Here is an 80,848-nt window from a genome sequence, read left to right on the forward strand (position 1 = left end):
ATGCCCAAATCGCTGCAGGCCTCCACGCCACCGCTGACTCTCGCGTCGCTGCGTTCTTTGACCTGGATAAAACCATTATTGCCAAGAGCTCGGCATATGCGTTCAACAAGCAATTCCTCGAGCGCGGCATCATTTCGCCGACAGACATGCTGCAAATGGCGCTCAGCCATGCCCTATACATGTCGCAGGGGCACGATGAGGCGCAAATGGAGGCCACCCGCGAGCAGTTTTCCGCCCTTATCGCTGGTCACAGCGCCAGGGAGCTGCGCCAGGTCGCCATCGAAACCCTAGAGCAGAACATCACGCCGTACATCTACGCCGAGGCATTGGAGCTCATTCGTGAACACCGCGCACAGGGGCATCAGGTGTTCATTATCTCGGCATCGGCTCGGCAGATTGTTGAGCCCATTGCGCAGGCGCTCGGTGTCTACAACGTGGTGGCCACCGAGCTGGAGGTCCGCGATGGGCTCTTCACGGGTGAAACGGAGTTCTTCTGCCGGGGCGAAAACAAGGCTGTGCAGATGCGTCGGATAGCGGAAAAGCGCCAGTTCGACCTGGCCGAATGCTTTGCGTACTCGGATTCCATCACTGATGAGCCCATGCTGTCTGCAGTCGGCCATCCCGTTGTGGTCAATCCCGATCGCGCTCTGCGCAAGATTGCGACGGAACGTGAGTGGCCTGTGCGCCAATTTCGGAATCCCGTCCCGCTGTTTCGCGCGCCGTCGAAACGCAATGCTGCAATTCTTGCCGGCGTCACACTGGCGCTTGGCGCGGGTGCGACGCTATTGGCACTGCGCAAAAACGACGACGAGCCAAAGGCCGACTAACCCATCATCCGGCAGCCGGCCCGCCTACACCGCTTCGGCGATACCGCGCGCTTCCACGGCACCGGCCTTCAGCCCCTCCAGGTGCAGGAGAATCCACGCACGCAGGCCATCGGCGCTTCCCGACGCGAACCCCTCTGCGGCCTCGAAATACTCCTGGCGGTGGCGAGTCCAGTAGACCTCAGGCACGGCCAAGCCACGCGGATCCAGGCCGGTTGCGACAGTTGTCAGTCGCGAGGCGGCGCGGGCGATGATGCCGTTGTGGTACTCGAAGGGGCGCAGAGTCAGCAGCTCACCGTGCACAATCGCCGAGAGCACACCAGCGTGAATCTGGCTGCGGCCAGTGATGAAGTCACCGAGCACGTGCAGACGCTGCTCCTTCATCGCAGACGAGAGCTTGTCGTCACCGACCGGACGGCCGGCCTTCATCCGCGCCTCGGAACCGTCTTCAGTCTCACCTGCGGGCGATGCGTTCAACGCAAACTTGGCCAGCACTTGCTGCGGAGCGCGCTGCCACACGCGGGTGGTCTCACCAATTGACTCCGGGGAAATGGTGTCGGCAACCCGCAGGGCTGCTGCGAGTACGGGATCGGTGATGTTGCCGTCGTCGGGAAGCGATGGCTCGCCGCCTTCTAGCCACGCCGATGCCCGCGCGCCACGCAGGACCGACTCGGAGCCGGTGACGTTGTGCTTGCGCAGGTTGGCCTTGTGCCTATGGACGGCCTGGATAGCCTTGGCCGCGACATCAGCCGCGTGTGCAACGCCGTCGAGCTGCCACAGGGGCGCGAGGGGGTCCTTGGGGTCAAGCTGCGGGATAGCAGCGGCGGGAGCACTGTCAGCGCGACCGGCACCCGATTCAGATGCCTTCGCCTGCGCTGCCTCACGCTCTGCGCGCTTCTTCGCCGACACGGAGGACACACCCAGGCTCATGCCAGCTAGGCCACCCTTTCCGACACCGGCGCCATTGCCGTCACCATTGCCAGCACCGGCACCAACTCCATCGGCTCCACGCACGTTCTCAGGCTGATTGTTCATATCCCACACCCTAATTCTTCACCGCTAAGTAAGTGACAAACTTATATAGAAATGGTCAAAGATGAGAAAAACTTCAACGAGTTCTTGGCTTTTTCGCCCTTATGGCGCGCCCTACCCACAATCAGAGGTAGTATGGCAGTTTGTAACTGCAGTTTTAAAGTTTCAAACCATCTTTTCCAACCATCTGCGTAGGAGGAAGTACACGTGAGCAACGACGATACGAAGGGTCTCTTTACCGACGGCACCGAACCGCGTGTTACCGCTATCCCGCTGAGTGATGTGGATAGCAACGCATCGGGTGATGCTAGCGTCGGCCAGCTCGTGTCTAATGCTTCTTCGCAGATTTCCGCTCTGGTTCGCTCTGAGATTGAGCTGGCCAAGGCCGAAATTGCTGGCGAGGCTAAGAAGGGCGCAGTTGGCGGTGGCTTCTTCGCGGTTGCCGGCGTCGTCGCGCTGTACTCCTCGTTCTTCTTTTTCTTCTTCCTCGGCTGGCTGCTGGATGTTTGGCTGCCAACCTGGGCTGCATTCCTCATCGTTTTCGTTCTGATGCTGGTCATCGCCGGTGTGGCAGCACTGCTGGGCCTGAAGAAGGTCAAGTCGATCCGCAAGCCGGAGAAGACCATCGAGTCGATGCAGGAGCTGAAGGGGGTCGTGCCGTCGGGGTCGGCGAAGAAGTCTTCGCAGTCGAACGGTATGTACACCTAAAGGCTTGAAAGAAATTGGGCGGGACTTGTTGGTCTCGCCCTTTTGTCTTATTCAGTCCCGGTTTAAGCCCTTCGGATAAGGTATTTTCCCCTCATGACCTCCCTCAGCGATTCTCTCACTGGCCCCTGGCGTCATCGTCTCATTCACGTCCGCGGCCAGCGCCTACACATCGCCGAGTGCGGCCGCCCCTCCGATCCGCTCGTGTTGTTTATTCACGGCTCGACTGGCGGTTGGTTTGAATGGCGCGAGGTTTTGCCACTGCTTAACGACGACTCGGGAGACCCCCTCCCCGTGCACGCCGTGGCTATCTCTATGCGTGGCTACGGTCAGTCCGACCGAACACCGCAAGGCTACGATCCGTTTGAGGCGGCCCAGGACATCGCCTCATCGATTCGCTCGTTGGGGCACTCGACCGCGCTGCTGGTCTGTCAGGGGTTCGGCACCTGGGTGGCGTGGACGTTGGCTTCGCGGCAGCCCAATCTTGTCTCCGGAATTATTGGTTGTGGTGCTGCACATCCGAAAGTGTGGCTGAACCAGTTGAAGAGCCCGTGGTCGGAGGACTTCCGCAGTAGCCTGGCTCCCCTGCTGCGCCGTTCGTGGTGGGACTCGCGGCCACGGGTACCGCAGTTGCGTCGCAATAAGTTCAGCACGCAGGCGGCTGAGGCTCGCCAGCAGCGGCTTATTGACCGCATCGTGCGCGAGTCCATGTCCACCACCGGGCAGGGGTTTGCCGAGACCCCCGAGGGAAAACAGACCGCGGAACTCATGGCTGACAGCCTGGCCAGTGGTGCACTCCGCCCTGCACTGGCTCACATGAATTGGTGGACGCGGCCGGCTCCGGCCGCTTTCCGCAAGTGGTTGAGTGCGATGGAGGGCCCGTCGAAAAACGATGAGCACACGGTGCTGCTCGTCGGCGAGCAGGACACTCGTACCCCACGTGCGCTAGTGGAGCTCAGCTCCACCCACGTGCGCGTTGTGCCGGATTGTGGGCACTTCCTGCCGGCAGAGAAACCTCAGGCTGTGGTGCAGGCAATCAGGGATCACCTGCACTGGTTGCCGGAGGGGTCTTAGACTCAGGCTCGGCTGGGGTTAGCCGGAACTCTCCTGCGGTTGCGGCTGGGGCTGACCTGCCCATAGACACACAACTTTCCGCTTACCCTGCCACGCACTGCTGCGTGCCGATCGCCCCGTAGTTATCCATCGCCTCATCAATGTGTGGCTGGACCTCGGCGTGCGTCAGCGCGTAACCAGTCTGGTCATTATTCACACCGGCACCGAAGACCAAGCCCAGAATCTGACCCTGCGGCGTAATCAGTGGGCCGCCCGAGTTGCCGTGGCGCACATCTGCCTTCAGAACATAGGACTGACGCTCGTGCCGAGTCGACGAATAAATATCCGGGCCTCGAATAATGATGTTCTCCGTCACGCGCGCAGGTGTGGCCTTAAAGGGCCCGGACTCGGGAAAGCCCAGCACTACCGCGTCATCGCCCGGACGAGCTTCCTGATCCGCCCACTGCATGGGCTCCAGGGGTAGGTCGGTGGTTCGGAGCAGGGCGACGTCGTCAAGCGGATCGTAGTGCACGACGTTCGCGTCAGCCATGCCGACCACGGTTTCCAGTCGAACAGTGGTGGCACCGGCGACCACGTGCGCGTTTGTCAGAATCAGATCCGGCGCGATGACAAAGCCAGTACCCTGCAGCAAGCGTTCACACTGCGGGGCCTCGCCCAAGACGCGGACGATGGACGGTCGAATACTGTCGACGACACCTTGTGAAATCACATTGGGGTCGGCGGGTTCATCGGGGACGTTCTGCTTGTAGCCGAATGGCGGAGCGATGGCGGGCATTCCATCATCGCGAAGCTGACGGAGGATGCCACTGAAGCCGTCGCTCCATTCGTCGGGCGCGACCTGGTCAATGAGGTTCATGCCCTTGGACTCACGTACCCAGTCGGCGAACTGCCCGGGCACGGCGGTGGCCAGGGGTACGGCGATCATCCATGTCACTACCAGCGCAGTCACGGACTGCACGATGGCACCGAGGCTCGAATCCAGGCCGACGGCCAACGGCGAGCGAATGGTATTCCGCAGCGACTGCCCTGCCACTGTTCCCACCGCATGACCAATCAACGCCAACAGAATCACCGCGCCGAGGCCCAAGAGAACCTTTCCCGACTGGTTCTCGACCTGCGCCATAGCTAGCGGCGCCAAGGGCACACCAATGACCAAGCCCAGGACAACGCCCAAAATGGCCATAATCGACGAGACGGCGCCCTGCTGCCAGCCGACGATAAGCGTGAAAATGAAAATCGCCAGCAGCGCAACGTCAAACACAGCGATTGCAGGCATCATCGTCGGCCTCCCTTCAGTACGGACAGTTTTTCACCATTAGCGGAACGCGCGAGCACCGGCAAAAGTTTCTGCACGTTGGTGTCGTCCCACGGTTCTGACCAGCCGGCCACGTCTAGCAAGTAGGACAGCACGCCGCCGGTAAAGCCCCAAACGACGAAGTCACCAACCTTAAATGCCGGTCCTGTCCAGCCGTGATAGCCCAGCATCATGCGGTTGTCCGGATTCGTCAGATGGCTAATTGGCACATTGAGCACCGATTCCGTCTCTGCAGGGTCGACCACACGCAGCGGATGCGGTGCATGCCAATACGCCAACACCGGATTCACCGCGAAGCCAGTCCGCGAAATGTCAATCGAGTCCAGCACCCGCACCGGTGTCACCGTCTCTCGGTTCAGGCCGGTTTCTTCCTCGGCTTCACGCAGCGCGGTATCGATTTCATCCACGTCCTCGGGATCGACACGACCGCCCGGAAAAGCCATCTGGCCTGCATGCTTACGCAGGGTTGTCGCCCTGTGCGTAAGTACCACGCTGGCATCCTCCGGCCGTTGGTGCGCCTCCGCATCACCGCTGATCAGCACCAACACCGCCGACCGCGCCGGATTCCGCAACGGTTTCTCCTGCGTCGAGGAGTCTCGCCGCAACTTCGCAAACGCACGCTTCACGCTTGACGACGAAGCGGAGCGACCGGCCACCTGCTGCTCCGAGTGGCCTGTTGTGGCGTGGCTGGCGCTGCTGGCGTGACCTGCCGCGTCGTGATCAGCACTGACCAGGTGCGGCGGCAAACTATTGGTCAACCACTTCGGCAGATACAGCCCCGAGCTTGCGTCACGATTCCACGACTGTCCCTGAGTCACTTCAATGCACCTCGCACGAGATCAGTAATCTGCTGCGCATCGGTGAATTCACCAGGATGAATGGCCGCCACCGTGCCATCTGCCTTAAACACCACGGTGATGGGCACAACTCGCGGTAGATTCAACGCTGGTCCGACCACGTCGACCGTGTCCGAGTAGGTCGGTAGCTTCACTCCGATTTCCTGCAGGAAGGCTTGGCCACGCCCCGCCTCGCGAGCCGCATGCACCGTCGCCACCTGCACATCTGGGTTGTCCTTGGCCCATTGCTCGATAAGCGGTAGCTCTTGGCGACACGGCGCACAGTTCCACGCCCAGACATTAAGCACCGTCGGCTTGCCCGCGACGACCTGCCCCATGTCCACCAGTTCCACTTGCCCAGCCTCGTTGTCCTGGCCTGCTGAGTCTCCCGACTCCGCCAACAGCGGCAAGCGCACACCGGTCAGTGAGCCACTACCCGCTACCGCCGCGATCTCATCCTTTGACATCGCTGGCGCTGCCGGTGCACCATCCACTTCACCATCACTGCCAGCGCCATCCGCACCGACACTCACACCAGATCCGGTCCCACCACCGTCGGCCTCGTCATTGCCACCAGTGGTATTCACAATCGCGAAAATCACCAGACCCACAATGCTAATTCCCGCGATGAGCAGCGTAATCAGCGATGCCGAACGGTTAACGTCCGCCTGCCGATCCTCATAGTGGCCACCATTGTGACTATGACCGCCCTGCTCATTCACGAAAAGTGCTCCTCGACTAGTCCTGTGTCGCTGTGGTGATGCGCGCGCTATCCCCGTCGTCAAGCGCGGAAAGTTCCTCCCCACTGTAGCCGTCATTAAGACCGGCCAGGTAGAGAAGCCATTCCCTGTCGTCTGACTTAATCAACTTCTCCGCAGTCTCCGGCTCCGCCGGCCCCGCGACGCCATACGACGGGCAATCTGCCGCCAAGAAGCACGCCCCGCACGCCGCCCGACGCGAATGACACACCCGGCGACCGTGGAAAATCAGCCGGTGCGAAAACCACGTCCACTCCGCGCGCGGTAGCACCTCCATCATCTCGTGCTCCACGCGCACCGGATCTTCCTGCTCTGTGAGACCCATGCGCCGCACCAGACGCCCAAAATGCGTATCGACCGTCAAACCCGGCACCCCAAAAGCATTCCCCAGCACCACATTTGCCGTCTTTCGCCCCACGCCCGGCAGCTTCACCAGCTCCTCCAACGTGCCCGGCACCTCGCCGCCGTGCTGCTCCATCACCCCCTGCGCAAAACCGATGATGTTCGCAGCCTTATTCCTGTAGAAACCCGTCGGCCGAACGAGCTCCTCGACCTCCTCCTGATTCGCAACCGCCAAATCGGCAGGGCTGGGGTACCTAGCGAACAGCGCCGGCGTGGTCATATTCACCCGCACGTCCGTACACTGCGCCGACAGAATCGTCGCCACCGCGAGCTCATACGGATTACGAAAGTCCAGCTCACAGTGAGCATTCGGGTATGCCACCGCCAGCGTGCGGTTAATCCGCCGCGCGCGCCGCACCATACCCAGGCGCGTCTCCTTCCCCCGCGCCGCCGGATGCGCCCCCACCGCCCGACGCCTCTTCGACGTCAGGGATCCCTGCGGGTGCGTGGGCTGGGGTTTGTTTATCTGGTGCGTGCTTAACGACGATGCCTTGCCAGTCGTATCCATGGTCGTAGTGTATCGGCTACCCCGGATTGCAATTCGCGTGCGCACCTTTCGCGGGCCGAATCCTTAGTTTCATCCGGGATGCGGATAAGACCGGTAGCAGCTCGGGCATATTCGGTCAAAAACCAAAAAGCCATGCCCCACCACATCTTGGAACACCGTTAGCGAATTATTAGTTATAAATACACAGTTCAGCGGCTTTTCACCAGAATTCCCCACAGGCGCAGTGGCTCTTTTGCTACAGTGGTGCTTATCACATCTTGGTGACGGCGTAGTTTTGGGATGCATCTGTAGAGGCGATTTGTCGTGAAATTCGCCCAGGGATGAACCTGCCTTGAAAGCTGGCAGCGGCGTTACCGGGAAAGACCGAAAGTAGTGGGACTAGTGGGACGGGGTAGTTTCTCTTCCTGTTTGGCCACTGCAATCTGTAGTCGAGTGCTAATTTGGCGGCTGCTGGCCTGTATTTACGGTGGTTAGTGGCCAAAGACAGGAGAATTTTACCGTGGATGACGTCAAGGAGATTCTCTCCCGGGCCGGTGTATTTCAGGGAGTCGACCAGGAGGCTGTGCAGGCCTTGCTCGGCGAGCTCGAGACGGTTCGCTTCCCGCGTGGAACCACCATCTTCAATGAGGGTGAGCCGGGCGATCGGCTCTACATCATTATTGATGGCAAGGTGAAGCTGGCTCGTCGCTCAGCCGACGGTCGTGAAAACCTGTTGACCATCATGGGCCCGTCCGACATGTTCGGCGAGCTCTCCATCTTCGACCCGGGCCCGCGCACCTCTTCGGCGGTCTGCGTCACCGAGGTTTCCGCCGCATCCATGAGTGCCGATCAGCTGCAGGAATGGGTTGGTTCACACCCGGATGTTCCAGCTCAGCTGCTGCGCATGCTGGCCCGCCGTCTGCGCCGCACCAACAATTCACTGGCTGACCTCATTTTCACCGACGTCCCAGGTCGCGTTGCTAAGTCCCTGCTTCAGCTGGCCAATCGCTTCGGTGTTCAGGAAGGTTCTGCTCTCCGCGTGAACCACGACCTGACTCAGGAGGAAATCGCACAGCTCGTCGGCGCCTCCCGGGAAACCGTGAACAAGGCTCTGGCAGAGTTCGCCCACCGCGGCTGGATTCGCCTTGAGGGCAAGTCCGTGCTCATCTCCGATACGGAGCGTTTGGCTCGACGCGCACGTTAGCTTGTTGCGCACGTTAGCTTGTGGCGCACGTGGCGCTGCCCAAACGACTCACATCCCGCAGCCTCTGCTTTTGGATCCTCGGTTCCCGTAGGAGCACATGAAACGCATGAGGCTCGCGGGATTTTTGTTGTCTTCCCCCGCTGGCCTGGCATGCTGACCTGGTATGCCGGCCTGCCATGCCGGCCAAGTTTGGCGCACTTATCGACGCTTTTCTGCCACTTATCGATGCTTTCCCGGCACCTATCGATGCACCATTCACCGATTTCTCCTTGCATCAATCACTTATCGATGCGCTGTTCACTTATGCGCGCGCTATAGCTCATCGACAAGTGGATACCTCATCGATAAGTGATTGAGCTGGCCCCGACGAGGCCAACCCACCCAACCGGCACTAGCCCACCCCAACCAGCACTACCCCAAACAAAAAGCGCGCAACCCGCAAAATTGCAGGTCACACGCTCTTTTCATGCGGCGACTCAAACTCAGCTCCAGCCAAGCCTCAATTAAGCCCAGCCCAGACCAGCCCAGCAACCGGCCAAAGCCAAAGCCAAAACCCAAGCCGAAGCCCAGCAACTACTCCCCGTGATCGCGCAGGTAGCGCAGGGTCACACGCGTCGACTGCTCAGCAGCATGACGCAGCACCGGATCGACATCGGTGTAAATCTCATCCACAATCTGGTCCACCGTAGCTTCGTCACCCAGCTTGGCAACGGCATCCTTCACCTGCTGCAGGCGCAGCTTACGACGCTCAATGTACTTCTGCGTCATTACAGTAATGTCCGGCAGGTCAGCACCATGACCAGGCAGCAGACGAACACCCTTGCCGCGCGAATCCAGCATTTTCAGGGTTTCCATGTACTTACCCAGGTCGCCGTCGGTCTCCGAAATCATAGTGGTGTGGCGACCAGCGATTGTGTCACCGGTAACGATGCCTTCAACATCATCCTCGCCATCACCAGTGTGGATGAAGTAGCAGACAGAATCAGCGGTGTGACCAGGGGTTGCCACGACCTCAATCTGCGGAGTCACTCCGTCGAGGACGATACGTTCGCCGTCGACAAGCGGATCCTGACCTCCCGCGCAGTACTGAGACTCCAGCTCACGAATCGGCGCGCCGGTGAGCTGACGGAAACGTGCGGCGCCATCAGCATGGTCGCCATGACGGTGCGTCAGCAGAATCAACGCAACGTCGCCGGCATAGCGCTGGAGGACGTTCAGGTGTCCCTCGTCCTCCGGACCCGGATCGATGACAATGCTGCGGCTATCCCCCTCAGCCTTAATAACGTAGGAGTTCGTACCCTCCAGCGAAGAGTAGCTGGGGTTCGGGCACAGAACGACGCCCACAGACTGAGAAATCTGACGCAGTTGGCTATACGCAGGATGCTCCATGTCCTCTATCCTACGTGGTTGCGCAATCCGGGGAGCGCGCTACGCCCTCCAATTCGGCTCATTTGGGTGTAAGCACGCTTTACGACGCCCCGGAGAACGCAACATCCCCACTGGTCACGGCAACAAATACAGCAGCTACTGGGTTACTTCAACGATGATTTCAACTTCCACGGGAGCGTCCAGCGGAAGCTGATTCACACCCACTGCCGAGCGAGCGTGCTGGCCGCGTTCGCCGAAGACGTCGCCGAAGAGTTCCGAGGCTCCATTGATAACGCCCGGCTGACCAGTGAATCCGGCGGCGGAATTGACGAAGCCGACGACCTTCACGATGCGGGTGACATTGTCTAGGCCAACCTCAGCATCGACTGCGGCCAAAGCGTTAAGAGCGCAGGTGCGGGCGGCCTCCTTGGCCTCCTCAGCAGTGACTTCTGCGCCGACGTGGCCGACGTGGGTGAGCTCGCCGTTAACGAATGGGAGCTGACCGGAGGTGAAAACAAGGTTGCCCGTGCGCGTTGCGGGTACGTAGGCCGCAACTGGCGCGGCAACTGCAGGCAGGGTAAGCCCCAGGCCCTCGAGGGCCTGGGAAGGAGTGCGAGATTCAGAGTTGCTCATTTAAGTTAAGCCTTTCCACGGCGACTGGGGGCCGGGCGAATAAAGCCGGCCAAAGAAAGATGGCAGCCAACCGTGAGTCAGCTGCCAATCGAAAGCACAACCGCCGTTGTTAGTTAGGTGCTAGACACCGAGGTAATTAGTCAGCCTTCGGGCGCTTGAAGTAACCGACGTGGTTTTCGCCGGTCGGGCCGGGGAGAACAGTGACGAGTTCCCAGCCGTCCTCACCAAAGTTGTCCAGGATGGCCTTGGTGTTGTGAATGAGCAGCGGTGCGGTGAAGTATTCCCATTTAGTAGTCATGGAAGCTACTTTATCTGTCCCCCAGCCTCGCGCGCTGGGGGTTCAGTTTTACTTCGGTCTAAGTTCGGTTTTTACTTAGCCAGCTTTGCCTTGCGCTGAGCTGCGTACTGCTCAGCGTAGAAGTCGGCCCACGAAGTAATTTCCGGGTGCTCACGCAGCATTGCGCGGCGCTGACGCTCGGTCAGGCCACCCCAGACGCCGAACTCGACGCGGTTATCCAGAGCGTCGGCACGGCACTGCAGAACCACTGGGCAGTGGCGGCAGATAACTGCGGCTTCGCGCTGTGCGGCGCCGCGAACGAACAACTTATCCGGGTCAATATCGCGACACTTAGCGCGCGGGACCCACTCCTGGCGATCGCGGAAGCTCTCTACACCGAGCTCGTATTCTGGCGTAGTAGCAGTGCGGTTGCGATCTGGAATCGTGGCGGTCATTGTAGCCTCCTCGTGCCTGCGATTTTCGTTATTTCGAAATAGTTTCAACTAAATAGTGCTGAAATTTTGTTGTAAGTCTATTCACACCACCCAAATAATGTCGATTGGGTCACACTAGAAGGGTGGACGTGGCGCAGCTCTAAATATAACGATGCAGGTGGGGCAACTTTTTCCAACAAAAGCACGGGGGTGATTTGCGTCACTATGAAAATCTTTTTCCGGAAACCACTACACGACGAGTTGCGCGGTGTTGTAAGGGCATTCGTAGCGCCCCCTCCCCCGCTCGCCAGGCGTTTTACTGGACTCCCCGGGCATGTCACTAGGTGGATTTTCGAAAACCCACTTCGGCTCAATCCGCCCTACCTTGTAGTGTGATTGCTGTGAATAAAGGTTCGACGCTGTTCAAGCTCTCCGTTGCCACTGTGTTGGCAGCGTTGATTATGGCCAGCGCCCTCTTTCCTCTTGTGGGCGGCTCGGCCTACCTCGTTGCGCGCACGGCTGATGAATTCGCGTCGGCGTCGCGGTCGGTGATTTCTAAGGACGCACCAGGGGTCACCACTATTACGGATCGTAATGATCAGCCAATTGCGTGGCTCTATGATCAGCGGCGGTTTAATGTGCCGTCGGAACGCATCTCGCCAGCTATGAAGGATGCGCTGGTCAGCGTGGAGGATAGGCGCTTTTATGAGCACTCTGGTGTGGACTGGAAGGGTACTGCTCGTGCGGCGGTAAAGAACTTCATGTCTCAGTCGGTGCAGGAAGGCGCCTCCACGATTGAGCAGCAGTTGATTAAGAACCACACGCTGCTCGTGGACGCGCAGTCGGAGTCGGAGCGCCGCGCTGCCACTGCCACGGATTATGGTCGCAAGATCCGCGAGATTCGCATCGCGTTGGATCTGGAAGATGAGCTGACGAAAGACGAGATTCTGACCAAGTATTTAAACTTGGTCCCCTTCGGCAATGGCGCTTTCGGCGTCGAAGCTGCAGCTCAGACCTACTTCGGCATTCCCGCGTCCGATCTGAATGTCCCGCAGGCCGCTCTGCTCGCGGGCATGGTTCAGCAATCTTCCGGGCTCGATCCGTATACAAATCCGGAAGGTGCGCATGCACGGCGTAACGACGTGCTTGCGGCTATGGAATCCACGGGGGCAATTGGCCCGCAGGAGGCTCAGGACGCCAAGGCAGCTGATCTCGGTATTCTTCCGGAGCCTCAGCGCCTGCCGCAGGGTTGCATCGCGGCGGGCGATCGCGGTTTCTTCTGTGACTATGTGGTCTCCTACTTGGAGAACCACGGTATTGAGACCGAGAAGCTCAAGCGCGGTGGCTTCCATGTGAAGACCACACTGGACCCGCGTGTGCAGGACAGCGTGCAGGAGTCTCTGCGTCAGCAGGCCTCACCGACTGCGGATGGCGCAGCCGAGGTTATGAGTTTGCTTGAGCCTGGGGATGACTCCAGGAAGTTGCTCGCGATGGCGTCGTCACGCGTATACGGCCTCGATGCGGAACAAATGCAGACCGTGCAGCCGCAGCCATTTACGCCGGTGGGCAATGGCGCGGGCTCGATTTTTAAGATTTTCGCGGCGACGTCGGCGGTGGAAAAGGGGCTGGGTATTGACACCAACTTCCCGGTGCCGCGTCGTTATGAGGCCTCCGGGCTGGGCACCGGTGGCGCAGAGGGCTGCCCGCCGGGCCTGTACTGCGTGGAGAACGTAGGTAGTTTCCCGCCGTCGATGTCGCTACGTGAGACGCTCGCACGGTCGCCGAATACTCCTTTTATTCAGATTTCGGAGCTGGTCGGCGTCGATGGCGTGATGGACATGGCGGTACGCCTGGGCATGCGCTCATACACGGAGCCGGGCAGTTTTGATGGTGAGTCCTCGGTGGCGGACTATGTCTCGGAGCATAAGCTCGGCTCGTTCGTGCTGGGTCCGACGCCGGTGAATAACCTTGAGCTGTCCAATGTCGCTGCCACCCTGGCCAGCAATGGCCGCTGGTGCGAGCCCTCTCCGATTGAGTCGATCACGGATTCCAAGGGCAATGCGGTCAAGCTGAATGTGCCACCGTGCGAGCAGGCAGTGGAGCCGGGTGTCGCGCACGCGATTGCTAATGCGCTCAGCAATGACGCCACCGATGGCACCGCGAAGGATGCCGCGAAAGAGCTGAATTGGGAAGGTCCAGTCGCGGCTAAGACCGGTACCACCGAGTCGAACCAGTCCGCGGCATTCCTGGGCTTCACCGGCGGCCTGGCCGGATCGGTGTACGCCTACAACGACACCCCGACTGTCACGGAGCTGTGCACGTCGCCGCTGCGCCAGTGCCCGAACGGCAACCTCTTTGGTGGTCGCGAGCCCGCGCGGACATGGTTCGGCGCAGTCGGCCCGGTCATCGAGGACTATGGCGGAAAGAACCTCCCACCACTGGATTCGGACTACGGACTGGGTACCTCTATCACCCAAATGCCGAATGTGGTGGGCATGCAGAAGGCCGAGGCCCGGGAGACCCTTAAGAAGGCCGGCTACAAGGTAGAGGAACGCACAGTCTCCCTCACCGGCGAGTCGCGCGGAATCGTGGTCGGGTTGGATCAGCCGCCGCTACTACTCAAGGGTGGCACCGTCACGATTCGCGTGGCCGATGGCACCCGCCGTCCGACCCCGCCACCAGCGCCATCACCGCGGCCGGATTCGACGACGACCCGGCCGGATCCGCTACCGCAGTTCCCTCGTCCCAACACTCCGCCAGCGCCGAGCTTGCGGGATCTGATTCCACTGCTGCCGTTCTAGTTCACCCTAGAAGGCAGCTCCAACGCTTATCGCCGAAAAGGGAAAACGGCGAAAGGCCGCATTAGCCCTGCAGGGCAGCCTTAACGGCCTCGGAAAGCCGCTTGCCATCGACCTGGCCAGCGGCCTTTTCCTTAGCCACCTTCATAACCTGGCCCATGATCTTCATGCTCGGCGTGCCATCGCCAGCAACCTCGGCCACGGATTCCGCGACGAGGTTCTTCACGGCGTCGTCGTCAAGCTGTTCCGGCTGGTAGCGGGCGAAAACCTCTGCTTCGGCGAGCTCGGCGTCGGCAAGTTCCTGGCGGCCGTTCTCGGCATACATCTCAGCGGACTCGCGACGCTTCTTGACCTCCCGTTCAATCACACGCAGCACCTCGTCATCGGTGAGCTCGTGCTTGGAGCCGGAAACCTCCTCGGTCTGGATGGCGGCCTTCAGCATGCGCAGCGCCGCAACGGTTTCCTTGTCGCGGGCCTTCATTGCGGCGGTCATATCGGAGACAATTGTGTTCTTCAGTTCACTCATACGCCCTAGATTACCGCTGTAGTTGATAGTGTCTCTGTCATGACATCGCGCGCTTTTTCCAACCGAATTCTGCGGTCTGCCGCAGCTCTCGCCACGCTTGGCTTGACGACGTTCCTCTACGCGAACCAAATCGAATTGCGCGCATTTAAACTCCACCGTGTGCAAGTTCCCGTGCTGGCACCCGGCACGCTCGCCCGGGTGGGAAAGCGCGAGGGTGAGCCTTTCCGGATTCTGCATGTCTCCGACTTCCACATGCTCCCCGACCAGAAGTTGAAGCAGAAGTGGGTTGCCAGCCTCGATGCTCTGAACCCTGACCTGGTGATTAATACCGGCGACAACCTGGGCAGTGATAAGGCCGTTCCCAGTGTCCTCGCAGCGCTCGGTCCCCTGCTGAACCGTCCGGGCGCATTCGTGTTTGGCACGAATGACTACTTCGCGCCGCGGCCTGTCAATCCGCTGAAGTACCTGACAGGCAAGAAGCGCAAGCCCTCACGCGTCGAACTGCCGTGGCGCGGCATGCGCGCTGCGTTTATCGAACACGGTTGGCAGGATGCCACCCATGCCCGGCTGGAGTTTGTGGCGGGTGACGTGAAGGTGGCGCTGTCCGGTGTGGATGACCCTCATCACGAGTTGGAGGACTATTCGCAGATTGCCGGCGCCCCGAATGCGGATGCCGACATCGCTATCGGCCTGTCGCACTCGCCAGAGCCCCACGTGTTGGATGCTTTTGCGGAAGACGGCTACGAACTGGTGCTTTCTGGTCACACACACGGTGGCCAGGTCTGTCTGCCCGGAGGGAAGGCCATTGTGACCAACTGCGGTATCGACCGCTCGCGGGCCTCGGGGCTGTCGCGCTGGACCGAGAAGACGTGGCTGCATGTCTCCAATGGCCTTGGCACTTCCCCTTACGCTCCGGTGCGCTTGTTCTGCCGCCCATCCGCGACCTTGATTGAGGTTGTGGAGCGGGATTCGTAGTTCGTAGTCCGTCGGGGTGCAGTTCGTAGTTTGTAAGGGCGCGGCGGAGACCGCGGCTTGTCCCCACAGCCCGTTAAGCAGGCGTTTTGCATTCTGACTCAGCGTCGGGCTAAAGTAAGTCCTCGCAAGCACAGCACTGAGACGTATGTTCCCAGTTTGTGTCTGTGGCCTCGGGGTATGGCGCAGCTTGGTAGCGCGCTTCGTTCGGGACGAAGAGGCCGTGGGTTCAAATCCCGCTACCCCGACCAAGTAGAAACCCTCTCTCACCTGGAGTTATCCAAGTGAGGGAGGGTTTTGTCATTGGCTTCTGGGCCTACTTTTCGCCGCCGTTCAGGGTTGATAGCCAAAGAGCGTGTCTGACTCTCAAGATAGCGACTAGTCAGACCCCAACCGCGGCAGCACCACAGCCCGGGGTTACGGGGTTACGTGGCAAAACTGTCAACCCGAAAACTCAGGGGCTGCAAATGTGAAACTGTCTGAGTTTATGACACTTTCAAGCCATTTTTCGGGCCATTTTTGTCATAAACGCAGTCAGTAACTCGCATCAATCCAACACCACCTGTCATAAACGCAGTCAGTAACTCGGTTCGACACCCCGTCCATCACTCGTACCTATGTATTTTCACTACTGGATCCGCAGAGCCTTTCCCCGCTCCCCCAAATGCCCCTTTCACCCCGCGTGGAGCAATTTCGTGGCTGTTAGTCTGTAGAAGTACGAACCTTTTTAACAGCAATGTGAAAGTAGCCCCCAAGTGACGCACCTGGCAACAGCTCTGGCATCAGCCAGCTCCTTTACAGCCAGTCCGCCGTCGGCGACCGCACCACCAGACCAGACATTGGCCTCTGAGTTTGCGTCCGGCGGCGTATCGGCAACATTGAATTCTTTAGATTCCGTTCTTTCTGCCCCGGCAACGATTACCGCCCAAGCAAGCAGCTCCGCCGAGCACGCAACAACGCTCGCAGCTCAAGCAGTCCAAGCCACCCAAGCAGCTCAAGCAGCCCAAGCTGCCCAAACCTCCACCAACAGCCTGACCCTCCTTTCGGTCCCGCTGTTGGTCGCGGTTGCCCTGGCGCTGACCCCGCTGTTTGTGAAGCTCCTTGGTCGTCACGCAGGCTGGCCCATCGTCGCGTTTTTTCTCGCGTCGGTGGTCCAGCTTTCGCGTGTAACGGGCGATATTCTCGACGGCACCACCTTCACCTGGTCCCGCGTCTGGTCCCCGGAACTGAACGCGGCGTTTGCGCTGAAGCTCGATCCCCTCTCCATGGTGTTCAGCTTCTTGGCGCTGTTGGTGGGCTCGATAGTCTTCATCTACTCCACCGCGTATTTGCCGCCGAAGAAATCCGCGATGAGCTTCTACGTCCTGATGACGGCGTTCATGCTGGCGGTTTTGCTCCTCGTGCTTGCCGACGACATCATGCTCCTCTTCATCGGGTGGGAACTGGTCTCGATGGCGTCGTTCCTGCTCATTGCGAGGTCGGGCTCGTCGGGCGAGCTGGGCTCGTTGCGCACACTCCTGCTGACCTTCACCGGTGGCCTGCTGCTTCTGGCCGCCCTCGGCGGTGCGGTGTGGCTAACCGGTTCCACGAATCTCACCGAGGTTTTGGCTTCGCCTGAGTGGGAGGCCAACCCGGCAGCGCGCAGCCTCATTGCCGCGCTGGTGGCCCTGGGCGCTTTCACGAAGGCAGCTCAGTTCCCCTTCCACGCCTGGCTTCCAGAGGCCATGGCGGCGGCAACTCCCGTCTCGGCTTTCTTGCACGCTGCGGCCGTCGTCAAGGCAGGCGTTTACCTGCTGATGCGTTTTTCCACGGTCTTCGCGGACGTGCGCGTGTGGCAGTTGCTGCTGATCGTCATGGGTATGTGGACGGCTGTTGCCACGGCCTACTTTGCGCTGCAGCAGACTGACCTGAAGAAGCTGATTGCGTACTCGACGGTCTCGCAGTTGGGTTGGATTGTCGCCACGATTGGTGTGGGCACGAAGTTCGCGATTATGGCTGCGGTTGTGCACACCATTGCGCACGCGATGTTTAAGTCTTCGCTGTTCATGATGGCTGGTGTGGTTGATCACCAGGCAGGCACGCGCGATATTCGTCGCCTCGGTCCGCTGTGGAAGCAGATGCCGTGGAGCTTTGGCTCGATGATTTTCGGTGCGGCATCGATGGCGGCAATTCCGCCGTTCTTCGGCTTCATGTCGAAGGAAGGCATGCTGACCGCATTCGAAGGTGCGCCGCTCAGCAACACCGGTGTCGTCATTCTGCTGACGGTGGCGGCGATTGGTGCGATTGGTACTTTCGCGTACTCGGCACGTTTGGTGTTCGGTGCATTTGTGGATGGTCCGCGCAACGTGGACCACATCACTGAGGCTCCAATTTCGCTGTGGCTCCCGGCTGCCATCCCTGGCGTGCTTAGCCTTCCAGCCGCCTTCGCTGCCGGCGCTATTTTGAACCGCCCGCTGGACCGCGTGGCCGATACGGTCGGTCAGCTTCCGGCTGGCACGACTCAGGAATCGCACTTGAGCCTGTGGCACGGCGTGAATGTGCCGCTGATCATCTCTGTGGTTGTGCTGGCTGTCGGCGTGGGCTTCATCTTCACTCGTGCCCGCGTAGGCGCCGTCATGGCAGACCGCAAGCTCTTCCCGTTCACTGGTGTGGAGGCAATCAACGCGTCGCTGAGCGTCTCGCAGCGTGTGGGGCGCGCGATGGGCAAGGTGGCGCGTTCGCATCAGCCATCGCGTCACCTGTTGCCGCTGCTTGGTTTGCTCGCGGTGTACGCCCTGGTTATTGCAATCGCTCCGGGTGTCGGGGGCGCTCCGGTGCTGCCGAAGATCGACGGCATCGATCACCTGACCGATCTGATTCCGCTGGTTGTTGTCGTGATTGGCGTGTGGGCCACGCTTCGGGCGAAGAACCGTTTGCAGGCGGCTGTGCTGCTCGGCGTCACCGGTGTTGGTGTCACGCTGCAGATTCTCCTGCTGGGCGCACCGGATGTGGCATTGACGCAGTTCATGGTGGAAATCCTGACTGTCGTGCTGATGATGCTGGTGCTGCGCTTCCAGCCGCGTGCGTTCTCTGAGACCTCGAAGAACCGCCGTGCCTCGGCGGCGGTTGTGGCAGTTGCCGTGGGCTTGGCTACGTTCGGCGCGGTGTGGTTCCTCACTGGCCGTCGTCAGATGCCTGAGGTCGCGCAGTGGTACATCGATAACACTGAGAAGGTCACGGGCGAGACCAACATTGTCAACGTGATCCTGGTTGAGTTCCGTGCTTTCGATACGATGGGTGAGCTGGCGGTTCTCGGTATGGCGGGTGTCGCGATGGCGGCGGTTGTCACGTCGATGCCTCGCTTCCCGCACCTGCTCGATCAGCCTTCCCCGCTTGCGGAGCCCGCTCTGAACTCCATCATGATGCGCTGGCTGGTCCGCTGGTTGGCTCCGCTTCTGTTCGCCCTGTCCGCTGTGGTTCTCTACCGCGGCGGTACCGCTCCGGGCGGCGGCTTCAACGCGGCGCTGATTGGTGCCGCTGCCGTCATGCTGATTTACCTGTCCAAGGACCGCGACGAGCTGGTCTTCGGCAAGAAGATCCCGGTGGCGCTCAGTGCTGCGGGTGTCATCACGGCTATCGGCACGGGCTTCGTCGGATTCGCCAAGGGGTCGTTCTTGGCACCGCTTTACGGCGAGTTCCTGGGGCAGCACCTCACCACGGCATTGCTTTTCGACGTCGGCGTGTACCTGGCCGTCATCGGCATTGTGGCAACCGCGCTGAATCTCCTGGGCGGCCCGAACCGTCCTGGTGTGACCGGGTCGGACGATGTGATGCAGGATCTCTACTCAGACCGCTCGAGCTTGCGGGTGCCGCCGGAGATGGGCGTGTTCGCCTCAGAAGCGGAGAGCGCCTCCGCCCCCGCCCCAGCTCATGCCACCGTTGAGGAGGCTAAGAAGTGATTATCGCCATCATGGCTGCCGTCCTCGCAGGCGGTGGCACGTACCTGGTGCTACAGCGCGGCATGCTGCGCACCATCATCGGCATGACTCTGATTTCCCATGCCGCCAACCTGATTATTTTGTCCACGGGTGTCGGCGCCTGGCGCGGCGAACCGCTGCTGGGCAACGAGACCACTGCGGGCGCTGGCGCTGCCGAGCAGATGGCTGACCCGCTGCCGCAGGCATTCGTGCTGACGGCCATCGTGATTACCATGGCCGTCACCGCGTTCATGCTGGCTCTGTCTGGTTTGGGCCGCGATGACGACACTCGTATCCATGAGGACCGCGAGGCTATGCGACAGCTGTCGACGGCTGGTCGTCGTGCAGGTAAGCACATTCCGGCTGACTCGGACTCCACGGTCACCGGCACCCCGGGAGTCACTCCGGCTCCGGATAAGTTCCCGCGCGAGACCCCATACGGCGGTGACGAGAAATGGTAGAAGCCTCTGCAATGTCCCCTTCAACTCTGTCTTCGCTACTGCCGCTGTTTGCGGCACTGCCGCTGATTCTGTCGGCGGTCGCAGCCATTCTGCCGAAGCTGTGGATGCGCGCGACGATGGGCATCGCCGTTCCGGCACTGTCGTCGCTGGCTGCGTTTTGGGTGATGTTCTACGTCGCTGACAACGGCCCGGTCGGCCACGGTGTGGGCGCGTTCCCCGGTGGTATCTCGATTCCTTTCTTGGCGGACACGTTCTCCATGCTGATGCTGGGTGTGGCCGCGGCTGTGGTTGCCATCGGTAACTGGTTCGCCCACGTCGCGGGCGAAAACACTTCGCGGTTCTTCCCCTCCCTGACACTGATGATGTTGTCCGGTATGTCGGGTGCTTTCCTGACTGCCGATTTGTTCAACTTCTTCGTGTTCATGGAGGTCATGCTGCTCCCCTCCTACGGCCTAATTGCGGTCACCGGTACCTGGCACCGCCTGGCTGCTGGCCGTAACTTCGTGCTGGTCAACCTCTTGACCTCCACGGTGTTGCTGATTGGTGTCGCGCTGATCTACGGCTCGGCGGGCAATGTGAACATCGCAATGCTGGCCGACATGGCCAGCAAGGGCGGCCCTGGCGGCACGGGTGTGGTCGCGCTCGGCATTGTCATCATCGCACTGTGTGTGAAGGCTGGTTTGGTTCCGGCGCACACGTGGTTGCCGAGGACGTACCCGTCGACAAGCCCTGCGGTGATGGCGCTGTTCTCTGCGGTGCATACGAAGGTTGCTGTGTACATGCTGTTCCGCATCTACGTCGTGATTGTGGGCATGAACCCCTCCTGGCACTGGCCGATCATTATCATCATGGCAATCTCGATGCTGGTCGGCGCGTTTGCTGGCCTCGCTGAGAACACCATGCGTGAGGTGCTCGCCTACCAGATGGTCACGGGTATGCCGTTCATTCTGATTGTGCTGGCGTTCACGGATGCTAACGACGGCGGCGGCGCCAAGGCGGCACTGGCTGCGGGTATTTTCTACGCGATCCACCACATGGTGACTGTCGGTGCCCTCATTCTGGGCTCCGGTGCGGTGGAAGAGACCTACGGTACGGGTACGCTCTCCAGGCTTTCTGGGCTTGCCCGCCGCGACCAAGCAGTCGCTTGGGTGATGGCAGCGATGAGCTTCTCCATTGTTGGCTTCCCGCCATTTTCCGGTGTGTGGGGCAAGGTGGGCATTGTCTTCGCCTCTGCTGCTACTGGCGATGCCCGTTCGATTATTGCAATCACCGCAATCATCGTGGCCTCGCTGGGCTCGCTGCTGGCCATGATTCGGCTGTGGCGCGCGGTCTTCTGGGGCCGCCCCATGCAGGGCGTGGATGATTCCGTTCGCGTTCCGGGCGCGCTGGTTGCGCCGTCCGCCATGCTGGCAATTATTTCTGTGGCAATGTTTGTCGCAGTCGGCGCCGTCACTTGGGCGACCACCGGTGCGGCTGATGCGCTGCTGAATATTGATGGCTACCGCGAGGCCACTCTCGGCGGGGTCGAAAACGCCATCGGAGGTATTTACTGATGAAGTTCCTGCATGTTATCCGCTATTCCCTCTGGCTGGTCTGGCAGGTTATTGTGGCTGCGACGGACGTGGTGCGCGATACGCTGCGCCCGCACCAGAAGCAGCAGCCGGTGCTCATTGGGCTGCCGCTGCGTGTGACGTCTGACCTTGAGGTCACTCTCTTTGCCGAGTCCATCACCATGACTCCTGGCACGCTGGTCTGCGGTGTCCGTGAGACCGATGTGGGGCGGTTGTTCATCATCCACGCAATCTTCGGTGCCGACCTGGACGCGCTGTACGACTCCCTCTACGACATGGAGGAGCACCTCGTTCCCAGCCTCCGCGATGTCCCCCGCCCGAAGGCGTTCGTCTTCGAGGAGTACAACGCGGACAAGTTCATTGACCCGGATGCCGTCGTCGGCGTTGCCGCTGAGGTCGACCATGGTCTGCCGCTGCCGGATGGCATTGCCTCCAAAGGCGAAGACAAAGGAGCACGCTCATGAATGACACATTGATCGATCCCACCGCAGTACAGGTAATTAGCGGCATTGGCATTGCTCTATGTTCAGTGGCGCTGCTTGTGGGCGTGGTGCTGATCTTCCGAGTCAAGGGCAATGTCTCACGCGCAGTGCTTTCCGACGCTGCCTTCTACCCCATGGTGGGAGTGTTCCTCACAACTGCCATGCTGCGGACTACGGCCATCACTTTCGATATTGCAATGCTGGCGGGTCTGCTTGGCATTTTGTCGACCGTGGGCCTGGCCCGAGTTATTTCCCGTGGCCGCCGCTAAGACCGATTAAGGACGAATCGCAATATGAGTATCGCTTCAATTCTTGTAACTATATTGTTTGCCGTGCTGGTCATTGGCGGATCTTTGTACCTGCTCCTGGCGGGCGTGGCCATGTGGCGCTCTAAAGATGCCCTGAGCCGGTTGAACCAGCTTTCCGCCGGAATCATGGTGGGCATCCCCGCACTGGTGATTGCCAACTTGGTCCTAGAGGCCGACCAGGGCGATCTGACGTGGGGCAAAACCCTCACCGCCATTCTGGCCATTGTAGCCGTCCTGGTCGTCGCCACCGTCGCCTCCGAGGTACTTGGACGCGCGGTGCTGGGTGCCCGTGATGGCTCCGCTGAGGACTACGTGCCGGAGCGGTAGCTAGCGGCACGGGAAGCGTCCCGCATACGCCGCTTCCGGCCGGTTTCAGAGCAGCCTCTCAGTGCTCTCCAAGACCCCCTTTGGGCCACCCACCCTACCCAAAAGGGGGTATGTTTCCCCACACTTTTGGCCTCCCGCAATGTGATGTACCTCTCATGGGATATGGGTCGCTCGTTAATCCCGTTTATGCCCCTAAATTGAATGGCAGTTTTTGCCGTTAACTAAACTTTGGTTTCCCTTAGTTAGGGAACCCTTGGTTATCATTTTTGTTGAATTCGCCGTTTGCCTGCACCTTTGTGACACCAAGAACAAAACAATCAATGCAATCCCGGTAAATATTAGGAAAACAACACTTTTGTCATCCGATATTCAGGCAGAGGCCGGGGTCGTCCCGATCGACTCAAAACCGCCCTCTTTCCAATATTTTTAGACGAATTTGAGCGAGCTTCAGGGGACACAACCGACCGGAAGCGGACCGAGGCACTTATTTTTTCATTGCAGCCCCTTGCCCCATCGGTTAACTTAATTTCTGTGAGTTCGCCAAGAGCGACTCAAAATCTTTACCCCCGAGAACCTAAGGATTTTCTCATGTCCTGCTCTGCAGAAGATATCGCAACCATCCTCGAAGCCCTTCCGGCCGTCACCGTCGAGAGCCCGCTGCCGGCTTTCGAGCAGCTGGCTGGCAACGACATCAACTTCGCAAACGTTGGTGGCGACCTGAACCTGCCGTTCGGTAACGACTTCCTGGACATCACCTCCAACGACGACTACTCCACCCACGACTCCCACGACAAGGAGGTTTCCGACTTCCTGAACCCGCACACTGAGGTCGACCAGTCCAAGGACTTCGACTTCCTGAACCCGACCATTTCTGGCATCGGCAAGTAAGCTCCCGGGCTGCACGGCAGGACAATAGCTCCGCCAATCCTTGACACAATAAACCGCCAGTCTCTAATAAAGACTGCGGTTTATTGTTCAGTTAAAACCGATATTCTTCATTTCGTTACTGTCTAAAAGGAACACCAAAAATGGACGTCACTCCTATCGTTGAGGTTCTGGAAGCAATGCCTTCCGGCCCGACCGTCAACGTCACCTTCGAGATTAACCCGACCATCGATGGTGATCTGACCCTCCTGGAAACCGGTGACTGGAACGCTCCGTTCGGCCGCGACTTCATGGACATCAACATCACGAACGACCAGTCCACCACGAATGACAACTCCACTCACGTCAGCGGTGTCGAGGCTGACAGCGCCGACGAGTCACTCGCAAAGGGCGAAGAAGCTGCCGAGTCCGCCGAAGAGGCTGACGAGGCTGCAGCTGCTCCGAAGTCGCTTTTCAACGGCTCCCCGAGCCTGCCGGGCATCGGGGTCTAAAACAGCTCACACTTAGGGTTGTTCCTTAGCCGCCCCAAACCGGGTCGGCGTGCAGGCAACCACCAAGCCCGTGGCTGTCATGCACAGACAGAAGTTTTAAATAAGCGTTAGCCCTGCAGATGGTCAAACCACCTGCAGGGCTAACGCTTTTTGTACTTACTTCGTTGCCTTGAAGCGCTTTTCCACCTCAGCACCGAGCCAGGAATCAACGTTGGTCCAGTACTGGTAGACACGCTGCTCCACCTCTGGGGAAACGCCCTGCATGGCACCGACGATGTTGTCTGCCAAGCGATCGCGCTCGGCATCGTCCATCACGTTGCGAACAAGGTCGCCTGCCTGCGAGAAGTCATCATCCTCAGGGTGCTGCACGTAGGCGCCGGCGTAGAACTCTTCGCCCACGCTTTCCCACTGGCCAAAGGTGCCAGCGTCAACCTGCCCCGCGTGACCGGAGTGCACTGGGCAGCCAGCGGCCTTGGCCTCAGCCGCGGTATCGGCCTCCGGGCCGCGTCCGGCGGCGTTGGAGCCATGAACCGGCAGGTTCGGGTCCGCGTAGTGGTAGGTGCCATAGCCATCCTGCGAGAAGGAATTCACTGGGCAGCGCGGCTGGTTCACCGGCAGCTGGTCATGGTTGACACCAAGACGGTAGCGGTGCGCATCAGCGTAGGAGAACACACGAGCCAGCAGCATCTTATCCGGGGAGAAGCCAACACCCGGCACGGTATTCGACGGCGCGAATGCGGCCTGCTCAATCTCGGCGAAGAAATTGCCCGGATTGCGGTTCAGGGTGAAGTGACCGACCGGAATCAGCGGGTAGTCCTTCTGCGACCAGGTCTTGGTCAGGTCGAACGGGTTCACCTTGTAGCTGGCGGCCTCGTCGTAAGGCATAATCTGCACCTTGACATCCCAGGTTGGGTAGTCGCCGCGCTCAATCGCCTCGAAGAGATCCTGGCGAGCGTGCTCGGTGTTTTCGCCTACCAGCTCAGCGGCCTCATCATCCGTCAGGAAGTCCCAGCCCTGGCGAGTCTTAAAGTGGTACTTAACCCAGAAACGCTCACCTTCAGCATTAATCCACTGGTAGGTGTGGGAACCGAAGCCGTCCATATGACGGAAGTCCTTCGGAATACCACGGTCACCCATCAAGTACGTGACCTGGTGAGCGGACTCCGGAGAGGCAGTCCAGAAATCCCACTGCATATTGGCATCGCGCAGGCCCGTATCCGGCAGGCGCTTCTGAGAGTGGATGAAATCCGGGAACTTAATGCCATCGCGGATGAAGAACACTGGAGTGTTGTTGCCCACGATGTCGAGGTTGCCCTCTTCGGTATAGAACTTCAGCGAAAAGCCACGCACGTCACGCCAACCATCCGGGGAGCCCTGCTCACCAGCGACAGTGGAGAATCGCGCCAGCATCGGAGTGACAGTGTTCGGCTGGAAGACGGCAGCCTTGGTGTACTTGGAGACATCCTCGGTGACGGTCAGCTCACCGAAAGCACCTGCGCCCTTAGCGTGAACAACGCGCTCCGGAATGCGCTCACGGTTGAAGTGCGCGAGTTTTTCCAGCAGGTGGACGTCGTGGAGGTTAATACCTCCCTGTAGGCCATTGGTTTGCGAGTGCTGCTCTGTAGGAACCGGCGCACCGTTGAGACGAGTGGTCGGACCATTGGAGCCTTCATAGAGATTCGACATGGGGGCGTTTCCTCCTAAAGACAAGGGCTAGATAACAGTCACAACATGCCCTGACGTTTTCCACCCTACACGAAGTTTCATATTGTTCCTATTAGTTGTCCGTGATTGATATGAGGCCTTAATTATTAGTCCGATTAGGTTCGCTGTATCAGCGACAAACAATCGGTCTCAAAAAGGGCAGAATTTTCCTCCACGAAAACCACACACAATGACCGTCGAAAAGCACTTACTGCGCTTTCAAGCAATACCTATCAGCAGTGAATAAAAGGTATAGCCAGCACTACCACTGCCCGCGTGGGTTGAGGGTAGGATTTTTCGCGTACCACGCTGTCAATTTGGATTTTGATCGGATACTTCTGCAGACATGAAAAAACAAGGGAGGGGCGCAAAAGCGCTCACAATCTTCAAGTACACGCTGGCGTTGCTGGCGACCATTGCGCTTCTCAAGATCGCATTCTTCCCCGCTAACGACGAGGACTTTGCGCAAGCAACCGGTGATTTCTCCCAACCCACCACGGAGCTATCCCCTCAGCGAATCAATAACACGCAGAAGCTGTCTGCCACCATCGTCCCGGACGAGCCCACCGTGATTCGCGCCAACGCGTCTGGTGAAATCACTGACGCCTTTGTCAACAGCGGTGGCAACGCCGTAGAGGGGCAAAACCTGCTCCAGGTGAAGAAGACCTCGGTGTCCGAGACTGCCAGCACCTCCGGCGGCGCGGATTCCGATGATGAAAGCGCCGCAGCCACTGCGCCCGAAACCACCGTAACCTGGGGAAACATCACCGCTAAGGCTTCTGGCACTGTGCAGTGGGATATCGTCATTGGCCAGACGGTCGAGATTGGCCAGGAAATTGGCACCATTTCGCCGAATAGCTTCCACGCCGTAGCACCTATCAAGCCGAGCCAGCTGTACACGCTGGGAGACTCGATTAACAATGGCCGCCTCGCTATCACCGATGGCCCGGCACCGTTTTTGTGTGATTCGGTGAAGACGGTCACGGGAAGTGGCGCGGGCTCGCAAGGCGCTGGCGCTGGCGCTGGTGCCGGAGACGGCGCTGGCATGGGTGCCGCCGCTGCCGGTAATTCCTCGGGCGGCCCACAGCTGCGCTGCGATATTCCCGCAGATCAGACCGTCTACGAAGGTGTTCCCGCAACGCTGATTCTTGGCAGCGGCACGACCTCGGAGGTTCCAGCACTGCCAGTGACCGCCGTGGAGGGACGCTTCCGCGAAGGTGTTGTCTACGCGCCGGCTAAGGATGGCGGCAAGCCCACCAAGATCAAGGTCGAGCTGGGCGCCAATGATGGCACTTTCATTGAGATTAAACGCGGCCTTAAGGAAGGCCAGCAGGTTTTGGAGTACGTGCCTTCCTACAAGAACGAGTTCGCTGGCGACGGCAGCGGCGACGGCACTGGCACCGGTGCTGGTGATGGCAGTGACACTGGCTTCGATGAGTCCGGCGATGACGCTGGCTCTGAAAAGTAGGCCCGCGCCATGCTTAGTTTGACCGCAGTCACTCGAACAGTGACGCTGCCCAACGGCGAGGAGCTGCCTATTTTGAAAGGCATCGACCTCGAAGTGCCACGCGGTGAGCACCTCAGCATTGTCGGCCAGTCCGGTTCGGGTAAGTCAACGCTGCTGAACATCATTGGCATGCTCGATTTGCCGGATTCTGGCACGTACACGTTCGACGGCACTGATATTTCCACCTTGTCGGATAGGAAACGCGCTGCGCTCCGGGGCGATAATTTAGGATTTGTCTTCCAGCAGTTCAACCTCTTCCCTTCCCGCACCACGCTGGAAAACGTTGAGGTTCCGCTGATGTACGACCGGGGCGAGAAGTTCTGGAATCGCACCGAGCTCGCCGCCGCGATGCTGGAGCGCGTCGGTCTGGGCGATCGTCTAGAGGCCACGCCCTCGCAGCTTTCCGGTGGTGAACAGCAGCGTGTGGCGATTGCCCGTGCGCTCGTGCGCCAACCGCAGCTCATTCTTGCCGATGAGCCCACTGGTGCGCTCGACGTCGACACCGGCAAGATCGTCATGGATCTGCTCGAAGAAGTCGCCACGGAAAACAATGCTGCGCTGATTGTGATTACGCACGATTTAGAGGTCGCCGAGCGCGGCGATCGGGCACTTGAGCTTCGCGACGGTCAGTTGCACGCCGACTCCGTCCTGCTATCTGCCGCCAACGCTATGCACGGCTTCGAGGAGGTTGCTGATGACGACGAATAAAGAAACAGAATCGAAGTCACGGCCTTCCTTCCTCTATGCAGCAACGCCTTATCTCGGCGCTCTGCTGGAAGCGTGGCATGAGCTGCGCATTAACCGTGGCCGCATCATGCTGTCGCTGGTCAGTGTGGCCGCCGCAGTGTGGGCGATGACCACAGTCATTGCGCTTGGCAATATTCTCACCAGCTCTCAGGATGCGGTAACCGCGCAGAGCACGGGTATCGCCGGCACGGTCACGTTGACTGCCGGAGCGGGTAGTTCCGGTTCTGAGGATAGTGGAGACTTCGGCGATGGCGGCTTCGGCGGTGACAGCAGCGCCGGCACAATGGCCGATAGCTTCGGCAGCTTCGGCGGCGCGGGCGTCGGCGGAAACGGACCGGACGATTTGAGCGTCATCAATCCGGACGGGTCCATCAACGACGCTTTTTCCGCTGCCACGCATCGCCTGGTAGAGACCACCCATGCCAACTTGTGGTCGCGAGTTCGCATGCAGCCAGCCACACCTGAGCACAATATGGATGACTGCGCACCGGATGATTACGAGTGTTTTTCGCCAGGCACCCCCGAGCTGATCGCCGCTGACCCGGGCTGGTTCGATATCTACGCCCGCACCATCGTGCAGGGACGTCGCCTTGAAGATGCCGATGGCCAGCGCTTGATGAACCCCGTGGTGGTCAACGACCAATTCTACGAAAGCCTGGGAAACCCAGCACTAGCCGACCATCCAACCTTCACCTTGAAGGAAACCGGCAACACCACTTTCACCGTGGTGGGAGTGTATAAGTCCCTCGGATCGTGGGACGCCCCGAGCATTGTCACGCACTACGATTCTTTCCTCAATGCCAGCTACGAGGGGCCGGTGGGTGAGCCGCAACTTCTCGTCGCAACGCCTGAGGAGTCCGCGAAGGAAAACCAGAAGGCGCTGCACAATATTTTCCAGGCGGAGCTCGGCCCCAGCTGGAAGGTGAATACCTCCCTGTCGGAGAAGGACACGGAGATTTCCCAGGAGATGAATAACACCATCACTACGGCGCTGGGCATTATCGGCGGCATCGTGATCGCGCTTGGCGCGTTGGGGCTGCTCACAGTCTCGATTGTCACCATCGGCCACCGTGTCCGTGAGATTGGTATTCGTCGCGCAATGGGCGCGTCGGCAGGCCGGATTTTTATCTCTGTGTTCCTGGAGTCGATTGTCGCCACGACGGTGGCGGGCGTGGTTGGCGTGATTGCCTCGATCATCACGGTCAAGCAGCTGCCGCTGGATAAGATGCTGGCGTTGCCGCTGGAGACCGGTGCCGTGGCCTACCCCGTCACGGCCGCGGTAATCGGCGTGTTGGTCGCGACATTCGTGGGCGCGCTGGCGGGTATTATCCCGGCCACCATCGCAGTCCGCGTCAAGCCCATCGACGCCATCCGCTTCTAACACTTCAGCCCCTAGTTCGCCTGGCTGCGTCGCCGCCTGCTTTTTGCAGGTGAGGCCACGTGCAGCCAGGCGAATTATCTTTAGGTTTTAAGTTGCTAAGCTATGTCCATGACTCCCGCACGCCTCGTCTCTAATGACGAATACATCACGCAGCTGGCGCTGAAAGCCGGTCGCGGTGATCAGGCTGCGCTGACGGAGTTCGTACGGCTGACCCAGAAGGACGTGTGGCGTCTGGTCGCACACCTGGGTGGCGTCGATGCCGCGGATGATTTAACGCAGGAGACGTATCTGCGTGTGATGGGGGCGCTCCCCCGTTTTGCGGCGCGTTCTTCTGCCCGCACGTGGCTATTGTCGCTGGCCCGGCGTGTGTGGGTGGATTCGGTTCGCCATGATTCGGCGCGGCCGAAGAAGTCTGCGGTGGAAGTGGAAAACGCTGCCGAGCAGTTTACGACTGACGAGTCGTGGTCGGAGCTCGCTGATGCCCGCGTGCTGCTGGAGCAGCTGCCGGAGGAACGCCGCGAGGCACTCATTCTGACGCAGGTGCTGGGGTACTCCTACGCAGAGGCCGCGGAAATCGCAGGGTGTCGTGTGGGAACCATTCGCTCCCGTGTCGCTCGTGCGCGCCGGGATTTGGTTGCCGCGCTTGACGACGGCGATAGTGCCACCGGCGACTCTGCTGCTGTTTAGCTCCCTCCGGCCAGCGCACCCAGCTGGCCGATCTAGGTTGTCTCCCCGCGAAGCTGACTAGCTGACTAACGGTCCAGCTCGATTTTGTAAGTCGAGGCGATATCAGCATGCCCGATGGCATCCCGCATATCACGCTCCGCGTTTTTCAGGGCAGCTACAACAGCGGGGAGGCTCGCGTGCGGCGACATTGCCACAGTCACTTCCAAGGTAGGAATTCCATTATCGCGGTAGACCCGCGAATCCGCCTGATTAATGTGTGCGTTGCGCTCTAGATCGGTGCACACCGCATCGGCAACGTCGGCGACCGGCAGCGAGATCTCTCCCAGTTTTTCTTGTGATTCCGCTGCGGCGACGGTGCTGAACCGGTGCGAGCGCAGATTAGCGACCACCAAGATACAGCCGACGACCGCTAGAACCGCTGTGACCACACCGAGGACGGGAACATACCAGCTTTGCTCAGGTATTTTTCCCCAGGAGTCCATCCGTCCGGAGTCATGAAGCCACTGTGCGGGGGCGACGTCGAAGTAGCTCGCAATTGCCCATGTTGCTACCAGCAGTAGCAGTGCTGAGAAAAGAAACAGCACAATTCGGTCGAATACGCTTACTGATGTTTTCACTTGTCATCACCTTCGTATTCGCCGCGAACTCCGGAAGCAAGTGCCGTGCCATTGTGGAGTTCTTGGTAGTCAGACTTGTGCATCCACACTGGCAGGTTGCCATCGTCATCGACGCGTACATACCGACGCGGGGCAGGAAGAAACACTGCGATGAGCTGTCCCAGCCCATAGATTGCAGCTAGGATTCCGACGAGAAGCAGCACCCACGACGCGGCTGAGTCCAGTGGGTTGCTGAACCAGTCGAATACCGGCTGTAACCATGAGGTGCCACCCGAGCCATTGGCACTGATAATTGCTTCTCTACCTGCAACTACGGCCACTGCGATTATCAACAGACCAGCGAAAACTCCTAGCCCGCGGACCTTTGGCGATTGACGCGGGTCACGTCCCTGGCGAGTTTCGACCGACTCGTCCGAGACCATCGCGGCCGAAGCCGTCTCAGTCGGCGTCATAGGGTGTCACCTCAATCTTTTTCAGTGGACGTGGCTCTGGAATGCTTACCGCCACGGTGCGTGGTTGCGGCACGGATACCGGGCGCAGCTGCTCCTTTCGCGGTGCGCGAACTTGTTTCAGCCGAGTTGGACGCGGCACGTTAACCGGACGCAGTAGCGCTGGTCTTGGCGCCTTGACATTAATTGTGCGTGGCGACGGCACGCGTACTGGACGCAGATTTGGCTGCCGGGGCACGCTCACCTGTACCAAGGACGACGGCTTTGGCGCTGTGACCTTTCGCAGCTGTATGGGCCGTGGAATTGGTGTGCGACGCACCTGTTTCGGCTTCGGTGCCGAGGTGCGAACCACTGGCAGCGGCGGCGGCGTAACAATGCGACGGGCCGGTTGCGGCTTTGGTGCCTTAATAGCCACAGCTGGTTGTGGCTTCGGCGGCGTGATGAAGCGCACCGATTGTGGAGCAGGTGCTGGGACACTGCGTACTCGTTCCGGACGCGGCGGAGTAATGCTGCGTACCGGCTGCGGTGTCACCGATGGAATGCTACGCACTGACTGTGGCTGCGGTACTGAAATACTGCGCACTGGCTGCGGCGTCGGCACGGCGATGGACTGCACTTCTGGGACCCGCCGCACCTGCGGAGCGGTCACTACCTGCTGGTTCACCCGGACAGGTGTCAACTGCGGGTGATCTGAAAAGTACGCTAAGTCCTGTCGGGTGACACGCACGTGCCCGGGTTCGACGCTGTCGATGTCAACATCGACGGTGACATTTTCAAGACCGGCCATATCAGCGAGCCAGGTGGCAACGCTGGAACGAATGCGCACCGCAATTTCCGCTGTCGGCGCCGGCCATGATGCAACGGCGCGAACTGCGACTCGAACTGCACTAACGACGTTTGTAGTGGCAGAACTAGGGGCAATCTCACTGTCGATTGAGACAATTGGATAGTCGCGCCCTAGCACACGGGATTGGTCGAGGGTGCCGGGAACCGCGCGCACGGCCATCTCTACGATGCGGCGGATTGCCTTTTCGCTTACGACGGTGGTGCCACGCGTTGCTGGAACGTGGATAGTCACCGTCGGCGGCCTCCTCGGTTGAACTTACGGTTGAGCTCGGGCGCGTCGATTTTGCCATCGAGTACCGCACCGGCTGCACCGGCCAGACCTCCGAAGGCAATAACCGCAAGAAAGCCCGTAAAACCACCAATCATTGCGGCGAAGCACAGGACAACGGCAATCGTCGCGAAGGTCTTTGTGTAATTATCGAACATGAAATTCCCCTTTTTACGGGCTTACCTGCCCATCCTGCCCGGCTTCGACGCGCAATAGTTGTTAACTACTGAACGCGTGGCTGCTCCTTGGACTCGTTAGCAGCCGCGATGGCCTTGCGCTGCTCTTCGCGCTGCTTAGCGGCCTCTTCTTCGCGCTCCTGCGGGGTCTGGTAGTCGGTGTGAACATCGGAAACATCGACATTGACTTCAGTGACCTCGAGTCCGGTCATACGCTCAACGGAGCTAATGATGTTCTGGCGGATAGCCTCAGCCAGCTCATGGATGGCAACGCCGTACTCAGCAATGATGGTGACGTCGACAGCAGCCTGGCGCTCGCCGACCTCAACAGCAATTCCCTGGGATACGTTGGCGCTACCGCCGGAGACAAACTCACGGACGGAGCCAGCGAAGCGATCCATGCCGCCACCAAGGTCGTAAACACCGGAGACCTCGCGGGTAGCGATGCCTGCAATCTTGGAGACGACGCTGTCGTCGATAGAAGTGTGGCCGTGGCCGGTTCCCTTATTCGCGGAGTCCGGGCCAGCCTGAGTTGCCGGGGTGTTCTTAGCAGTGTTCTTTGCGTTGTCAGCCATGATATGCCGTTCCTGTTCTCAGTGATGTAGACGAAATGTCTGGACAACGCCGATGCTATAACTGCCGCAGGCAACCTGCAGTGCGAGCTGGGCACATGGCTGTGCGAGAGTCCGTCTAGTACGGCTTTCGTTATAAAAAATTCTTAGAAAACCGGATCGCAGATTTGATTTGTTTTTGTCCACAGCCTTCCGGGTATTTTTGTATTTTTGGATTACTCCTGCGTGACGGCAGTTTTTACCTGCCATTCACGGTTCTGATGTTACGAGCGGCCCCCACTTGCCTGCAGAATGCTAACAAATCCAACAACTTTGTATAACAAGGTGCAATTTGCGGCACTATTCCATATTTCGACGGTGGATCAGTACCGCCCCTGATTGGAACTCGTGCGCGCCACGATTTGGTTGCCGCGCTTGACGACGGCGACAGTGCCAGCGGCACCTCTGCTGCTGGTTAGTGCAGCTGTTTAGACCCGCTCCCCCCCCGATAGGCGTTGCCCTTTTTGCCACCCCATTTTTGGAGCACTATCGCACATGATTGCTCAGTTGAGCGTAGGTTCTGCCTTAACTGATAGTTTTATACATTTCCTTATATTCGCGATACGAAACGGGTATATAAACTGCCCGGCACGCATAAGTTCCATCTTTTTCGACGAGATTAGCTTTGTTTTTCGGCATCTTTAGGATGATTGGACGCTTACCATGCGCGTTCGTATTCGCCCTCTAGGAAATCAACCAGAGGAAATGCTTTTCAATGTGCGGCCTGGAAACGCCAGAACCAGTTTTTGGGCCGCCACCGACCAACTCACTGAGGAGCAGATTTCCCCATGAATAGACCTTCATGGATTTTCACTGTCACTGCCGTTATCACGGCTACAACCGGACTACCGGCCTACGCTGCCACCATCAACCAAGGTGATCCAGTTGTTATCGTTCACGCTAATGGGCCACAAGCCAGTGTCTGCACAGCTGGCTACGTCGACAAAACCAACTCTCAGATCTACACAGCAGGTCATTGTGGACAAGAAGGAGACACAGTGACGGATGGGACCTTCCAGAAAATTGGAGTATTCCAACCGTCTCCCACCTATGACCATTCACTAGATACGGGAAACGATATCGGAGTTGTTTCGCTTGATGACCCCGCTACTGCCGGTGAGAATTCGTATTCGGGTGACTCCATAATATCCCCGACAGATGTTCAAACTGGTGAGACAGTCTGCATTTACGGAAACACTACGGGGAAAGTGACCTGCGGTTTAGCCGCTGACCGAGAGGCATACCAAACCGAGGACAGTGCTCTACAGGTTCAAAATGTGCACGCTCAACGCGGCGATTCCGGTGGCCCAGTATGGGTACCGGAAAAAGGCGCCGTCGGGGTTGTATCGACTACCTGGAACATCATCGATGGGAACGGACAACAGCTTGGCTCTTACATCACCGCGAACTCACCCTGGTAAGAGGGCTTTGGTGATGTAGGGCTTCCTAGTAGGTGGGAAGCGAGCCTAATTCTTTTTGCCGCCATATGGGGTCTGTGCAGGCAACTGCACAGACCCCATTTTTGTTATTAGGACTGCTGGCGACGAGTCCAGAACCAACCACAGGCTGCGATTACCGCACCGAACAGTGTCCAGAGCAGGACTCCGTTTCCACCGGTCTTTGGCAGCTTGCCGGTCTTGGTGTCGGTCACCTGCATGATCATGAGTTCGCCGGAGCCTTCGGCCTTAATCAGCGGGCTACTGCCACCCACCACCGAGATGGTGTATTCCTTAGTCTCCTGGTCAATTGAGATTTCAAACGCCACTGGCTCAGGCAGCAGGTTAAGCCCTGCCGGCGACTTAGTCTCTACCAGGTAGAAAGTACCAGTTTCGTTAATCTCAATTGACTTCTGATCTGGGGTGATGGTGTAGACCGGTCCTCCACTGAAATCCGGCTGACCACCTGCCGAGGGGTAGATATCGAAGGTCGCACCACCAAGCCCCGGTAGAACCTTGACTCCCTCGCCATCGACATATTCCGCCTTTTCCAAGGTCAGCTTGCCTGGCTTGGTGTCCGGCGCTTCGTAGTTATCGACCACGCAGGAAATGGAAGATAGGACCTTATTGGATTCCGACATCTTCACCCGGAAGCCGAACTCGCCGACGTTTTCGACCTTCAGTGGTGAGGTCTTCCCGCCTCGGGTTTGAGTACACACCGCGTTGAAATCACCGGTGGAATCTAACGTGTCACCGCGACGGAACAGGGTGTAGCCCTGCTTCTGCGTTTCGGTGAGAACCAGCGATTGCTCACGTTCGCTTTCAATGTTCCACGATGCAGTACCCTTGTCGGATTCGGATCCGGAGGTCACCTTCATCGACTGATGGACCAGCGGACCGGACCCGGTGCCGATGACATTGTCATTTGCGGCAAGGGTAAATTCCCAGCCAGGGGCACCGTCTTCGAGAACCTTGCCGTTTTCATCGACAATGCGCTTCTTGACCTTCACAACTCCGTTACAGCGAGAAGCAAGTTGTTCACCAATCTGCTTCATCTGCGCGGCGAGCTTGGAGTACTGCTCGACTCGGATGGTGTCACCGGTGCCAGAAATATCCTCACCCATGGTCTTGACCCCACGCGGACCATAGGTCCACTTGGATTGATCACGCGTAATCTCGATATTCCTGCCTTGTGGGGTTCGCTCCCAAACCTTGAAACCACCATTCTTATACGCAATCTCGAAGTTAGCAGTAGTATCATCGCCCACATAACTTGCTGCATCTACGTACTTATTCGTGAACTGCCAATAAAGTCCGGGCTCTGAAATGCTTGTGCCACTCTTCCACCAACGTACATTCTTTAGTACGAGATCCTGAGTAACAGTTGTGCGCTGAGCATACTTTCCACCTACAGTCAGGTCGACCATAATCGGGACGATGCGAGTTCCGGCCGCTTTCAGCTCATTAGCTGCATCAATTGCCTGGTTAAGGGCGGATTCTTGAACAAATTCGCCACCAAGTTTTAATCCGGGCGCTTTCGAGGAATATGTCGGCATACCGTCGGTGATGAAGTACACCACGTCATAGTTTCCTGCCGCGACCTGCTTGAGGCCTGCCTCCCAGTTGGTCGAGCCGTCGCCTTGCCAATTAGCGACAATGCTCTTTGCCCGGTTTACACCTTGTTCTGATTGCAACGAGATGTAAGGAGGGTTCTGCCCATAGGTTGAGCCGTTTGCAGCACGTGGCGCTCCACCCGCGAAGTTGTAGATACCCAGTTCTGCAGGGGTTCCAGCCAGCGAATCAATCAAAGCATTTGCCGCCCGCTTCGACTCGGTAAAGCCATTTGAATCAGCGTAATTCAGTGAGGTGGACAGGTCGGCCACCACAGCAATGCGCAGGCCACAGCGCTGCGGCATCGGCGGATTAGCGACACGTCCGTGAACCCACTGAGCTCCATCCGGCGGAGAGATAATCTCCGGTGGTTTTGGTGTGCTCTTTTTCTCTCCGTACACATCGAGCGTCACCTTCAGGTTCTTGTTCTGTGAAAGATTATTGGTGAAGGTAAACACTGCATCTTTAGGCACGAGAGCAGAGTCAACCGGCTTGCCGTCCTTTACCGGTACGACATCCATAGTGATGAACCCATTGCCGATGTTGACGTTGCGCTTCAGCAAAGTCACACCTGGTTCAATTTGGTCCAGCGTGAGGTTGTACTTCTGCGGATCCAAGAAAGTCGCGTCAGTTTCGATACGCACCGTTGCGTACTTCATGTGAGATTCCTCAGTCACCTTAGCCGTAAAAGCATTGGGCTGCTTCGGATCTACTGGGTCAGCTTGCACTGCAAACTCGTGACCGATGGCATCAAAGTGCCGCCCATCGACAGCCGGTGGCTTGGGGTCTTCAGAATTTGAGCAGTCTTTAACTTCACCGCTTAGATTGAAAGTCCACTCGGTACGCGCATTCGGAGCAAGCTTAAAACCTGGCTGCGCTACAGCAGTGACCTTTACGGTTCCTGGCTTGTTCTGCTCATAGACATGAGGTCCGGCAGGTGCCTTGTTTGCGTTGAGGTAGTAATCAACTCCCTTGGTGTCCGGGATATTGATATAAGCCTTCTCCACACACTCCGGTGCAGTTGCAGGGTCGACAAGAGTTGGGTCCGCAGGAGTTACCGCTCCTGGTTCCGGTTCCGGTTCCGGGGTCTCTGGCTCGGTGGGCTCAGTCGGCTCTGTTGGATCTGTCGGCTGGGTAGGCTCCGTCGGGTCCGTTGACGGATCTGTTGGCTCACTTGGATCGGTGGGCTCAGTGGAGCCGTCAGGAGTACCACGAAGGGTTATGGCCACGTCGCCAGTTCCTTTCGGGGTAGTGTAGTGAAGGCTGAGCGTGACTTTGTCGCCCAACTTTACCGTTTGATTCAACCCCTTATGTACGAATTCGAGTGGCGCCTGTCGAGCACTATCGTTACGAGTGATCTGCGGGTCGATTGCCCTGCCATTGATTTTCAAACTATAGCCCTGAATCCATCCTTTCCCACCAACGTTGAATTGCAGGCTGTCAATAGTCGCATCCCTATCGATTGTGAACTCGTATTCAGGAGTGGGGCGAGCATCAATATTCTTAAACTCATACTTCGGCGGAGACGTCGGAATGACCTCCGTCTGCGCCTGCGCCTGCGGCGCGTTGGGCGCAAACGCCTGACCGCTGACAACGAGAGCTACCGCTAGCAAAGCAGCCAAGAACATGCGAAGCACAGTTCGCAGTGAATCCGGCAAGCGGAATGTTGTCGAAAACATTAGTTCTTCCTACTTTCTGAGTTCTTCCTGCTAGCGGCGATAATGACGAATCCTCCACCAATCAGGGCTGCGGCGAGAGCTACCAGCCCTGCCACCTGTACACCGGTAAGCGCCAGCGAGCCGGAACTTCCGCTGCTTCCGGAGCTCGACGAGGATCCAGAAGAGTCCGAAGGTGTCGAGGTCCCCGGCTCATCAGGTGGCGTGGAGGTAGTCGACGGGGTCGTCGAGGTTCCCGGTTCACCCGGTGTTGTCGGCGTCGTTGGCGGGGTCTTCGGCGGAGTCGATGTGCCCGGCGTCGTCGGTGGAGTCTTCGGCGGTGTTGCCGGCGGCGTCGTTGGTGGGGTCTTCGGCGGAGTTGTCGGAGGTGTCGACGGTGGTGGCGTCTCCCCCGGCTTATGCGACTTCGCCACAATGACTCCCTCTACAGGAGTGGAGTCATAATCCAGCCCATAGAACGGCACCGATACTAGGAAGGGATTAATCTCCCGGTAGCTGTCGTTCGGAGCTGTCGAGGTAACGAGGTAAATACCCTGCGGCAAATCGCTGAACTTCACGGAGCCGTTTTCATCAGTGACCTGGCTAAAGTGGAGATCTTTCGGCCACGTAGCAAGCTCAGCGGCAGTGGCTTTTTCAACCTTCTCGCGGTCCTGCGGGCTAGACGGCGAGATTCCCTTGAGACGCTCCAGATGGACGGTCACACCAGAAATAGAACCCGAAGCCGGCGAATTATCATCGTCCGGGTTTCCTGGGCTCAAGGTAATGCGCACAATGTCCGTGCCGCTCGTTGCTGAAACGCCCGGGGCATCCTGATGCCCAACAATTCTGGCCGCGTTGGCGTCATTCGCGCCAACTGCACCCATTACTGACACCAGAGCGCAGGCAGCTAAGAACGCAGCTATCCGGTTCCAGGTGGATGTCAAATATTTATTCATTGTCGTTTTCCCACCACGAAGTGTTGTTATTATCCTCGGATGCCGATTCGCTGCCGCCAGCGAGTCCATCGCTGTCTGCGTCGCCATCAGCAGTCTCGACGTCTGCATTCTCAGCGTCGTCGTCAAGCTCTTCGGCGATGTCGTCGATGTCGTCAGAGTCGTCGGCGTCGAGGCGCTGGCGCCAGAGCCACCACGCAAAGCCCGTGCCAAGCACAAGTACCGCTACAAGCAGGGCGTACATCCACCACTGCCATCCAGCTCCGTGCGTTTGGTCGAAGATTTTGCTTTCCGACGGATCCATCGGCACTTGGTGCCCACGCACTAGCAAACGATGCGTGTTAATTCCGTAAGGAGTGCAAGTGATGAGGGTGATGTAGTCCTGGCCTTCAACGGGACGAAGATCGTCGGTCTCATGTGGAAGTACAACCTTGATTTGATCAATCTCGTACTTCAGCTTGTGACCAGCGACCTGGATATAGAAGGCGTCTCCCTCTTTTGCTTTCCGCAGGTTATCGAAGAGCGTTACGTTAGTAAGTCCGGTGTGACCGGTAATGATGGAGTGGGTTCCAACACCGCCGACTGGAAGATCGGATCCGTATAGGTGTCCGAGCCCCTTGGCGAGCACCTCATCGCTGGTGCCGTGGTAAATCGGCAGGTCGGCCTGAATCTCTGGGAAGATCAGACGCGCCATCACGTCGGTAGCGTTTAGCTGATCGAGATAAGCGGCGTACTCGGGGTTGTGGTCATTAACTTCGTTAAGCCACGGGTCCAGAATCGGGCCGGTGGTTTGGCGCTCATTGTAAGAATGAGCGCGTTCCCACTGTTCATCTTTAACTTCTTGGGGTACGGACTTTTCCAACTTGGCGAACTCTTTGGCCGCCTTAGAGGTGCCGTAATTGTTCAATGCCGTGGAGACAACCGGGTACAGCATCACAAGTAAACCCACAATCACCAGAATTGCGGGGAGAACCATGCTGTTCTTTTTCGCCTGCTCAGGCTGATCAGGCTGCTCAGCTGATGCGTCCCGCGTCAGAGTCGACGCAGAGTGTTTACCCACGGAGGAACTCCCAAGAAGTCAATCAAAAAGGGATGTGGCCTTTCTCTTTCTCACCGGCGTAGAGATGCCTGCTGTTGAAAAAGAGCACATCGAAAGGCCGCAACAGTAATTTCAGTGATGCGCAAACTACAGGAATGGCGTGCGCTGTTGAACGCACGCTATTCCCTCAACACTGGAGCTAAAGCGCTCCAGTGGCCGAGCCTTTACTCGGATTTAGTTCTTGGAACCGCGGCGGGCGAACCATGCACCAGCTGCGACGATAGCTGCACCGATAGCAGCCAGGATGCCAACACCGGCACCACCGGTCATCGGCAGGTTCGGGGTGGTGTCGTCGGAGTTAACAACCTCACCCGGGTTAGCGCCGACCTGGACGGATGCCAGCTCGTAAACACGCTCCGGGGCAGTCTGCTTAGCAACCAGCTTGAACTCGAGTGCCTCCGGCAGCAGCTCCTTACCCTTCGGAGCCTTGGTCTCAATCAGGCAGTAGTGGGACTGTTCGCCTTCGACAACCTCAGCGTTGTCTTCGAAGTCGTTGACGTGAAGACCGGTAATCTTGACGATACCGTCCTGGCCAGAGACGAAGGTGGTCTTCACCTCGTCACCCTGCTGGCCGTTAACCGGAGTCCAGGAGTCCTTCTTGGTGGTGTCAATGTCGGAGCACTTCTGGCCAGCAGCCTGGCGGACAATCTGGAACTCGGCACCTTCCAGAGCGTTGCGGTCGCCATCAACCTTCTTGAACTGCACGCCACCCCAGTAGGTCTTGACCTTCGGAGTCTCCTTCGGAGTGCTGTTCTCGGAACCGTCCGGGTTGTTCTGGAAGACCAAACCGGTGTTCGGCGCGATGTCGGTAGCTTCCTTGAACTGCGGCTTCAGCGTGGTGGTGATGGTAACGACGACCTTGTCACCAGCACCAAGAGTCTTTGCAACGTCTGGCTTCAGGTTGACATCGACATTGTTGCCCTCGAAGAACTTACCGTCGCGGTCGTCGGTTTCGGACAGAGCCCGCTCCGTACCATCTGCCTTGACAACCTTGACATCAACCTTGGTGACTTCCAGCTTCGGGTCAATCTGGTCAGTGATCTGGAACTGGGTACGCTCCGTGTTCGGCTTCAGCTGGCGAGCGGTACCCGTGACGGTGTAGACCAGCGCTTTGTCGCCGGCGTTCTGGTCCTTGTCCTTAACGGTCTTGGTCGGCTCTTCATCCTTGTAGTTCTTCGGGAATGCGTGAACGTCGTAGTTCCAGGTGGTGCCCTGAGTCTCGTCGCCTACCTTGCCATTGCTGGTCATCGGAACGAAAGCGATGAACGGAACAGCCGGGTCATAGCCTTCCTTCGGACCGGTCTCAACAACCAGGTAAGCGCCAAGAGCCAGATCCTGGCCAACGTTCCACTTGCCGTCCTGGTCGGTCGTGCCGGTTGCGACCTGCGTCAGGGTACCGTTGTCAATCAGAGCCTGAGTCGCCTGGGTACCAGTAGCGAACTCGCCAGCCTTCAGCTTCGAAGCAGCCAGCAGACCCTCGTTGGTGGTGACATCGATGGGGGTAGCGCCATCTGCAGTCTTGTTGATCTTGTAAACGGTGAAGCCGACGCCTTCAAGCTTCTGGCCACCGTTTTTCTGAACATCCTCGACGTCAGCTGCGGTACCAGACGGCTGGCCTTCGCTGGTCGGGTTACCGAACTTGTGAATGGTGAGTGAGCCCTTGGCGTCCTTATTTACCAACGGGGAGTCGCCGGCAGCCTGGTTGATGGCAGTGTCCTGAGCAATTGCAGCCGGGGCGGAGACGCCCATCGACAGACCGACGATGGCAGCGAAGGTTACCGAGCGGGCGGTACGAGAGAACTTATTCACGAAAACAGGTCCTTTACAGAAGTCCAAAATGAAGCGACACGCTTCAATACGTCGCGCGATTCACTCCAGACGGCGACACCAACGTTCCCCGACTTGCCAAAACTGAGATTTTCCTTAAGGGAAAGACCAGTCTGTCTAACCTTTTAAGCCTAAGCGTTATGAACTTTAATGTTTATATGTTCAAACATTGCAGCTCTAGCCCATTGCTCGCCCGGTTAACAGCGCTCAGTGAACCGCTTATAAATAACTTAACCTGTTCAGCACTTCGTTGACACCCGACACAGAAACGCCACCAAGCCGAGCACCCGAAAAACCTATGCAAACGTAAGAATCGCAAGAGATTAATATCTTTTTATCGAGGTCACAGCGGTTTTTTCCAATCGAGGCCAAAACCCTCTCAATTTCCACACAATCAAACCCACCCCAAAAATGGGGGTAAACAATTGCCCTATAGCGATGGCCCCTATGTGCAACCACTATCACCGCAGCGCACGCCGGGAAAATGAGGACTTATCAACCTTCTCGTGCTTGCTGTCACATCATCGTCGGCAAGCGAAAGCAAAAACCTTTGGGACAAGGACGCCCCGCGGCGCACCACCCTGTGCTAGGACCCGTAAAAGCACAGAGGCAGTAAGCGACACGGGGCGCCCTGCCGCGTCAGTAGGGACGTTTAGAGAACCGCCCAGTAGTGAACATCGTTGTAGCCGTTGAGCTTGAGGACGTCACCAATCTGATCGACCTTCTTCTTGCCCTCAGGGGTCATGCCATCCGGCATGATCTGCACGTCAGCGCTGTGATCGCCGGTGAAGGTGATGTTGACGTAGTCCTTGCCATCGCGGTGCTCAAGCTCGAAGACGTAGCGGTTGACGGCCAGCTTGCCCGAGTGGAGGAACCCACCCTTGCCCGGAGCGACAACTGCAGTGTCAGCAGAGTTTGCAGGTGCAGCTACTGCCTGTGCGGCGGTAGCAACCGGAGCTGCAAGCACGAGTGCGCCCACACCCCAGACACCGAGTTTCTTCAACATGCTCATAGGTACTTCCTTATCTTCTGTGTTTCTGCAGGGTTTCTGCAGATTTGTTCTGTGTTTTTCTGCGACTGCCGGCGCCGCCGTTGTTCGACGGCGTTCAACAGCCGTAGCCAATGAAATTGGTCAATGAATCGAGGCTGTGCCCTAGCGCCCTAGTGCGCTAGGGCACTGGATTAGCGCACTGGAGTGGCCTCGACGATGATGTTGTCGGCGTAACCTAAAGTGCCGCCGACGAACTCGCCTCCGCAGGTAATGAGGACCAAGCGGTTCTCACCAACTGCATCGTTGACGACCTCAGGCATCTGAGCGCCCTTGACCACCTGGATCGGATCCTTGCTGACGGTGAAGTCTCGGCTTTCGCCATCCACCTTCACCGTGACAGTGTCACCAGCCTTCAAGTCAGCGAAACGTGCAGCATAACCATCACCCTGATCCACCTCATTGACGTGACCAGTAATGACGGACGATCCAGCAGCACCTTTCTCACCGGGAATCGCTGAGGCGGAATACCAGCCCAGGCGAGAAACATCGGTCGGAGGAATCAGAGATCCCTGATCAGTCAGCTGAACGAAATCAATCGGAGCCGACTTACCATCAATGAGCATCTCCATCTCGTGCACAGCTCCCCGAGAACCCTGTGCTGGAGTAGGAAGATTCTCCTGCGCGCCATCGAGCGTCGAATCATTGCGATTGATCTGGGCAATCACCAGCAGAGCGATAACGCCGATTAATGCGATAGCGGCGATATACACCCGTGGCTGCTTCCACCAAGGCACGTCCTGCAGGTCTTCTACTTGGCCGTCGACCTGGTCTTTGTCCTGGTCAAACGGATCAACGTGGTCGAGTGCGCCGGTTTCGGTTTCCGGTTCGAATCCTGGTGTGTTGCCAGGTTCCTTGCCGGTCTCGTCCGAGCCAAACTGATCAGTCATGGGATCTCCTTAGTTCGTGGCTACCGTCGGCAGAGCGTGAGTAGCCAAACCGGTCGGGCCAGACGGAACCGAACTAATTGCACGTCGTTCCGAGTTCGGAGCCAACGGCTTTCCGTGATTCTTCTGCTTGTCCTGGCCAGTGCCACCGATGATGGTGACGTTGGTGTTGTTCTGCTCCGAGTGCTGATTAATCACAGTGGTCGGGGTGGCAGAGTCGCTGGTAGGTGCAGAGGAATCGTCGTTAGGCGTGTTCTGCTCGCCCTCATCCTTCGGCTGCTCAGATGGCGTGTTCTCCGGGGTCTTGCCGTTCGTGACAGTCTGCTCCGCAGAGTTGATGTCCTTGTGAACAGCAACTTCCTTGCCATTGGCATCGGTCAGAGTCTCGAAGGCAACCTGAGAAGCGCAGTCGCCGTCGGTGATGATGATCGGAACATCAACCGTGCCGGCGGATGCCGTCGGCACAAAGTGCAGGCGGCTCCTAGCGCCAGTGGACTTGCCCGTCTCCTTGCACATCAGCTCACCGGTCAACGTGTACTTCGTGCCCGGCTTCAGGCCAGTGAAGTGCACGGTGTCGATGACGACAGCACCCTTCTCGACCAGACCCTTGCCGGCAATACCGGCAGTAGTCGTGATAGCTGGGTTGTCCTCAGATTGAGCTGGGGTGCTCGGGTGGTTCGGCTTGCTCGGCTTGCTCGGCTTGCTCGGCTGAGCGGGCTTAGTCGGCTTGCTCGGCTGAGCGGGCTTAGTCGGCTTGCTCGGCTGAGCGGGCTTAGTCGGCTTGCTCGGCTTGCTCGGCTTTTCGGACTCGGACGTAGACGGAGTTGTCGTCTCAGACGGCTCTTCCGGCTGTGTCGTCTCCGGCTGCTCGGACGGCTCATCGTCGCTCGGCGTTGCCGGAACCGTGGACGTGGTCGGCTCAGTCGAGCTGGTCTCCGGTGCGGTCGTCTCCTCGGACGGAGTTTCGCTTTCCTCAGTCGGGGTGTCTTCCGGCTTCTCCGGAACGTCGCCGGTCACGGTCTGGCTAGCGTCGTTGATATCTGCGTGGTCAGCGATCTCATTGACCTGACCAGCGCTTTCCTTACCAGTCGAGTCGACCTCATCAGAGGTCAGGTGCTCGAATACGACAGCCTCGGCAACAGGAGTCTGAACAGAGTCAGACACCTCAAGAGTGACAGTCACAGTACCGCTTGCCGACGTCGGCTTGAACGTCGCCTCGCCATGACCAATCACAGAGCCATCAGCCTTATTAACAAGTTCACCGGAGAGGGTGTAGTTCTTACCAGGCACCAGGCCCTCGAAATGTACGGTGTCGACAACCTTGGCATTAGCCTCAATGCGGTTGCCCTGAAGCTCAGCTACCGTGCGTAGCTCCGGCTCCAGCGGCGTATCAGCGGGCTCGCTCGGCTTGGACGGTTCGGTAGTCTCAGTCGGCTCGCTCGGCTCCGTGGTCTGCGACTCAGTGCTGTCAGTCGGCTCGGTCGGTTCCGTCGGAGCGGCCGGCTTCGTGGACTCGGAGGTGTTAGGAGTAGTCGTCGAAGAGCTCGGCTGCTCTTCGCTTTCCGACGTCGTCGGAGTCTCAGACTCACTGGTCTCAGAAGTAGCGGTCTCGCTGGACGACGGCTCCGTTGTTTCTTCGGTCGTCTCCTCGGTCGTCTCTTCGCTCGTCGGGGTCTCTTCGGAGGTCGACGGCTGCTCCGGCTTTTCGCCGTGAACGGTCTGAGCTGCGTCGTTGATGTCCTCGTGGGTAGCGATTTCTACCCGCTGACCATAGGTGTTGTCCTGGCCATCGGCGGTGACCTCTGTCGAGGTCAGCTTTTCAAATGCAACAGCAGCGGTAACCGGCTCATCTACATCATCGGAGACGGTAATCATGACAGCCTGCTCACCCGAAGAGGTCTCCGGAGTGAATTCGACGCTGCCGGTCCCCAAGATGCGATCAGCATTGGTCTTGTCCACCAGGGTGGCGTCCAGGCGGTAGTTCTTACCCGGAACAAGGTCGGTGAACTTCACGATGTCCTTAACCACAGCGCCCGCAACAATCTTGTTGCCGTTCAGGCGAGCCTGCGTGGAGATCGACGGCTTACGCGTCTTCGGCTTTTCTGGCTCAGACGGCTTGGTCGACTCGGACGGAGTCGTGGTCTCCGCAGGCGTGGTCGGAGTAGTCGGCTTTTCCGGTTCGGTTGGCTGCTCCGGTTCAGACGGCTTCGTCGGCTCTGCCGGAACTTCACCGGAAGACGGAGTGACATTGTCAATCACAATGATGTCTTGTTTCTTACCATTGTTGAAAATGTAGCCAGTGCGGTTCGTGCCATCGACAGTGCCCTGACCGACGTTAGCCGGACCAGTGAGGTAGTCGTAGACAGCCTTCGTCGATGGGTTGTGAATGCCCTGGGAGAAGTCAATGCCATCGGAGAAGTGCCACAGAGCGAATTGAGTTGCGTTATTGGCGTCCAGCACTTTCAGACGTCCTTTAACTCCAGCCGCCTTCCCCAGTTCATCCAAACCAACAGCTGGAGAACCGTGGTGCGCAATCCAGTTGAGCTTCCGGTATCGGTCAAAGTCGTTCCGCAGCTTGTTATTGGTATCTGTACTGCGCGAGAACTGACTGAAGTTCTGTACACGACCGGTGTCATAAAGATCACCGGCGACGCTGGCCTCAATGCAGTAACCCATTTTGTGGCTACCAAATGGAGTTGCCGCCTCGTCAAATGCCGCAATGAGTGGCCCAAAATCACGGACATTTCCATTGGCTTCAACACCCTTAACTGTTCCAGGAACACTCAAAATCTTCTGGATCGTCAGGGTTTCGCCAGTGTCTTCTGCCTCCTGCGCATGCGCAATTATTGGAGATTTAGCGAAGAAAAGAGCGAGCACAGCCACGAAGCTAAAAAGCGCCAACCAGCGCTTCTCGTTTGTAAAACGACCGAACATGAGCCCTCCCCCTTCCTTCGATTTCAGTGCGTTATACACCTTTCGCTACCTTTCCAGCCTTCAATTAACAATCAATGACCACGCATAAGCGTCTCCAGCCCCCATCACAGGTAGCCCAGTTGACATCGCCTTCTAATTCTCATTTATAGCGTTGGCCGTCCCCGAATATAACAAATACATTTTATGTTTGTTGAGCCATTTAATTGCCACCCCTATTGTCTTTTATTTCAATGTCAATAATTGTTGTTTGCATATTTTTTCTGGGGTGGACATTTGGACACCACACACATGCCGAAGTTCCACCTTTCGCCACGACACCTAGCCATTCAACCCATAAAATCACGATTAACCTGCGCATATGAAGTTTTTTCAATGAATCCCCGCCCATTAATTTGGGTTAGAATGTCTCCCATGTCACGATTTTCATAATTGTGAGTTACGGCACAAATGACACCCCACCCCCACCTAATGAAAATGCAAGCCAATAAATCTCTAAGAGCAAAAATGATGTCTCAAGACTATTTACAAAAGAATCCCCGGACATCATTTAATAAGCCACATAATTGTGTGCTAATTGCGGCTGCATAAATAATCGCCTCTCCGCCCCAACCTCTCCATCCGCGGTTAATAGACAAAAATGGGTCTGATTCACGGCATTCCAACAGATCACGTTATGTAAAACGCGACTGAATAGGGGACTGCAAATGTGAAACTGTGCGAGTTTATGACGCTTTCAGGACATTTTTCGGGCCATTTTTGACATAAACGCAGTCAGTAACTCGGATCGACCCAACGTCGCCAGCTATAAACACAAAAAAGCGCCTCCCCACTCCGCAAGGAGTGAGAAGGCGCTCGTGCGCTGTTACGTATTAATAGCCGCGAGAGCTAATAGCTGCGCAGTGTCATTGTAGTGCAGTGCCTAAGTCAGCTTAAACGGCCTTAGATAGCCTTTGCACCGGTGAGGTCCAGGTCGACTGGCAGGTTGTCACCCGCACCGTCCTCGGCCAGCAGGCCACCCTGGTTGTTGCCGCCGGTCTGGGCACCCTGCTCCTGGCCGCCAGTCTGGAGGCCACCCTGGTTCTTACCACCGGTCTGCAGGCCCTGCTCCTGGCCGCCAGTCTGAAGGCCGTTCTGGTTCTTACCGCCAGTCTGGAGACCCTGCTCCTGGCCACCGTTCTGCAGACCCTGGTCGCCACCGACGTTTTGCAGGCTCTGGTCCTGGCCACCGGTCTGGAAACCGGACTGACGCTCACCAATCTGGCCCTTGTCGTTAACCTGGTCGCCGCCGACCTTGTCGCCCTTGTCCAGCTTGTCGCCGCCAATCTGGTCTCCGCCGTTCAGCTGATCGCCGCCAGCGTTCTGGAGACCCTGGTTGCCGCCAACGTTCTGCAGAGCGTTGTCCTGATCGCCACCGACGTTCTGCAGACCCAGGTTGCCGCCCTCAGTCAGAGAGTGGAAGTTCGGGAACAGTGAGTCGACCTGAACCAGTGGGCCCTCCGGGAAGTTCACGTTGAACTCAGGTACCGGCAGCGGAGCCGGTGCTGGCAAGGAGGAAATCAGTTCGCAGATATTGCACAGGTTATCCATGATGATCCTTTAGAAAAATGAAGTGTAGATAAATGGTGTGGCGCGATGCCCAGAGCTGAAGGTAAAGGGCTTCTCGCCTTCTCCTTTGCGGCCACTGCCGTGCTCACACGAAAACCGTACCGGTGATGAAAAACGGTCACAATATAGAAATTCGACCCACTTCAGCCAGGAAATTGGAAACAGAATAACGGCAAAATTTAACCTGCACTTATGCCCAAACGTCGCATGTCACGGGTCACATTGCTAGCCGTTTGGTCACCCCAAACCAGGCTCGCCTTTTCCAGCAGAAAAGCCTCGGCACCTAATGAACTGCTCCCCATTAGTTGGACTGAGAAATCAGTTACCGACTAGTGGGGAGTAGTTGTCATTGAGAGCACGAAGTTCGCTAAGTGAATATCAGCGCGAGCAGTTGGTTGAACTATTTGAGCAAGGCATGGGTTATACAGCCGCTGCCAATGCCCTTGGTGTCTCCAAGTATGCCGCCCGTATGCTCTGTCGTCGGTTTAAGCTGCATGCAGGCTATGTCTTGTGGAGAAACCGACTAAGCAGCAGTACTCGTTCGAGATCAAGAAGGAAGTTGTCCAACGCCACCTTGCTGGCGAGACAGCGATGGATCTTGCACGTGAATTTGGCCTGTCATCACAGCAGCTGGTCCGCGGGTGGTCGTGGAAATGGCGCAAAGACGGCGATGACGCGTTGAAACCAAAGCCGAAGGGCAGACCCAAAGGATCGGTCACGCCGAAGCCGCTGTCGGAGGAAGACAAGCTGCGTCGCGAAAACGAACGGTTGCGGGCCGAAAATGCCTATCTAAAAAAAATGCGGGACTTGAGGAATCAGGGACGCGCCTGAAAGTCCAGGCGATTGTCATCCTCAAGTCTCACCACCGCTTGGAGTACCTCCTAGAGGCAGCAGGTATGCCACGGTCGACGTTCTTCTACCACCAGAAACGACTCAGTAAGCCAGATAAGCACGCCGAGCTCAAGCAAGCGATTCGGGAAAGCTTCGAGCGTAACAAGCATCGCTACGGCTACCGACGAGTGCTACTTGACCTGCGTAACCAGGGGTGGGTGGTCAACCACAAACTCGTCTACAAACTCATGCGCCAGATGGGGCTTCGAGCCAAGATCCGCCAACGTAGACCTTATGTTTCCTACACCGGGACGATCAGCCACATTGCCGACAACAAGCTTGACCACAAATTCACCCCGGATCAGCCAAATACCGTCTTTGTCAGCGACGTCACCGAGTTCAGGGTTGCAGGCCGCAAGGTCTACCTGTCACCGGTGATGGACTTGTTCGACCGCTCAATCGTTGCCCACACCGTGGCTACATCGCCGTCGACAGCGTTGACCACCGATTCTTTGCCCAAGGTGATCGCGGCGTGGGCACCTGAACCCGGGTGGATGATGCACACCGATCAAGGTTTCCAGTACCAGCATGCCTCCTGGCGTGACCTGATCGGCGACAACGGCGGTGTTCAGTCGATGTCGCGTAAAGCCAACTGTTACGACAACGCGGTCATGGAGAACTTCTTCGGCCACGTGAAAACCGAGATGTACCACGGAGAAGTCTTCGACACGGTCGCAGAGTTCAACCAGGCGATCGATGAGTACATCCAGTGGTACAACACCGAACGCGTCCAACAACGACTCAAGGGCCTGACCCCGATGCAATATCGAAATCAGACCCTTGAAGCCCTAACCGCCTAGAGTTAAACCAGTCCAACTTTCGGGGACCAGTTCACCTCGGATCCCCGCGGGGCTTTTTCTGCCCCTCACCCTTTCACTTTTGCTTTAGGTAAGGGTAAGTTAACTCCCACTATGACCTCGAACCCAGTTACCCTGAACACTCCGACGAACACTTCCGCCTACCGCGCGGCCTTTTCTGACCACCTACTCTTGGCCGCCCCTTCTGAACCGCACCATCGAATCATCCGCGCCACTGTTTATGACGTCAGCGCCCCGGCAGAAAACCTGCAGAGGATTGTCATCCGCTCCCCCGAGCTAGTCGGCTTTCAGCTTTCCGGCCCGGACGAATTCTTTGGCCTCTTTATGCCGGCTAAGCCCGGCGAGAATCTCCATTTACCCCTCCACGGAGGTGGCGCCAATATCCGCGCAAGCGTTACAGCCATGCCGGAGACCCAACGCCCAAATTTACGTTGGTACACCGTACGCTCACTCGATCCCGAGTGCGGACAGATAACTTTCGACGTGGCGACACATGGCGTCAAAAATCCAAAGGATGAGCACGTCGGACCAGGGCTCGCCTGGGCTCTTGCAACTCGTGTTGGCGACCAGGTAGGCATCTGGACATGCCAGGGCCTCTGGCACCGCGCGCAAAGTTCACAAACACTTATCGCAGACCCATCTGCCGTACCTTCCGTTCGCGCCATTTTGGATTACGCGGATGCGTTTGCCCCGGAACAGTTGCGCGACATACACCTCGTAGTGGTCGCCGAGAACCATGGTGACCTCGAGCCATCCCTCGTCGCCGACTGGGAGAGCAAGCTGGGCAGCCTAGAAGTGCTGTTTAGCGCTACAACGGACTTCAGCACGGCAGTGATGTCCCACCTACAGCAACTGGACCGTGCCGAACACCCCGCAACACAGTCGAAGTACGTCTGGGTCGCGGGTGAAGGACAGCTCTGCAAGGAAGTACGGCGCCACGCAATTCACACCTGGGGCCTCAATAGCGAATCCGTGCAGTGGTGCCCCTATTGGTTCCTAGGCAGGGCACGGCCTTAATTAGCCACAATCCCTCGCGGCACAATAATCGGAGCCATACCGCGGGGATCTTCCCACACCTCGGCATTCAGGCCATATGCCTCGCGCAACACATCCACCGTCAGAGCCTCCTTTGGAGAACCCTCGGCGATCTTTTCCCCTTCCTTCATGACGATCATCTCGTCGCTAAAAGCTCCCGCCAGGCCAAGATCATGAAGTACGGTAATCACCGTCTTGCCCTCTTGAGCGAGCTCCCGCACGATACTTAGAATCTCTATCGCATGTGCCGGATCTAGGTAGGTAGTCGGTTCGTCCAACAGCACAATTGGCGTATCCTGCGCCAACACCATCGCCATCCAGACCCGCTGCCGCTGGCCGCCAGAAAGCTCCGCCACGTCGCGGGCAACAAGATGGTCAACCTTCGTCTTCTTCAGCGCCTCGCGCACTTTTTCTTTATCTTCTGACGCCGTCGCTCCCCCACCCCAGAGCGATCGACGATAAGGGTGCCGTCCGCGCTCCACAAGTTCTCCAACGGTCAATCCCGCCGGACACAGCGGGTGTTGTGGCAAAAGCGCAATTAGTTGGGCGGCTTCGCGCGACCGCAAACTATGCACGTCCTTTTTCTCTACAAGAACCCGTCCTTCGGCGGGAGCAAGCAGCCGAGAAAGCGTCTTGAGCAACGTCGACTTGCCACAACCATTGGGGCCTAAGAGCGTGGTGACCTTCCCGGGCTCTGCAGTGAAAGACACGTCCTTAACAATGCTTGGGCCGTCGTTGTAGCCCACGGTGACGTGATCAACTTGAACGTTCATTGAACCATTCCTTTCAGAGTTCCGCGACGGGCCGCCAACCACACAAGCAACACCAACGCGGGGCCACCGATGATGGCGGTAACCAAACCCACAGGGGATGTAAATGGCAGTGCGCCCGCCACGACGGCGCACGCAGCTAATAGAGCAGCGCCTGCAAAAGTAGAGCACAACGGATGGGGCGTGGGCGTTCCGGCCACCAGCTTGGCCAGCTGAGGAGCCAATAGTGCCACGAATCCAATTGGGCCGACAAAGGAAACCACCACCGCGACAATGCCCGTTGCGGCAATGAGCAAAATAGCGCGCACCCTCGTGACATTTACCCCAAGTGTGGACGCGGTGGCGTCATCATGAGAAAGAAGAGGGACATCGCGCGTAACACAAAGGCCTAAAACTACGAAGGGCAACAGGCCCAACACCATAGGAAACAAAGCTTCCATACGCACAAAGCCGGTAGACCCAGCGAGCCAAGTTTGGGCATCCGTGGCACGAGTTAAGTCAGCCCGGAGCAGGAGATACTGCACTAAAGACTGCGTGAGGAAAGACAGTGCCAGGCCGATGACCACTACGCGCTGCGACGTCCCGAAGCCACCGAGTAGAACGAGCAAACCAACGATCACTAGTGCGCCAAGCAAAGCGAGTGCAGCACGCCACCAGAACGTCGGCACCCCCTCACTCCATGCAGGGCGGGTAACTACGGTGCCCGCCACAACCAAAACCGCCGCGCCGCCGGATACACCGAGAATGTCCGGGCTGGCCAGCGGATTGCGGGCCATGGTCTGAGTCCACGCACCTGCCAGCCCTAGAGCCGCGCCGACCAGAACGGTAGCGATTGCTACAGGCAGGCGGAGATCCCACACCACGTTGATTGCTTGCTGTGTGCCCCCACCGGTGAGAACCTCGATGACTTCCATCGGGCTGAGCTTCACCGCTCCTTGCCCCAGGATTAAGCAGTAACAAAGAGCCGCTATGAGGGCGAACCCTGCCGAAGCCGCCAGGACGCGTCTGCTTCGTGAACGCTTAATACTACGGATAGACGTCATATCGCTCATATCGTCAGCTCCGAGTCATTCGAGGTCGGTGAACTCTTCTTACGTCGCACCGCCAGAATCATCACTGGGGCACCGACAATAGCTAAGACAATGGACATTTCCAGCTCGTTAGGCTGCAGGACGAAGCGGCCCACAATATCGGCTAGCAACACAGCCGCGCCACCAACAATGCCGGTCGGCAGCAAGAGGCGAGTCAGGGACGGGCCGGTAAACGGGCGTAGTAGGTGTGGCACGGCGAAGCCCACGAATGTCACAAGCCCCACAGTGGCTGTCGCCGAGCCGGCGAGGATGATCACCGCTGCGGCAGCCAACAAGCGGGTTCTCGTGGGCGAGCTGCCAAGGGAACGGGCGGAGTCCTCTCCCATCGCAAGTAGATCCAGCGGGCGTGCTGCAAGCGCACCACATAGAGCACCTAGTGCTAGACCTAAAGCAGCTAAGGCCACGTCTTCCATACCCCGCCCAGCTGTAGAGCCAACGGTCCAGCGGCGGAGCCCTTCCAGGGTGTCGGAAGAATAGAGGCTCAGCATATTCGTGGCCGCTTGCAGGGCGAAGGTAACTCCCACGCCCACGAGTACCAGAGTTAGCGGGTTACGCGATACGCGGGAAATCAACAGCACGATTAAGGCAGCGACGGCCGCCCCGACGAGCCCTACAAGTGTCCGCTCCCCGACCGTCGTTGCCCAGCCCAAGGTCAGTGCCGCAGCGACTGCGAAACTTGCTCCAGCGTTCACGCCGATAATGCCGGGATCTGCCAGGGGGTTGCGGGTCCAGCTCTGAGCAATGGCACCCGCCATAGCCAGGGCTGCGCCTGTGATCACAGCCAAGAGGGTGCGCGGAACGCGCAAGTCCCAAATGATGCCGGATTGCGTAGATGGGTGCGGACCATGCATGAGGATGCTGGTCACTTCGCCAATGGAAAGATCTTTGGAACCCAAGTACAGGGAGGCAAGCAGCAGCAAAGCCAAGCCAACGAGTGCGGCCGAAGTAAGCAAACGCCGGGAAAACACCAAAGAATGTCGAGTTCTTGAAACGGACACTTTCAATTAAATTGCGTCAGAGAACTTGTCGACTGCCCAGGGGATGGTCAATGGGTTCGGCATACTCATTGCATTGCCCACGTTTTCGTCCATCCAGCGGACCTTGCCTTCGCGAACAACGTCCAGCTTGCTGAATGTTGGATCCTTCTTCAAGGTATCGGCGGCACCCTGGTAATCAAGGATGAAGAGGTAATCGACGTTGTTGAGGTCGCTGTAGTTCTCAGGTGCGATGTCGCGGTAGAACTCGCCCCCGTTACCTTCGAGCTCCTTCGGGATCTCGAAGCCCAGACTCTTGATAAACTGCCCGCGACCGTCACCGGAGGTGTACAGGCCGATCTTTCCCTGATAAGGCATGACGATAGCCGCACGCTTGCCTTTGAGCTCAGGGTGCTGCTGTTGGAAATCATCGAAGGCCTTCTGCGTTTCTTCGACGAGTTTGTCGCCTTCTTCTTGCTTGTCTACAGCGCCGGCGATCTGGTTGACCTGATCCCGCCAGGGGATCTGCCAGTCCGTGGCACCGTCTGGCTTAACGGTGGTTGGGGCGATGTCATTAAGCGCCTTCTTCGCCTGCGCGTCTACGGCAGAGTTCACCGCAATGATCTTGTCCGGATCAGCGGCGGAGATCTTCTCCAGGATTTCAGCAGTGAATCCGTTGGCAGTACCGTAAACCACTTCAGGCTTGTTGTCGCCGAGCTTTTCGGTAGCCCATGGGCCGACGCCAGATGCATCAACATCTCCCTCAGCACCCCAGGGCGCTACGAGGACTGGTTGGATGCCTAGAGCGAGCAAGGTATCGCTGTCTCCCAGGCCAACTGCGGCGATGCGCTCGTCCCCGGTGCCCTCATTTTTTGACGCCGCCGCGTCGTCGCCTCGGGAGCAACCAGACAGAACAAGAGTGGATGCTGCCAAGACAGCGGCGGTCTTCAGCGCCGCTCGACGGGTCAGCGAATTGTTTCGAAACATGTGAAAACCTAACGCGTAAGGAACTCTTTGAAACGCTGTAAAGTACCCGTAGCCCCAAGAGACTGATGGCCTCTTTCGGCTACGGCCAACACAGCAATCGAGCCTATATTACACAGGTAAGGCTAACCACACAACAGGCTACCCTAAATTAGTCCGCTTCCTGCTCGGCCGCTACCGACTCCATCGCCGCCCTGGCCACCGTCGCCACGCTGGCCACCGTCGCCACGCTGGCCACCCTAGCCACCCTGGCCACTGTCACCGCCCTGGCCACCCTAGCCACCCTGGCTCTCAATGCCGAGATGCTCGCGCTATTGCAACTCGTGGCACCAACTGTCGGAAAAGTTGCACTTCGAAGGTCGAAATGTCGCTAGAACGGGAATCTGTCAGCACAGGCGCGCCTCCGAATTTTGCGACAATTCCCTGACCTGCAGTTTTGCGGAGCTGCAAATCAGTGTCTTTAACGCATTCCCGTTCTAGCGACATTCACCCCTGCTAGCGCCCCAAATACGGCGCCGTCGGCCACGCATCCCCGGTCTAGCGACATCTGCACATCCTCACGCCGCCAAATAGGGCGCCGGCGCCTCCCGTGACGCAATCCCCCCCCCAGCACTGCGCTCGCACAATCTCACATTCCGCTGGCGCTGCAGCCAAGCGGAAAGCGTGGGCGTCAATAAGAAAAAACAGGCCCCCTACCGCAACAATGTGAACTACTCCCCATTAGTTGGACTGAGAAATCAGTTACCGACTAGTGGGGAGTAGTTGTCATTGAGAGCACGAAGTTCACTAAGTGCCAAGGCTTAACTTTTTGCGCTCTCAAGTACTGCGCTCAACTACTGGTCAGCGACCAACAACTCCGCAATCTGGATGGTATTCAGAGCAGCGCCCTTACGCAGATTGTCGCCAGAGACAACCAGCACCAGGCCACGCCCCTCCGGAACCGACTGATCGACACGGATACGACCCACCAGGGACTCATCCACGCCAGCGGCGGCAAGCGGATTCGGAACGTCGACGACCTTCACGCCCGGCGCGGACTCCAGCAGTTCGGTTGCCTTCTCTACAGACAGAGCATTCTCAAACTCAGCGTGAATCACCAGCGTGTGGCCAGTGAACACCGGAACGCGCACACAAGTACCAGCAACAGCCAGCTCAGGGATAGACAGAATCTTGCGGGACTCATTGCGGAGCTTCTGCTCCTCATCGGTCTCCAGCGAACCATCATCAACAAAGTTGCCGGCCACCGGCAGCGCGTTGAAAGCAATCGGTGCGACGTACGGACCAAAGTCCTCCGCAACCAGAGCCGAACCATCAGTGGTCAGCTGCTCCAGGTTGTCGATGTTCTCGCGCACCTGGCCAGCCAGAGTATTCACGCCAGCAAGGCCCGAACCCGAGACGGCCTGGTAGGAGGACACACGCAGACGCTGCAACCCGGCCTCGTCGTGAAGCGGCTTGAGCACCGGCATCGCGGCCATCGTGGTGCAGTTCGGATTAGCGACAATTCCCTTCGGGATGTCCTGCAAAGCATCCGGGTTGACCTCGGAGACCACCAACGGGACCTCCGGATCCTTACGCCACGCCGACGAGTTATCAACAACAACAGCGCCAGCAGCCGCAAAACGCGGAGCCTGCTCCTTCGACAGCGTGCCGCCAGCGGAGAACACCGCGACATCAATGCCCTTCAGATCCTCGTCAGAAGTAGCCGCGACATCCTCGACAACAATCTTCTCGCCGCGGAACTCCAACTCCTTGCCCGCACTACGAGCAGAAGCGAAGAAACGAACCTTATCGGCCGGGAAATTACGCTCCGCCAACAGGGTGCGCATCACACGACCAACCTGGCCAGTGGCACCAACAACAGCAATCGTGGTCATGAAAACTCCTTAACGTCCCGTACCAGCGTAAACAACAGCCTCAGTGTCTCCACCGAGATTGAAAGCGTCGTGCAGGGCCTTCACAGACTTGTCGACATCCTGGCCATTAACCAGCACCGAGATACGAATCTCAGAAGTGGAAATCAGATCGATATTCACACCCTCATCAGCGAGCGCCTCACAGAACGTCGCAGTCACACCCGGGTGGGACTTCATGCCAGCACCGACCAAGGAGACCTTGCCCACGTGATCGTCGTAAAGCACGTCCTTCCAGTCGTTGTCAGCCTGCAGCTTCTTCAGCAACGCCATCGCCTTCGGAGCATCCTCGCGCGGGCACGTGAAAGTAATGTCAGTGCGGTTATCCGCGACGGTGGAGACGTTCTGCAGCACCATATCGATGTTGATCTCCGCATCCGCAACAGCACGGAACATCTTCGCCGCCTGGCCCGGATCATCCGGAATGCCCAGCACGGTCACCTTCGCCTCCGAGCGGTCATGCGCCACACCGGTCAACACTGCTTCTTCCATAGGGATATCCTCCATCGATCCATCAACAAGGGTGCCAAGTTCATTGCTATACGACGAACGCACACGCAACGGAACATTAAACGCGCGGGCGTATTCGACACTTCGCAGCTGCAAAATCTTCGCGCCAACCGCGGCCATCTCCAGCATCTCCTCGAAGGAAATGTTGTCCAAACGCTGTGCGTCCGGCACAATGCGCGGATCCGCGGTGTACACGCCGTCCACGTCGGAGTAAATCTCGCAGACGTCCGCCTCTAGGGCTGCCGCGAGGGCAACCGCAGTGGTATCCGAGCCACCACGGCCCAGCGTAGTGACGTCCTTGGTCTCGCGGTTTACACCCTGGAAACCGGCCACTAGGCAGATATGGCCCTCATCGAGAGCCTCACGGACACGGCCCGGAGTGACCTCGACGATGCGGGCGTTACCGTGGCGCTCCGTGGTGATCACGCCGGCCTGCGAACCGGTGAAAGACTGGGCCGAGGCACCGAGGCTTGCAATCGCCATAGCGACCAGTGCATTGGAAATACGCTCACCGGCGGTCAGGAGCATATCCATCTCGCGTCCCGGCGGGACCGGGTTGACCTGCTCAGCGAGGTCCAGAAGCTCATCGGTGGTGTCGCCCATTGCCGAGCAGACAACCACGACGTCATTGCCCTGCTTTTTGGTTTCCACAATTCGTTCTGCAACACGACGAATGCGTTCGGCGCTCTCCAGGGATGAACCACCGTACTTCTGCACAACCAGTGCCATGGTCGGCAACCTCCAAAAACTAGGCAACTATATGCACGTAACTATTATTGACTCAATTTACTTGAGTCGCATTCGTAATTACATAGTGGGTTACCAAAACGTAGCTTGCGGGGGTTGCGTGGAGGGTTTGGATCGGGTTGCGTAGGGGTTGCGGGGTTATTGGGCATGGGTTGGGTGCGGATCGGACGCTGCTGCGGGCTGCAAATGTGAAACTGACTAAGTTTATGACAAAAATATGCCCTGAAACTTGTCAAAACTGACATAAACCTAGTCAGTAACTCTCGGTACTGTGCCAAGAACTCCGGGCTCAGCCAGCTCCACTCCGGGCTCCCCGGCCCGAGCTCAGTCAGCATATCGGCCGAACCAGCTAATTCCCGAGGCGCTGCGGGCACCAACCACTGCCCCGCCCAACCCCTGCGAAGTGGACATGACAAGTGTTGCATGCCTAGCATTCCCTACGTGAACAATGACCTTCTCGCTGCGATACTGGCACTGCTGTCCGCACTCAGCATCGCGTGGGGAACCGTCATCCGCCACAACCTCTCCGGAACACTGGAAGAGGGCACCAGCACACTTCGCGGAGTGGCGAAGACCCTGAAGCTGCCGCGCTGGTGGCTGGGCTCGGGCCTGGCGATTGCCGGGTATGTATTTCAGGTCGCGGCGTTGGCATTCGGCACGTTGCTCCTGGTGCAGCCGTTGCTGGTCATGAAGCTGATGCTCACGCTCCCGCTGGCGGCGAAGGTCAATGGTCGGCGGATTTCGCGGTCAGAGATGATTTGGTCCGTGGCGCTTACTTTTGCGGTGGCGACGCTGGTGTTGCTCGGCAAGCCGACTGCCGGCTCCACCGATATCCCCACCTACCTGTGGGGATGGGCTCTTGCCGCCGGTGGCGTGGTCACCTGCGGACTGTACGCCGCTGCAGTTCAGTGGCCCAATACCGGCACGGGTAGCGGCTCCAACGCAGGTAGCGGCTCCAACACGAGTGACAGCCCAGCCATCGCAGACCGCTCCAGCGCCGACAACAGCACAGGTAGTACCTCAGCCACGAAACAGCGCGGAGTGCTACGCCAGAACCCGAAGGCCCTGCTGCTCGGCACGGCAACCGGCTGGCTGTACGGCTTCGTCGCGCTGCTGTCTAAGTCGGTGGTCGATACCTATGTCAACGACGGACTCGTCCAGCTCCTGCTCTCCTGGGAACTCTGGCTGCTGGTGGCACTGGCGGTTATTGGCGTCGGCCTGCAGCAGGCGGCTTTTAACGCGGGACCGTTGCAGGCTTCGCTACCAGCTATGACCGTCGTGGAGCCGATTGTTGCCTTCAGCTTGGGATACATCGTTCTTGGTGAACGCTTCCAGGCAGTTGGTGTGCAGTGGGTGGCGCTGTTTATCGCACTGGCGACCATGATTTCTGCCACTATTGCCCTGGCGGCTCGGCCGGCAGAAGCCACCGCCACAGCCTCCACAAGCGCCCCAAGCACCGAAAACACCGCAGACACCGCGACCACCGACACCACAAGCACCGCAACCACCGACGCCCCAAGCACCGAAATCACCACCACAGACTCCACCGATGCCACCGCTCGGTAAGTAGAGTTCAGCTCTCCCGGGTTGCATGACCTAAATTGGTATGTGCACTTATTAAGTCGTTAGCGATTTGTCGGCCTGGCTATCCCCTGCCCGGGAACTATCCCTGGTGAGAAAGACCCGTGGCCGCTATGCACAAGGTCACCAAAGGTAGGACTCGATGGGGCGTCATTCCCATTCCAAGCGGGCAACTTCCAAGCGGGCAACCAACACCAAAGCAAAGCCCCAAAAAGGCAAGAAGCTCAACTCGAACACCATCATCGCCCTGCTGTTGATCATTGGTGGTTTGGGAGTGCTGCTGTACCCGGTTGTCGCAACGCAGTGGAACAATTTCCTGCAGGCCCGCGCCGCAGATGAGTACTCCAAGCTGGAGAAATCCGCTCCTCCTGAGGTCTTGGACACCGCCTGGAACGAGGCCCACGAGTACAACGCCAGTCTCGGCGAGGTCAATCCGGGCGATGCCTGGACCACCTCCGATGACGAGTCTTCCCCGGAGTACCAGCGCTATCGCCACTACCTCGACGTGCTTGGCGAGACCGACGCGCTCGGCCGCATCGTCATCCCGTCCATCAACTCTGACCTGCCCATTTTCCACGGCACGTCGGAAAAATCGCTTTCGCGCGGGGTCGGTCACCTCTACGGCACCGACTTCCCGGTCGGCGGCGTGGGCGAGGGTGAAGGTCGTCACGCGTCGCTGTCGGCGCATACGGGTCTGCAGAATGCGACGCTGTGGGACAACCTCGACAAGGTCAAGAAGGGCGACGCGTTCTACATCGCAGTCGCGGGTCACAAGTTGAAGTATGAGGTCCACGACGTAGCCGTCGTAAAGCCGGATGAAACCGATGCTTTACGACGCGTCCCCGGAGAAGACCTGATCACCCTGATTACGTGCACGCCTTACGGCATTAACACGCACCGCCTGCTGGTGACGGGGCACCAGGTGCCGATGGATCCTGACGAGGAATCCGTGTTCGACGGCAGCGGTTCGCAGTGGCAGTGGTGGATGTGGGCCATCCTGGCAGCAGCGGCGGTGATTATTGCGCTGCTGATTTGGTGGCTGCGGAAGCTCTCGCGCGACGGCAAGAGCGAACCGGAGGCCGAGCGCGAGAGCGACGAGGCGGAGGAAGACGAGGCGGAGGATTAGGCCCCCTTACGAGGTGGCCATCACCTTCGTCTCCCCGATTGCGTCCTTGATGTCGTTGATTCCCTTTTCAAAGATGCGCTGGAGGCCCAGTGCCAGGATCAGCGACGGGATGATGAACAGCGCCAACATGAACATCAGCTTCCAGTAGTCGGCCTCGTAGATACCGGCGATGGAGCTGCGGAACATGTCAATCGCGTAGGTACCCGGCAGCCACGGGCTAATGTTCTGGACCCACTGCGGCACCAGAGGCAGCGGATACGCGCCACCTGCGGCCGAGACCTGCATCACCAGCAACAGCACGCAGATGGCCTTGCCGGCGTTGTCGAAGGTGAAGACGAACGAGAAGATAATCATCATAAACACCAGCGAGATTACCCAGCCGGCCAGCAGCATCAGGAATCGGTGCGCGGGCTCGATGCCCACGTACACCTGGAGTCCCAACACCATCAGCGTGGACTGAACCAGACCAACGCTTGCGAAGGTGGCGAACCGGCCGAAGTACTTCTCGACGCGGGTGTAGTCATCGGCCTGTACAGCGTTGATTTGCGCGTCGCTGGCCTCGTCGGCCTCAGCGTCAGCATCATCGCCGACCTCAGCGGCTGCATCGCCCTGCGCATCATCGACTGCATCGCTGACCACATTCTCGGCCTCATCATCGCCGACCTTCTGACCGCCGCGGCTACGGACCGTGGTGCGGATCAGCACCGACGACAGCAGCGCACCGATCCACAGCGCGAGGGTCGCATAGAACGGCGCCATACCCGCACCGAAGCTCTGGACTGGGAAGACGGGGTCTTCCTCGACCTGCACCGGCGCGGCCAACTGCGCTGCCAGGGCACTTGGGTCATCACCGACGGCCTCAGCAATTCGCGAGAGGTCCCCGGTGTCCTTCGCCTCTTCCAGCGCGTTGTGAATCTCGTCGAAGCGAGCGGCCAGATCATCAAAACGGTTGCTCAGACCCATCGTGGCGGCGCTGGTCTTACGCAGCGTGTCCACCGGCGAGCCGGAAATCGTACCGCGGATGCCGCGAATGTCCTCGCCAATGACCTCGATGTCGTTGCTCAGACGCGACACCGGCTCCGACAGCGCGTCGATCTGCGGGCGCAGGTTCTGCTCGTAGGAGTTTTTGGCATTTTCCACAGCGGCAATCGCAGCCGTGAAAGCGTCCTTCGCCTGGCTTATCGACGATCCCGTATCCCGGCCACCACGCAAATCCGCCGCCACGGCGGAGAAACTCTCCTGCAGCCCACGGGTGCGAGCAATCGAGGTGTTCAGATCGGAAATCGCGCGGTCATAGCCCGGCTTAGCGACACCCGGAACCACTGCCCCAACGGTGTCCTCCAGGCGGTCACGCATCGCAGTCAGACCGTCGGCCTGCTGGCCAAATTTGGCCGCCATCGCATCAAAGGTATCTGCGGTCGCGCCGCTGGTGGCCTGGGTGCCGTCGACAAGCTCGTTGACGCGATTGCGCACGCCTTCGTAGCTCGACTGCGTTGCGTCAAGCGCCGTGCTAACCGAGTCGCGAACATTGCCGACCGCGGCATCCAGATCGCCGGCGACATTGCCGTCCCCCGAACCATTGCGCAGAATGTCCATCCGCGCACCAGCGTTTTCCAAAATGGAATCCGCGGTCTCCACCAGCGGCACGGTGGTCTCCACCAGCGTAGACAGCGAACGAGCAGTCTGCGCACCGGAGCGCAGCCGCGCGGCGGTGTCATCAACGCGGTTTTGCACGCGCGTCAGTGCCTGCTTGGAGTCCGAGGTGTTCAGGTACTCATCCAGCGAGGTGATCGCGCCCAGCCCAACACTGGCGACGACCTGCGTGAAGTTCTTGTCAATCTCCTGAATAACGCCACTCGCGCCCTTACTCGTAATGATTGACGAAAGCGCGTTCTTCTTCTCATTCGTATAGAGCGTCAGCTTAGGCGCCTTGGTGCCCCGGACGTAGAAGGTCATCAGTTCGGTACTGAAGTTCTCCGGAAGCACGATTGCCGCGTAGTAGTCACCGGACTTAGTGCCGTCGATGGCGTCCTCAGAATCCGTAATCTGCCAGTCGATGTCGTGATTACGGCTCAGCTTCGACAGCACCTCATTGCCCAAGTTGACGTCAATCGCACCGATATCCGTGCGATGACCACGGTCATTACTGGCGACCGCAATCTTCAGCTTTTCGGTGTTCTCAAACGGCTCCCAGCTGGCCAGCACGTTAAAGCAGGTGAACAGCAGCGGAATCAGCACCAGGCCGAAAACCATGATGCCGGTCATCGTGTTCTGGCGGATCACCCGAAAGTCATTCCGCACAATTTCAAGAACGTTTCTCATTAGGCTTCACCTTCTGGGGAAGTCTTCACGCTTGCCGACGACACCTTCGCCTGTGGCTCAAACGAATCACCAGCATTTTCCAGCGAGTACGCATGCGGATGGGAAGTTTGGTGCTCCATGTAGGCGCGCAGCTCCTCCTCCGACATCTCGCTGAGCTCCTGGGCGTGAATCACAGACTGCTTGACGTACTCGCGCACCGCGATGTAGGCGAGGCAGAGCAGCACAAACAGGCAAGCCAGACCGAAGAACAGGGCCTTCTGATCCGGGTAGTTACGGGCCAAAATACCCAGCACCACCAGGGCGGCCACGGCGATGCCAATGGCCATGCGCATGAACAGCGTGTAGCTGCCACGCAGATTCTCCATCCGCTCGTCGACTCGCGATTGGTACTCCTCGCGGTTACGCAGCGCAAAGACGAGGTCACTGAGCTTGTATCCGCTACCGACCAGGTGGACTTCTTCGTTGTTGACCAGTCCGCCCTCTTCAAGCTGGTGGTTAACCAAGACATTGACCGAGGACAGGCTGCGGCGCAGCCAGTAACCGACCACGTAGGCGACCACTGCCATGGCCATCAAGGTGAGCATGTTCTTCAGGTAGTAATTCGAGTAGAAACCACCAATGGTCTCGCGGAGAGCATCAATGCCGTAGGTCAACGGCAAGAACGGATTCAGCGCCTGGAAGAAGTCCGGGGTCATCTCAATTGGATAGAGACCGGCGGCGCCAGGAATCTGAATAAACGCGAGCACTACTGCAATACCACGTCCCACGTGGCCAAACGCCGACACCAAACTGTAAATAATGGCGAGATAACACAACTCCACCACGACACAGGTGAGGACGAACGCAACCGCGCTGACATGCTGCACACCAATGACGATGTCACCGATAGAGACAATCAGCGCCTGGAAAGTAGCGATGATGCCCAACAGCAATGTGCGCCCCATGTACGCCTGGCCCACCGTGATTTCCTTGAAACCTTCCGCGTCGACTTCCACGCGGAAAATCACAATCAGAATGAACGCACCAATCCACAGCGACAGGTTGGTAAACAGCGCCGCCATACCCGAGCCGTAGTGATCCACCGGGAACACGGCCTCGGTCTTAACCTCAGCCGGATCGCTCAGGAACTGCGAGATACCCTCAGGATCGAGGTCGTTGACCATGTTCATGGCTTCGCGCTCTTCGGTGGTGCCCAGGGTAAGGACATCGAGACGCGCGGTTTCCAGACCATCGCGCACACCATCAAGGTCGGCCTTGAAGCTCTCGAGGACCTGATCCGCAGCAGAAAGCTGCCCACTCGTAGCGTCGAGAAGCGCGGACGTTTCCTTGACGGTGTCCTTTTGCGCGCCCAGCGCCGCCGCGTACGAACCCACGCGCGCGTTGAGCTGATTAAGCGCCTTGCTCAACTGCGGAAGTGCGTCCTGGGACGCCTGACGAATCTGATCCGAGGCGGCCTTGCCGTCCTTAGTGGCCTGCGCCAATGCCTCGCTGGTGGCGTTGAGGGAGTCGAGAGTTCCCTGCGCCGAGCCGGAGACGTTCTTCAGTCCCTCCACCAGCTCTTTATTGGTGGCGTTGCTCTCGTCGAGCGCATCGATGGTGCGCTGGATTGCCTGCTTATCCGGGCCGTTGAGCGGGTTGGCCTCCAGCAGGGAATTCAGCCCACCAATGACCTGATCCGCCTGGTTGACGATGTCCTCCGCCGCAGCCGTCGCAGAATCCGAACGGGAAATTGCGCCCTGCAGATTGCCAGTCATCGCGCCAATCGCGGCGTTGGCGTTGCCGGTGCCCTCCACCAGAGCGGTGCTGCCCTGCAAGTAGGCGTCGTTGAGATCCGCGGAGAAATTCAGGACCTCATTATTGAGCTCACCAGTAATCGCCTGCACCTGCGTCAACGCATCCTGGGCGTCATCGAGGGCCGTGTCCACGCTGCCGAGAGTCTTCTTGATCTGCGCAATCGTCGGCTGCAGATCGCCAATCTGCTCCTGGATAGCACCGACTTCATCGCGGCTATTGGCAACCGCATCGGCGACATCCTGGAAAGCGTCAGCGGAATTGAGACGAGCCGCATCGAACCGCCCCTGCAGCAGGCCGCCAGCTTCCTTAACCTCCTCGGTGACCGCCTTCGCAATCTCCTTATTAAAGGAAGCGGAAATCTGACCATCAATACCGGACGCGCCCTGCGCCGTGATGTGCGGCGAGATCGCGTTGATCTTCTGGTTAGCGCGGTATTTCAGCTTTGCTGGATGCCCCTGCCCTTGAATCAGGTCAACCATTTCCTGCGAGAAATTCGGCGGAATGGTGATTTCGGCATAGACCCTGCCGCGCTTTAGGTCCCGGTCTGCCTTCTCGGCATCGGGGAACTGCCAGCCCAGTTCATGATTTTGTTTTAGTTGTTTGACCACCTGGTTACCGATATTGAGGCTTCCGGTAACCGAGGAACTCGCGCCCTTGTCCTCATTCACAATTGCCACACCGATGTTCTCGGTGTGCTCGTACGGATCCCAGAAGCCCGGGATGTTGAACCAGGAGTACAAGGCAGGGGTGATCATCACGCCGATGATGATTACCCACACTCTTGGGCTATTGCGGAGACGGCGCAAGTCTCGCTTAAGAATAGACCAGCTAGTTTGCACCTTAAGGACGCTATCATCTTTAATCCACTAAATACATTGGTACTAGTTTTAGAACTATCGATGGGTGGGGTGGGTGGCGTGGATGGCTGAGCATATTTCCCCCACTAAAACCCCCGAATGATGAAATTCATATAACCATCGGGGTAAGGTACATCACATGCAACGCGGACTACTGCTTCTATGCCGCGGCGGGGCTTGGGTTTAAGGCCGGCTCCCCGTCGCGGGGTAAGTTGTGCCGGCCTACAAGAAAAGTCCGAATTAGAAAGGCCCACAACATGTCTCCTTCCGACGCTTTTATTTCCGCTCCTTCTGTAATCTCCACTCCTGCTGGCGAGATTCCGGAAGGACAGCCTGCTTGGAATAAGCAGCGCAACTCACAGATGGCAACCAACCGCTACCTGCCTTACGACCAGGAAGTTCAGGACTTCCAGCTGAAGGACCGCACCTGGCCGGACAAGCGCATTACTAAGGCACCGGTTTGGTGTGCCGTCGACCTGCGCGATGGCAACCAGGCGCTGATTGACCCAATGAGCCCGGAGCGCAAGCGCCGCATGTTCGAGCTGCTGGTCCAGATGGGCTATAAGGAAATTGAGGTCGGATTCCCGTCCGCTTCCCAAACCGATTACAACTTCGTGCGCGAGATCATTGAGAAGAACATGATTCCGGACGACGTCACCATCCAGGTTCTGGTTCAGGCTCGCGAGCACCTGATTCGCCGCACCTTCGAGGCATGTGCCGGCGCTAAGAACGTCATCGTTCACTTCTACAACTCCACCTCGATCCTGCAGCGCGATGTTGTGTTCCGTAAGGACAAGGACGCAATCAAGAAGATTGCCACCGACGCCGCAGCGCTGATTAAGACCATCGCGAAGGACTACCCGGACACCAACTGGCGTTGGGAGTACTCGCCGGAGTCCTACACCGGCACCGAGGTTGAGTACGCCAAGGAAGTTGTCGACGCCGTGGTTGATGTCATCGACCCGACGCCGGAGAACCCAATCATCATCAACCTGCCGTCGACCGTGGAGATGATCACTCCGAACGTCTACGCAGACTCCATCGAGTGGATGCACCGCAACCTCAACCGCCGCGACTCCATCATCCTGTCGCTGCACCCGCACAACGACCGCGGTACCGGCATCGCCACCGCCGAGCTGGGCTACATGGCCGGCGCCGACCGCATCGAGGGCTGCCTCTTCGGCAACGGCGAGCGCACCGGTAACGTCTGCCTGGTCACCCTGGGCCTGAACATGCTGACCCAGGGAGTCGACCCGCAAATCGACTTTTCCGACATCGATATGATCCGCCGCACCGTCGAGTACTGCAACCAGCTGCGCGTTCCGGAGCGCCACCCGTACGGCGGCGACCTGGTCTTCACCGCTTTCTCCGGTTCCCACCAGGACGCCGTGAACAAGGGCCTCGACGCAATGGCAGACAAGGTCCGCCCGGGCGCTGCCGTCAAGGAGCTTTCCGACGAGGACCTGCGCGCGGTGACCTGGGAAGTTCCTTACCTGCCTATCGACCCGAAGGACGTCGGTCGTTCTTACGAGGCCGTTATTCGCGTGAACTCCCAGTCCGGCAAGGGCGGCGTGGCCTACATCATGAAGACGGACCACGGCATGAACCTGCCGCGCTCCATGCAGGTCGAGTTCTCGTCCGTTGTGCAGGCAGTCACCGATGCCGAGGGCGGCGAGGTCAACTCCAAGGCGATTTGGGACATCTTCGCAGGTGAGTACCTGGACCGCGAGGTTCCGCTCGAGCAGATTGCCCTGACTGTCGATGCCCCTCAGAACGAGTCGGACGCCACCAAGATCAAGGCTCACATCGTCTACGAGGGCAAGGAGCAGACCGTCGAGGGTGTCGGCAACGGCCCGCTGGCCGCTTACGCCAACGCCCTGGAGAAGCTCGGCATCAACGTCGAGGTTCAGGAATACGTCCAGCACGCTCGCACCGCAGGTGACGACGCCGAGGCTGCGGCCTACGTCCTCGCAGATGTCAACGGCACCAAGGTCTGGGGCTCCGGCATCGCTGGTTCCATCACCTACGCATCGCTGAAGGCAGTCACCAGCGCGGTCAACCGCGCACTGGCTTAAATTCCACATAGTTACTGACTAGGTTTATGACACTTTCGTGGCAAAATTTGTGCTCAAAGTGTCATAAACCTAGTCAGTTTCTTTTTGGGGCAAACTATCCAGCGGTCCCTCGGCCCCGCTACCCAATCAACGGGCCGGCATTGCGCACATCCGCACGGAAAGTCACCCCACCTGCGGCTACCACGCGTTCGCGCTCGATGAGGATTGAACGGAGCGTCGATAAGCGAACTGCGTGCAATTCCACCTCTTTCCACACCACCCGCGCGACATCCAGCCCCGTTGCGCGCAGCGAACGCTCGCGGTAAGTCTCCCGCGTGAGCAGCTCAGACTGAGCCGCGGGCGTCGGCGCGACCTCGCTAGCCGAATACTTGATGTGGCCATCGAACTCCACGACAAGCAGCAGGTCAGGGATATAAAAATCCACGCGGGCGAGAAAGTGCGGCGGATTGTGGCTGGTGCCACGCGACCAGATTTCGGCTTGCTCGTGGAATTTCAGGCCGAGTTCGAGAAGCGCGGCTTTAGTCAGCGCCTCACCGGGCGTTTCGCAACGACCATGACAGACCGCGAGCGCACGGTGAAACAGCTCTTGGCCCCGCACGCTGGGATAATGCGCCGGGAGCTCCTCAAGCTGATCGCGCGTGGCGCCATGCCGCAGCGCACCTTCGACAGCCAACACCGCCGCCCGCCACGACACGGACTCCGGCCCCTTCTGCCTGAACCGGACGCGACACTCATCGAAGGCCGCACGCGCGAGCACCGCGACCCGCCGGTCCGCGAGCCCCTGCGTGTGATCCAGATGGATCTCCGAGCGCAGGCGCATGCAATAGTCGATGCCGTGGAACTCCTGACTCCCGCCCACGACCACAATCTTCGCATCGCGCACCAGCACCCACGAACCGTGCAAGGCCAGCGCTGCAGCTCCCGAAATGACGCCTGACGACGTCTCGGAGACCACCGCCAAAGCAGTAATAGCCAGGCGTTTCTCGCGGTGGAGCCCCTCCCAGGCATGCGCGACTACATAGTGACCTCGGCAAAGCCGCTCCAGATAACCGGCCCGCGCTTGCCTTGCGACCTCGCGGTATCCATTCCCCGGCTGGTCATCCGGCCTAATGATTCCAAACTGGTCCGCCACCAGTTGCTTGCGTTTCTTGTTGACCATTTCTCCCCCGCCCCGTGGTTGTTGTCCTGTGGCTGTTGCCCCGTGGTAGTTATTTCGTCCTTATTTTTGTGGCGCTGTTTTGTGGCTCTATTTCGTGGCCTTGGCTTGTGGCACTGTTTTGTGGCCCCTATTTAATAAGGCGCGGAAATTGCCCTCGCGGTTCCATTCCTTTTCGGCTGAGCACCCAGTCGGGGGAAAACTTTTGGGCCTTGCGTGGTTTTTGTAGTTTGCGTGGTTTACGGGACCCGTGTGACCGTGCCCCACGGTCCTTCTGAGCTTGAGGCCGAGCTAGTGCCCAAGTTACTGACTAGGTTTATGACACTTTCGTGGCAAATTTTGTGCTCAAAGTGTCATAAACCTAGTCACTTTCTCCGCGGGTGAGCGCACCCGCTAGTCTTAAGGCATGACTGAATCGGCGCGCGAGGAGCGCAAAGCGACTGGGACCTCTTCTCAGACGAAGAGGCGGCGGCGGAATCGTCGCCGTTCTCAACGCGCGTCGGCAGCGGGCGCGAAAACACCACCAACTGCACCGGCTTCCACCACAACGGACGCAGCCACGACCAACGCAGCTACACCGGCCTCAACCACCACCGGCGCAGCCACGACCAACGCAGCTACACCGGCCTCAACCACCACCGGCGCGAGTACCGCTGGCACACCCACAACGGCCACAACCACACCCGCCACGGCCGAGACCGCCGCAACAAAGGCCGCTGACGAGCACAAACAGTTCTCGTCGGCGGAGGACGCTCCTTACGCAATCGTGTCCATCCAGGCCACGGGCATCCATCCCAAGACGTCTCGGCTGGTCAGCCTGGGAGTGTCCACCGCCGACAGTAGCGGCAACATCGTGGACACCTGGCATGTCGTCATCAATCCCACCGAGGATCCCGGCCCGACACACCTCCACGGCCTCGAGCCCGCGGACTTCGAGGGGGCACCGAAATTCGGGGTGATCCAGGCCAAGCTCGCGCACGCGCTCGATGGGCGCACGTTGGTTGCTCATAATGCGCCGCTGGTCTGGGGTTTTATAGTTGCCGAGGCCAAGAGGGCCCGTCGTCAAGCGAATCGTGAGCGGTCCGCGCGGAATAAGCGGGGGCGTCGTCGTACGCGCACTCGCGTCGCGCGGATTCCGGCGCCCGCACGGATTGCCGATACGTTGGAAACGGCGCGTCGCCAGGGCAAACGGCTTGACGACGCTCGCCTGCGCGCCGTCGCGCGCGCCTACGGCCTCGATGTGCCTTCGCCCGAGGCATCGATTGCTGGCATCTCGGTGCCCGAGCGGGTGCGGACGTTGGATGACGTCACCACCACGCTTGCGCTCTTCCGCGCACAGGGCGGGCTCGACGAGGGTACAACCCTGAACATGTACACGCCCGACCAGCTGCGCGAGGACATTGTGGGCCTGCAGCGCTCGACAGTGCGTGTCGACGCGATGGAAGCGCCGCGCCCCGTGGAGAACCCCGGCCGTTATACGCCGGGGCGGAAGCTCGCGACGGGCATGGAGTTCGTCGTGGCACCAGAGGTGTCGCTGGACCCGGATGAGCTGATCGCGGCGGGTGTGCGGGCTGGGTTGGCGTACTCGGAGAAGGTCACTCGGGAGTCGTCGGTGCTGGTGTGCAACCGGCCGGCGGATGTGACGCCGGATCAGCTGACGGGCAAGGCCATGCATGCCCACCGGAAGGACATTCCGATCGTTTCCGATGAGGCGTTTTTGCGACTGGTCGGCGAGATGGAGAAATAGGGCTCGGGCTTTTTGCCAGCGCATTCGTTCTATGAATTATTCACAGTAAAATACACAGTTATGAAAGAAGGCACTTCACATAACGACGTAAGTGACCACAGTCGCAACCGCGCAAGCTCCCCGAGCCTGCGCGCACGGTTCGCTACATCCGCCGCTCACGCCGCCACCTGGGCTTCTCGGAAGTCCGGTCGCGGCGCGGGTGGCATGATCGGTGGCCTGATTGCGCAAAAGATTGACCCGCGCATTCTGGCCTCCCTCGGCAAGGGACGCCCGGCCGCGATCATCACTGGCACCAACGGCAAGTCCACCACCACCCGCATGTTCGCGGCCGCCATGCGCGCCGCTGGCCACAACGTGGCCACCAACGAAGGCGGCGACAACATGGACGCGGGCATCATCTCCGCGCTGCTCGCCACTCCCGATGCGGACAGCCTGGTCCTGGAAGTCGATGAGCTGCACGTCCCGCACATCGCAGCGGATCTGAAACCGCAGGTCCTGGTGCTGCTGAACCTTTCCCGCGACCAGCTCGACCGCGTCGGCGAGATCAACAAGATTGAGGCCACACTCCGTGCTGCGGTGGATGCGAACCCGCACGCGACGGTCATCGCCAACTGCGACGACCCACTCATCGCGTCGGCTGCCTGGGACGCCAAGAAGGTTATTTGGGTCTCCGCGGGCGGTGGCTGGACCAACGATGCCACCTCTTCCCCGCGTACCGGCGGCCCCATCATTCAGGACGGCCACAACTGGTACGCCGTGAAGCCACTCCCGGACGGCTCGGAGTTCAAGCGGCCAGAGCCGGACTACCGCATCACTGCGGAGGGAGTCATCACGCCTGCCGGCGACACCCTGCCGATGAACCTCACGCTGCCGGGCAATGCCAACCGCGGCAACGCCACCCTGGCTATCGCGGGCGCTGTCGATATGGGCGCGGACCTGGAGAAGTCCCTCCGGGCCACCGAGACCGTCGACAACGTTGCGGGCCGCTACTCCACCATGGTTGTGCGGGATGACAAGGGCGCCGAGAAGCACGTGCGCATGCTGCTGGCCAAGAACCCGGCCGGCTGGCAGGAGGCGCTGTCCATGGTCGACCGCACTGCGGATGCAGTGGTCATCGCAGTCAACGGTCACGTTGCTGACGGCGAGGACCTGTCCTGGCTGTGGGATGTCCGCTTCGAGGACTTCGACGGCATGGATGTGCTGTCCGCGGGCGAACGCGGAACTGACCTCGCGGTGCGGTTGCTGTATGCGGGCATCGATGCGAGGTTGGTCGCAAATCCGCTGCAGGCGATCCGGTCGTGTGAGGCGCGGGGGTCGTCGTCAAGCGTCACCCGAGTTGAGGTGCTGGCGAACTACACCGCCTTCCGCGATCTGAAGCGCGACATCGAACGAGCACAGGAGGAAAAGTAAATGAGCGAGCTGTCTATCGGCCTGATCCTCCCGGACGTGCTGGGCACCTACGGCGATGATGGAAATGCGCTGGTGCTGCGGCAACGCGCGTGGATGCGTGGGATTGACGCCGAGATTGTCCCGATTAAGTTGGGCGATGCCGTCCCCACCGACCTGGATATTTACACCGTCGGCGGCGGCGAGGATGTCGCACAGACCATCGCGGTGGAGCATCTGATCAACGACGGCGGCATCAAAAAGGCAGCCGAGGCCGGGAAGCAGATCCTCGCGATTTGCGCGGGCTTCCAGATCTTCGGCAATTCCTTCCGCGCGGGCGGACGCGACGTCGCAGGTCTCGGCCTTGTCGACTGCACCACCGATTCACTCGAGTCGCGCGCGATCGGCGAAATCTGCACGCTCGTCGATCCCACGAACGGTTTGCTTGACGACGTCGACGCCAGCCCACTGACTGGCTTCGAAAACCACATGGGTCGCACGACCCTGGGTGCCGATGCGAAGCCGCTTGGTCGGGTTGTCCGTGGCGTGGGCAATACCGGCCCGGAAGTGGAGCAGGCGGACTCCGGGATTGCTCCGGGAGTGGATGTTTCTGCACTCACACCGACCGGTGGCGCCGAAGGCGCGGTGCAGGGCTCGATTATCTGTACCTACCTGCACGGACCTGTGTTGGCTCGCAATCCGCAGCTGGCTGATCTGCTGCTGGCCCGCGCGACCAACCAGGACCTGTCGAGCCTGGCTCCGCTAGACCTCGAGGTAGTGGATAAGCTGCGCGAAGAACGCATCCTGTCCAAGCCGCGTCCGAAGAGCGAGCGCTAGTCTTGTAGTTTCGCGCGCGGCCGGTTGGAGGCCTTAAACCTTCAGCCGGCCCGTCAGCGCGCGGGACAGGGTCAGTTCATCGACGAACTCCAGGTCCCCGCCCAGTGGCATGCCGGAGGCCAACCGAGTTACCTCGAGATCCGGGAAGTCCCGCAGCAGCCGGGCCAAATAGGTCGCGGTGGCTTCGCCCTCGGTGTTGGGGTCAGTCGCGATGATGACCTCGTGGATTTCTGGGGGTTGGGTCTCGTCGACGTCGTCAAGCACGCCTGCGATACGTTGCAACAGCGTGCGGATATTGAGCTCGTTCGGACCGATGCCGCCGAGCGGATCGAGCGCCCCGCCGAGCACGTGGTAGCGACCGTTGTACTCCCCCGTGCGCTCGATGGCCTGGATATCGCGCGCCTCTTCAACGACGCACACCAAACCTCGGTCGCGCCGTGTATCCGAGCAGTACTGGCACACGTCGCTTTCCGAGATGTTGCCGCAGACCCGGCAGAATTGTACACCCTCGCGCACCCGCCCCAGCGCGGATTGGAGTCGCCCGATGTCCTCCGGCTCCGCCTTCATCAAGTAGAAAGCGATACGCTGAGCTGACTTCGGGCCGATGCCCGGCAGGCGCGAGAACTCATCAATGAGATCTTGGAGTGGTCCCTCGAACAATGATAATTACCTACAATTACTGGTCTGAAAAGCTAATTTAGAAACCGAGGCCACCGAGACCGTCGAAGCCCTGGGACAGCGGGCCCATCTTCTGCTCTGCCAGCGACTGCACCTTAGCGGTAGCGTCCTGGAAAGCAGCGAGGACCAGGTCCTGCAGTCCGTCGACATCCTCCGGGTCTACGACCTTCGGATCAATGGCGATGTCCGTGACCTCGCCCGAGCCCTGCATAGTCACCTTGACCAGACCGCCACCGGCCTCACCGACGATGGTGGAGGCGACGATCTCCTGCTGTGCTGCCTGCAGCTGCGCCTGCATCTGCTGTGCCTGCTGCAGAATTGCGTTCATATCTGGCTGAGTCATAACTAACTTTCCTAACTATTGTGCTTTTTACGTGCAGATTTATAGTTACGCGCACGCTTAAAGGCTCATCGCCCTTGCTTTACGACGCGCATCGCCGCCCCATTCTAACGGCTCTAGCGGTCTTCTAGCGGTTTGGCTCCCAGCTCCTTTTCCAGCATCTCCATGACCACGTCCTTTAGCGAACGGTGATCGAGCGACCCGACCTCGTTCGCGGCCTCGAAATACTCGGAGGTGTCCTCTTCGTAGTTGTTGTCCTGCGGGGTTTGGGGAACCGGGTTGTAGTTGGTGTTGGCGTTGGAGTTGTAGTTGGACGGGTTGCGCGAACTGTAGCTCTCTGTGCCCTCTGCGCCCTCTGGTGGAGCGAACTCCTCCATCGGCTCTGGTGGCAGCGGGACGCCGCCGAAGCCCGAATCTTGATTGGCCTGGGCTTGGGCATTCGCCTGGGCGTTTGCTTGTGCCGCGCGCAGGAATGACTGCGGCTGATTTGGCTGCTGCGGTTGTTGCTGGGCCGGGTTCGGGTTCGGTTGAGCTGGCTGGCTTGGTTGGCTTGGCTGATGTGGCTGTGCCGGCTGGTCGTGGCCTGCCTGCTGTCCCATCGCAGCACGCTTGGCGGCTTCGATTTTGGCACGGCGCTCAACAACGGATGCGTATGCCGACGACCGCTGCGGGCCTGGCTGCGGCTGCTGTTCCTGCTGTTCCTGCTGTACCTGCTGCTCAGATGTCTCTGGTTGTGCTGGTGCTGCGGGTGTCGGTGCAGGGGCGGTGTCGTTCGGCGAGGACGAACCTCTTGACGACGAATCATCCTCCCCGGAACCACCATTAGTAGCTGTTGAACGCGGTGCGCGCGGGCGCGTACCGACGACACAGTGCACCTGGCCGTTGAAGCCCGTCACCTGCTTCACGGCAGTGGATAGTGCCTGAGCGTAATCAGGCGTATTGAGCCTGGTAGCGAGCGCTCCTGTGCTGTGTCCAATGACGAGCGTGTCGTTTTCGACATCGAGCGGTACCGCCTGCTCGGCCAGCACACGAATGGGGAACGCATGCTGTCCGTCGACAGCCGCAAGGATGTCCTGCCAGTGCTCGCGGATTTTCTCGATACCGGCGGGTGCAGGTTCGGGCTCCGGCTGTGGTGTTGGTTCCGGTTGCGGTTGCGGTGCTGGCTCTGGTGCTTGCTGAACCTGCGGTGCCGGCTGCGATTCCGGTTCCTGAGTAGTCTGCGTTGGCTGCTCAGGCTGGACTGGTTGCTCGGGCTGTGGGGCCTGAGTTGGCTGCTCAGAGTGGGTTGGCGAGGCAGAGACAACTGGCTCTTCCTCGACAATCGACATCGAGCCGCCTTCCCCCTCACGCTCGCGGGTCTGCTGCTCACGCTCCTGCGCAAGCTGCGCCCGAGTCTGCTGCTCGCTGATGCGGGCATGCTCCGCCATCTTCCGACGGAACTCACGAATCTTCTCCGCCTGTGCTTCTTCCTCAGACATCGGCTGCTCAGCCGGTTCAGGCTGCTGCGGTTGTTCGGCCTGCTGAGGCTGTTCAACTGATTCGGCCTGCGTAGGCTGTTCAGGTTGTTCAGGCTGTTCAGCGGTCGAGGTAGGTGCTTCTGGTGCAGGCTGCTGCTGAACAGGTTCAGGCTGGGACTGAGGCTGCGACGGTGTCTGCGCTGGCGCTGCCTGCCCAGCACGACTGCCCTGGGTCTGCGCACCCTTCTTACGCTGGGCATGCCGCTGGCGCCATGCCTCACGAGCCGACTGGCCAGACTGCATCGGCGAAGCATCGGTCTCAGCCGCACCCGACCCCGGCGCCGCGGCGGAAGACACCGGTGCCACTGCGGGGGTTGCGGCCCCCGAGCCGTCGGCAAGCGCGGGCCTGCCGTGTTCCAACGCCTCTACGCGCTGCAGCAGCGACTCCACCGAATCTTCGGTGGCGGGCAGGAGCATGCGCGCGCACAGGACCTCGAGCAGCAGACGCGGCGAAGTCACGCCGCGGAAGTGACGCAGGCCGTCAGAGAGCACCTGCGTGAAGCGCGTCAGGGTAGCCGGGGGAATTGTCCCGGCCTGCTCCAGGACACCGTCGATTTGGCTCTCCGGAATCTCTACAAGCCCCTGCTCCAGCGCGTTCGGCACTGCGGACAGCACCAGCAAATCACGCACCCGGCCAAGCAGATCCGAGGCAAACCGAGCCGGATCCTGGCCCGACATAATCACACGCCCGACCACGCTAAACATGGCCGCGCGATCGCCTGCCGCCAGCGCCTCAATCGCATCCGTGATGATTACGCTGTCAGTGACACCGAGAATGGCCGCAGAAGTCTCATAATCCACACCATCGGTGCCGGAACCAGCAATGAGCTGATCCATAACCGACAGCGAGTCACGCGGCGAACCGCCACCGGCCTGGATGACCAGCGGATACACGTCCGGCTCTACCCGCACACCCTCGGCCGTGACCACACGCTCAAGCAGCCCGCGCATATCCGGCGGGGTCAAAAGCCGGAACGGATAGTGGTGTGTACGCGAGCGAATCGTCGGCAGCACACGCTCCGGCTCCGTGGTCGCAAAAATGAAGATGAGATGCTCCGGCGGCTCCTCCACAATCTTCAACAGCGCATTGAAACCCGAGGCGGTAATCATATGCGCCTCGTCAATAATGAAGATGCGGTAGCGCGACTCCGCCGGCTGGAAGATAGCCTTTTCCCGCAGCTCACGCATATCTTCCACACCGTTGTGGGAAGCCGCGTCCAGCTCAATAACGTCCAAATTGCCCGGACCACCCGGCGCCAACGCACGACACGACGCACACTGGCCACACGGCGTCGCCGTCGGCCCCTCCGCACAGTTCAAACTGCGCGCCATAATGCGCGCCGACGAAGTCTTGCCACAGCCACGCGGCCCGGAGAACAAATACGCATGGTTAATGCGGTTGGGACGCCCCTGCGCATCACGAGATTCCAACGCCGCCGACAGCGGGTCAGTTACGTGCCGCTGCCCCACCACTTCGGCGAACGATGCCGGACGATACTTCCTATACAGAGCCACGTGCTCAGCCTACCTTCCACCCCGGACCGGCTAGTTCGAACCCTCCTGGGCAACAACCGAATCACGGCACCAATCCCGCAGGTCAGCGTCCACTTCGGCCAACTTCTGCATCAGCGCCTGCGGACCCTGCTGCTCATAAAACACCAGCTCCGCATCCGTAATTGGCACCAGCTGCGTCATCGTGGTCATGCGCCCCTGCGGCGACTCCACATCGCCCTCATGCAGGCTGATCTTGCCCGGCATCTCGGACACATTCGGCACCCCGTCTCTCCACACATACGGCACCGTGCACAGCACGTGCGCCACGGTAAAGGCAGTGCTTGACGACGACTCCCCTACCTCGGCCACCTGATCGGCAGCCAGCCGCACCGCATTCGGAATCACACGGCCCGGAATTGGCGACAGGAACTCCGGTTCTTCCTCCACCAGCGCTCCCGCGGCCGCGACCATGGTGGCCACGGGAAAATCAGCGTATGCGACGGAGAAGAGCTCCACGCGGATATCCGTCTTTGCTGCGCCGGTCAGGCCACAGTAGTTGCGGCCCAACTCCACGGTGGCGGCTGCCGTTTCCGGACGACGCTCGTTCGCTTGGCCGTCCGGCTCGTCGTAAAGCGAGAACTCAGCGACCCGAAGCGGAGCCGAATCGTGTTCCTGCCCGTGCCGACCACTGGCCGGCAGCTCCGTCACATACTCGCCGACCTGGGGTTCTCCGGGGAAAAGCCCGGAGATCCAAAACTTCGTCTCTTCGAAGTTCATATAGTCCTATCCCGACCTACCTGGCCTGCTTAACCTACGCAGTCGCCTTCTCAGCGGCGGCGAGCAGCACACAGGTAGCGACGCCGTCCATAGCAACCTCGAGCTCCTCCATCGGAGGCAACGACGGTGCCAGGCGGATGTTGCGGTCATTCGGATCCTGCTTCAGCGGGAAGGAAGAACCAGAACCGGTCAGCGCAATGCCGGCCTCCTTAGCCAGCTCCACCACGCGACGAGCGGTGCCATCAACTACGTCGAGGTTGATGAAGTAACCGCCGGTCGGCTTCGACCACTCTGCCACGCCGTACTCCGTCAAGCGCTCATCCAGAATCTGCAGAACCTTCTCAAACTTCGGAGCCAGCGAACCTGCGTGACGGCGCATCTGCTCGCGCACCCCCTCCGCGTCGCCGAAGAACTTGGCGTGAGCCAGCTGGTTGACCTTGTTCGGGCCAATGCCGCGGATACCGGCGTGCTTGAGGTAATCCTCCAAGTTGGCGTCCGAGGAAGCGAAGAAAGCAACGCCAGCACCAGCAAAGGTGATCTTCGAAGTCGAGCCGAAAGCCCACACGCGGTTCGGGTTACCGGCCTCTTCCGCCCACTTAATGACGTTGTGAATCTCCGGGAACTCATCCGTCAGCGTGTGAACCATGTAGGCGTTATCCCACATCAGACGGAAATCCGGAGCAGCGGTCTCCATTTCAACCAGACGGCGGCAGACCTCAGCGCTGTAGGTCACGCCCGTCGGGTTGGAGAACATCGGGACATTCCACATGCCCTTAATCTGCGGATCGGAGGCAACCAGCTTCTCCACGACATCCATATCCGGACCGTCTTCGTTCAGCGGCACCTGGATCATCTCAATACCAAAGTGCTGCGTAATGGAAAAGTGCCGGTCATACCCCGGAACCGGGCACAGCCACTTCAGCACCGGCTCCTCGTTCCACGGGCGCTCCGAGTCGACGTTGCCGAACTGCATGGCCCACGAAATCAGGTCAAACTGGATGTTCAGGCTGGAAGCATCCTGTGCCAGGACGTTTTCCACCGGCAGATCCAGCAGTTCCGCCCAGATAGCGCGGATATCAGTAATGCCTTTGGCGTTGCCGTAATTGCGGACATCCTCCCCAGAAGCCGAAATGTAATCCGGCGCCGGGAGACCCAGCAGGGCGTTTGCGAAATCGAGCTGCTCCGACGACGGCTTACCACGAGTCAAATTCAGTGCGAGGTTACGGGATTTCAGTTCCTCATATGCCTTCGCAAACTCATCCTTGTGTGCCGCCAACTGCTGAACATCGAAGGAATCCACGGCCATGGTGTACGCACCCTCCCAGGTATCGGACATAAGTTAAAACCTGACAAAACTGGCACGGAAAACTTTTTCCCCGCGCCGCATCCGGCTTTGCAACCAAGTGTAAGGCATACCCCGGATTGGGATTTCTACAACTTCCCCGACAGCGCATCCAGACGCTGCTTACTCGGCCCCTCCAAGCCGATAATTTCTACCTCTTTGCCCCGGTCAGCAAACTTGACCCGCACCGAATCCAATGCCGCCACCGTGGAGGCATCCCAAATCTCAGCCTCCGACATATCGATGACAATCCGCTGCGCAGGATCGGTGTAGTCGAACTGGTACACCAGGTCGTTACTGGAGGCGAAGAACAGCTGCCCCCGCACCTTGTACGTCCGGGAGTGGGCGCTGGGATCGTCGTCAAGCACGTCAATCCTGACCAGGTGAGCGACACGGCGCGCGAACATCAGCGACGCCACGACCACGCCCGAAATCACGCCGATGGCGAGGTTATCCGTCGCCAGCGTAGCGATGACCGTCACCAGCATCACCGCCGTCTCCGAACGCGGCATCAGGCGCAACGTCCGCGGGGAGATCGAGCGCCAATCGACCGTGTCCACCGACACCACGACCATCACCGCAACCAGCGCCGCCATCGGAATCACACCAACTGCAGAACTGAGCAGAAGGACCAGAATGAGCAGGAAGACACCGGAAAAGAGCGTCGTCAAGCGAGTGCGTCCCGACGATTCCTTCACACCCACCATCGTCTGACCGATCATCGCGCAGCCAGCGATGCCGCCGAAGAAACCGCCCGCGATGTTCGCCACGCCCAGCCCCCACGTCTCGCGGGTCTTGTCCGAATGCGTGTCGGTGATGTCGTCCACGAGCTTCGCCGTCATCAGCGATTCCATGATGCCGACAATCGCCACGCCCACCGAATACGGCGCAATCAGCTGCAGAGTCTCCCAGGTCAGGGGCACATTCGGGATCAGCAGCTGCGGGAGAGATTCCGGGAGCTCGCCCATATCGCTCACGTTCGGCACGCGCCAATCCGCCACCACCGCAACAAGCGTGACTACGAGCACAGTCACCAGCGGAGCCGGAATCGCGGTGAACACGCGGGGCAGGAACACCATAATCGCAATACCCAAAGCGACCAGCGGATACACCAACCACGGGACATCGATGAGATGCTCCAGCTGCGCAGTGAAAATGAGGATACCCAGCGCGTTGACAAAGCCAATCATGACCGCGCGCGGAATGAAACGCTGCAGCTTAGCGATACCCAGCGCCGCAAAAGCAATCTGCAACACACCCGCGAGCAGCACCGTTGGAATGAGGTAATCCATCCCGTACATCCGCGACAGCGGCGCGACGACGAGCGCAACCGAACCAGCGGCAGCAGTAATCATGGCCGGGCGACCACCTGTGAAGGCAATCACGATGGCCATAATCACCGAGCTAAACAGGCCCACCGCCGGGTCCACGCCCGCCAAGATGGAAAACGAAATGACCTCGGGGATTAGCGCGAACGACACCGCCGCGCCGGCCAGCAGCTCGGTGCGCAGGCGCTTCGGTGAAGAAACTGCGAACCGGAAGGAGTCCCACACGCCCATTGGGGCTGGGGTTTCTCGGGTTTCTGGTGGTTCTGGAGTTTCTAGCGGTTCACGTGTTGACTGTGGTGGCACTCGCGTGTCGTCTGCATCGCTCATGCACAGTATTCTTCCAGACCAGCGAACGCGACCACTTGTGGCCAAGGTATTCACCTATCGATGCGCTGCAGCGTGGCCATAAGTGAATAGCTCATCGATAGGTGAAATGGCCTGGCCAATATCGCGGGGGTAAGTGCCGAAAAAACATCGATAGATCATAAGAAACCGCCGACAAGTGCCCGAAACCTAGCCATAAGGGGTTAAGTAAAGAAAAGTGTGTCCGCATGCCACCATAACCCCAGACCACACACCACAAATCA

Annotated in this window: 65 protein-coding genes, 1 tRNA gene and 1 pseudogene (1 of these 67 running past the window's edge); 28 read left to right on the plus strand and 39 right to left on the minus strand. The window is 59.0% G+C overall.

The features are described 5' to 3' along the window. Positions 1-827, plus strand: the 3' portion of a protein-coding gene (locus CRD13_RS05370; RefSeq protein WP_083308459.1) for an HAD family phosphatase. Its footprint begins 73 nt before the window's first position; only the last 827 of its 900 coding nucleotides appear in the window; its start codon lies off the left edge, out of view; its stop codon occupies positions 825-827. Positions 828-851: 24 nt separating this feature from the next. Here CRD13_RS05370 and CRD13_RS05375 read toward each other — a convergent pair whose 3' ends face one another. Beyond that, positions 852-1,859, minus strand: a complete 1,008-nt coding sequence (locus tag CRD13_RS05375; protein WP_187401370.1) for a hypothetical protein — start codon at positions 1,857-1,859, stop codon at positions 852-854. A 204-nt stretch (positions 1,860-2,063) separates the two neighbouring features. Between CRD13_RS05375 and CRD13_RS05380 the strand changes: the two genes are divergently transcribed. Together CRD13_RS05380 and CRD13_RS05385 are read left to right on the plus strand one after the other, a co-directional pair. Continuing rightward, the gene (locus CRD13_RS05380; protein WP_016421928.1) at positions 2,064-2,564 is read left to right on the plus strand and encodes a phage holin family protein; all 501 of its coding nucleotides are present in this window, start codon (positions 2,064-2,066) and stop codon (positions 2,562-2,564) included. A 93-nt stretch (positions 2,565-2,657) separates the two neighbouring features. Next, positions 2,658-3,635 (plus strand): alpha/beta fold hydrolase, encoded by a 978-nt coding sequence (locus CRD13_RS05385; protein ID WP_187401371.1) that lies wholly within the window; start codon positions 2,658-2,660, stop codon positions 3,633-3,635. 82 nt (positions 3,636-3,717) lie between these two features. Here the strand turns inward: CRD13_RS05385 and CRD13_RS05390 are convergent, their stop codons facing one another. From CRD13_RS05390 to nth, 4 genes are read right to left on the minus strand one after another with little or no spacing between them, the layout of a single operon-like run. Then, a complete protein-coding gene (locus CRD13_RS05390) occupies positions 3,718-4,914 on the minus strand; it encodes a MarP family serine protease (protein ID WP_187401372.1) in 1,197 nt (398 codons plus the stop codon). Beyond that, positions 4,911-5,768, minus strand: a complete 858-nt coding sequence (locus CRD13_RS05395) for a CoA pyrophosphatase (RefSeq protein ID WP_016421925.1) — start codon at positions 5,766-5,768, stop codon at positions 4,911-4,913. Before CRD13_RS05395 ends, CRD13_RS05390 begins: the two co-directional genes overlap by 4 nt. Further along, positions 5,765-6,508 (minus strand): TlpA disulfide reductase family protein, encoded by a 744-nt coding sequence (locus CRD13_RS05400; protein WP_150963829.1) that lies wholly within the window; start codon positions 6,506-6,508, stop codon positions 5,765-5,767. The genes CRD13_RS05395 and CRD13_RS05400 overlap by 4 nt, the downstream gene beginning before the upstream one ends. Before the next feature lie 16 nt (positions 6,509-6,524). Next, the gene (nth, locus tag CRD13_RS05405; RefSeq protein WP_370549625.1) at positions 6,525-7,454 is read right to left on the minus strand and encodes an endonuclease III; all 930 of its coding nucleotides are present in this window, start codon (positions 7,452-7,454) and stop codon (positions 6,525-6,527) included. A 499-nt stretch (positions 7,455-7,953) separates the two neighbouring features. Here nth and glxR point away from each other — a divergent pair, with 499 nt between their 5' ends. After that, on the plus strand, positions 7,954-8,637 hold the full coding sequence (glxR, locus tag CRD13_RS05410; RefSeq protein WP_005511668.1) for a CRP-like cAMP-activated global transcriptional regulator GlxR: 684 nt from the start codon (positions 7,954-7,956) through the stop codon (positions 8,635-8,637). A 573-nt stretch (positions 8,638-9,210) separates the two neighbouring features. On the opposite strand, the gene CRD13_RS05415 is transcribed toward glxR, so the two are convergent. The 4 genes from CRD13_RS05415 to CRD13_RS05430 all read right to left on the minus strand — a co-directional run bounded on the left by CRD13_RS05415 (position 9,211) and on the right by CRD13_RS05430 (position 11,370). Next, positions 9,211-10,026 (minus strand): MBL fold metallo-hydrolase, encoded by an 816-nt coding sequence (locus CRD13_RS05415; RefSeq protein ID WP_070432015.1) that lies wholly within the window; start codon positions 10,024-10,026, stop codon positions 9,211-9,213. 135 nt (positions 10,027-10,161) lie between these two features. After that, on the minus strand, positions 10,162-10,638 hold the full coding sequence (locus CRD13_RS05420) for a RidA family protein (protein ID WP_187401373.1): 477 nt from the start codon (positions 10,636-10,638) through the stop codon (positions 10,162-10,164). A gap of 136 nt (positions 10,639-10,774) precedes the next feature. Continuing rightward, positions 10,775-10,936 carry a hypothetical protein gene (locus CRD13_RS05425; RefSeq protein ID WP_005511670.1) on the minus strand — a complete coding sequence of 54 codons (162 nt, stop codon included), beginning with the start codon at positions 10,934-10,936 and terminating at the stop codon, positions 10,775-10,777. Positions 10,937-11,007: 71 nt separating this feature from the next. Next, positions 11,008-11,370 carry a WhiB family transcriptional regulator gene (locus CRD13_RS05430; protein ID WP_038627417.1) on the minus strand — a complete coding sequence of 121 codons (363 nt, stop codon included), beginning with the start codon at positions 11,368-11,370 and terminating at the stop codon, positions 11,008-11,010. Between the two features lie 371 nt (positions 11,371-11,741). On the opposite strand from CRD13_RS05430, the gene CRD13_RS05435 reads away from it, so the two are divergent. Further along, on the plus strand, positions 11,742-14,150 hold the full coding sequence (locus CRD13_RS05435) for a transglycosylase domain-containing protein (protein WP_187401374.1): 2,409 nt from the start codon (positions 11,742-11,744) through the stop codon (positions 14,148-14,150). 61 nt (positions 14,151-14,211) lie between these two features. On the opposite strand, the gene CRD13_RS05440 is transcribed toward CRD13_RS05435, so the two are convergent. Continuing rightward, complete coding sequence (locus CRD13_RS05440) at positions 14,212-14,673, minus strand: GatB/YqeY domain-containing protein (protein ID WP_048731412.1); 462 nt, start codon at positions 14,671-14,673, stop codon at positions 14,212-14,214. Positions 14,674-14,712: 39 nt separating this feature from the next. Here CRD13_RS05440 and CRD13_RS05445 point away from each other — a divergent pair, with 39 nt between their 5' ends. From CRD13_RS05445 to CRD13_RS05490, 10 genes are all read left to right on the plus strand, one after another. After that, a complete protein-coding gene (locus CRD13_RS05445) occupies positions 14,713-15,648 on the plus strand; it encodes a metallophosphoesterase (RefSeq protein WP_187401375.1) in 936 nt (311 codons plus the stop codon). A gap of 171 nt (positions 15,649-15,819) precedes the next feature. After that, positions 15,820-15,896, plus strand: a tRNA-Pro gene (locus CRD13_RS05450). A 780-nt stretch (positions 15,897-16,676) separates the two neighbouring features. Further along, complete coding sequence (locus tag CRD13_RS05455) at positions 16,677-19,583, plus strand: DUF4040 family protein (RefSeq protein ID WP_370549637.1); 2,907 nt, start codon at positions 16,677-16,679, stop codon at positions 19,581-19,583. Then, positions 19,580-20,062, plus strand: a complete 483-nt coding sequence (locus CRD13_RS05460) for a sodium:proton antiporter (RefSeq protein ID WP_147719227.1) — start codon at positions 19,580-19,582, stop codon at positions 20,060-20,062. The genes CRD13_RS05455 and CRD13_RS05460 overlap by 4 nt, the downstream gene beginning before the upstream one ends. Before the next feature lie 11 nt (positions 20,063-20,073). Next, positions 20,074-21,615, plus strand: coding sequence for a monovalent cation/H+ antiporter subunit D family protein (locus CRD13_RS05465; RefSeq protein WP_255467797.1), 1,542 nt, complete (start codon positions 20,074-20,076; stop codon positions 21,613-21,615). After that, positions 21,615-22,097 carry a Na+/H+ antiporter subunit E gene (locus tag CRD13_RS05470; protein ID WP_070856821.1) on the plus strand — a complete coding sequence of 161 codons (483 nt, stop codon included), beginning with the start codon at positions 21,615-21,617 and terminating at the stop codon, positions 22,095-22,097. The genes CRD13_RS05465 and CRD13_RS05470 overlap by 1 nt, the downstream gene beginning before the upstream one ends. Then, a complete protein-coding gene (locus tag CRD13_RS05475; RefSeq protein WP_005511667.1) occupies positions 22,094-22,384 on the plus strand; it encodes a monovalent cation/H+ antiporter complex subunit F in 291 nt (96 codons plus the stop codon). The genes CRD13_RS05470 and CRD13_RS05475 overlap by 4 nt, the downstream gene beginning before the upstream one ends. 24 nt (positions 22,385-22,408) lie before the next feature. Then, entirely contained in the window at positions 22,409-22,750 is a 342-nt protein-coding gene (locus CRD13_RS05480) for a monovalent cation/H(+) antiporter subunit G (RefSeq protein WP_016421914.1), read from the plus strand. Positions 22,751-23,338: 588 nt separating this feature from the next. Beyond that, positions 23,339-23,638, plus strand: coding sequence for a hypothetical protein (locus CRD13_RS05485; RefSeq protein WP_187401378.1), 300 nt, complete (start codon positions 23,339-23,341; stop codon positions 23,636-23,638). A gap of 140 nt (positions 23,639-23,778) precedes the next feature. Then, positions 23,779-24,126, plus strand: a complete 348-nt coding sequence (locus CRD13_RS05490) for a hypothetical protein (protein ID WP_154844218.1) — start codon at positions 23,779-23,781, stop codon at positions 24,124-24,126. 156 nt (positions 24,127-24,282) lie between these two features. On the opposite strand, the gene CRD13_RS05495 is transcribed toward CRD13_RS05490, so the two are convergent. Then, positions 24,283-25,812 (minus strand): catalase, encoded by a 1,530-nt coding sequence (locus CRD13_RS05495; RefSeq protein ID WP_187401379.1) that lies wholly within the window; start codon positions 25,810-25,812, stop codon positions 24,283-24,285. 364 nt (positions 25,813-26,176) lie between these two features. On the opposite strand from CRD13_RS05495, the gene CRD13_RS05500 reads away from it, so the two are divergent. The 4 genes from CRD13_RS05500 to CRD13_RS05515 all read left to right on the plus strand — a co-directional run bounded on the left by CRD13_RS05500 (position 26,177) and on the right by CRD13_RS05515 (position 30,152). Next, positions 26,177-27,298 (plus strand): hypothetical protein, encoded by a 1,122-nt coding sequence (locus CRD13_RS05500; protein WP_187401380.1) that lies wholly within the window; start codon positions 26,177-26,179, stop codon positions 27,296-27,298. Positions 27,299-27,307: 9 nt separating this feature from the next. Beyond that, positions 27,308-28,045, plus strand: coding sequence for an ABC transporter ATP-binding protein (locus tag CRD13_RS05505; protein ID WP_038627399.1), 738 nt, complete (start codon positions 27,308-27,310; stop codon positions 28,043-28,045). Beyond that, positions 28,032-29,465 (plus strand): ABC transporter permease, encoded by a 1,434-nt coding sequence (locus tag CRD13_RS05510; RefSeq protein ID WP_187401381.1) that lies wholly within the window; start codon positions 28,032-28,034, stop codon positions 29,463-29,465. The genes CRD13_RS05505 and CRD13_RS05510 overlap by 14 nt, the downstream gene beginning before the upstream one ends. A 102-nt stretch (positions 29,466-29,567) precedes the next feature. After that, entirely contained in the window at positions 29,568-30,152 is a 585-nt protein-coding gene (locus CRD13_RS05515) for an RNA polymerase sigma factor (RefSeq protein ID WP_187401382.1), read from the plus strand. A 65-nt stretch (positions 30,153-30,217) separates the two neighbouring features. On the opposite strand, the gene CRD13_RS05520 is transcribed toward CRD13_RS05515, so the two are convergent. The 5 genes from CRD13_RS05520 to CRD13_RS05540 all read right to left on the minus strand — a co-directional run bounded on the left by CRD13_RS05520 (position 30,218) and on the right by CRD13_RS05540 (position 33,083). After that, positions 30,218-30,769, minus strand: a complete 552-nt coding sequence (locus CRD13_RS05520) for an alkaline shock response membrane anchor protein AmaP (RefSeq protein ID WP_016421906.1) — start codon at positions 30,767-30,769, stop codon at positions 30,218-30,220. Further along, the gene (locus CRD13_RS05525; RefSeq protein WP_049181727.1) at positions 30,766-31,221 is read right to left on the minus strand and encodes a hypothetical protein; all 456 of its coding nucleotides are present in this window, start codon (positions 31,219-31,221) and stop codon (positions 30,766-30,768) included. Before CRD13_RS05525 ends, CRD13_RS05520 begins: the two co-directional genes overlap by 4 nt. Beyond that, positions 31,208-32,296 (minus strand): Asp23/Gls24 family envelope stress response protein, encoded by a 1,089-nt coding sequence (locus CRD13_RS05530; RefSeq protein WP_070652814.1) that lies wholly within the window; start codon positions 32,294-32,296, stop codon positions 31,208-31,210. The genes CRD13_RS05525 and CRD13_RS05530 overlap by 14 nt, the downstream gene beginning before the upstream one ends. After that, a complete protein-coding gene (locus CRD13_RS05535) occupies positions 32,293-32,490 on the minus strand; it encodes a hypothetical protein (RefSeq protein WP_005511694.1) in 198 nt (65 codons plus the stop codon). The genes CRD13_RS05530 and CRD13_RS05535 overlap by 4 nt, the downstream gene beginning before the upstream one ends. Before the next feature lie 65 nt (positions 32,491-32,555). Beyond that, positions 32,556-33,083: an Asp23/Gls24 family envelope stress response protein gene (locus CRD13_RS05540; RefSeq protein WP_070652813.1), complete on the minus strand. Its 528-nt coding sequence runs from the start codon at positions 33,081-33,083 to the stop codon at positions 32,556-32,558. Between the two features lie 824 nt (positions 33,084-33,907). On the opposite strand from CRD13_RS05540, the gene CRD13_RS05545 reads away from it, so the two are divergent. Further along, a complete protein-coding gene (locus CRD13_RS05545) occupies positions 33,908-34,540 on the plus strand; it encodes a trypsin-like serine protease (protein WP_070652812.1) in 633 nt (210 codons plus the stop codon). A 107-nt stretch (positions 34,541-34,647) separates the two neighbouring features. Here the strand turns inward: CRD13_RS05545 and CRD13_RS05550 are convergent, their stop codons facing one another. The 8 genes from CRD13_RS05550 to CRD13_RS05585 form a co-directional block, all read right to left on the minus strand. Then, positions 34,648-37,845: a SpaA isopeptide-forming pilin-related protein gene (locus tag CRD13_RS05550; RefSeq protein WP_070652811.1), complete on the minus strand. Its 3,198-nt coding sequence runs from the start codon at positions 37,843-37,845 to the stop codon at positions 34,648-34,650. Continuing rightward, a complete protein-coding gene (locus CRD13_RS05555; RefSeq protein ID WP_187401383.1) occupies positions 37,845-38,777 on the minus strand; it encodes a prealbumin-like fold domain-containing protein in 933 nt (310 codons plus the stop codon). The genes CRD13_RS05550 and CRD13_RS05555 overlap by 1 nt, the downstream gene beginning before the upstream one ends. Continuing rightward, on the minus strand, positions 38,770-39,810 hold the full coding sequence (locus CRD13_RS05560; RefSeq protein WP_222865273.1) for a class C sortase: 1,041 nt from the start codon (positions 39,808-39,810) through the stop codon (positions 38,770-38,772). Before CRD13_RS05560 ends, CRD13_RS05555 begins: the two co-directional genes overlap by 8 nt. A 237-nt stretch (positions 39,811-40,047) precedes the next feature. Further along, entirely contained in the window at positions 40,048-41,682 is a 1,635-nt protein-coding gene (locus CRD13_RS05565; RefSeq protein WP_187401384.1) for a SpaH/EbpB family LPXTG-anchored major pilin, read from the minus strand. Positions 41,683-42,352: 670 nt separating this feature from the next. Then, on the minus strand, positions 42,353-42,712 hold the full coding sequence (locus CRD13_RS05570; RefSeq protein ID WP_070601297.1) for a hypothetical protein: 360 nt from the start codon (positions 42,710-42,712) through the stop codon (positions 42,353-42,355). A gap of 170 nt (positions 42,713-42,882) precedes the next feature. Continuing rightward, positions 42,883-43,638 (minus strand): class F sortase, encoded by a 756-nt coding sequence (locus CRD13_RS05575; protein WP_070652808.1) that lies wholly within the window; start codon positions 43,636-43,638, stop codon positions 42,883-42,885. A 9-nt stretch (positions 43,639-43,647) separates the two neighbouring features. Then, complete coding sequence (locus CRD13_RS11095; RefSeq protein WP_187401385.1) at positions 43,648-46,569, minus strand: VaFE repeat-containing surface-anchored protein; 2,922 nt, start codon at positions 46,567-46,569, stop codon at positions 43,648-43,650. 939 nt (positions 46,570-47,508) lie between these two features. Next, positions 47,509-48,156, minus strand: coding sequence for a hypothetical protein (locus CRD13_RS05585; protein WP_049171148.1), 648 nt, complete (start codon positions 48,154-48,156; stop codon positions 47,509-47,511). A 519-nt stretch (positions 48,157-48,675) separates the two neighbouring features. Here CRD13_RS05585 and CRD13_RS05590 point away from each other — a divergent pair. Then, positions 48,676-49,865: pseudogene (locus tag CRD13_RS05590) on the plus strand (IS3 family transposase); the annotation flags it as partial. A 111-nt stretch (positions 49,866-49,976) separates the two neighbouring features. Then, positions 49,977-50,900 (plus strand): siderophore-interacting protein, encoded by a 924-nt coding sequence (locus tag CRD13_RS05595; protein ID WP_016421889.1) that lies wholly within the window; start codon positions 49,977-49,979, stop codon positions 50,898-50,900. Here the strand turns inward: CRD13_RS05595 and CRD13_RS05600 are convergent. The 6 genes from CRD13_RS05600 to CRD13_RS05625 form a co-directional block, all read right to left on the minus strand. Then, entirely contained in the window at positions 50,897-51,691 is a 795-nt protein-coding gene (locus CRD13_RS05600) for an ABC transporter ATP-binding protein (protein ID WP_016421888.1), read from the minus strand. The two genes, CRD13_RS05595 and CRD13_RS05600, sit on opposite strands and share 4 nt — an antisense overlap. Next, positions 51,688-52,740 carry an iron chelate uptake ABC transporter family permease subunit gene (locus CRD13_RS05605; protein ID WP_016421887.1) on the minus strand — a complete coding sequence of 351 codons (1,053 nt, stop codon included), beginning with the start codon at positions 52,738-52,740 and terminating at the stop codon, positions 51,688-51,690. The genes CRD13_RS05600 and CRD13_RS05605 overlap by 4 nt, the downstream gene beginning before the upstream one ends. Then, complete coding sequence (locus CRD13_RS05610) at positions 52,737-53,732, minus strand: iron ABC transporter permease (RefSeq protein WP_222865141.1); 996 nt, start codon at positions 53,730-53,732, stop codon at positions 52,737-52,739. The genes CRD13_RS05605 and CRD13_RS05610 overlap by 4 nt, the downstream gene beginning before the upstream one ends. 51 nt (positions 53,733-53,783) lie before the next feature. Continuing rightward, entirely contained in the window at positions 53,784-54,740 is a 957-nt protein-coding gene (locus CRD13_RS05615) for an iron-siderophore ABC transporter substrate-binding protein (protein ID WP_016421885.1), read from the minus strand. Between the two features lie 830 nt (positions 54,741-55,570). Beyond that, positions 55,571-56,611: an aspartate-semialdehyde dehydrogenase gene (locus CRD13_RS05620; RefSeq protein WP_070859183.1), complete on the minus strand. Its 1,041-nt coding sequence runs from the start codon at positions 56,609-56,611 to the stop codon at positions 55,571-55,573. Positions 56,612-56,620: 9 nt separating this feature from the next. Next, positions 56,621-57,886: an aspartate kinase gene (locus CRD13_RS05625; RefSeq protein WP_187401386.1), complete on the minus strand. Its 1,266-nt coding sequence runs from the start codon at positions 57,884-57,886 to the stop codon at positions 56,621-56,623. A gap of 459 nt (positions 57,887-58,345) precedes the next feature. Between CRD13_RS05625 and CRD13_RS05630 the strand changes: the two genes are divergently transcribed. Then, the gene (locus tag CRD13_RS05630; RefSeq protein ID WP_224783819.1) at positions 58,346-59,470 is read left to right on the plus strand and encodes a DMT family transporter; all 1,125 of its coding nucleotides are present in this window, start codon (positions 58,346-58,348) and stop codon (positions 59,468-59,470) included. A 157-nt stretch (positions 59,471-59,627) separates the two neighbouring features. Then, positions 59,628-60,611 (plus strand): class C sortase, encoded by a 984-nt coding sequence (locus CRD13_RS05635; RefSeq protein WP_187401387.1) that lies wholly within the window; start codon positions 59,628-59,630, stop codon positions 60,609-60,611. A 6-nt stretch (positions 60,612-60,617) separates the two neighbouring features. Here the strand turns inward: CRD13_RS05635 and CRD13_RS05640 are convergent, their stop codons facing one another. After that, on the minus strand, positions 60,618-62,933 hold the full coding sequence (locus CRD13_RS05640; protein WP_187401388.1) for a YhgE/Pip domain-containing protein: 2,316 nt from the start codon (positions 62,931-62,933) through the stop codon (positions 60,618-60,620). Beyond that, complete coding sequence (locus tag CRD13_RS05645) at positions 62,933-65,566, minus strand: YhgE/Pip domain-containing protein (protein WP_187401389.1); 2,634 nt, start codon at positions 65,564-65,566, stop codon at positions 62,933-62,935. Before CRD13_RS05645 ends, CRD13_RS05640 begins: the two co-directional genes overlap by 1 nt. Positions 65,567-65,841: 275 nt before the next feature. Between CRD13_RS05645 and leuA the strand changes: the two genes are divergently transcribed. Continuing rightward, positions 65,842-67,659, plus strand: a complete 1,818-nt coding sequence (gene leuA, locus CRD13_RS05650) for a 2-isopropylmalate synthase (RefSeq protein WP_187401390.1) — start codon at positions 65,842-65,844, stop codon at positions 67,657-67,659. A 118-nt stretch (positions 67,660-67,777) separates the two neighbouring features. On the opposite strand, the gene CRD13_RS05655 is transcribed toward leuA, so the two are convergent. Then, positions 67,778-68,791 carry a hypothetical protein gene (locus CRD13_RS05655; RefSeq protein WP_246822148.1) on the minus strand — a complete coding sequence of 338 codons (1,014 nt, stop codon included), beginning with the start codon at positions 68,789-68,791 and terminating at the stop codon, positions 67,778-67,780. Positions 68,792-69,221: 430 nt separating this feature from the next. Here CRD13_RS05655 and CRD13_RS05660 point away from each other — a divergent pair, with 430 nt between their 5' ends. The 3 genes from CRD13_RS05660 to CRD13_RS05670 are packed head-to-tail and all read left to right on the plus strand — an operon-like array spanning position 69,222 to position 72,785. After that, positions 69,222-70,562 carry an exonuclease domain-containing protein gene (locus CRD13_RS05660; protein WP_222866659.1) on the plus strand — a complete coding sequence of 447 codons (1,341 nt, stop codon included), beginning with the start codon at positions 69,222-69,224 and terminating at the stop codon, positions 70,560-70,562. 60 nt (positions 70,563-70,622) lie between these two features. Beyond that, positions 70,623-71,972, plus strand: coding sequence for a MurT ligase domain-containing protein (locus CRD13_RS05665; RefSeq protein ID WP_070862909.1), 1,350 nt, complete (start codon positions 70,623-70,625; stop codon positions 71,970-71,972). Further along, positions 71,973-72,785, plus strand: a complete 813-nt coding sequence (locus CRD13_RS05670; RefSeq protein WP_187401391.1) for a type 1 glutamine amidotransferase — start codon at positions 71,973-71,975, stop codon at positions 72,783-72,785. 33 nt (positions 72,786-72,818) lie between these two features. Here CRD13_RS05670 and recR read toward each other — a convergent pair whose 3' ends face one another. From recR to CRD13_RS05700, 6 genes are all read right to left on the minus strand, one after another. Next, positions 72,819-73,445, minus strand: coding sequence for a recombination mediator RecR (gene recR, locus CRD13_RS05675; RefSeq protein ID WP_016421873.1), 627 nt, complete (start codon positions 73,443-73,445; stop codon positions 72,819-72,821). Between the two features lie 37 nt (positions 73,446-73,482). Further along, complete coding sequence (locus CRD13_RS05680; protein WP_005511884.1) at positions 73,483-73,806, minus strand: YbaB/EbfC family nucleoid-associated protein; 324 nt, start codon at positions 73,804-73,806, stop codon at positions 73,483-73,485. 113 nt (positions 73,807-73,919) lie between these two features. After that, a complete protein-coding gene (locus tag CRD13_RS05685) occupies positions 73,920-76,835 on the minus strand; it encodes a DNA polymerase III subunit gamma and tau (protein ID WP_187401392.1) in 2,916 nt (971 codons plus the stop codon). Positions 76,836-76,865: 30 nt separating this feature from the next. Beyond that, complete coding sequence (locus tag CRD13_RS05690; protein WP_187401393.1) at positions 76,866-77,591, minus strand: suppressor of fused domain protein; 726 nt, start codon at positions 77,589-77,591, stop codon at positions 76,866-76,868. Positions 77,592-77,625: 34 nt separating this feature from the next. Continuing rightward, a complete protein-coding gene (locus CRD13_RS05695; protein WP_187401401.1) occupies positions 77,626-78,897 on the minus strand; it encodes an aminotransferase class I/II-fold pyridoxal phosphate-dependent enzyme in 1,272 nt (423 codons plus the stop codon). Positions 78,898-79,022: 125 nt separating this feature from the next. Further along, a complete protein-coding gene (locus CRD13_RS05700) occupies positions 79,023-80,492 on the minus strand; it encodes a SulP family inorganic anion transporter (protein ID WP_187401402.1) in 1,470 nt (489 codons plus the stop codon). Positions 80,493-80,848: the final 356 nt, after the last annotated feature.

Origin of the sequence: Corynebacterium sp. LK26 (genome assembly GCF_014335085.1) — a bacterium.
GTDB lineage: Bacteria > Actinomycetota > Actinomycetes > Mycobacteriales > Mycobacteriaceae > Corynebacterium > Corynebacterium jeikeium_D.

Coding starts and splice junctions, on each gene's coding strand:
- CRD13_RS05375 (WP_187401370.1), bottom strand. CDS start 1,859: ATGAACAATCAGCCTGAGAACGTGCGTGGAGCCGATGGAGTTGGTGCC.
- CRD13_RS05385 (WP_187401371.1), top strand. CDS start 2,658: ATGACCTCCCTCAGCGATTCTCTCACTGGCCCCTGGCGTCATCGTCTC.
- CRD13_RS05390 (WP_187401372.1), bottom strand. CDS start 4,914: ATGATGCCTGCAATCGCTGTGTTTGACGTTGCGCTGCTGGCGATTTTC.
- nth (WP_370549625.1), bottom strand. CDS start 7,454: ATGGATACGACTGGCAAGGCATCGTCGTTAAGCACGCACCAGATAAAC.
- CRD13_RS05415 (WP_070432015.1), bottom strand. CDS start 10,026: ATGGAGCATCCTGCGTATAGCCAACTGCGTCAGATTTCTCAGTCTGTG.
- CRD13_RS05420 (WP_187401373.1), bottom strand. CDS start 10,638: ATGAGCAACTCTGAATCTCGCACTCCTTCCCAGGCCCTCGAGGGCCTG.
- CRD13_RS05425 (WP_005511670.1), bottom strand. CDS start 10,936: ATGACTACTAAATGGGAATACTTCACCGCACCGCTGCTCATTCACAAC.
- CRD13_RS05430 (WP_038627417.1), bottom strand. CDS start 11,370: ATGACCGCCACGATTCCAGATCGCAACCGCACTGCTACTACGCCAGAA.
- CRD13_RS05440 (WP_048731412.1), bottom strand. CDS start 14,673: ATGAGTGAACTGAAGAACACAATTGTCTCCGATATGACCGCCGCAATG.
- CRD13_RS05445 (WP_187401375.1), top strand. CDS start 14,713: ATGACATCGCGCGCTTTTTCCAACCGAATTCTGCGGTCTGCCGCAGCT.
- CRD13_RS05465 (WP_255467797.1), top strand. CDS start 20,074: ATGTCCCCTTCAACTCTGTCTTCGCTACTGCCGCTGTTTGCGGCACTG.
- CRD13_RS05470 (WP_070856821.1), top strand. CDS start 21,615: ATGAAGTTCCTGCATGTTATCCGCTATTCCCTCTGGCTGGTCTGGCAG.
- CRD13_RS05475 (WP_005511667.1), top strand. CDS start 22,094: ATGAATGACACATTGATCGATCCCACCGCAGTACAGGTAATTAGCGGC.
- CRD13_RS05480 (WP_016421914.1), top strand. CDS start 22,409: ATGAGTATCGCTTCAATTCTTGTAACTATATTGTTTGCCGTGCTGGTC.
- CRD13_RS05485 (WP_187401378.1), top strand. CDS start 23,339: ATGTCCTGCTCTGCAGAAGATATCGCAACCATCCTCGAAGCCCTTCCG.
- CRD13_RS05490 (WP_154844218.1), top strand. CDS start 23,779: ATGGACGTCACTCCTATCGTTGAGGTTCTGGAAGCAATGCCTTCCGGC.
- CRD13_RS05495 (WP_187401379.1), bottom strand. CDS start 25,812: ATGTCGAATCTCTATGAAGGCTCCAATGGTCCGACCACTCGTCTCAAC.
- CRD13_RS05500 (WP_187401380.1), top strand. CDS start 26,177: ATGAAAAAACAAGGGAGGGGCGCAAAAGCGCTCACAATCTTCAAGTAC.
- CRD13_RS05505 (WP_038627399.1), top strand. CDS start 27,308: ATGCTTAGTTTGACCGCAGTCACTCGAACAGTGACGCTGCCCAACGGC.
- CRD13_RS05510 (WP_187401381.1), top strand. CDS start 28,032: ATGACGACGAATAAAGAAACAGAATCGAAGTCACGGCCTTCCTTCCTC.
- CRD13_RS05515 (WP_187401382.1), top strand. CDS start 29,568: ATGTCCATGACTCCCGCACGCCTCGTCTCTAATGACGAATACATCACG.
- CRD13_RS05525 (WP_049181727.1), bottom strand. CDS start 31,221: ATGACGCCGACTGAGACGGCTTCGGCCGCGATGGTCTCGGACGAGTCG.
- CRD13_RS05535 (WP_005511694.1), bottom strand. CDS start 32,490: ATGTTCGATAATTACACAAAGACCTTCGCGACGATTGCCGTTGTCCTG.
- CRD13_RS05540 (WP_070652813.1), bottom strand. CDS start 33,083: ATGGCTGACAACGCAAAGAACACTGCTAAGAACACCCCGGCAACTCAG.
- CRD13_RS05545 (WP_070652812.1), top strand. CDS start 33,908: ATGAATAGACCTTCATGGATTTTCACTGTCACTGCCGTTATCACGGCT.
- CRD13_RS05550 (WP_070652811.1), bottom strand. CDS start 37,845: ATGTTTTCGACAACATTCCGCTTGCCGGATTCACTGCGAACTGTGCTT.
- CRD13_RS05555 (WP_187401383.1), bottom strand. CDS start 38,777: ATGAATAAATATTTGACATCCACCTGGAACCGGATAGCTGCGTTCTTA.
- CRD13_RS05570 (WP_070601297.1), bottom strand. CDS start 42,712: ATGAGCATGTTGAAGAAACTCGGTGTCTGGGGTGTGGGCGCACTCGTG.
- CRD13_RS05575 (WP_070652808.1), bottom strand. CDS start 43,638: ATGACTGATCAGTTTGGCTCGGACGAGACCGGCAAGGAACCTGGCAAC.
- CRD13_RS11095 (WP_187401385.1), bottom strand. CDS start 46,569: ATGTTCGGTCGTTTTACAAACGAGAAGCGCTGGTTGGCGCTTTTTAGC.
- CRD13_RS05585 (WP_049171148.1), bottom strand. CDS start 48,156: ATGGATAACCTGTGCAATATCTGCGAACTGATTTCCTCCTTGCCAGCA.
- CRD13_RS05595 (WP_016421889.1), top strand. CDS start 49,977: ATGACCTCGAACCCAGTTACCCTGAACACTCCGACGAACACTTCCGCC.
- CRD13_RS05600 (WP_016421888.1), bottom strand. CDS start 51,691: ATGAACGTTCAAGTTGATCACGTCACCGTGGGCTACAACGACGGCCCA.
- CRD13_RS05605 (WP_016421887.1), bottom strand. CDS start 52,740: ATGAGCGATATGACGTCTATCCGTAGTATTAAGCGTTCACGAAGCAGA.
- CRD13_RS05615 (WP_016421885.1), bottom strand. CDS start 54,740: ATGTTTCGAAACAATTCGCTGACCCGTCGAGCGGCGCTGAAGACCGCC.
- CRD13_RS05620 (WP_070859183.1), bottom strand. CDS start 56,611: ATGACCACGATTGCTGTTGTTGGTGCCACTGGCCAGGTTGGTCGTGTG.
- CRD13_RS05625 (WP_187401386.1), bottom strand. CDS start 57,886: ATGGCACTGGTTGTGCAGAAGTACGGTGGTTCATCCCTGGAGAGCGCC.
- CRD13_RS05635 (WP_187401387.1), top strand. CDS start 59,628: ATGGGGCGTCATTCCCATTCCAAGCGGGCAACTTCCAAGCGGGCAACC.
- CRD13_RS05640 (WP_187401388.1), bottom strand. CDS start 62,933: ATGAGAAACGTTCTTGAAATTGTGCGGAATGACTTTCGGGTGATCCGC.
- leuA (WP_187401390.1), top strand. CDS start 65,842: ATGTCTCCTTCCGACGCTTTTATTTCCGCTCCTTCTGTAATCTCCACT.
- CRD13_RS05660 (WP_222866659.1), top strand. CDS start 69,222: ATGACTGAATCGGCGCGCGAGGAGCGCAAAGCGACTGGGACCTCTTCT.
- CRD13_RS05665 (WP_070862909.1), top strand. CDS start 70,623: ATGAAAGAAGGCACTTCACATAACGACGTAAGTGACCACAGTCGCAAC.
- CRD13_RS05670 (WP_187401391.1), top strand. CDS start 71,973: ATGAGCGAGCTGTCTATCGGCCTGATCCTCCCGGACGTGCTGGGCACC.
- CRD13_RS05680 (WP_005511884.1), bottom strand. CDS start 73,806: ATGACTCAGCCAGATATGAACGCAATTCTGCAGCAGGCACAGCAGATG.
- CRD13_RS05690 (WP_187401393.1), bottom strand. CDS start 77,591: ATGAACTTCGAAGAGACGAAGTTTTGGATCTCCGGGCTTTTCCCCGGA.
- CRD13_RS05695 (WP_187401401.1), bottom strand. CDS start 78,897: ATGGCCGTGGATTCCTTCGATGTTCAGCAGTTGGCGGCACACAAGGAT.
- CRD13_RS05700 (WP_187401402.1), bottom strand. CDS start 80,492: ATGGGCGTGTGGGACTCCTTCCGGTTCGCAGTTTCTTCACCGAAGCGC.